General features: G+C 44.3%; 94 protein-coding genes, 2 rRNA genes and 3 pseudogenes. 72 read left to right on the forward strand and 27 right to left on the reverse strand.

Annotated elements, in window-relative coordinates; translation table 11 throughout:
• From ACNPNW_RS01620 to hisC, 9 genes are all read left to right on the forward strand, one after another.
• A 23S ribosomal RNA gene (locus tag ACNPNW_RS01620) occupies positions 1-740 on the forward strand; the annotation flags it as partial.
• A gap of 176 nt (positions 741-916) precedes the next feature.
• Positions 917-1,031, forward strand: a 5S ribosomal RNA gene (gene rrf / locus ACNPNW_RS01625).
• Between the two features lie 197 nt (positions 1,032-1,228).
• Complete coding sequence (locus tag ACNPNW_RS01630; protein WP_420937352.1) at positions 1,229-2,680, forward strand: RNA polymerase factor sigma-54; 1,452 nt, start codon at positions 1,229-1,231, stop codon at positions 2,678-2,680.
• Between the two features lie 185 nt (positions 2,681-2,865).
• A complete protein-coding gene (hpf, locus tag ACNPNW_RS01635; protein WP_004730744.1) occupies positions 2,866-3,198 on the forward strand; it encodes a ribosome hibernation-promoting factor, HPF/YfiA family in 333 nt (110 codons plus the stop codon).
• A gap of 133 nt (positions 3,199-3,331) precedes the next feature.
• The gene (gene ibaG, locus ACNPNW_RS01640) at positions 3,332-3,583 is read left to right on the forward strand and encodes a BolA family iron metabolism protein IbaG (RefSeq protein WP_004730742.1); all 252 of its coding nucleotides are present in this window, start codon (positions 3,332-3,334) and stop codon (positions 3,581-3,583) included.
• 7 nt (positions 3,584-3,590) lie between these two features.
• Positions 3,591-4,847: a UDP-N-acetylglucosamine 1-carboxyvinyltransferase gene (gene murA, locus ACNPNW_RS01645; protein WP_005262612.1), complete on the forward strand. Its 1,257-nt coding sequence runs from the start codon at positions 3,591-3,593 to the stop codon at positions 4,845-4,847.
• Positions 4,847-5,548 carry an ATP phosphoribosyltransferase gene (gene hisG, locus ACNPNW_RS01650; RefSeq protein WP_004646025.1) on the forward strand — a complete coding sequence of 234 codons (702 nt, stop codon included), beginning with the start codon at positions 4,847-4,849 and terminating at the stop codon, positions 5,546-5,548. Before murA ends, hisG begins: the two co-directional genes overlap by 1 nt.
• Positions 5,549-5,735: 187 nt before the next feature.
• Positions 5,736-7,040 (forward strand): histidinol dehydrogenase, encoded by a 1,305-nt coding sequence (gene hisD / locus ACNPNW_RS01655; RefSeq protein WP_420937353.1) that lies wholly within the window; start codon positions 5,736-5,738, stop codon positions 7,038-7,040.
• Positions 7,041-7,207: 167 nt separating this feature from the next.
• Entirely contained in the window at positions 7,208-8,296 is a 1,089-nt protein-coding gene (gene hisC, locus ACNPNW_RS01660) for a histidinol-phosphate transaminase (RefSeq protein WP_420937354.1), read from the forward strand.
• Between the two features lie 109 nt (positions 8,297-8,405).
• On the opposite strand, the gene ACNPNW_RS01665 is transcribed toward hisC, so the two are convergent.
• The gene (locus ACNPNW_RS01665; RefSeq protein ID WP_420937355.1) at positions 8,406-9,737 is read right to left on the reverse strand and encodes an anthranilate synthase component I family protein; all 1,332 of its coding nucleotides are present in this window, start codon (positions 9,735-9,737) and stop codon (positions 8,406-8,408) included.
• 259 nt (positions 9,738-9,996) lie between these two features.
• On the opposite strand from ACNPNW_RS01665, the gene filA reads away from it, so the two are divergent.
• The 6 genes from filA (at position 9,997) to filF (ending at position 18,155) form a co-directional block, all read left to right on the forward strand.
• Complete coding sequence (filA, locus tag ACNPNW_RS01670; protein WP_420937356.1) at positions 9,997-11,115, forward strand: putative pilus system protein FilA; 1,119 nt, start codon at positions 9,997-9,999, stop codon at positions 11,113-11,115.
• A 188-nt stretch (positions 11,116-11,303) separates the two neighbouring features.
• Positions 11,304-12,137: a putative pilus system C39 family peptidase FilB gene (gene filB, locus ACNPNW_RS01675; RefSeq protein WP_004646031.1), complete on the forward strand. Its 834-nt coding sequence runs from the start codon at positions 11,304-11,306 to the stop codon at positions 12,135-12,137.
• 34 nt (positions 12,138-12,171) lie between these two features.
• Positions 12,172-13,377 (forward strand): putative pilus system protein FilC, encoded by a 1,206-nt coding sequence (gene filC / locus ACNPNW_RS01680; RefSeq protein ID WP_004646032.1) that lies wholly within the window; start codon positions 12,172-12,174, stop codon positions 13,375-13,377.
• A 13-nt stretch (positions 13,378-13,390) separates the two neighbouring features.
• Positions 13,391-15,055: a putative pilus system OmpP1/FadL family transporter FilD gene (gene filD / locus ACNPNW_RS01685; protein ID WP_396469948.1), complete on the forward strand. Its 1,665-nt coding sequence runs from the start codon at positions 13,391-13,393 to the stop codon at positions 15,053-15,055.
• A 7-nt stretch (positions 15,056-15,062) separates the two neighbouring features.
• Positions 15,063-16,202 (forward strand): putative pilus assembly protein FilE, encoded by a 1,140-nt coding sequence (gene filE, locus ACNPNW_RS01690; RefSeq protein WP_420937357.1) that lies wholly within the window; start codon positions 15,063-15,065, stop codon positions 16,200-16,202.
• A gap of 21 nt (positions 16,203-16,223) precedes the next feature.
• Positions 16,224-18,155, forward strand: coding sequence for a putative pilus system protein FilF (gene filF, locus ACNPNW_RS01695; protein WP_420937358.1), 1,932 nt, complete (start codon positions 16,224-16,226; stop codon positions 18,153-18,155).
• A 59-nt stretch (positions 18,156-18,214) separates the two neighbouring features.
• On the opposite strand, the gene ACNPNW_RS01700 is transcribed toward filF, so the two are convergent.
• On the reverse strand, positions 18,215-18,763 hold the full coding sequence (locus ACNPNW_RS01700) for an NUDIX hydrolase (protein ID WP_171294139.1): 549 nt from the start codon (positions 18,761-18,763) through the stop codon (positions 18,215-18,217).
• A 123-nt stretch (positions 18,764-18,886) separates the two neighbouring features.
• On the opposite strand from ACNPNW_RS01700, the gene ACNPNW_RS01705 reads away from it, so the two are divergent.
• The 9 genes and pseudogenes from ACNPNW_RS01705 (at position 18,887) to ACNPNW_RS01745 (ending at position 27,255) form a co-directional block, all read left to right on the forward strand.
• On the forward strand, positions 18,887-19,495 hold the full coding sequence (locus ACNPNW_RS01705) for an NUDIX hydrolase (protein ID WP_420937359.1): 609 nt from the start codon (positions 18,887-18,889) through the stop codon (positions 19,493-19,495).
• 24 nt (positions 19,496-19,519) lie between these two features.
• Positions 19,520-20,047, forward strand: coding sequence for a gamma carbonic anhydrase family protein (locus ACNPNW_RS01710; protein WP_420937395.1), 528 nt, complete (start codon positions 19,520-19,522; stop codon positions 20,045-20,047).
• Between the two features lie 136 nt (positions 20,048-20,183).
• Positions 20,184-20,849 carry a tRNA (adenosine(37)-N6)-threonylcarbamoyltransferase complex dimerization subunit type 1 TsaB gene (gene tsaB / locus ACNPNW_RS01715; protein ID WP_420937360.1) on the forward strand — a complete coding sequence of 222 codons (666 nt, stop codon included), beginning with the start codon at positions 20,184-20,186 and terminating at the stop codon, positions 20,847-20,849.
• Positions 20,850-20,865: 16 nt separating this feature from the next.
• A complete protein-coding gene (locus tag ACNPNW_RS01720; RefSeq protein ID WP_004279167.1) occupies positions 20,866-21,690 on the forward strand; it encodes an undecaprenyl-diphosphate phosphatase in 825 nt (274 codons plus the stop codon).
• Positions 21,684-22,505, forward strand: a complete 822-nt coding sequence (locus ACNPNW_RS01725) for a class I SAM-dependent methyltransferase (RefSeq protein ID WP_448766442.1) — start codon at positions 21,684-21,686, stop codon at positions 22,503-22,505. The genes ACNPNW_RS01720 and ACNPNW_RS01725 overlap by 7 nt, the downstream gene beginning before the upstream one ends.
• Positions 22,506-22,625: 120 nt before the next feature.
• The gene (locus tag ACNPNW_RS01730) at positions 22,626-24,008 is read left to right on the forward strand and encodes a C13 family peptidase (RefSeq protein WP_114541370.1); all 1,383 of its coding nucleotides are present in this window, start codon (positions 22,626-22,628) and stop codon (positions 24,006-24,008) included.
• Positions 24,009-24,051: 43 nt separating this feature from the next.
• Complete coding sequence (gene fghA / locus ACNPNW_RS01735) at positions 24,052-24,888, forward strand: S-formylglutathione hydrolase (RefSeq protein ID WP_420937361.1); 837 nt, start codon at positions 24,052-24,054, stop codon at positions 24,886-24,888.
• A gap of 118 nt (positions 24,889-25,006) precedes the next feature.
• Positions 25,007-26,104: pseudogene (locus tag ACNPNW_RS01740) on the forward strand (YjgN family protein).
• 11 nt (positions 26,105-26,115) lie between these two features.
• Positions 26,116-27,255 (forward strand): M48 family metallopeptidase, encoded by a 1,140-nt coding sequence (locus ACNPNW_RS01745; protein WP_420937362.1) that lies wholly within the window; start codon positions 26,116-26,118, stop codon positions 27,253-27,255.
• A 44-nt stretch (positions 27,256-27,299) separates the two neighbouring features.
• Here ACNPNW_RS01745 and ACNPNW_RS01750 read toward each other — a convergent pair whose 3' ends face one another.
• Positions 27,300-27,578, reverse strand: a complete 279-nt coding sequence (locus ACNPNW_RS01750) for a DUF2218 domain-containing protein (protein ID WP_420937363.1) — start codon at positions 27,576-27,578, stop codon at positions 27,300-27,302.
• Positions 27,579-27,746: 168 nt separating this feature from the next.
• On the opposite strand from ACNPNW_RS01750, the gene rpe reads away from it, so the two are divergent.
• The 4 genes from rpe (at position 27,747) to ACNPNW_RS01770 (ending at position 30,631) form a co-directional block, all read left to right on the forward strand.
• The gene (gene rpe / locus ACNPNW_RS01755) at positions 27,747-28,433 is read left to right on the forward strand and encodes a ribulose-phosphate 3-epimerase (protein ID WP_004279174.1); all 687 of its coding nucleotides are present in this window, start codon (positions 27,747-27,749) and stop codon (positions 28,431-28,433) included.
• Between the two features lie 628 nt (positions 28,434-29,061).
• Entirely contained in the window at positions 29,062-29,379 is a 318-nt protein-coding gene (locus ACNPNW_RS01760) for a DMT family transporter (protein ID WP_004279177.1), read from the forward strand.
• A gap of 72 nt (positions 29,380-29,451) precedes the next feature.
• Positions 29,452-29,934, forward strand: coding sequence for a methylated-DNA--[protein]-cysteine S-methyltransferase (locus tag ACNPNW_RS01765; RefSeq protein ID WP_278357388.1), 483 nt, complete (start codon positions 29,452-29,454; stop codon positions 29,932-29,934).
• A gap of 34 nt (positions 29,935-29,968) precedes the next feature.
• Positions 29,969-30,631, forward strand: coding sequence for a nuclease-related domain-containing protein (locus tag ACNPNW_RS01770; RefSeq protein WP_004646051.1), 663 nt, complete (start codon positions 29,969-29,971; stop codon positions 30,629-30,631).
• Positions 30,632-30,683: 52 nt separating this feature from the next.
• Here ACNPNW_RS01770 and ACNPNW_RS01775 read toward each other — a convergent pair whose 3' ends face one another.
• The 3 genes from ACNPNW_RS01775 to paaZ form a co-directional block, all read right to left on the reverse strand.
• Positions 30,684-31,619, reverse strand: coding sequence for a tRNA-dihydrouridine synthase (locus tag ACNPNW_RS01775; RefSeq protein ID WP_004646052.1), 936 nt, complete (start codon positions 31,617-31,619; stop codon positions 30,684-30,686).
• Between the two features lie 185 nt (positions 31,620-31,804).
• Entirely contained in the window at positions 31,805-33,244 is a 1,440-nt protein-coding gene (locus ACNPNW_RS01780; RefSeq protein WP_420937364.1) for a spinster family MFS transporter, read from the reverse strand.
• Between the two features lie 193 nt (positions 33,245-33,437).
• Positions 33,438-35,549, reverse strand: a complete 2,112-nt coding sequence (paaZ, locus tag ACNPNW_RS01785) for a phenylacetic acid degradation bifunctional protein PaaZ (RefSeq protein WP_420937365.1) — start codon at positions 35,547-35,549, stop codon at positions 33,438-33,440.
• 261 nt (positions 35,550-35,810) lie between these two features.
• Between paaZ and paaA the strand changes: the two genes are divergently transcribed.
• The 13 genes from paaA (at position 35,811) to ACNPNW_RS01850 (ending at position 47,784) form a co-directional block, all read left to right on the forward strand.
• Positions 35,811-36,755, forward strand: coding sequence for a 1,2-phenylacetyl-CoA epoxidase subunit PaaA (gene paaA / locus ACNPNW_RS01790; protein ID WP_074384100.1), 945 nt, complete (start codon positions 35,811-35,813; stop codon positions 36,753-36,755).
• Between the two features lie 31 nt (positions 36,756-36,786).
• Positions 36,787-37,077, forward strand: coding sequence for a 1,2-phenylacetyl-CoA epoxidase subunit PaaB (gene paaB / locus ACNPNW_RS01795; protein ID WP_004279183.1), 291 nt, complete (start codon positions 36,787-36,789; stop codon positions 37,075-37,077).
• Between the two features lie 17 nt (positions 37,078-37,094).
• On the forward strand, positions 37,095-37,850 hold the full coding sequence (gene paaC / locus ACNPNW_RS01800; RefSeq protein WP_420937366.1) for a 1,2-phenylacetyl-CoA epoxidase subunit PaaC: 756 nt from the start codon (positions 37,095-37,097) through the stop codon (positions 37,848-37,850).
• A gap of 28 nt (positions 37,851-37,878) precedes the next feature.
• A complete protein-coding gene (gene paaD, locus ACNPNW_RS01805; protein ID WP_005247163.1) occupies positions 37,879-38,379 on the forward strand; it encodes a 1,2-phenylacetyl-CoA epoxidase subunit PaaD in 501 nt (166 codons plus the stop codon).
• Positions 38,380-38,454: 75 nt separating this feature from the next.
• Positions 38,455-39,513, forward strand: coding sequence for a 1,2-phenylacetyl-CoA epoxidase subunit PaaE (paaE, locus tag ACNPNW_RS01810; protein WP_420937367.1), 1,059 nt, complete (start codon positions 38,455-38,457; stop codon positions 39,511-39,513).
• Positions 39,514-39,555: 42 nt separating this feature from the next.
• Entirely contained in the window at positions 39,556-40,326 is a 771-nt protein-coding gene (locus tag ACNPNW_RS01815) for an enoyl-CoA hydratase-related protein (protein ID WP_420937368.1), read from the forward strand.
• On the forward strand, positions 40,326-41,117 hold the full coding sequence (gene paaG / locus ACNPNW_RS01820) for a 2-(1,2-epoxy-1,2-dihydrophenyl)acetyl-CoA isomerase PaaG (RefSeq protein ID WP_005247159.1): 792 nt from the start codon (positions 40,326-40,328) through the stop codon (positions 41,115-41,117). The genes ACNPNW_RS01815 and paaG overlap by 1 nt, the downstream gene beginning before the upstream one ends.
• 3 nt (positions 41,118-41,120) lie before the next feature.
• Entirely contained in the window at positions 41,121-42,674 is a 1,554-nt protein-coding gene (locus tag ACNPNW_RS01825) for a 3-hydroxyacyl-CoA dehydrogenase (RefSeq protein ID WP_420937369.1), read from the forward strand.
• A gap of 12 nt (positions 42,675-42,686) precedes the next feature.
• Positions 42,687-43,898: a 3-oxoadipyl-CoA thiolase gene (pcaF, locus tag ACNPNW_RS01830; protein ID WP_420937370.1), complete on the forward strand. Its 1,212-nt coding sequence runs from the start codon at positions 42,687-42,689 to the stop codon at positions 43,896-43,898.
• A 60-nt stretch (positions 43,899-43,958) separates the two neighbouring features.
• Complete coding sequence (paaK, locus tag ACNPNW_RS01835) at positions 43,959-45,251, forward strand: phenylacetate--CoA ligase PaaK (RefSeq protein WP_420937371.1); 1,293 nt, start codon at positions 43,959-43,961, stop codon at positions 45,249-45,251.
• Positions 45,252-45,314: 63 nt separating this feature from the next.
• Positions 45,315-46,253 carry a phenylacetic acid degradation operon negative regulatory protein PaaX gene (gene paaX / locus ACNPNW_RS01840; protein ID WP_004279192.1) on the forward strand — a complete coding sequence of 313 codons (939 nt, stop codon included), beginning with the start codon at positions 45,315-45,317 and terminating at the stop codon, positions 46,251-46,253.
• A gap of 31 nt (positions 46,254-46,284) precedes the next feature.
• On the forward strand, positions 46,285-46,893 hold the full coding sequence (locus tag ACNPNW_RS01845) for a DapH/DapD/GlmU-related protein (RefSeq protein WP_420937372.1): 609 nt from the start codon (positions 46,285-46,287) through the stop codon (positions 46,891-46,893).
• A 129-nt stretch (positions 46,894-47,022) separates the two neighbouring features.
• Entirely contained in the window at positions 47,023-47,784 is a 762-nt protein-coding gene (locus ACNPNW_RS01850; RefSeq protein WP_420937373.1) for a class I SAM-dependent methyltransferase, read from the forward strand.
• A gap of 60 nt (positions 47,785-47,844) precedes the next feature.
• On the opposite strand, the gene ACNPNW_RS01855 is transcribed toward ACNPNW_RS01850, so the two are convergent.
• Positions 47,845-48,654 carry a cytochrome C assembly family protein gene (locus tag ACNPNW_RS01855; protein ID WP_420937374.1) on the reverse strand — a complete coding sequence of 270 codons (810 nt, stop codon included), beginning with the start codon at positions 48,652-48,654 and terminating at the stop codon, positions 47,845-47,847.
• Positions 48,655-48,792: 138 nt separating this feature from the next.
• On the opposite strand from ACNPNW_RS01855, the gene ffh reads away from it, so the two are divergent.
• The 3 genes from ffh to ACNPNW_RS01870 all read left to right on the forward strand — a co-directional run bounded on the left by ffh (position 48,793) and on the right by ACNPNW_RS01870 (position 51,666).
• Positions 48,793-50,199: a signal recognition particle protein gene (ffh, locus tag ACNPNW_RS01860; protein WP_004279196.1), complete on the forward strand. Its 1,407-nt coding sequence runs from the start codon at positions 48,793-48,795 to the stop codon at positions 50,197-50,199.
• Between the two features lie 150 nt (positions 50,200-50,349).
• Complete coding sequence (locus ACNPNW_RS01865) at positions 50,350-50,922, forward strand: RBBP9/YdeN family alpha/beta hydrolase (protein ID WP_420937375.1); 573 nt, start codon at positions 50,350-50,352, stop codon at positions 50,920-50,922.
• 138 nt (positions 50,923-51,060) lie between these two features.
• Positions 51,061-51,666 (forward strand): RBBP9/YdeN family alpha/beta hydrolase, encoded by a 606-nt coding sequence (locus tag ACNPNW_RS01870; RefSeq protein ID WP_195725092.1) that lies wholly within the window; start codon positions 51,061-51,063, stop codon positions 51,664-51,666.
• Here the strand turns inward: ACNPNW_RS01870 and ACNPNW_RS01875 are convergent.
• Complete coding sequence (locus ACNPNW_RS01875) at positions 51,620-52,360, reverse strand: type III pantothenate kinase (protein ID WP_420937376.1); 741 nt, start codon at positions 52,358-52,360, stop codon at positions 51,620-51,622. The genes ACNPNW_RS01870 and ACNPNW_RS01875 overlap by 47 nt on opposite strands.
• Positions 52,357-53,130, reverse strand: coding sequence for a biotin--[acetyl-CoA-carboxylase] ligase (locus tag ACNPNW_RS01880; protein WP_420937377.1), 774 nt, complete (start codon positions 53,128-53,130; stop codon positions 52,357-52,359). The genes ACNPNW_RS01875 and ACNPNW_RS01880 overlap by 4 nt, the downstream gene beginning before the upstream one ends.
• A gap of 27 nt (positions 53,131-53,157) precedes the next feature.
• Between ACNPNW_RS01880 and ACNPNW_RS01885 the strand changes: the two genes are divergently transcribed.
• The 5 genes from ACNPNW_RS01885 (at position 53,158) to ligA (ending at position 61,437) form a co-directional block, all read left to right on the forward strand.
• The gene (locus tag ACNPNW_RS01885; protein ID WP_005247146.1) at positions 53,158-53,961 is read left to right on the forward strand and encodes a sulfite exporter TauE/SafE family protein; all 804 of its coding nucleotides are present in this window, start codon (positions 53,158-53,160) and stop codon (positions 53,959-53,961) included.
• Between the two features lie 200 nt (positions 53,962-54,161).
• Positions 54,162-54,857 (forward strand): GntR family transcriptional regulator, encoded by a 696-nt coding sequence (locus tag ACNPNW_RS01890; RefSeq protein WP_313564811.1) that lies wholly within the window; start codon positions 54,162-54,164, stop codon positions 54,855-54,857.
• An 11-nt stretch (positions 54,858-54,868) separates the two neighbouring features.
• Positions 54,869-58,321: a chromosome segregation protein SMC gene (gene smc / locus ACNPNW_RS01895; protein ID WP_420937396.1), complete on the forward strand. Its 3,453-nt coding sequence runs from the start codon at positions 54,869-54,871 to the stop codon at positions 58,319-58,321.
• 1 nt (position 58,322) lies between these two features.
• Entirely contained in the window at positions 58,323-59,288 is a 966-nt protein-coding gene (locus tag ACNPNW_RS01900; RefSeq protein WP_420937378.1) for a cell division protein ZipA C-terminal FtsZ-binding domain-containing protein, read from the forward strand.
• A 109-nt stretch (positions 59,289-59,397) separates the two neighbouring features.
• Positions 59,398-61,437, forward strand: coding sequence for an NAD-dependent DNA ligase LigA (gene ligA / locus ACNPNW_RS01905; RefSeq protein ID WP_420937379.1), 2,040 nt, complete (start codon positions 59,398-59,400; stop codon positions 61,435-61,437).
• Positions 61,438-61,508: 71 nt separating this feature from the next.
• Here ligA and ACNPNW_RS01910 read toward each other — a convergent pair whose 3' ends face one another.
• Positions 61,509-62,576 (reverse strand): SDR family oxidoreductase, encoded by a 1,068-nt coding sequence (locus tag ACNPNW_RS01910; RefSeq protein WP_420937380.1) that lies wholly within the window; start codon positions 62,574-62,576, stop codon positions 61,509-61,511.
• 342 nt (positions 62,577-62,918) lie between these two features.
• Here ACNPNW_RS01910 and ftn point away from each other — a divergent pair, with 342 nt between their 5' ends.
• Positions 62,919-63,383, forward strand: a complete 465-nt coding sequence (ftn, locus tag ACNPNW_RS01915) for a heteropolymeric bacterioferritin subunit Ftn (protein ID WP_420937381.1) — start codon at positions 62,919-62,921, stop codon at positions 63,381-63,383.
• Between the two features lie 55 nt (positions 63,384-63,438).
• Here the strand turns inward: ftn and ACNPNW_RS01920 are convergent, their stop codons facing one another.
• The 7 genes and pseudogenes from ACNPNW_RS01920 to ACNPNW_RS01950 all read right to left on the reverse strand — a co-directional run.
• Positions 63,439-63,855: an ExbD/TolR family protein gene (locus tag ACNPNW_RS01920; protein ID WP_004279208.1), complete on the reverse strand. Its 417-nt coding sequence runs from the start codon at positions 63,853-63,855 to the stop codon at positions 63,439-63,441.
• A gap of 21 nt (positions 63,856-63,876) precedes the next feature.
• A complete protein-coding gene (locus tag ACNPNW_RS01925; RefSeq protein ID WP_004279209.1) occupies positions 63,877-64,302 on the reverse strand; it encodes an ExbD/TolR family protein in 426 nt (141 codons plus the stop codon).
• A gap of 16 nt (positions 64,303-64,318) precedes the next feature.
• Positions 64,319-65,218, reverse strand: a complete 900-nt coding sequence (locus tag ACNPNW_RS01930) for a MotA/TolQ/ExbB proton channel family protein (protein WP_448766443.1) — start codon at positions 65,216-65,218, stop codon at positions 64,319-64,321.
• Positions 65,219-65,254: 36 nt separating this feature from the next.
• Entirely contained in the window at positions 65,255-65,956 is a 702-nt protein-coding gene (locus ACNPNW_RS01935; protein ID WP_168730988.1) for an energy transducer TonB, read from the reverse strand.
• 147 nt (positions 65,957-66,103) lie between these two features.
• A pseudogene (locus ACNPNW_RS01940) lies at positions 66,104-67,588 on the reverse strand (TonB-dependent receptor domain-containing protein); the annotation flags it as partial.
• Positions 67,589-67,591: 3 nt separating this feature from the next.
• Positions 67,592-68,343, reverse strand: a protein-coding gene (locus tag ACNPNW_RS01945) for an IS5 family transposase (RefSeq protein WP_103270875.1) whose coding sequence is annotated in 2 segments (ribosomal slippage) — positions 67,592-68,007 and positions 68,007-68,343 — 753 coding nt in all. Because the reading frame shifts where the segments join, the coding sequence is not laid out codon by codon here.
• Between the two features lie 50 nt (positions 68,344-68,393).
• Positions 68,394-69,584 (reverse strand): annotated as a pseudogene (locus ACNPNW_RS01950) (TonB-dependent receptor plug domain-containing protein); the annotation flags it as partial.
• A 724-nt stretch (positions 69,585-70,308) separates the two neighbouring features.
• Here ACNPNW_RS01950 and ACNPNW_RS01955 point away from each other — a divergent pair.
• From ACNPNW_RS01955 to ACNPNW_RS01980, 6 genes are read left to right on the forward strand one after another with little or no spacing between them, the layout of a single operon-like run.
• Positions 70,309-72,066 carry an ABC transporter substrate-binding protein gene (locus ACNPNW_RS01955; RefSeq protein WP_420937383.1) on the forward strand — a complete coding sequence of 586 codons (1,758 nt, stop codon included), beginning with the start codon at positions 70,309-70,311 and terminating at the stop codon, positions 72,064-72,066.
• A 21-nt stretch (positions 72,067-72,087) separates the two neighbouring features.
• Complete coding sequence (locus ACNPNW_RS01960; protein ID WP_420937384.1) at positions 72,088-73,890, forward strand: ABC transporter substrate-binding protein; 1,803 nt, start codon at positions 72,088-72,090, stop codon at positions 73,888-73,890.
• A 20-nt stretch (positions 73,891-73,910) separates the two neighbouring features.
• The gene (locus tag ACNPNW_RS01965) at positions 73,911-75,917 is read left to right on the forward strand and encodes a M3 family metallopeptidase (protein WP_420937385.1); all 2,007 of its coding nucleotides are present in this window, start codon (positions 73,911-73,913) and stop codon (positions 75,915-75,917) included.
• Positions 75,918-75,929: 12 nt separating this feature from the next.
• A complete protein-coding gene (locus tag ACNPNW_RS01970) occupies positions 75,930-76,868 on the forward strand; it encodes an ABC transporter permease (RefSeq protein ID WP_420937386.1) in 939 nt (312 codons plus the stop codon).
• A 7-nt stretch (positions 76,869-76,875) separates the two neighbouring features.
• Positions 76,876-78,027 (forward strand): ABC transporter permease, encoded by a 1,152-nt coding sequence (locus ACNPNW_RS01975; RefSeq protein ID WP_005104834.1) that lies wholly within the window; start codon positions 76,876-76,878, stop codon positions 78,025-78,027.
• 10 nt (positions 78,028-78,037) lie between these two features.
• Positions 78,038-79,768, forward strand: coding sequence for an ABC transporter ATP-binding protein (locus ACNPNW_RS01980; protein ID WP_420937387.1), 1,731 nt, complete (start codon positions 78,038-78,040; stop codon positions 79,766-79,768).
• Between the two features lie 43 nt (positions 79,769-79,811).
• Here ACNPNW_RS01980 and ACNPNW_RS01985 read toward each other — a convergent pair whose 3' ends face one another.
• The 4 genes from ACNPNW_RS01985 to ACNPNW_RS02000 all read right to left on the reverse strand — a co-directional run bounded on the left by ACNPNW_RS01985 (position 79,812) and on the right by ACNPNW_RS02000 (position 82,865).
• Positions 79,812-80,066, reverse strand: coding sequence for a hypothetical protein (locus tag ACNPNW_RS01985; protein WP_420937388.1), 255 nt, complete (start codon positions 80,064-80,066; stop codon positions 79,812-79,814).
• Positions 80,067-80,389: 323 nt separating this feature from the next.
• On the reverse strand, positions 80,390-81,442 hold the full coding sequence (gene rluB / locus ACNPNW_RS01990) for a 23S rRNA pseudouridine(2605) synthase RluB (protein WP_004646093.1): 1,053 nt from the start codon (positions 81,440-81,442) through the stop codon (positions 80,390-80,392).
• 41 nt (positions 81,443-81,483) lie between these two features.
• On the reverse strand, positions 81,484-82,074 hold the full coding sequence (scpB, locus tag ACNPNW_RS01995) for an SMC-Scp complex subunit ScpB (RefSeq protein ID WP_420937389.1): 591 nt from the start codon (positions 82,072-82,074) through the stop codon (positions 81,484-81,486).
• Positions 82,071-82,865: a segregation and condensation protein A gene (locus ACNPNW_RS02000; RefSeq protein ID WP_216986580.1), complete on the reverse strand. Its 795-nt coding sequence runs from the start codon at positions 82,863-82,865 to the stop codon at positions 82,071-82,073. Before ACNPNW_RS02000 ends, scpB begins: the two co-directional genes overlap by 4 nt.
• A gap of 505 nt (positions 82,866-83,370) precedes the next feature.
• Here ACNPNW_RS02000 and ACNPNW_RS02005 point away from each other — a divergent pair.
• Positions 83,371-83,850 (forward strand): hypothetical protein, encoded by a 480-nt coding sequence (locus tag ACNPNW_RS02005; protein ID WP_071851463.1) that lies wholly within the window; start codon positions 83,371-83,373, stop codon positions 83,848-83,850.
• A gap of 81 nt (positions 83,851-83,931) precedes the next feature.
• Here ACNPNW_RS02005 and ACNPNW_RS02010 read toward each other — a convergent pair whose 3' ends face one another.
• The 3 genes from ACNPNW_RS02010 to ACNPNW_RS02020 all read right to left on the reverse strand — a co-directional run bounded on the left by ACNPNW_RS02010 (position 83,932) and on the right by ACNPNW_RS02020 (position 85,629).
• Positions 83,932-84,216: a hypothetical protein gene (locus ACNPNW_RS02010; protein WP_420937390.1), complete on the reverse strand. Its 285-nt coding sequence runs from the start codon at positions 84,214-84,216 to the stop codon at positions 83,932-83,934.
• A gap of 45 nt (positions 84,217-84,261) precedes the next feature.
• Entirely contained in the window at positions 84,262-84,879 is a 618-nt protein-coding gene (locus ACNPNW_RS02015) for an L-threonylcarbamoyladenylate synthase (RefSeq protein ID WP_004646095.1), read from the reverse strand.
• 87 nt (positions 84,880-84,966) lie between these two features.
• Positions 84,967-85,629 (reverse strand): elongation factor P hydroxylase, encoded by a 663-nt coding sequence (locus tag ACNPNW_RS02020; protein WP_420937397.1) that lies wholly within the window; start codon positions 85,627-85,629, stop codon positions 84,967-84,969.
• Positions 85,630-85,726: 97 nt separating this feature from the next.
• On the opposite strand from ACNPNW_RS02020, the gene ACNPNW_RS02025 reads away from it, so the two are divergent.
• The 6 genes from ACNPNW_RS02025 to lysM all read left to right on the forward strand — a co-directional run bounded on the left by ACNPNW_RS02025 (position 85,727) and on the right by lysM (position 89,485).
• Positions 85,727-86,284: a YceD family protein gene (locus ACNPNW_RS02025; RefSeq protein ID WP_004279226.1), complete on the forward strand. Its 558-nt coding sequence runs from the start codon at positions 85,727-85,729 to the stop codon at positions 86,282-86,284.
• Positions 86,285-86,361: 77 nt separating this feature from the next.
• A complete protein-coding gene (gene rpmF / locus ACNPNW_RS02030) occupies positions 86,362-86,544 on the forward strand; it encodes a 50S ribosomal protein L32 (protein WP_004279227.1) in 183 nt (60 codons plus the stop codon).
• Positions 86,545-86,767: 223 nt separating this feature from the next.
• The gene (fabD, locus tag ACNPNW_RS02035; RefSeq protein WP_420937391.1) at positions 86,768-87,754 is read left to right on the forward strand and encodes an ACP S-malonyltransferase; all 987 of its coding nucleotides are present in this window, start codon (positions 86,768-86,770) and stop codon (positions 87,752-87,754) included.
• Positions 87,751-88,485, forward strand: a complete 735-nt coding sequence (gene fabG / locus ACNPNW_RS02040) for a 3-oxoacyl-ACP reductase FabG (RefSeq protein WP_004646100.1) — start codon at positions 87,751-87,753, stop codon at positions 88,483-88,485. The genes fabD and fabG overlap by 4 nt, the downstream gene beginning before the upstream one ends.
• A gap of 83 nt (positions 88,486-88,568) precedes the next feature.
• On the forward strand, positions 88,569-88,805 hold the full coding sequence (gene acpP / locus ACNPNW_RS02045) for an acyl carrier protein (RefSeq protein ID WP_004646101.1): 237 nt from the start codon (positions 88,569-88,571) through the stop codon (positions 88,803-88,805).
• 185 nt (positions 88,806-88,990) lie between these two features.
• On the forward strand, positions 88,991-89,485 hold the full coding sequence (gene lysM / locus ACNPNW_RS02050) for a peptidoglycan-binding protein LysM (protein ID WP_004279231.1): 495 nt from the start codon (positions 88,991-88,993) through the stop codon (positions 89,483-89,485).
• Positions 89,486-89,572: 87 nt separating this feature from the next.
• On the opposite strand, the gene ACNPNW_RS02055 is transcribed toward lysM, so the two are convergent.
• Positions 89,573-90,040 carry an Lrp/AsnC ligand binding domain-containing protein gene (locus ACNPNW_RS02055; protein ID WP_420937392.1) on the reverse strand — a complete coding sequence of 156 codons (468 nt, stop codon included), beginning with the start codon at positions 90,038-90,040 and terminating at the stop codon, positions 89,573-89,575.
• A gap of 140 nt (positions 90,041-90,180) precedes the next feature.
• Between ACNPNW_RS02055 and ACNPNW_RS02060 the strand changes: the two genes are divergently transcribed.
• From ACNPNW_RS02060 to ACNPNW_RS02075, 4 genes are all read left to right on the forward strand, one after another.
• Positions 90,181-91,440 carry a D-amino acid dehydrogenase gene (locus tag ACNPNW_RS02060; protein ID WP_213686930.1) on the forward strand — a complete coding sequence of 420 codons (1,260 nt, stop codon included), beginning with the start codon at positions 90,181-90,183 and terminating at the stop codon, positions 91,438-91,440.
• 34 nt (positions 91,441-91,474) lie between these two features.
• Positions 91,475-92,587 carry an alanine racemase gene (alr, locus tag ACNPNW_RS02065; protein WP_420937393.1) on the forward strand — a complete coding sequence of 371 codons (1,113 nt, stop codon included), beginning with the start codon at positions 91,475-91,477 and terminating at the stop codon, positions 92,585-92,587.
• Between the two features lie 48 nt (positions 92,588-92,635).
• On the forward strand, positions 92,636-93,001 hold the full coding sequence (locus tag ACNPNW_RS02070) for a RidA family protein (protein WP_004646105.1): 366 nt from the start codon (positions 92,636-92,638) through the stop codon (positions 92,999-93,001).
• A gap of 169 nt (positions 93,002-93,170) precedes the next feature.
• Positions 93,171-94,598: an amino acid permease gene (locus ACNPNW_RS02075; protein ID WP_184413228.1), complete on the forward strand. Its 1,428-nt coding sequence runs from the start codon at positions 93,171-93,173 to the stop codon at positions 94,596-94,598.
• 57 nt (positions 94,599-94,655) lie between these two features.
• Here the strand turns inward: ACNPNW_RS02075 and ACNPNW_RS02080 are convergent, their stop codons facing one another.
• Together ACNPNW_RS02080 and ACNPNW_RS02085 are read right to left on the reverse strand one after the other, a co-directional pair.
• On the reverse strand, positions 94,656-95,108 hold the full coding sequence (locus ACNPNW_RS02080; RefSeq protein WP_004279237.1) for a CopD family protein: 453 nt from the start codon (positions 95,106-95,108) through the stop codon (positions 94,656-94,658).
• Positions 95,109-95,131: 23 nt separating this feature from the next.
• Complete coding sequence (locus tag ACNPNW_RS02085) at positions 95,132-96,361, reverse strand: beta-ketoacyl synthase N-terminal-like domain-containing protein (RefSeq protein ID WP_004730606.1); 1,230 nt, start codon at positions 96,359-96,361, stop codon at positions 95,132-95,134.
• A gap of 272 nt (positions 96,362-96,633) precedes the next feature.
• Here ACNPNW_RS02085 and ACNPNW_RS02090 point away from each other — a divergent pair, with 272 nt between their 5' ends.
• From ACNPNW_RS02090 to ACNPNW_RS02110, 5 genes are all read left to right on the forward strand, one after another.
• Positions 96,634-98,118, forward strand: a complete 1,485-nt coding sequence (locus tag ACNPNW_RS02090) for an EcsC family protein (protein WP_420937394.1) — start codon at positions 96,634-96,636, stop codon at positions 98,116-98,118.
• Positions 98,119-98,274: 156 nt separating this feature from the next.
• Positions 98,275-98,649: a 30S ribosomal protein S12 gene (gene rpsL, locus ACNPNW_RS02095; protein ID WP_002050319.1), complete on the forward strand. Its 375-nt coding sequence runs from the start codon at positions 98,275-98,277 to the stop codon at positions 98,647-98,649.
• A gap of 180 nt (positions 98,650-98,829) precedes the next feature.
• Positions 98,830-99,300 carry a 30S ribosomal protein S7 gene (gene rpsG, locus ACNPNW_RS02100; protein WP_004279240.1) on the forward strand — a complete coding sequence of 157 codons (471 nt, stop codon included), beginning with the start codon at positions 98,830-98,832 and terminating at the stop codon, positions 99,298-99,300.
• 128 nt (positions 99,301-99,428) lie between these two features.
• Positions 99,429-101,564 (forward strand): elongation factor G, encoded by a 2,136-nt coding sequence (gene fusA, locus ACNPNW_RS02105; RefSeq protein WP_071851492.1) that lies wholly within the window; start codon positions 99,429-99,431, stop codon positions 101,562-101,564.
• Between the two features lie 92 nt (positions 101,565-101,656).
• On the forward strand, positions 101,657-101,889 hold a 233-nt coding region (locus ACNPNW_RS02110), incomplete at its 3' end, for a GTP-binding protein (protein ID WP_228151524.1).

A 101,889-nucleotide genomic window follows, 5' to 3' on the forward strand; every position in this document is an offset into this window, starting at 1 on the left:
CTTGAAATACCACCCTGGTAATATTGAGGTTCTAACTCTGTCCCGTTATCCGGGACGAGGACCATGTCTGGTGGGTAGTTTGACTGGGGCGGTCTCCTCCTAAAGAGTAACGGAGGAGTACGAAGGTGCGCTCAGCGTGGTCGGAAATCACGCGTAGAGTATAAAGGCAAAAGCGCGCTTAACTGCGAGACCCACAAGTCGAGCAGGTACGAAAGTAGGTCTTAGTGATCCGGTGGTTCTGTATGGAAGGGCCATCGCTCAACGGATAAAAGGTACTCTGGGGATAACAGGCTGATACCGCCCAAGAGTTCATATCGACGGCGGTGTTTGGCACCTCGATGTCGGCTCATCTCATCCTGGGGCTGAAGCAGGTCCCAAGGGTATGGCTGTTCGCCATTTAAAGAGGTACGCGAGCTGGGTTTAGAACGTCGTGAGACAGTTCGGTCCCTATCTACCGTGGGCGTTGGAAATTTGAGAGGATCTGCTCCTAGTACGAGAGGACCAGAGTGGACGAACCTCTGGTGTACCGGTTGTCACGCCAGTGGCATCGCCGGGTAGCTATGTTCGGAAGGGATAACCGCTGAAAGCATCTAAGCGGGAAGCCTACCTCAAGATAAGATTTCCCCGAGACTTTATGTCTCCTAAAGAGCCGTTGAAGACTACGACGTTGATAGGTTGGATGTGGAAGCATAGTGATATGTGAAGCTGACCAATACTAATTGCTCGTGAGGCTTGACTATACAACACCCAAACAGTTGTTGTATTAAGCTCGATTGATTCGATATTAAACAAAGTGACTTGATTTAGTTACGCTGAACGAACAAACTACTGCAACTCAGATATACCTGTTAATGAATTCTATTTGGTAGAAAGCAAGGCAAAACGTAAGACCTAGCAAGTATCCATAAACAGTTGTGCTGGCGACCATAGCAAGAGTGAACCACCTGATCCCTTCCCGAACTCAGAAGTGAAACCTCTTAGCGCTGATGGTAGTGTGGGGTTACCCATGTGAGAGTAAGTCATCGCCAGCTCATTATTCCAAAAACCCCCTGTCAAATGATAGGGGGTGTTTTTTTGTGCGAAAAATTAAGTATTTAAAAATTATTAGTCGCGAAAGGCTAGGAATTTAAAATTCAATTTGTATGTTTTTTAGTAAATCTGTGTTATAAAAAATAAAACGGCATAAAAATTGCTTATAAAACGGGATTTTCTTTTAAGGGGGGTAACAATGAGATTATCAGTGGGCATAAAAATTGCGAACTCGCTGTCATTAACTCCACAATTACAGCAAGCAATTCGGCTATTACAACTTTCAAGTCTGGAATTGGAACAAGAAGTTCAGTTGCAACTTGATAGTAATCCTCTATTAGAAAAAGTTGAAGAGCAAATTACCCTTGAAAGCTTATCTACCATTGAATCAAATAATGAAAATCACGATCTAACCAATCAACTTAACGCCGATCATCTGCCTGATGACTTACCTGTAGATACCGATTGGGACGATGTCTATACTCATCAACCTACAAGTCTGGGGGCGGCCGAGTTCGAAGAGCGTGAAGATAATCGTCAAGGGCATCAGAGTCTGCAGGAATATATGCTAGAACAAATTAATCTGTTGAATTTTTCACAGGTTGATAAATTAATTGCTTATTGCATCGTCGACTCTTTGGATGACAAAGGTTTTTTAGATGCAGAGTTGAGTGAAATTACTGCATCAGTACAACATTTGCTCTCTTCTATGGGGTCTGAAGAGGAAATTGAAGATGATGAGGTTGCCGTTGTATTAAAGCATATTCAGCGTTTGGATCCCGTAGGTGTGGGTTCTAGAAGCTTGGCCGAATGCCTATTGGTCCAACTTGATAATTTACCTGCATCAACGCCTTGTCGAAATGATGCGATCAAACTTCTGCAACATTATGAATTGTTGATTACTAATGAACTTCCTAAGCTGATTAAACAGACTGGACTTAATCCGGAGCAGTTACGCTGTGCTGTAGATTTGCTAAAAACCTTAAAACCGCACCCTGGTCTGGAATTTGAAAATAAGGAATCAGATTATCAAGTGCCAGATGTTGTGGTGATGAAAAAGAATAACTGCTGGCAAGTCAATTTGAACTCGGATGTACTGCCAAAGTTACGCATCAATTCTTTTTATGCCAAAATGATTCGTCGTGCAGATCAAAGCGATGATAATCAGTACTTGCGTAATCAGATGCTGGAAGCGAAGAACTTCATTAAAAGTATCGATGAACGACATAAAACCTTATTGAAAGTCGCGACTTGTATTGTAGAACATCAAAAAATGTTCTTGGAAATGGGGGCGGAAGGCATGAAACCTCTGGTTTTAAGAGATATTGCCGAAGAAGTTGAATTGCATGAGTCTACAGTTTCGCGTGTAACCACCAATAAATATATGCTGACCCCGCGTGGATTGTTCGAGTTGAAATATTTCTTCTCGAGTCATGTCGGGACTACTTCAGGTGGTGAAGCATCTTCTACTGCTATTCGTGCCAAAATCAAAAAACTGATTTCCGAAGAAAATGCCCGTAAGCCTCTGTCTGATAATGCAATTGCCAATATGTTAAAAGATGAAGGCATTGATGTGGCAAGACGTACGGTGGCGAAATATCGTGAATCGTTACATATTCCTTCATCTTCTGAGCGAAAAGTCTTGATCTAAAATTTGAAATCTGGCTATTCTAGAGATTCATTATGACAGCATAATGAATCTTTTTTTCTTTTGAGGAGCAGTAAAAATGATTTGATTCAGGACTTAAAATACGGATATTTTATTTATAAGTTGCTGTATTTAAATTATTTTGTATTGTGACTCTTCTAATCCTAACGAAGGTGAGGGATAGAACTATGCAAATAACAATTCGTGGACATCATTTATCGATTACGCCAGCTATTGAAGAAAGTATAAAAACCAAGTTTTCACAGATGACGAAGCACCTGGATCAGGTGAATAGTATGCAAGTGAAACTCTCGAAAGATCATCAAATTGATAAACGCTCTAGAAAGGGCAGTAGTAATCATATCGCAGAGGCTATTATCCGATTACCGGGCATTGAATTTTTTGCTCACGCCACCGCAGATGATATGTATACCTCAATTAAAATATTAACCGAAAAATTGAAACGGCAGATTGATCGATACCGGGAAATGCATTTACAGCAGCATCCTTTAGCCCTATAAAGGACAAATGATGAAAAAGAGGTTTTAAAAGCCTCTTTTTTTTATATATATAATGTATGGATCCATGAATTATTTTTGCTATTTATAGTAAAATGGCTCGTTTTACACCCTTAGTCCTATAAGAGGTCTTGTGATGAATAATGAACAGCTCGCTGAAATTTTAGAAGCCGCTTTTCCAGAGGCGGATGTTGCTGTGAGTGGTCAGGGCGGAAAATTTGATCTCCGTATTGTGGATGATCAATTTGAAGGTAAGCGTCCAGTTGCACGCCAACAAGCTGTTTATGCTCCTCTCAATGCCCATATTGCCAGTGGTGCAGTTCACGCAGTAACGATTCGCGCGATGACAAAAGAAGAATGGCGCAAAGCAAGCTTATTTGGAGCTTAATCATTTAATGGATAAATTTTTAATTCAGGGCGGTATCAAGCTCGAAGGTGAAGTGCGCATTTCTGGTGCAAAGAATGCAGCACTTCCATTATTGGCAGCAATGATTCTTGCTGATACCCCGATTACGCTCAGAAATGTTCCTAATTTAAAAGATGTCAATACGCTGGTGAAGCTGATTGCTGGTCTTGGGATCACCATGACTTATGAAGGCGATACGGTGGTTGCTGATACGTCTACACTAGATAACCAGTTCGCACCGTATGAGCTCGTAAAAACTATGCGTGCTTCTATTTTGGTGCTGGGTCCTTTGTTGGCGCGCTATGGTAGTGCAAAAGTGTCTTTGCCAGGCGGATGCGCGATAGGTTCTCGTCCTGTCGATCAGCATTTAAAAGCTTTAGAAGCTTTAGGTGCCGAGATTGAAGTAGAAGCCGGCTATGTACATGCCAAAGTCGATGGTCGCCTGAAAGGTGGCGAAGTTGTCTTTGATATGGTAACTGTAGGTGGAACAGAAAATATTCTGATGGCTGCCGTGTTGGCCGATGGTGTGACCACGATTCGCAATGCAGCACGTGAACCGGAAATTACCGATCTTGCGCAAATGCTGATCAAGATGGGTGCCAAAATTGAAGGTCTGGATACTGATACTTTAATCGTGACCGGTGTCGAAAGCCTGCATGGTTGTGAATATGCGGTTGTTGCTGACCGGATTGAAACCGGTTCATATCTGGCAGCGGCAGCGATCACTGGCGGTCGTATCAAAACCACGCATACGGATCCGTCCCTGATGGAAGCTGTGTTGGACAAGTTTGAAGAAATGGGCGCAGAAGTAACCCGTGGTGACGACTGGATTGAACTGGATATGCTGGGTAAACGTCCGAAAGCTGTCAGTTTCCAGACCTTACCACATCCAGAATTTCCAACTGATATGCAAGCCCAGATTATGGCTGTGAATGCCATTGCTCAAGGCTTTGCGACAATTTCTGAAACGATTTTTGAAAACCGTTTCATGCATGTTCCTGAATTGGCACGTATGGGTGCCAATATTCAGGTAGAAGGTAATGATGCTGTCGTGACAGGTGTAGAAAAACTTTCTGCCGCACCTGTAATGGCAACAGATTTACGTGCTTCGTTCTCTTTGGTGCTGGCAGCACTTGCCGCTGAAGGTGAAACGCTGATTGACCGCATTTATCATATTGACCGCGGTTATGAAGATGTAGAAGCAAAGTTACAAAGTTTAGGTGCCCAAATTAAGCGAGTAAATTAATGAGCGATATGAGAAACGATGATCCAAACTTTGACGTAATGGGCAATTTTGATCATGGTTTAACTTTGGCATTAAGTAAAGGGCGTATCTTAAAAGAGACTTTACCTTTGCTAGAAACAGCAGGGATTAATCTTTTAGAAGATCCTGATAAATCTCGTAAATTGATCTTCCCGACCACGCATAAACAGGTTCGTATCTTAATTTTACGTGCTTCAGATGTACCAACTTATGTTGAAAATGGTGCAGCCGATATTGGCGTGGCCGGTAAAGACGTATTGATGGAACATGGCGCGCAAAACGTCTATGAACCATTGGATCTGAAAATTGCGGTATGTAAATTGATGACCGCTGGTAAGGTGGGGATGCAACGTCCTAAAGGTCGCTTAAAAATTGCGACCAAATACGTGAATTTGACCCGTCAATACTATGCCAGCCTAGGCGAGCAGGTGGATGTGATCAAGCTGTATGGCTCCATGGAACTTGCACCACTGGTCGGTCTGGGCGATTACATTGTCGATGTCGTGGATACAGGTAATACCTTGCGTGCCAATGGTTTAGAGCCACTTGAAGAAATTTGTAAAGTGTCTTCACGTTTAATCGTGAACAAAGCCAGTTTCAAGCGTAAGCAAGCATTGTTAAATCCGATTCTGGCACAGCTTGAAAAAGCCGTGGAAGAACGTGAAAAAGCAAAACAGGCTTAAATTTGTTGCGTAAAAAAACCGTCCTTTCAGGGCGGTTTTTTTATTTGATTGAAAATAAAAAATGTTCTAAATCTTTTCATCAATTTTACCAAAAGTTATTTCCAATAAAACTCATAGAGCTAGAACACTATAGCTGCCGACAAAAGTCTGGAAAACAGGTAAACTAAAGCCTTCGAATTCAAACCTGATGGGTAAATTGATGCGACGTTTATCGACCCAAGATCAAAACTTCAAGCAAGCATTTGCTGACTTGTTGGCTTTTGAAACTGTTAATGATCCTGAACTTTTAAAAACTGTAGATCAAATTATTGCTGATGTTCGTCAGCATGGTGATGCTCAAGTTCTTAAACTCACTCAACAGTTCGATCGACATCCAGCGCATCAATTCTCAGAGCTGGAGCTGACCCAGGAACAATTGAAAGCAGCATTTGATGGTCTAAGCACGGAAGTCCGGGAAGCACTTGAACTTGCAGCGAATCGTATTCGGGAATTCCATCAAGCACAAAAGCAAGATGGCTGGACTTATGTCGATGCTTTAGGAAATACGCTCGGTCAGAAAGTGACTCCATTGGATCGTGTTGGGATTTATGTGCCGGGTGGTTTGGCGTCTTATCCATCTTCTGTGTTGATGAATGCGGTGCCTGCACATGTGGCGGGTGTTCCTGAAATTATTATGGTGGTGCCTGCGCCGAATGGTGATTTAAATCCATTGGTATTGGCGGCTGCATATCTGGCAGGCGTAACGCGCGTCTTTACCATTGGGGGGGCGCAAGCAGTTGCGGCATTGGCTTATGGTACAGAAACTGTCCCACCGGTCGATAAAATTACCGGCCCAGGCAACCGTTTTGTTGCTGCGGCAAAACGTGCGGTGTTTGGTCAGGTCGGTATTGACATGATTGCAGGACCTTCTGAAATTCTGGTCTATGCCGAAGGCCAAAATAATGCTGAATGGCTGGCGATGGATTTACTTTCGCAAGCTGAGCATGACACTGTGGCACAAGCCATTTTCATCACAACAGATGAACAGTTGCTGAATGATGTTGAGCAGGCGATTGAAATGCACTTGGCAACATTACCGAAGGCAGAAATTGCCCGTACCTCGATTGCCAATCGTGGTGCTTTGGTCTTGGTGAAAGACCGTCAAGAAGCATCGGATTTGATTAATCAGGTGGCACCTGAGCATTTGATGTTATGTTTAGATGATGCAGAAGCAATGTCTGACAGCATTCGTCATGCTGGTGCAATCTTTATGGGGCGTTATACACCTGAAGCCATTGGTGATTACTGTGCCGGTCCAAACCACGTCTTGCCAACTTCAGGTACTGCGCGTTTTTCATCACCATTGGGTGTCTATGATTTCCAGAAGCGCTCAAGCCTGATTATGTGCTCACAAGAAGGTGTAAAAACTTTAGCAAAAACTGCGGATATCTTGGCGCAACAGGAAAACCTGGATGCACATGCACGTTCGGCACGCTATCGTTATCAATCATAAATAGCATTACAACCTCTCCCTGACCCTCTCCTAAAAGGAGAGGAGAATTTAAACCACAAAAACCTTGTGTCTTTAGTAATGAAAATTCCTCTCCCTGAATGAGCTTTAAGCATTGCTTTAAAGTGAAATGCAAGAGAGGTTAGGAGAGGGGTTAAAGAGAATACAAAATGAAGATCATAACAGAACAAATGCGTTTTTGGAGTCCTGAAGTACGTGGATTAGAACCGTATACCCCAGGCGAGCAACCAAAAATTCAAAATATTTTAAAACTGAATACCAATGAAAACCCGTATCCGCCTTCGCCTAAAGTCGTGGAAGCAGTGCAAAAAGTACTGGAAAATTCAGCGGATGCGTTGCGTTTATACCCGGACCCGGATGCTTCTGAACTGAAGCATGCGATTGCCAAACAGCAAAATGTACCTGTTGAAACAGTCTTTGTCGGCAATGGCTCAGATGAAGTCTTGGCACATATCTTTAAAGCATTTTTTGTGCAAGAGTTGCCTGTACTTTATCCCGACATTACTTATAGTTTTTATCCAGTTTATAGTCAGTTTTTTGGTGTCAAAACCAAAGTTTTACCACTCAATGATGACTTTGAAATTGTCGTGGATGATTACAAGCAAGCCAATGGTGGTATTATCATCACCAATCCAAATGCACCGACCAGTATTGATCTCGGTCTGGCAGCCATTGAGGAAATTCTACAAGTCAATCCGGATTCAGTGGTGGTGATTGATGAAGCCTATGTCGACTTCGGTGCTGAATCAGCAGTCAAGCTGGTTGAGAAATATGAAAATTTAGTCGTATGTCAAACCACATCGAAGTCACGTTCTCTTGCAGGTCTGCGAGTAGGTTTCGCCATTGCTCAGCCCCACTTAATTGCAGCTCTTGAAGCAGTCAAGAATAGTTTCAACTCCTATCCGATGGATCGTTTTGCGATCGCTGCAGCGGTGGCTTCTTTTGAAGATCAGGAATACTTTGAAGCACAAAATCAGAAAGTTATTGCCAGTCGTGAAACGTTAGTAGCCCAGCTGAATGAGCTTGGTTTTAAGGTATTACCTTCGAGTGCTAACTTTATTTTTGCCACATTACCATCTAAGGATGCAGGCGAACTTGCAAGTGAGTTGCGTGAACGTGGCATTATCGTGCGTTATTTTAACAAGCCACGTATTAACCAGTTCTTGCGAATTACTATTGGTACAGATGAGCAAAATCAGCGTTTAGTCGATACGCTAAAAAATGAGATTTTGGTGTGATTAAATCCCTCCTAGCCTCCCTTTTCAAAGGGAGGAGTTCCCTCCTTTACTAAAGGAGGGTTAGGGTGGATTTGTAGAAAAAAGCGAATCAAATGATTCGCTTTTTTATTTACTCAGGCTGATACCACGTATTTAACAGATCCAGCATTGCTAAAACCTTATCAAAACATTCTTGGTATTCAGCATCACAATCAGAAGAAATGGTAATACCACCACCCGCCCATAAAGAAACATCTTCTTGATATTTTTGGATGGAACGAATCAGAATGTTCCAGGAACCGGTACCATCAAAATTAAAATAACCCATTGATCCACAATAAGCACCACGTGCAGCACCTTCCAATTCAGTAATAATCTGCATGGCACGAATTTTAGGTGCGCCCGTAATTGAGCCACCTGGTAGGGCTGACATTAACACTTCGAAAGGATTCACATCTGCTTTTAAGGTCGCTTCTACTTCGCTCACCATATGATGCACTTGATTAAAACTTTCGATATTAAATAATTTGGGTGTTTTAACTGAGCCTGTTTCCGCATAAACACTTAAATCATTACGTAATAAATCCACAATCATGACATTTTCTGCCTGATCTTTTTCCGATACTTTTAAGGTTTTTTTAGATTGTTCATCCAGCACTGGATCGCTATAGCGTGGCATGGTGCCTTTAATTGGTTTGGTGATAATTTTCCGATTTTTTTCGAAGTCAATAAATAACTCGGGTGAGCAGCTGAGTAATTCAAAATCACCAATACGCAAATAACCCGCATAGGGCGCTTCGGTTAATGTCCAGAATGCTTGGGCAGTCGCTAAGAGGGAGCCTTGGGCACGACCTTTAAACTCTTGGGTTAGATTAATCTGATAGCAGTCACCTGCAACAATATAGTCCTGAATTTTCTGAAAAGCCTGAGTATAGACAGATTTAGTCCAGCGTGAGGTACAAGGATTTTTTAAATGAAATGTCGAGTGAATTTTATCTTGATTAAGTAAGTTCTGAATATAATTGAAGATCTGTTCTGCCTGGGGGTCATCACTATAGAACATCCAGCCATCAGGGGTTGGTTTAATGTAGGAAGAAAATTGACCAATAAATAAACCAGGTTGAGGACGATCTGGATACTGAATATATTGTTGAGCCGCATAATCGTAGCCGATAAAACCAACATAACCTCCATGAAATTCATTATTTTGAGGATTTTTTAATGCATTAAACGCTAAATTAAATTCAGATGGGCTGGGCTGATATTGTTCAATCCCTGTTCTTTTAAAAGACTGAATTCGTGATGTCTGCTCAACAAAATATTCTTGAGCGCAGCAGGCAATAAAAGGCCGACCATTATTATTTAAATACACCAGATGATCTAATGTCTTCAATGCGGATAATAGATCTGTAACCAGACGTGATTCAAACTTTAAGGGACGATGATAGAGAGCTTCGGTCATTCAGTTATGGAGAGTTCAATATGACTCACTATTTTATATCAAGAAGTCAGGAAAATATTTTTAAATCATAAAATACCGTTTATCGGTAAGCGACAGATTGCGACCAACAACAGTTGATCAAAAACTGACTCAAGGCTAATTTAAGTGGGCTAGCAAATTACTCAAGGAAAGATGCTTAAGCTGTCAGAAAATAAAAAATACAGCCTAAACACTGAGTAATTCACAACCAAAAAAAATAGTACTCTTGGGAGAGTAAACAATGAAAAAATTTACAAAATTAGTTTTAGCGACTTCAGTTGCATTTAGTGCCAATGCGATGGCGATGCAAGCAATGGATGATGCATCTCTAAGCGAAACAACGGGTCAAGACGGTATTAGTATTGGTATCGGTATTTCAAAAATTGAAATTGAAAAACTATTTATTCATGACAATGATGGTTTATCTTCTAGTTCTACAATGAAGTCAACTGGTTTATTATCAGATGCAAGTGGTGTTGTATATAAAACTGGTACATTGGCAACGAATCAAGGTGGGACTGTAGTAGATATCAATACACGAACCGCTTCATATGACCCTGTTGCAAAAGATGTCAGCTTAGGTGGTACAGGTGGGGCTGCTGCAATCGTAATCTATGGTAATGATGAAGCAGGTCATAAGAATGAAAACCATGGTGTTGTTGTTGGTGCAAACTATGATGACAATGGGGCTTACTTACTAGCTTCGCGCAACCTTATGGATTTAAAAATTGATTCTGATGCAAATGGTGGTGATCCGTTCATTAACATTGCAGCTGAAGTTTCAGGCCTAGACATCAGTATTGGTAAAATTGGTGTTGTAGAAAGTGGTGCTGAACCAGCTGCTAATGCAAATACTATTCGTCGTGGTGGTCAAGGCAAGGTTAATGACATTTTGTCTGGTTTATCTCTTAAAACAGGTCCTATGTCTGCAAACATTCAATTGGGTGCAGCACCTCAAGGCGCGATGATCAAGTTGAATGCGACAATGATTGGTGGTTTGACAATCAACGATTTGGGTATTCTTGATAATTCAACAGATGGTGCAACAATTGCTGCCGGTATAACAACGGATGGTCCCGGTGAAATCTTTATCGAGAGTATCAAGCTTACAGATGCTAATTCTAAAAATTTAACTTTAAATCAAAATATTAGTGTATTTGGTGAGTCAACTGCAAATAAAGGTTTTATTCGTATTGTCAGTACAAGTGGTGCGCATGATAACTATGTGAAAGGTATTCATTTAGGTAGCCGTGACGCAGCATCAATTGGTGATATGGAAGTTCAAGGAATGCAGACTTATTACAGTCCAGCGCAAGGTACATACCATCCAGGCGCAGTTATTACTATTTCAGGTCACTAATCTTTATTTAAAAAAAAGCGCGTGTTTACACGCGCTTTTTTATGACTAAATCATTTATCCAAAAAATAAAAAAAATACTGTATTTTTTTGAAAAAGCAGGTATCTTTCTAGTTACAGGGAAGTAGAGTTAATGCTCTATAAAAAGAAAAATAGGCACATTATGCCCATTATAAGAAAAGTTAATAATTATGTTAGAGATCGCGTTGGGCTCGGCATTGATGTATTACGCTGCCAAAGAAGCTCTGGATATCAAAAAACAGCCGAATGGTGCTGTTCACTATACTGAAGTTCTTGATTCAAGAAATGACTCTTTTGTGCGTATGCACCGTGAAGCTGTGGAAGTAAAACCTGCACTTCTGGATCAGTTTCAGGGCATTGTACGTCAGGCTTATGATTACAGTTGTGGTTCGGCAGCGCTTACGACCCTGCTCAATGGTTATGTCGGTACGCAGCTGGATGAGCAGCAAGTCATGAGTGGGCTGATGAAATTCGGTGAAACGGATAAAATTGTTGAACGTCGTAGTTTTTCTCTGCTTGATATGAAGCGCTTTGTATCAGCCTTAGGGTTGGAAAGTGGAGGCTATCGAGGGGAGTTCAAAGATTTAGTTAATCAAGATCAGCCCGCCATTGTTCCGATTTCCTATGCAGGATTTAAGCATTTTGTAGTTTATAAAGGTTATAAAAATGGCCGGGTTTATGTCGCAGATCCGGCACTTGGTAATATCAGTTTTGAGGAACGGCGTTTTCAGGATATTTGGGAAAATAACACTTTGTTCCTGATTAATGTACCTGAACAATATCGCAAAAATTTTCTAGCATTAAAAGAATCAGATATGCGCCATGTAGAAGATGCTACGATCAATCGCTATGCCTTGGTTGACATGCAGTATCCACAATTTTATATGGACAAAATTGCTGATAAAGCTTCTACGATCCGTATGGACCGTAATCGTAATACAGAGTCAGAAAAATTTGGGGAATATCAACATAACTTCCTGAGACTGTATTACAAGAATAAATAAAATGAAAAACAGTAATAAAAATTAAAATGGTGAAATGGATATGAACAGTAAATGGATGAACAAGACGTTCTTGGCACTGAGCATTCAAATGGTAATGGGCGTTGCATTTGCTGCAGAAGAACCAGCACTAGGTGAATACGAAACGGTTGATGAGGAAGTTGTCGTTGAAACTGCTGCATCTGTACCGGCTCAAACCGGGCAGGTCGAAACGCAGGCTGCAGAAGAGTCAGAACTAGGTGAATATGAAGCAGTTGAAGAGGCGGTCGTTGAAACAGCATCACCTGTAGAGACTCAGGCTGGCCAAGTCGTAGATGCATCTCAAGCTTTACAGCAACAAGAAGGAGATGCTACTCAGGCAGCTAATCTGGAAGAAGTATTTACGTCAAATGAACGCCAATACTCTCTGATAAAACAAGGCGAAATTTCATCATATTACGATATTGATTATACCTATTATCGAGACACTCAACTTGATATAGAAATGGCTCAGGGCCAATTGTATCAACTACGTGTTCAAGAAAATGCAACACATAGTATGACCAATACTTTCACTTTCCAATATGGCGTGAAAGATAACCTGACCTTGACTGCATCCTTACCTTTAGTGGCCAAAACTGACTTGTTAAAAGATACGTCTACTGCAGGTTTGGGCGATATTAGTTTGGGTGCTCGCTGGGAACCCTTTCCACTAAAAGCGGGTCGTCTGCCTCTGATTTTATTTGCAAATTTGTCGACTAAAACGGGTGATAGTCCTTATGAAATTAATGCCGCGACAGATCTAGCAGCAGGAAAGGGTTATTACTCTGCTGGAGTAGGTGCTAGTACGCGTAAATACATTGATCCAGTCGTGCTGTTTGCATCAGTTTCTGCGAACTATGGTTTTAAAGAATCAGGCCTAAATCAGCGTCGAGGTAGCCGAATTATTGAGGAGTTTGAACCTGGTGTTAGTGGAGGCTTTGCCTTTGGTTTCGCATATTCATTTAACTATGACGTTTCGATGACCATGTCCTATCAGCAAAGCTTTAATACCGGTGCGGAATTTAGCTATAACACGGGTGAAAGTTATTCTGCTGCGGATCAGACCAGTTCTACCTTTGCAATTTCCTTAGGTGTGCGAGTCTCTCCAGAAACCATTGTTAATGGTACTGTTGGCCTAGGGCTGACCGAAGATGCACCGGATGTTTCGTTGGGACTGTCATTCCCACTTGATATTTTAGGTTTTGGTAAAAAAATTAGTTAATAGGGGGTGTCGTATGAAAAACATTCGACTTAGCCCGTTATTAATAGGAATTATTCTTGCGGGCTGTTCAAGTTATACCTTTGCACAATTGGGAACCAACCTTTCAGTTGATTTACGTGCACTATCCATGGGGAATGCTGTCACTGCAGATCCTCCAGGGGTCAATGCGGTCCACTTTAACCCGGCTGCACTGACTAAAATTAATGGGCTGCAAACCGAACAGCAAATCATTGTGGCTAATTTTGATATCCAGCGTGAGTTTTCAGTACCCGCCGGATATAACGTATTTGGCTATTCTGATGATCCTATTGTCTGTAATGACGGTCCTGAAGTTTCATCTGATTTGTGTACCGATTTTAAAGGGTCGGTCAAAGGTGATGTGGAATATGTCAGCCTTTATGTCCCTTTTTTGAAAAAAATGGTGGATTTAGGGGAAGGCCTTCCTTTGACTGCACCGACCATGGGGATCGCATACAACCCACCTGGATCTAAAGCCACGTATGCGACTGCTGTTTATGCTCCTCTCATGGCAGGTTTTGGTCATGAAGATGGTAACCCGGCAAACTTTATGGGGCAGCAGGTTGCTTTAGAGCGGATTACCTATCTGTCACCATCCATCGGTTATGAGGTTAATGACCAGCTGTCGATTGGTGCTTCTATCGGGATGTCTTATCAAGCCATTGGGATGAAAACGGACTTGCGTTTCCCGAATGAGTTGATCGGAATGTTGCGTATGATCGACGAAGTTGTGTGTACGCCGTTTAAAGAAAATTCCGACATTATTACAGATATTCTTTTGCTCGGGATCTGTAATGCGGATGAGGGGATGAATCCATTTGGCAAGTTTGGTCAAATGCAACTGGAGCTTGAGCAAAACTTAAGCCCAAGTTATAACCTGGGAATATTGTGGGAACCGCGCGAAGATTTTAGTTTTGGTATGGTCTACCAAAGTTCTGCGAAAATGCGCTTAAAAGGTAAATATCATATTGATAATGCCAAAGCCCCTCAGGAAATGATCAAAGGTTTGATGACCTCGCCAACCGGTCAGATTCTGGCGGCTATTCTTGGCTTTCCAAATTATATACCATCAAGTGAATCAGGTCTGGTGTCGATGGATTTTGAATATCCGGCGCATTTTCAGGCAGGTATCAAATATAAAGTGATGCCAGATTTGCAAGTCAATTTTGATATTGGCTGGACAGATTACAAGGTCTGGGACGAATTTAAATTCGAATTTGACCGTACCATTTCAGCCCTAAAAATTGCCAAAATTTTGTCTGCTAATGTCACAGATTCTTCACTGGCTTTACCTATGGGATTTGAATCGCCGTGGAACTTTGGTATTGGTATTGAATATGCCGCTACAGACCGCTTGAAGCTTCGGGCAGGTTATGAACCGCGTACCAGTGCTATTCCAAAAAATAAGCGTAATACCATGGTGCCGATCAATGGTGCACAGCTCTTTGGTTTAGGTGTAGGTTACCGTTTCGATGCAGACACTGATCTGGATCTCTCGATTGGTTTCTTGCGCAGCAAAGATCAAATTCCAGCCAATACCAGTAGTTTAGCCAACCAGACCGGAGTAAATAATCTGTTATTGAACCCATATGCAGGTTTAAACGTAAAAACAGATACCAAAATTACAATTTTAGGTTTGAATTATCGCACTCGTTGGTAAGGGAAAAATGATCAAGACAGGGAACGTTGGATTGACAGCGGTACTGGCATTAAGTCTGGTATCCGTGTCTTTTTATACAAGCGCTAAAGAATTTATTACGATTATTGGTCCGGATGGACGACCATTAGTCGTACCCCGTAATAATGCAGAGAAAAAAACTGAGGACAAATCTCGATTGTCGAAAACAGCAGGAATTGCAGCAGTTCATTCCACACCTGTAAAGCAAGACTTAGAAAAAGTGCCCGTCGTAGAAAATGGACAAGTTAAACCTAAGCATGGCCATAATATGGTTGTACAACCAGTACAACCAGTACAACCAGTACAACCAGTACAACCGCATATTGCACAAGCACAGATTGAGTCTACACCACAATTAATACCTGAATCTAAAGCTCCTCAAATTTCTGATGCTGAAACTGGATCTTCTGTTGCTACCATACAAAAAACGGGATTTAGCCAGGTTGAAGGCATTGAATATGTAGATAGTGAGTATCTGGAAAATAAAGAATTTAATTTGGAAGGCAAAAAACGTTTCTATAGCATGCCCGAAGGAGTAGTAGATAAAAATATCGGAACTACCCGGATCCAGACAATTGAACGTGAAAAAGGGGTGGGACAATCCGTATTAAAATCCTTGTTTCAAACTCCAGAAGTAGATTCCGGTCCTGTGGTACTGGCTCAAAGTTATTATCGTATTTCACAGTCGGAGACTATCGATAGCTTGGGCATGCAGTGTTTTACTGATAAGAAAATTAAAAAAGCGAAAGAAATCAGCCTTAAAAAAGCAGTTAACCTGTGGCCTCGTGCGCCTCTTAAAGCAGACGAATTTGATTTTGAAGTGGTCAAGCTTCAATCCGATATCCAGAATATTCAGATCAACTCTTATGCCTCTAGCCAGAAAAATCCAACGTATTATTGGCCTTTTGTTGTATTTTTAGACAGTCGTGGCTGTGTGCTTGAAGGAGCGGGCGGTTTTAAAAATCAGGAAGGACAGGCGAATATTATTCAACATGAGCGTATCGAAGGGGTTCTCCAGATTCCTGCACAAACTGAATATGTATTATTGACGCCTTTGGCCTCCGCGATAGATGTTGAAGACAAGATGCTGACAAATCATGGACAACTAAAATTAGTCGCCATTCGATAAGGACTATTCGAGTATAAGAATATGAAAAATAAAATATTATTTCCATTTGCTATAAGTACACTTTTAATGGCACTGAGCGGATGTGGTGGGGAAAGTGCCAATGTTATAAAAGAACCAGGTGATGAAGCTACGGAAAATGGTGCTTGTACCCCCGGTGAAACTAACTGTGTGGAATGGGGGCTGGAATATCCGCTTGATGGTTTAAATTTCAACTGTAGTGGCGATACAGAAAATACGTTTATTACCTTATTTGACAGTAAAAATGGGGTAGCTTCTGGAACCTGCCAAAAGACCGATAATATTGAGTTTTCTATTCAAAGTTTTGGTTCGAATAAGATTAATTTAGGTCAAATAAAACTCAGTGATTATGCCAGTTTTAGTGCCCAGACCCAGCTGCCACGTTTAAGTGTGATTGATATTGCGAGTGGGATTAGCGGACGCCGGGTAAGTAACTTGGAGCCTACTGATCCTACCGTTCAGGTGGCCATGCGTCTGGTTAAAATTCTGCAAGCTTTGGCACTACAAAAGGGAAGTATTGTTAATCCATCTGATGTGCAACCTTTATATATTACTGAAGACATGCGCAAAAACCTGGCTAAAATCAGCGGAAATATCAGCCTGACTGATGCCGATTTGGCGACCAAAATTAAAGATTTTATTGATATTAGTCAAATTTCTGATGAGGTCGCTTTTGCTACAGTCAAAAAACTGGTGACGATTGCCAACGCAGCTGTGTATCAGCCAGAATTTTCATTATTTTCAACATCCGGCGTGATTGGAAGTAACCTGACGGGTTCAGATGGACTGGTGGGTTGTAATCAAAGCCCTTGTGATATTAAGAATAAGAATACTAAATATTTATTTGGCCATTTTATGCTGATTACCGATCGCCAGGGCTACACCTTTGGCAGTGGCCTGCAATGGCGTGATACTCAGTCAAAAGTGGCGAAAGAAAATTTATCCTCCTTAGGGGGAGTTAATGCTGAACTCATCCGTAAGGTGAAACCGGTACAAATGACCGCTGATCCACAAAGTTCATGGATTCATCCAACCAGTAAAACCATTAACACGCCTTATCGCCTGAATGTCGCAAATAATGCGACTCAGCTTGAGTTATATCAAGGCAGATTATTGAATGATTATGTGATTGCGGGTAAAGAAGCTTTCTATAAGGTGGTGACTGATAAAAAATCGCTGGATACTTCCGATCAAGCTAACTTGGGATTGTGGCGTTTGCAGGCCGATGGTGAAAACTATACGGGAAGCATTGATCTCTACAAGATTTTCCCGATTAGTTATCTGGATCGTCAGGTCTTTAAAACAGCGCAGAACGTCGCAGATGGGGAGAAATACATTTTCCCAATGTATGCCAATCTGGAATTTAAATTTACAGATACCACTGTCAGCCCAATTACTTTAGGAATTGTAATTGACAGTAATGGTGATGTACGCACCAATATGCAATCCTCTAATAATTTCGCGACTGATCCGGTGAATGGCTGTCAAGGCGATGTGTTGGCAGATACGCTCTTAGATCATCAAGACATACAACAATACCGCCTCGGGACTTTGGGACGTGCATTTGTCGCTGATAAAGCGGTTTCCATGCGCCTGATTTTGGCCAATGAAAAGTTTGGTAATATCAATGGTGCATTGGTAGGGGTAGATTCACGCATCCAGTCTTCACCGGATTCTAGGGATTCGATTGTGATCGGTGGTGCGCTGCTCAATTTATCTAATGTGTTGGATACTAATGTCGGCCAGAATGGGCGTGTAACTTTCCTGAATTCGGCAGGTGATGGAGTACAATGGGCCAATACCTATGCCAGTTTTCAAAAAGTTTATAATAGTAACAATGAGGGTGAAACACCGGCAGATATAAACCTGGCAAAATTAAACGGTGGTTCGGTTGAGTTTAAGCTTGCGGATTGCTACCAAGTCAAAGCCAAATAATATTTCTTAAAAATAAAAAAATCCTATCTTAGTATGGGATTTTTTTATGCATATTAGATTTAACCCGTGTGGTCTAGACGTGTGCCTAAGGTTTCCAGATGCATTGGAAAAATATTATTTTTACGGTCTTCAAAATAATGTCTGAGGGTATGTTCTACACTCGGGAAGGCAAGTTCAGTCCAGGGAATATCTGCTTCATCAAATAAACGTGTTTCGATGGTCTCTTCACCCGCACCAAATTTTCCATCAATCAGATTGGCTTTAAATAGTACATAAATCTGACCAATACGTGGAATGTTATACATACAGTACAGCTGTTCAATGTCTACTTCAGCTTCGGCTTCTTCGCGGGTTTCCCGTGCAGCCCCTTGCTCCATGGTTTCAAACAGTTCCATATAGCCGGCAGGTAAAGTCCATAAGCCATAGCGTGGTTCAATGGCACGGCGGCAGAGCAGTACTTTGTTTTCGAATAAGACCAAAGTGCCACAAATCACTTTCGGATTAATGTAATGAATAGAGCCGCATGAATCACATACGCTGCGAATTTGCTGATCGCCCAAAGGAATTTTAGCAGTGGTTTTATGTCCACAATTCACACAGAAGTTCATATTCATCATCAATGATAAAAGTATGCTCAGGATAACTGAAAAACCAAAATTTGGCATCATTTCTCTCCCGCCCAGACTAAAATCAGCTATGATGAAATTATGATCATCGTCAGGGCTGAGAGAATGGATGCATGTGAATTGACACAAAGGTTGCAGCAACGCTTACGTTTTTCCAAGCGTATCCGATCTGCGCATGCTGCCGTGTTGATTGCAATTACAGATGAAGCTGACCCCAAAGTATTGCTGACGCGCCGTTCAGCTTATTTGAATAATCATGCTGGAGAAGTCTCATTTCCCGGAGGGAAGCGTGATCCGCAAGATACCAGTAATATTGTGGTGGCTTTAAGAGAGGCCTATGAAGAAACGGCATTGAACCCCTTTGATGTGCATTTAATGGGTGATTTGCCCATGCAAAAAGCCCGAAATGGTATGCTGGTCAAGCCGATTGTGGGATTGATTCCTCCGCAAGTGCAACTGATTCCACAACCAACAGAAATTGACCGGATTTTCTTTGCTTCATTGCAGCATTTGCTTGAAGTGACGCCCACACCCTATGAAGTCCGTTTTGCCCAGCAATCTTTATATTTTCCGAGTATGCGGGTAGAAAATGAAGTGGTTTGGGGCTTGACCGCACGTATGCTGATTTCTTTATTTCAATATGGGCTGGATTATAAAAAAGACTGGCCATTCTTGCTTAATTCTCCAACCTTTAAACGCTCCAATTTTTTTTAATCATTGAACAGGATTTTATCAATGTTGTATAAATTTCAGGGACATATACCCACCGCTATACATCAGCCATGGGATGGCTGGGTAGCACCGACGGCAACGGTGATTGGACAAGTTGAGCTTGGACGACAAGTCAGTGTCTGGTTCGGTGCCGTAGTGCGCGCAGATAACAGTAAAATTAAATTGGGTAACTTTAGTAATGTGCAGGAGAATGCAGTACTGCATACGGATGCCGGTATCGAGATGAATATTGGCAATTATGTGACAATTGGGCATCAGGCCATGCTGCATGGCTGTACCATTGGCGATAATAGCCTGATCGGGATTCAGGCAGTTATTCTAAACAATGCCGTGATTGGCAAGAATTGTATTATTGGTGCCAATGCCTTGATTCCGGAAGGCAAGGTAATTCCAGATAATTCTGTGGTGATGGGCTCACCCGGTAAAGTGGTAAAAACGCTGGATGAAGACAGTATTCAAAAATTAAAAATGAGCGCCATGCATTATGCCGAGCATTTTCAGAAATTTCAGGATTTGGAAGAAGTGCAACTCTAAGGCACTCTCTTATTGAGTGAATCATAAGCCTAGATTTTCTAGGCATTTTTGTATCTGTTTCGGGAAAATCTCGCGTAGCGGATATGAGTGGAGTATCATATCCGCGTTTTTTATATTCTCTGAATTAAGGTTGTGCATGAAAGTGCTGGCATTGGAGACTGCCAATGAGCAGTGTTCCGTTTCTGTAATCAATGATACTCAAGAACTATTTTTTCAGCTTGATGCGCGCGCCAAGGCACAAACGCAAACGATTCTCCCGATGATTGAACAAGGTTTGCAAGATCTTGGACTGGCTATTGCTGATTTGACCGCGATTGCCTTTAGTCGTGGTCCAGGTTCTTTTAGCGGTGTGCGTATTAATGCTGCCGTGACTCAGGCCTTGGCTTGGTCAAATGATGTGCCGGTAATTCCGGTGTCGACTTTGCAGGCTTTGGCACAAGCTGCCTATCGTTTGCATGGTCTGACTGAAGTGTCTGCGGTATTGGATGCGCGCATGAGCGAAGTTTATATCGCGAGCTATCAACTGGATGCACAAGGAATTATGCAACCGGTCGATGATGAGCAACTATTAAGTTATGCAGCAGGTAGCCAAGCTGTGCGCTTTACCCCGGTAGGTTCAGGTGCTGAACTGGTACAAAGTGAAACTTCAATTTATAAAGATGTGCATGCCACCGCACAGGATATCGCCAGCATTGCACGTGCAGCGGCACAAGCAGAAAACTGGGTCAGTGCAGAATTGGCATTACCCGTATATTTACGCGATAACGCGTGGAAAAAAATTCCAGAACAAGGCAAAGCATAATTAATTAGGATAAAGCATGGATCTTTTACTGCTACTCAAAGCGGCCATCATGGGTATTATCGAAGGCATTACTGAGTTTTTGCCTATTTCCAGTACCGGCCATTTGATTTTGGCATCAGAATTAATGAATTTCTGGACCAAGGAAAAGAGCGATGTATTCGTCATCGCGATCCAGATGGGGGCAATTGCTGCCGTTATTTATGAATATTGGGCACGTCTTTGGGGTGCAGCGACCGGGATTGTCAGCGGTGAACCGCAAGGTCGCCGTTTAGGCATTGGCCTGATTCTGGCTTCTATTCCGATTATATTGATTGGTCTGACTTTGGGACAAACCGTCAAACAATTACTGTTTAATGATATTGCCATTGCCATTGGTTTGATCGTCGGTGGTTTGATCATTATCTGGATTGAAAAGAATCCACCACAAGTCCGTGTCCATGAAGTTGAAGAACTCAGCATTAGAGATGCGATCTGGATTGGCCTGATTCAGGTTTTATCCTTGATACCGGGAACTTCCCGTTCAGGTGCAACCATTATCGGTGCGATGTTCCTGGGGGTGTCACGTAAGGCCGCTACTGAATTCTCATTTTTTCTGGGTATTCCGGTGATCATTGGCGCTGGTCTGCTAGACCTTTATCAAAGCTATGATGTCTTAAATACCACTGAAGACTGGACCGTGATCGGGGTTGGGCTTCTGGTTTCCTTTATCTCGGCATTGATATTAATCCGTGCGCTTGTCGCTTATGTGGCCAAACGCGATTTTATGATCTTTGCCTGGTATCGTATTGCTTCGGGTCTGCTGATTTTATTATTTGCCTATACAGGTTGGAAATTATGGTAAGCGCGATTCGCTTATATGCCGAATCTGACGATCAAGAGAAAGCACAGCACTTCGAGGCTGTGCTTTCTTCTCGTGGGGTGCAGGTTGAGATTGAAACTGTTGAAAAACTCAATGCACGTTTTTTCCGTTTAAATCCTGAACTGGCCCTCTGTGTCGATGCTGACGGACTCTGGTTATGTGCCAACGGCATGAAGATGCAACCGGACTGGCAGGCGGAGACCGGACGGTTAAAACGCGCATCTTTGAAATCGGAAATGATTGCACGCACCTGTAATTTAAATGAAAAACCAAATTTGGTCGATGCGACTGCGGGTCTGGGACATGACAGTCTGTTGATGGCGCATTTAGGTGCGAAAGTCACCCTGGTTGAACGGCATCCGATTCTATTCACCTTGCTTGAAGATAGCCATACACGTGCCCAGTCGGACACATTCCTGAGTCAGGTCGTATCACGGATTCATTTGGTTTTTTCTGATTCAGCCGATTATCTGCAGCAACAGGCCCAGCAGCATCAAATTGTCGATGTGGTTTATCTTGATCCAATGTTCCCACAGCGTGATCAAAACCAGCAGGCAGCCAAAAAGCAGGCGCAGGTCAAAAAACAGATGCAGCTGTTACATATGTTATTGCCTGAAGATGGTGAAATGGATCTGGGCGACAACTTACTGGAACTGGCGCAGAAAATTGGCAAGCGTGTCGTGGTCAAACGTCCGCGTCTCGCGGTATTTCTGGCCGGAAAAGAGCCAAATCATCAATGGCAAGGCGATGCTTGTCGCTTTGATGCGTATTTTCAGCATGAACTTGTAGCTGAATAAGATAATGGCTTCTTTATTAAGCAAAGATTTGTTATATATTTAAAATTAGCATTGATTAAATACTTATCAAGCATAAACTTATTCAGCACATTAGCGAGCCACTCATCTCCTTGAAATCCTATGATCGACTTTAAACCCTCCATTAATTTTTGGCACGATTTTAAGAGCAACCAAATTGCCGGGATGTGGTTATTTCTGGGGTCGAGGCGTTCTTTACAACTGGTCCGTCCATCCATCATGCAATTGGTGTTCTGGGGGATCTTGGGTGGCTGCGCCAACAGTTTGTTTAGCTGGCTCAGTTCAGGCCGTATGGGAGATTTTAACTCTCAAGGTCTGATCAGTTATGCGCTTTGGCCTTTCATTGCCCTGATTGTCGGTATTTTTCTGTCACAGCGGGTCAATAATCCACGCTTGATGTTAGTGCCGGCCTTGTTATGGCTGGTGTTAGATACCCATATCATGCTGTTCCAGTGTCTGATCCAGTATCTGGGTGATCTGGATTATCTGCCTTACATCCTCTACGACTATATTCCAACGCTCTTTGTCATGCTGTTTGTCTGGCAAAGTCTGGCAGTGGTCTGGGTGATTTCACGTGAATTAAAATGGCCGTGGTGGGAACGTGCGCTGATTATGCTGGCGACTTTGTTTACGCTAGTAGTTTGGCAGATTTCAGTCAAAGATCAGCCGATCTGGAAAGTCGAAGAAATTCCACCGAGTTTTGCCGAAGATGCTTTCTATGCCCAGCCAACTTTGCTGAATAAAGCGCTGGAAAATATCGAGTATGGTGAATTTGCACAGTCACACTGGTATTTCATGGGGGTAGCCGGAGCGAGCTATCAGGATGTATTCCATTCTGAAGTTGAGCGGATTAAAGAGCAGTTTGATACCCGTTTTGGTACTTTTGGCCGATCGATTGCCTTGGTCAATCACCCAGCGACACGTACCACTATGCCGATTGCTTCCAAAACCAGTATGGAGCTGACATTGCGCCGTATGGGGCAGCAGATGAACCGTGAAAGTGACGTATTATTTTTATATATGACCTCTCACGGTTTGCCGAATGTATTTGAAATGGAAAATGCCCCACTGGATCTGGCGCAGGTTGATCCAAAATGGTTGCGTGAAACACTAGATGCATCAGGCATACGTTGGCGCGTGATCGTAATCTCGGCCTGTTTTTCAGGCAGTTTTGCTTCTGCTTTACAGAATGACAATACCTTGGTGATTACGGCTTCGGCAGCTGATCGGCAGTCTTTTGGCTGTTCGAATGAAGCGGATTATACCTATTTTGGTCGTGCGTTCTTTGATGAAGCCATGCGTGAAAATAGCAGCTTGCAAAGCGCTTTCGCACAGGCCACAGATACCGTAGCAAAATGGGAATCAGCTCAAGGTTTTGAGCCATCAGAACCGCAATGGGTGATTGGTAAGAATATGGAATTGATGTTGCCGCAACTGGAGCAACGTTTATTTCCACAGACCACTACGGCGACATCATCTCCCTAGATCAATGTCATCCACAGACCGGTTTTAATAATAAGGAATAGCTATGGAACTTATACAAAACAATAGAAGCTTTGAAGGTGAACAGCGGATTTATCGTTTTGATTCACGCTATCTTAAAACACCGACCAAGTTTGGCATTTTCCTGCCGCCTCAAGCCTTAGAGGGCCACAGCTGTCCGGCATTATTCTATCTGGCAGGTTTGACCTGTACCGAAGAAACCTTTGCCATCAAGGCGCATGCACAGCGTCTGGCGGCGCAACTTGGCTTGATTTTGATTACACCGGATACTTCGCCACGTGGTGAAGGTGTGGCAGAAGGTGACAACTGGGATATCGGTCAGGGCGCAGGTTTCTATGTTAATGCAACACAAGGACCATGGGCTGAACATTACCAGATGGAAAGCTTTATAGTCGATGAACTCTATGCACTGGTTACTGAGGAGTTCGTAATCCATCCCGGTAAGATCGGCATCTTCGGCCACTCTATGGGCGGTCATGGTGCATTGACCCTGGCATTTAAATATCCAGAAAAATTCAAGTCTGTTTCAGCCTTTGCACCGATTTGTGCACCGAGCCAGTGTCCTTGGGGAGACAAAGCATTCTCGAATTATCTGGGTACTGAGAAAGAGGAATGGCTGAAACATGATGCGACCGCTTTGGTTCAGGAAAAGGGCACATTATTTAGCGATATCCTGATTGATCAGGGTTTTTCAGACCAGTTCTATAGTCAGCTTAATCCAGCCTTGTTCCAGCAAGCTTGTGATGCCGTGAACCAGCCGCTAACTTTGCGTGAACATCAGGGCTATGATCATGGTTATTACTTTATTCAAAGTTTCGTAGATGATCATTTGCAATTCCATGCCGTGCAGTTAAATCCTTAAAGCAAGACTGCACATATGTAGTAAAGCCAAAAAGATTAAAAACCTCCAAAATGTTTTTACATTCTGGGGGGGGTCTTTTAATATCAGCTGTATAAAAGTATAAAAAATTGGGGTCGTCATGCAGCAGACAGCAGACGGTATTCGTGTTGCTGAGCCCTTATTTCCAGCTGCTTCAAGTTTTTCGACTGAAGCCACGCCTTCGGTCAGACCGAAATATCAGCGTTATGGATTCAGGTTTCATGGCAGTGCATCCGAATATTTTGGTATCTGGATGGTGAATCTGATGCTGACCATAGTGACATTGACCTTGTACAGCCCTTGGGCCAAAGCACGCCGTATGCGCTACTTCTACGGCAATACCCAATTTTTAAACCATCGCTTCGACTTTGTGGCCATGCCGAGCCGGATCCTGTTAGGTCGTCTGTTTGCACTGGAGCTGTATCTGGTTACCGTTGTACTGACCAACTATTCAATCCTTGCCACCAGTTCTTTATTAATGGTCGCTGCCCTGTGTTTGCCTTGGCTCATTCGGATGACCCTGAAATTCAAGGCCCGAAATAGCAAATATGGCAATGTGCGTTTTTATTTTAATGGCAGCAACCGTGAGGCTTATAGGGTCTTATTTCTGGCCATCCTGATCAATATCTTTACTTTGCTGCTGTTTAGTCCGGTGATGATCTGGCTCTATAAACGCTATTGCTTTAATCATTTATCGATTGGTTAGCTGCAATTCAAGCTGAATATTAACTGGTCCAAATTTATGTCTGCCGTTTATCTGCCCTTTGGTCTTTGCCTGCTGGTTGGTATTGGCTGGCTTGCAGCAGTAGTGTACTGGGTGGACCGGATTGGAACCAATTTGTTTAGTCTGGGTTTACTGCTTAGCTATCTGCTTTGTCTGGCGCTGGTCTGGCCGATTATTTCTGCACGTTTATACATCATTACCTGGAATCATGTCGAGCTTGGTCAAAGTTACTTTAAAACACGGGTCACGACATGGCGTTATAGCTGGATTGTGCTGAGCAACTGGATGATACGTGTTCTTAGTCTGGGCTTAATGACACCTTGGGCTGTCATCCGTTTATATGAATATCAGTTAAAACACTTAGAACTCTATGTAGTAGACGATGAAACTGACCTGAAGCATATCTTGCAACCTGACCCAAGTGCCTTGGCCGATGAAATCCTGGACGCATTTGATTTCGATGCGTCGCTATAGGAGTAAATGTGATGAAACGACCTGTCGAAGTTAAGTTTTATGATGGAATTCTCGCTGAAGCCCGTCGTGCCTGGATTGTACCGGATCAGCAACAAGGGATTGCCCTGAAACTTGATGAGGATATTCCAGCACAAGTTAGCGCTGCAGATTTTTATTTTGCTTATCCGGACATGGCTTATATTGGGGGTGTCGGTGGTCGTAAACCGATTATTGAGTTACCTGAAGAACGTCGGATTGAGTTTTTAAGCAAAGTGCCGCATTGGCTCAGAATTAAACATAAAGATATTTATCATGCGATCTGGGAGTTTGAACGTTCACCGATCCTGATTTTCTTTTCCCTGATCATCGTGATTAGTGCAGTGATTATTATTTTAAAATGGGGGATTCCTTATAGCGCCAAACAGCTGGCAAAACTCCTTCCGGAGCAGACTCTGGTTGAAGTAGGCAACCGGACAGAGCAGCAGTTAATTGCCCAGACCCAGCCAAGTACACTCCCGGCAGAACAACAGACGCGATTAAAAACTTTGTATGAACAAAAGATTGCTGTAGGAAAACCTGCAAAAATTATTTTCCGTCAAGGTGGATCAAGCATGGGTATGAATGCCGCAGCCATCCCGAATAACACCATTATTGTGACTGATGAACTGGTGAAAATCAGCGGCACCGATGAAGAAGTCCTTGCAGTACTGGCCCATGAACAAGGCCATCTGGTACAGAAGCACAGCATGCAAAAAGTGATTTCTAATCTGGGTGCGGCGGGACTGTTTGCCTTAGTAACTGGAGATTTAAGTGATGTGGTCACAGCATCTGTAGTGGTACTGACCGATGCCGGATATTCGCAGGCGATTGAACTGGATGCCGATGACTACGCCATGCAGCATTTACATCAACAGCAGATTTCTAGTATTCACTTGTCTAACTTTTTGCAGCGAGTGGAAAATGCCAGAATACTGGCAGAGGAATCGCAAACCTTAAAAATGAAAAATTTCACTCTCAATATCGATGGAAAAGACCGGCACCTGACAGAAACAGAACTGAAATGGATTCGCCTGATCGGGAAGTTTAAAAAATATCTGGAATCTCACCCCGAACTAGATAAAAGAATTGAGCGTATTCATGCTTTTAATGAACAGGCGAATCATCATTTTTAGCTTCTGATCATTGCTATGCCTTGATCATCAAGGCATTTTAGTCTCTATCTTTGCCAGTCGGCAGTCAGATGTTCCTGTCCCATACGGATCAAATGATCCAGAACCACATTTTCAAGTTTATTCAGGTCAGTGGAATTAGCATTGCTCTGAATCGTTACGGTAAGATGATCTGTCTCGGGTGTCAGACTCACTTCAGCATTTGGAAAATGAATCAGGAAATTTTGTTCGGTTTCATCAATATTAAATTTATGTTTCCAGTGATTGGCCAGGCGTTTGGCAATTCGTGCTGCTTGTTGCGTCTGGATATGGGCAATACTTTTCATCAGTTTTCTACACTATTCATCATTATTCTAAACTTTAAACCAAGCGGTGATGTCGGCATAAGCCTCAAAGCGTTACACAGCGTTTTAATCTTGCAACATCGAATCACAGTAGCCGGAGCGGATTTGATATAATGGAAAAAATCCAATTTCAACAAGTCAGGTTCTCCCATGTCCAAGCCTTATTTAATTGCCCCTTCTATTTTATCTGCTGACTTTGCCCGTTTAGGTGAAGAAGTCGAGAACGTGTTGGAAGCAGGTGCAGACGTTGTCCATTTTGATGTCATGGATAACCATTATGTGCCGAACCTGACTTTTGGTGCGGGTGTTTGCAAGGCCTTGAAAAATTATGGGATTAAGGCGCCAATTGATGTGCATTTGATGGTTAAGCCGGTAGATCGCATGATCGGAGATTTCCTTGAAGCGGGTGCTGATATCATTACTTTCCATCCGGAAGCGTCTGATCATATTGACCGTTCTTTACAGTTGATCAAATCAGGTGGCGCCAAAGCGGGTCTAGTATTTAACCCAGCAACGCCACTGCATTATCTGGATTATGTACTGGATAAAGTCGATCAAATTCTGCTCATGAGTGTGAACCCGGGCTTTGGTGGACAGAAATTTATTCCAATGACTTTGGATAAATTGCGTCAGGCACGCAAACTGATCGATGCTTCAGGTCGTGATATTCGTCTGGAAGTTGATGGCGGTGTTACGCCAAGCAATATTCGTGAAATTGCCGAAGCGGGTGCCGATATGTTTGTGGCGGGTTCAGCTATTTTTGGCAAGCCGGATTATAAAGCTGTGATTGATGAAATGCGTGCGGAATTAGCGAGAGTGGGACAGGTTCAATTGTAATCGTTAAAAACTCATAAGTGCATAAATATGTGGATAACTTTATGGATAAGTGTGTAGATATCTATGTTGATAACCATATGGATATGTTGCATAAAATGTAATCGTTTGTAGCCTGATTGATTGCGATTTAGACAAAATCTGTATAAAAAGAACTCAAATTGGGTTCTTTTTTATTACATATAACCCTTGTGTTTAGTGGTTATTTGTTAATCAAGAGTTAATAATTCAACCAAGTAAAAAATGATCAATGTCTCGCATATTTGTGTTTCATTATGTAATTACTCCAGACATAGTTTAAATTTAATTGATGTGTATAACTTAATATTCTGAGTCCATTCTCATGTAATTGTTGTGGATGAATTGCCCGATTATTAGAACTATTTCTGACTTGGCATTTTCAACATCTACCATAACCAGAGTAGCCATGAATGTCGTGAGGATTTGAGTAAGGCAAAGTTAAGTTGTATCTCGATAAGTCATGTTTTGTAAAAATAGCCAGATTACTGCAATGTGGTTTTATCAAATTTTTACACCTAGGAGGAACGACCTCCCTTGTGAATTGCATATCGGAATTTACAGGAAAAATCGTCAGGACGGCCTGATTCTTATATAAAAGGAGGAGGGCTGCATGGCCTGGATTGTACTTATTCTTGCGGGTATTTTTGAAATCGTTTGGGCATATTCAATGAAGCTGTCTGAAGGCTTTACCAGACTCACCCCAAGTATTATTACCATTGTCTTCATGGTACTGAGTTTTGCTTTACTGGCTTATGCGATGCGTACTTTGCCACTAGGTACAGCCTATACGATTTGGACCGGGATTGGTGCAGTGGGTTCATTTCTCATCGGTATTTGGGTTCTGGGTGAACCTGCTACCGCCTTGCGTATGCTGGCTGCCGTACTCATCATTTCCGGTCTGGTGCTGATGAAAGTATCCTCTTCATAATTTGTTTCTGCTTGTCTCGATGAACTGGGTTAATATAGAAAATGAACTCAGTGATTGGGACAGGGCGCCATCATGAACTTAAGTTATCTGTATATGGATTCTCCCGTAGGTCAGTTACGGCTGGTCGCGAATGAAACCGCGCTGGTGGCTGTGCTTTGGGACTGTGAACAGCCGAATCGGGTGAAACTGGCGACCTTGGTTGAAAATCCGCAGCATCCGGTATTGATTGAAACCAGACGCCAGCTCCAAGAATATTTTGCCGGTCAGCGCAATGTTTTTGACCTGCCTTTGGACTTTGCCGGTACTGATTTTCAGAAAAAGGTTTGGCAGGCGCTACTGAATATTCCCTACGGACAGACGCGAAGCTATCGCGACATTGCTGAACAGGTGGGTAATATCAAGGCAGTACGTGCCGTGGGTGCAGCCAATGGCAAAAACCCGATTTCGATTATTGCACCCTGTCATCGGGTGATTGGTCGCAGTGGCAAGCTGGTAGGATTTGCCGGTGGTTTGGATAAAAAAGAAATCCTGTTAAATATTGAGCGAACGCATTAATATTTAAGCACTTAAAATAAATGAAAATTAGAATATGGAACATTCTACCATACAGCTATTAAGTCCACTCTGGTCCAGTTTAGGGTGGATTCTTCTGCTTTTCTTTGGCGTGATGATTTTTAAATTATTCAAGCCATTTTTAAAAGGGAAATTAGGAGAATTTGCGGTTGCTGCCCATGTCAAACTGTATTTAAAAGATCCTCAATATATTCTGCTCAATGATTTGACTCTTCCAGACGGGACAGGTGCGACCACGCAAATTGATCATCTGTTATTAAGTCCTTACGGAATATTTGTGATTGAGACCAAAAACTATAAAGGCTGGATATTTGGAAACGAGCGACAAAAAACCTGGACCCAGAAAATCTATAAACACAGTTATAAATTTCAGAATCCGATTCATCAAAACTATAAGCACATCAAAGTATTGGAGCAGCTACTGGCAGATATTGTGGAACCAGATCTTTTGCATTCTGTGATTGTATTTATGCCAGATGCCGTGTTTAAAACGCCGATGCCAAATCATGTATTTCGGGGGGCGGGCTGGACCGACTATGTGAAAAGTTTTGATCAACAGATGATTTCTGAAACGAAATTAAAATGGATACAACTGCGGCTAGAAAAAGAAGTTTTAGAAAAATCTTGGAAAACTAATCGGGAGCATGTAGAAAATTTAAAGCATCTTAAGCAGTCATAAGCTTTTACGAGTCCATAAAAAAGCCTTTAAATCATTCAAAGGCTTTTTGGTTTTAAATATTTGAAGCTTTCAGTTTTTCGGTAATCTCGGCCAGAACTTTAATCCGTTTTACTTCATCCCATAATGCTTTGGCTTCAGGATAATGTTTCGACATCATGCCGAGCCATTGCTTGTAACGACCGACCATCCCGATCTCAGTTTTGGCTGGGCCGTTGATAAAACGAATTTGCAGTTGTAGCAGTTCATTCCATTTCATCAAAGGTGCATCCGAGTTTTGACGGATACATTGAGTCAGGTCGGGTGTGGTCACTGCACCACGGCCAATCATCAGGTCTTCGCAGCCAGATTCTAGTCGGCACTGTTTGGCATCGGCATTGTTCCAGATTTCACCATTGGCTATCACATTGATCTTGAGTGCTTCACGAATCGGTTGTAGCTGGTCCCAAAAAGCGGGTGGAGTATAGCCATCGGCTTTGGTGCGTGCATGAACGGTAACCCATGCTGCTCCTGCATCTTCAATGGCATGGGCATTTTCCAGCATGAAATTACGGTCCATATAACCCAGACGCATTTTGGCGGAAACCGGAATATGCGCAGGCACTGCATCACGCACGGCTTTAACCAGCTCATGCACGACTTCGGGTTCATCGAGCAGGACTGAACCACCACGATGACGGTTCACGGTTTTGGCCGGACAGCCAAAATTCATGTCAATTGCCGGTGCGCCCATGGCTGCCACTTTGGCGGCATTCGCTGCTAGCATCTCCGGATTATTTCCTAAGAATTGGACATGTACCGGTGTACCTGCCGCCGTCTTGCCATCATTCAACAGTTCCGGGCAGTAAGTATGATAAATATGATCGGGCAGAAGGGAATCGGTGACACGGATAAACTCGGTCACACACCAGTCAAAGCTACCTACGGATGTCAGCACATCACGCATAATCGGATCGGTTAAGCCTTCCATGGGAGCAAGCACAAGTTTCAACGGTGCACACCTGTAAATTTAAAACGGTGTTATACGTTTTTTTAGGCAGCCTGTCTAGGCTGGATCGGAATTGAATGATGAGTACCTGAAAATTGAACTTTTTGGGCTGATATAAAAAGGCCCTTAATGTGAATTAAAGGCCTTTAAAAGTGAAAATTAAGAAGGTTTAGCAATATCCAGCCATTTTAGTCAGCCAGTTTCTCGACTTTCATACTTTCACGATAATACTGGCAGCCCTTGTACAACAGGAAGAAGCCAATCAATCCGGCAATCGCATTGACGATCGAGATCGAGTTGCCGACCATCAGGGTGTTCTGGAAGTATTTATCCGTAATTAACGCCACAGCGGTGGTTCCGACGCCTAAGGCAATCAGGTTTGAAACCAGCAGGAACTTGGCAGATACTTGTGCGCGTAGCTGGTTTGGTGTCAGCATTTGCGTAGCAGCAGCCGATGCAGGAATCGGGAAAGTGGAGAAGAACATCGCCACAAAAATCAGCGCAAATGAAAGCTGCATATTATCGACCTGAGTAAACAGCACACTCGGAATAATCAGCGCCGTACAGCCAATGGCACCGGTACGAATTGCAGCATCGCTATAGCCACGTTTCGAGAAAAAGTCGATCAGCCAGCCACAGAACAAGGCACCTGAAGTATTCGCGACTAGAATAATCGTACCGAGGATATAACCGGTTTGACTCGCATCCAGACCGAAATTACGCATGTAATAGGCAGGTGCCCAGCCTAGCAGCGAATACAGCATCATGGTGTAAAAAGAAAAGCCAATAAAATGACAGAAAAAGGTCTTTTTATGTGTCTTGATAAAACCGATCGAGTTTTTGAAAGATGCTTTAATGACCTGGCCATCCTGACCGACTTTCATACCCTTACGTGCAGGTTCACACACCGTCAGCACCATGAGTAGGGCCAGCAATACGCCCGGTAGACCGACAATCATAAAGGTGAGTTGCCAGGTTTTTACTTCACCAATAAGCGGTAAAGCCACGAAGCTGACATCTTTGAGCAGGCCAATCACATAGCCGCCAATCAGGAAAGCTAAGCCCGAACCAATAAAGGCACCAATGGCATATACCCCGAGTGCACGACCTAATTTATCTTTCGGAAATAAATCGGCAACGATCGAATAAAAGGCAGGGGAAAGCGCAGCTTCGCCGGCACCCACACTCAGACGTGCAATAAACATTTGAATAAAGTTTTTACTGAGGCCGCAGGCTGCTGTGGCAAGACTCCAGAAAGCAATCCCGGTCGCAATGATTTTAATCCGGGACTTTTGATCCGCCAGTGCGGCAATGGGCAGGCCCATAATGGCATAAAACAAGGAGAAGGCCAGACCTTGTAATAGGCTGAACTGGGTGTCGCTCAGCATTAAATCGGCTTTAATCGGTTCAATCATGAGCGATAAAATTTGACGGTCTACAAATGACAGAATGTAAGCCCCCATACAAATGACCACCACATACCATTGGTAGGTGCTGCTTTCCGGTGGCGGTTCAATCTGTTCAGACAGCGGCACGGCCGATTCTGCTGGTGTAGGCTCAAAACTTTGATTTGGCGGTTGAATCGTCCTTTCAACCATTTCTAGGTTCAGCGATTTATCATTCATCATGCAACATCCTGTGCTGATCGTTTGAGATATTTATTTGATACTTTTAATTTGATTGTTATTTTTATATTGTATCGCATTTAATTAATCTAGAGGCTAAATGGATAGGCGTCAATCTGTTTTTAAGAATAGATACAAATAATTTTTAAAGACTAAAAAAAGGAATCATAATGATTCCTTTTTTTAGTGTGCATTTTTAGCCACGTTCAACCAGGGTTAAAATATCATAGGTTGCAACCAGTTCATCGCGCTGGTTTTTCACTTTAATATCCCAGACCACCACACCATGTGGCTTCTGTGCCGGATCGCGCAGTGCTTTTGGAGTTTTCTGCTTACAGGTCAGTTCTACCTGAATGGTGTCGCCAATTTTTACTGGCTCCACAAAGCGTAAGTTGTCCATGCCATAGTTGGCAATGACTGGACCCTGAGCGGCATCAACGAATAAACCGGCCGCAGCAGACACCACGAAATAGCCATGGGCAACACGCTCACCAAACAGCGATTCTGCTGCAGCAATCTTGTCCATATGCGCATAGAAATGATCACCGCTCAGGCAGCCGAAATTCACCAGATCTGCTTCGGTCACGCTACGTCGTGCAGTCAGTAAACGTTCACCGATACGCAATTCATCAAATGATTTTTTAAAAGGATGCACTCGGTCTTCAAAGACCTGAGCTCCGGCAGTCCAGCTATGGCCGACTTGGGTCATGGCATTTGGCGAGCCTTGAATCGCAGTACGTTGCATATAATGTTTGACTGCGCGCAAGCCACCGAGTTCTTCACCACCACCGGCACGTCCTGGCCCACCATGCACCAGTAAGGGCAATGGCGAACCATGTCCGGTACTTTCTTTGGCACTTTCAGCATCCAGAATGTGTACACGACCATGCCATGGCGAAATTTTGCTGAGCAGTTGTTCAATATTTTCATCGGTATTGCGTACGATGGATGCCACCAGACTACCTTCGCCACGTGCCACCAGGTCAGCAAGTTGAGCCAGGTCAGTATATGGCATTAAAGTCACTACAGGTCCAAAGGCTTCAATCTTATGGATATTTTCTGCCTGAGCTGGCACTTTGCATACCAAAACTGTCGGTGGATAGCATGCAGACTTTTCAGCGTTTTGTACTTGAATCTTAAAGTCCTGACGCAAGTGGCTACCGAATACGATCTCTGCATCCTGGCTGAGCTGTTCAACTTTTGCCGCGACATCGTGTTTCTGTTTGACGCTGGCCAAAGCACCCATCGTCACGCCTTCCTGAGCCGGATCACCCACAACGACTTTTTTCAGTTTTTCAATTAGGCGACTCTGTACGGTGTCCAAAAGTTCAGCCGGAATGAATGCACGACGAATTGCGGTACATTTTTGTCCGGCTTTAGAGGTCATTTCACGGAAGACTTCACGGACAAATAAATCAATGCTTTCGTCATTGGCTTGTTCAGTCAAAATCGCGCTGTTGACTGAATCTGCCTCCATCGTGAATGGAATAGAGTAGGCATTGAGGTGCGGATGAGAACGGAGTTTTTGTCCTGTTGATGCTGAACCGGTAAAGGTGACCGTATCTTGAGGATTTAAATGATCAAATAAATCATAAATCTGACCGCAAATCAGCTGAAGTGAACCTTCTGGTAAAAAGCCGCTTTCATGAATGGCTTTGACCACGGCATGAGTCAGCTCGGCACCTTCAGTGGCCGGTTTGACAATACAGGGTACGCCTGCCAGCAGTGTCGGTGCGATTTTTTCCAGCATGCCCCAGATCGGAAAGTTAAAGGCATTGATATGCACGGCGACACCGGCTTTAGGCGTCAGAATATGTTTCGCGCCAAAGCTACCTTGCTTAGAAAGCGGAATCCAGGCATCTTCCACCAATGCTGTTTCATCACTCAGTTCACGACGCACCAAACTTGAATAGGCATATAAGGTGCCAATCCCACCTTCAACATCAATCCAGGCATCTTTACGGGTACAGCCGGTTGCTTTGGCAAGTTCATAAAAGTCTTCTTTGCGTTCCATCAAATATTGTGCCACTTGCTTCAGTGCATTGGCACGTTGATGGAAGGTCCATGTGGCAATAGCCGCGCCTTTTTGTTTGGCATACTTCACCACGGCTTGGGTATCGATGCCCTGACTGCCGACCTGATAAACCGCTTCACCGCTAATGGCATGATAAACCGTACGTAAATCGGCTTGCGCTGTGTATTCCTGGCCGTACACCAGTGAAGCTAAGCTTTTGATGGCAATAGGATTATGGGTTGATGCAGTATCTTGATAATCCGTTGTGCTTGAGCTGCTGTCTAACTCTAACATTGTAAAAACTCCATTTATGATACGTTTTGAGAAGTATTTTAATTTTGATGTTTCATAATTTGTGTTGAAAAATTGAAAATGTCAATCATAAATCTGTGTTTAAAAATGCATAACAATAAAATAAAAAATATTAAGTTATATAAAACAAATATTTATTAAAAATAAGGATAAAAATTAAATGATACCAATAAATAGATATTGATTTTAATTACGTATCGTTTTAATTTGGGTGTATCAACACTTGGGATAAGTGAGGGAACAATGAATAACCAACAACAAATCTTCGATCAAAAGATTGAAAAGGATATTTCCATCGAGCCGAAGGACTGGATGCCGGATGCTTATCGTAAGACCTTGATTCGTCAGATCGGTCAGCACGCACACTCTGAAGTGGTGGGTATGTTGCCGGAAGGCAACTGGATTACCCGTGCACCGACTTTAAAACGTAAAGCCGTGCTAATGGCAAAAGTTCAGGACGAAGCCGGTCATGCCTTGTATCTGTACAGTGCTGCAGAAACCCTGGGTGCCGATCGTGACGATATGATGGATAAACTGATTGCCGGTCGCATGAAATATTCATCCATTTTTAACTATCCAACCCTGAGCTGGGCCGATGTTGCAGCGATTGGCTGGCTGGTGGATGGTGCAGCAATTGTCAATCAGGTTGCGCTGTGCCGTACGTCTTATGGTCCTTATGCACGTGCCATGGTGCGTGTGTGTAAAGAAGAGAGTTTCCATCAGCGTCAGGGCTTTGAAGCCATGATGGAATTGGCCAATGGTACGCCGGAACAAAAGCAGATGGCACAGGATGCAGTGAATCGTTTCTGGTGGCCGGCACTGATGATGTTTGGTCCAAGTGATGATAATTCACCGAACAGTGCACAAAGTATGCAATGGAAAATTAAATTATTCAGTAACGATGAGCTACGTCAGAAATTTGTCGATAACACCGTGTCGCAAGTCTTACAGCTTGGTTTAACCGTTCCAGATCCAGACCTTAAATTCAATGAAGCCACCGGACATTACGAATTTGGTGAAATTAATTGGGATGAGTTTTTTGCGATTCTTGCAGGCAAGGGACCGTGTAACCATGAGCGTATTGAAGCACGCCGCAAAGCTTGGGAAGGCGGCAAGTGGGTACGTGAGTCTGCAGCAGTCTATGCTCAAAAACAGCAGCAACAGTCACAAGCACAAAAAGTTGCTTAAAACAGTTTGATCAATATAGGGAATTTTGCTCATGAATAACAAAAACAACTGGTCACTTTATGAAGTGTTTGTGCGTAGTAAACAGGGTCTGAGTCACCGTCATGTCGGCAGCCTGCGTGCACCAGATGAGGAAGTCGCACTACAAAATGCCCGCGATGTATATACCCGCCGCAATGAAGGTATCAGTATCTGGGTGGTGAAATCTGAATTGATTACCTCTTCACAGCCAGATGAAAAAGCAGAATTTTTTGAACCCGCTCTGGACAAGGTTTATCGCCATCCAACCTTTTATAACATTCCAGCTGGCATCGAGCACATGTAAAGGGAAAGGTGAAGATTATGACAAATCAAGTATTGGCAGAATTTCTTTTACATGTGGGTGACAGTCAACTGATCCTGTCACATCGTTTGGCAGAGTGGTGTGGTCATGCACCTGAACTGGAGCTGGATATTGCCTTGGCCAATATCGGACTGGATTTATTGGGTCAGGCACGTACTGCACTCAGTCTGGCGGGGGAAGTGGAAGGACAGGGTCGTGATGAAGACAAGCTGGCTTATTTCCGCACCGAGCGTGAATACCGTAATTTGCTGCTGTGCGAACAGCCGAATGGTGATTTTGCCCAGACTTTGGTGCGCCAGTGGTTGATGGATCACTACCATGCTTTATTGTTTAGCGCCTTAAGTCAAAGTCAGCATACTGAACTAGCTGCTTTTGCAGTGAAATCACTCAAAGAAGTGAAATATCACCAGCGTTTTTCCACTACCTGGATGGAACGCTTAAGTTTAGGTACCGCAGAAGCGCATGACAAAACCCAGCAAGGTTTAAACCAGTTATGGCGTTTTACCGAAGAGCTTTTTGTCCTGACGGCTGATGAAAGACAGCTGGTTGAGAGCGGTGTCATTCCAGAGATTGAACATTTAAAAGCACAGTGGCTGGAGACCATTACAACCGAGCTAGCGCGATTTAAATTAAGCCTGCCAGAGCTGGGTGCTTATCGCAGTGGGGCTAAACAGGGTTTACATACAGAACATCTCGGTTTTGTTTTGGCTGAACTGCAATACATGCAGCGCTCATATCCAAACATGAACTGGTAATTCGGCACAATCACAGGGAGTGAGTCGCATGAATCTGATTCGACACGTAGAAGATCAATGTTGGGACGTTTTACAGCAGGTTTCTGATCCAGAGATTCCGGTATTGTCAGTGATTGATCTGGGTATGATTCGTGGCGTCGAGCTGAATCAGCAGGATGAAATTGTGGTGCGACTCACGCCGACCTATAGCGGCTGTCCGGCCACGGATTTATTAAAAGCAGAAATTACCCAGGCTTTCGAGGCCAATGGTTTGACGCCGGTCAAAGTCATTGTGGACCTGTCTCAAGCCTGGACCACGGACTGGATGAGTGAATCGGGCAAACACAAATTACAGCAATATGGTATTGCCCCGCCGCAAGGCCAGTCACATAGCTGTGGTACGCATGTGGCATTGACCGATGGCATCACCTGTCCACAGTGCTTAAGTAACAACAGCAAATTATTAAGTGAATTCGGTTCGACCGCCTGTAAAGCTTTATATCAATGTCGGGACTGCTTAGAAACTTTTGACTATTTCAAATGTATTTGATTGTAACGATTGCGCGGTGGGCAGGGTAAACCAATAACAAGCCTGAACACCGCCACCTAAAAGAAGGATTTTGCCATGAGCCAATTTATACCATTAACCATTAAATCGATTCAGCCACAAACCGAGCAGGCGATCTGCATTGCCTTTGATCTCGCGCCTGAGCAGTTGGATGCTTTCCAATATCAGCCGGGTCAGCACCTGACCATTCGTCATTTAACCGATGACGGCGAGCTGCGCCGCTGTTACTCGATCTGCAGTGATACGCAGGAAGACATGAGTATTGCGATTAAAAAAATTGATCAGGGTCAGTTTTCAACCTGGGCCAATGCGCATCTCAAAGCGGGCGATGTACTAGAAGTCATGCCACCGCAAGGGGTGTTCTTTCAGAAAGCCGCCAAGGCTGGTGGCCAGAATTATCTAGGATTTGCAGCAGGCAGTGGCATTACGCCAATTTTATCGATTGTAAAGTCGGTGTTGAACCGTCAAGCGGAAGCAACATTCACTCTGGTATATGGTAACCGCTCCTGGAAACAGACCATGTTCTCTGAACAGATCATGGACTTGAAAGACCGTTTTAAGGAACGTCTGCAACTGGTAAATATTTTTTCACGTGAACTGAATGACAGCGAGATCTTTAATGGTCGGATTGATGCAGACAAATTGCAGCAGTTATTTCAGGCCAATCTGATTTCTGCCGAAGCAGATCACTGTTTCGCTTGCGGTCCTGAAGAAATGATGACAGCAGTCGAAACGGTATTACCGACTTGGGGCATTCAGCGCAGTAAGATTCACACTGAACGCTTCAATACCGGTACTGCACCGAAAGCAACCGCCCAGCAGATGGAAAGCCGTAGCGAAGAACGCGTCAATATTGTTCTGGATGGTCGCGAGCTGATTGTTGAAGTCTCCAAACAGGATGACAGTATTTTAGATGCTGCGCTACGTGCCGGAGCCGACCTGCCATATGCCTGTAAGGGCGGTGTTTGTGCCACCTGTAAATGTAAGGTGTTAGAGGGACAGGTTGAAATGGCGGTGAATTACAGTCTGGAAGAAGATGAAATTCAGAAAGGCTATGTGCTCAGTTGTCAGGCACGTCCAACCACGGCCAATGTCCGACTCAGTTTTGATGAATAACAGCTGAATTTACAGCACCGCGAGCATAGCAGGAGTTCAAGGATGACCTACATTAAAACCAGCTCAACCAAGCCAGGTGTGGTACTGATCGAGCTGAATCGCCCGGAAAAGCGCAATGCCTTAAACAATGCCACCTTGCAAAACATTGCAGCCTGTCTACAGGACTTGGAAACAGATGCTGCTGTGAAAGCCGTGGTCATCACCGGAAATACGCAATGCTTTGCTGCCGGTGCTGATTTAAATGAGCTGGCGCAGTTAGATGTGGTCAGCATCCAGCAAGACCAGCGCCCACTGCTTTGGAAAAAAATTGATGAATTTTCCAAGCCTTTAATCATGGCTGTGAATGGTTATGCTTTTGGTGCAGGTTTCGAGTTGGCTTTACATGGCGACATGGTGCTGACCGGAGAAAATGCCCAGTTTGCCTTGCCTGAAATCGGTTTGGGCATGCTGCCGGGTGCCGGTGGAACACAGCGTCTGGCCCGTCTGGTCGGTCAGCAATTAACGATGCGTTGGGCCATGACCGGTGAAATGATTTCGGCACAGACCGCATTGCAATATGGCATTAGCAGTCAGGTTTGTCCGGCAGGACTGACCGTGCAATACGCACTGGAACTGGCAGAAAAAATTTCCAAGCAGGCACCGCTGGCCATTCGTGCTATCAAGCAATCCTTAAAGTCGATTCATGAAGTGACTTTAAGTCAGGGATTGAAACTTGAACGTCAACATTTTGTCTGGCTGGCGGCAACCCAAGATCGCCAGGAAGGCATCAATGCATTTTTAGAAAAAAGAAAACCAGAATTTAGAGGTGTGTAATGGATTATCAAACAATTATTGTCGAAGAAAAAAATGCAGTGGGCTACCTGACCTTTAACCGTCCAAAACAGCTCAACAGCTTTAATGAAACCATGCATCAGGAAGTTTCCAAGGTCATCAAGGCCTGGGCCAAAGACAGCCAGATTCGTGCCGTTGTGATTTCAGCCGAAGGCCGCGGTTTTTGTGCCGGTCAGGATCTGAATGACCGCGTGGTCGATCCGAATGCCGATGCACCGGACTTAGGCCTGTCGATTGAAAAATATTACAACCCTTTGATCAAGCTGATTACCGAAATGCCTAAACCGGTGATTTGTGCGGTGAATGGTGTGGCAGCAGGGGCAGGTGCCAATATTGCCCTAGCGTGTGACATTGTGGTGGCAGCAAAATCGGCTTCCTTTATTCAGGCCTTTTGCCGTCTAGGTTTAGTACCAGATTCAGGTGGTACCTGGTTCTTGCCGCGTCTGGTCGGCCGTGCTCAGGCGATGGGCCTTGCCATGCTCGGCGATAAAATTCCGGCTGAGCGCGCAGTACAACTGGGCATGATCTGGCAGGTGGTTGAAGATGAGCAACTGCAAGCAGAAGCGAAAAAATTGGCGGAGCATCTGGCTCAGCAACCGACCTATGGTCTGTCCCTGATCAAAAAAGCCATTCATGCCGCAGCCGACAATAATCTGGACGAGCAGCTCATTCTGGAACGTGACCTGCAACGTCTGGCTGGACGTTCAAGCGACTATAAAGAAGGTGTACAAGCATTTATGCAGAAGCGTACCCCTGAATATAAAGGATGCTAAATCATGCAGCAGATCAATTTAGAACAAGTCAAAGTTGCTGTGGTCGGTGCGGGAACCATGGGGATTGGTATTGCACAACTGGCCGCCATGCACGGGCATCCGACCTATGTGTTTGATCTCGATCGCAGCAAAGTTCAGAGTGCCTTAAATGCTTTAGAGGCACAGCTCAGCAAGCGTGTAAAAAATGGCAAAATGACCCAGCAATTGCTGGAAAGTACCTTCGCCAATCTGATCGTGGCAGAGGACATTCAGCAGCTTGCCGATGCGGGCTTAATTATTGAAGCCATTGTTGAGAAGAAAGAAGTGAAACAAAACCTGTTTCAACAGCTGGCTGCCATTTGCCCGGAACAGACGATTTTTGCGTCCAATACTTCTTCGATTTCCATTACTGCAATTGCCTCGGCGATTCCACATCCAGAGCGAGTGATTGGTCTGCATTTCTTTAATCCGGCGCCGGTGATGAAACTGGTCGAGATTATCCGCGGACTGAAAACTTCAGCAGCGATTGCCGATGCAGTATTTGATCTGATGAAGCACTGGAACAAGGTTCCGGTACGGGCCAAATCGACGCCCGGTTTTATCGTCAATCGTGTCGCGCGACCGTATTATGCCGAAGCCTTTCGCGCCTTGCAGGAAAATGCCACTACCCCGGAACAGCTCGATTACATCATGCGTGAATGTGGCCGTTTTGCCATGGGACCGTGTGAACTCACCGACCTGATTGGTCAGGATGTGAATTTCTCGGTCACGCAAAGTGTCTATCAAGAATTTTTCTATGAGCCACGCTACCGCCCGTCCTTGATTCAAAAAGAGCTGGTCGATGCAGGCTGTTATGGTCGCAAGTCCGGTCAGGGTTTTTATGATTACACGCAGTCCAAGCCTGTGCCTGTATATGAATTGCCAGTCAGTTATGCCAAGTCGCTGAATAAGCTCAAAGTCACGGTAAAAGGTGAATGGTTGCATTCCTTAGCACTGATTGAACGCTTAAAACAGGCCTCTCATGTGGATCTTATTTTTCAGGCGGCAGACCAGAATGAAATCCTGATTGGTGATCTTTCCCTGCGATTATCGCTTGGCGAGTCGGTTGAACTGGCTTATCCGCATGACCCAGTGGTGTTGATGGACTGGCATGCAGATTGGGCTAATGCCCAGGCGATTCCGGTGGTGGCATCACCGGCGTGTAGTGAAGAACAGCGCCAAGCGGCAGAACTATTCCTCATAGGTATGAATTTGATACCAATTTGGTCTAAGGATCATCCAGGGCTTTATGTTATACGTAGTATCGCCATGTTGGTGAATGAAGCCTGTGAAGCCGTATTGCATGATATTGCATCAGAGCAAGATATTGATTCTGCTATGAAATATGGTGTGAATTATCCTCAGGGTCCATTTGAGTGGGTAGACAGAATTGGATATTACACAATTTTACAAATTTTAGAAAATATGTATCGTATTTATGGCGAAGAACGCTATAGAACTAGTATATATTTAGCAAAGAAAGCGGTGCAGGGAAATGCACAACAAGCTCAGCAACCACAATTCCGAGTAGCTGGCTAAAAGGAAAAAATCATGGAACAGGTTTATATTTTTGATGGAATACGCACCCCGATTGGACGCTATGCTGGTGGGTTGAGCGGTATCCGTGCCGATGATCTGGCAGCTTTACCGATTCAGTATCTGAAAAATCAGCATCCTGCATTGCCATGGGCTGAACTGGATGAAGTCATTTTAGGCTGTGCCAATCAGGCTGGCGAAGATAATCGTAACGTTGCGCGTATGGCTGCTTTACTCGCAGGGCTGCCTGATTCTGTTCCAGCGATCACCGTGAACCGCTTATGTGCCTCAGGCCTGGATGCGATTGGTCTGGCAGCACGCGCCATTAAATCCGGTGAAGCACAATTTGTACTGGCTGGTGGGGTGGAATCGATGAGCCGTGCGCCGTTTGTACAGTCCAAACCCAAGACTGCCTTCAGCCGTACCCCAGAAATTTATGACACCACCATTGGCTGGCGCTTCATCAATCCAAAATTCAAAGCTCAGTTTGGCGTCGACAGCATGCCAGAAACGGCAGAAAATGTAGCCGAGAAATACCAGATCAGCCGGGCAGATCAGGATTTATTCGCTTACCGCAGTCAGCAAAAAACAGCAGTTGCACAGCAAAACGGTATTTTTACTGCAGAAATCTTGCCAGTAGAAATTAATGCTCCCAAGAAGACTACGCTGACTATTTCCCAAGATGAGCATCCGCGTGCAGAGACCACACTAGAAAGCTTGGAAAGATTGAAAGCAGCATTTCGCGCTACAGGTGGTTCAGTCACCGCCGGCAATGCTTCGGGCGTCAATGATGGTGCAGCTTGTGTATTACTGGGTAATCAGAAATTTGCCGATCAGCATAGTTTAACTCCTCAAGCCAAAGTGGTCGGTATGGCCAGTGCTGGTGTCGCAGCCAAATATATGGGCATCGGGCCGGTGTCAGCCGTACATAAAGTTTTGCAGCAGACCGGACTAAATTTAGATCAGATGGATGTGATTGAGCTGAATGAAGCTTTTGCTGCGCAGTCACTGGCGGTGATTCGTGAACTCGGTTTGCAAGATGATGACTCGAGAATCAACCCAAATGGTGGTGCCATTGCTTTAGGACATCCGCTTGGCATGAGTGGTACCCGTCTGGTGATCACGGCCATGAAAGAACTGAAACGTCGTAATGGAAAATACGCACTCTGCACCATGTGTGTCGGTGTCGGTCAGGGAGTCGCGCTGATTTTAGAAAATATGGATTAAGGACATCATTCAATTAATGAATTAAATAGTGGTCAGGACGACCGCTTCAGGAGCAAGAATATGAATAACAATGCAATGGAAAAAATTGAAACGGTATCGGTTGATGAGTTACGCAGTGTCCAGCTACAGCGTATGAAAAAGACGTTGCAACATGCTTATCAGAACAGTCCGGTTTATAAAAAGAAATTCGATGATGCTGGCGTGCATCCGGATGATTTCAAATCACTGGAAGATCTGGCCAAATTCCCGTTTACCACCAAACAGGATTTACGCGATAACTATCCATTTGGCATGTTCGCTGTGCCACAGGAACAGATTGTGCGTGTACACGCATCTTCTGGCACCACCGGTCAACCGACCGTAGTTGGTTATACTCAAAATGATATTAATGTCTGGTCAGATGTAGTGGCACGTTCATTACGCGCAGCCGGCTTGAGCAGTAAAGATATCATCCAGGTGTCTTATGGTTATGGTCTGTTTACGGGTGGTTTAGGTGCGCATTATGGCGTTGAACGCTTGGGTGCAACCGTGATCCCAATGTCTGGCGGACAAACCGATAAACAGGCGCAACTGATTCATGACTTTAAACCGACAGCACTGATGGTTACGCCATCTTACTGCCTGAACATTATTGAAGCGCTTGAGAAGAAATTTGGCACAGCCAAAAACTGTTCGATTAAAACCGGTGTATTTGGTGCAGAGCCATGGACCAATGAAATGCGCAAGGAAATCGAAGAGCGTCTGGGCATTGATGCACTGGATATTTATGGTTTATCAGAAGTCATGGGACCCGGTGTCGCGATGGAATGTCTGGAATCCAAAGATGGCCCAACCATTTGGGAAGATCATTTCTATCCTGAAATTATTCATCCTGAAACCGGTGAAGTGCTGCCAGATGGCGAACTGGGTGAACTGGTATTTACCACCATTACTAAAGAAGGCATGCCGGTAATCCGTTACCGTACCCGTGATCTGACCCGTTTATTGCCAGGCACGGCACGCACCATGCGCCGTATGGACAAGATTGTCGGCCGTAGTGATGACATGATGATTATCCGTGGGGTGAATGTCTTCCCATCACAGATTGAAGAGCAGATTTTACAAATCCAGCAACTGATTCCGAACTACCAGATTCAGATTTGCAAACAGGGACATCTGGATACATTGCATATCCGTACCGAAATGCGTAAAGATAGCAGTGACATTATGGCGCACCAGCTGGCAACTCAGCTGAAAAGCCAGATTAAAACTATGGTCGGAATCACCGTAAGTGTCGAAGTGTTGCCTGAAGGCAGTCTGCCACGCTCTGAAGGTAAGGCACAGCGCGTTTTTGATATCCGCAAGTCTGCATGAAGTACTATTGGATGATAGCCAAATGGTCTATCATCCAGTTTCTATAAGGTAAAGTTAAACGCAATGAATCCGAAATTAAAACAAATAATTGATGACTTTATTCAAACTGAAGCACTCAGCGGAACCTCATTAATCATGACCATCTTCGGTGACTGTATTTTTCACCGAGGGGGCATCATCAGTCTGGCCAGTCTGATTCAGCTCATGGATGTCTTCGGGTTTAATGAACGATCAGTACGGACTGCCGTATTCCGTCTGGTCCAAAATGGCTGGCTGATGTCTGAGAAAATTGGTCGCACCAGTTATTATCGCGTAACCGAAAGCAGCCGCCAGCGTTTTATTATGGCAGATCAAAAAATTTATAGTTTTCAGCATACCGAATGGGATCAGAAATGGGATCTGGTGCTACTCAGTTCAGTGGAATTGGAAAATAAACTGGTTCTGAAAAAAGAACTGGAATGGCTGGGCTTTGCCAATATCGCCACCAATGTCATGGCCTATCCGGGCTGTGATCATCAGAAACTGCAAAACCTGCTGCTGAACCTGAAAATGACCGACCAAGTCGTGGTGTTTAAAGCTGAAACTTTGCAGCTCTGGCAGGAATCCTATCCAACTGTAAAACGCATGGTTGCCACCAATTGGCCGGTGCAGGAACTGCATCAGCGTTATGAAAAATTCATTGCGGATTTCCGGGAATTCTTTCATCTGGTGGAACAGGAAGATGAACTGGATCCGGTTCAGGCTTTTCAGTTACGAATTTTGCTGATTCATCAATTCCGCCGGATTTTATTAAAAGATCCGAATCTGCCTTTTGAATTATTGCCGTCTAACTGGCTTTCCCTGAATGCCCGTAATTTAAGCAGTAATTTATATCAAACCGTGGTTGCGGCAGGGGATGAATTCTTTATGGAGATCGCACGAACTTCGGAAGGTTCGATGCCACCAGTACATCCACAATTTTATAAACGTTTTGGCGGTTTGCGACTGGAAGCCGTCAGCTAATCTAATTCTGCATTTTTAAAGGAATAAAATAATGCCGTATTATGCCATTGATGGTGTGATTCCTGTGGTCAGCTCTCGCGCTTATGTGCATCCGCAAGCTGTTCTGATCGGGGATGTGGTGATTGAAGAGGGCGTATATATCGGGCCTTTCGCTACTTTAAGAGCCGACTTTGGTGGGATTCATATCCAGAAAAATGCCAATGTTCAGGATTCCTGCACCATTCATGGCTTTCCCGGTAGTGTCACCCTGGTCGAAGAATATGGCCATATCGGACATGGCGCGATTTTACATGGTTGTATCATTCGCAAAAATGTATTGGTCGGCATGAACAGCGTGATTCTGGATGAAGCCGAAATTGGTGAAAATACCATTATCGGTGCCAATAGCACGGTTAAAGCTAAAGCTCAAATTCTGGAAAATTCACTGGTGCTCGGTAGTCCAGCGCGGGTCATCCGTCCCTTGGACGCCAAAGAAATTGCCTGGAAAAGCAAAGGGACACAGGAATATATTCAGCTGACAGAGCGCTGCTTGTCCTCGATGCAGGAGGTCAGTCCTTTAACAGAAGTCTTCGCAGACCGGCTGAGCTATAAAGCCTTCAAGGCAGAGTATCAGATCAAGCAGAATAGCTTGAATGACTAACTCAGCAAGATGATCTTATTGAATAGATGAATTCTGCATTTTAAAAACAGGAAGTGACTGAAACCAAATTCCAACTGCATTCCCTGACCGGCTATTTAGACTGAAATAAAACTGGTCTGGAAAGCATATATGGAAAATAGGGAATTTAAAGATCATTTCTCCCAGCAATCACAGGATTATGCCTTGTTTCGTCCGCATTATCCGGATGCATTGGGAAAGCTATTGGCAGAGCTGTCACCAAGTACCAAATTGGCTGTAGATGTCGGCTGTGGTTCTGGACAGCTTTCAGAAGTTTTGGCGAATTATTTTGATCAGGTGATTGCTATTGATGCGAGTAGTGAACAGATTGCCCAGGCCAAACCGCATCCAAAAATTCAGTATGGTCAGGCATTCGCTGAAGAGATCCCGTGTGCTGACCAGAGTATTGATCTGATTTCAGTGGCTCAAGCAGCGCATTGGCTCGATCTGGAAAAATTCTACGCAGAAGTTCGACGCATCGCGAAACCTAAAGCCATTCTGGCTTTAATTAGCTATGGCGTGTTCAGTGTGGATGAGCCACATCTGAATCATTATTTTAAGCATTTTTATGAAGTCACGCTTGCACCGTACTGGCCGCCTGAACGTCGCCATGTAGATGAAGGATATAAAAATCTACCATTTCCATTTCAGGAAATTGTGATTCAGCCACCGGTATTAGAGGTTGAATGGAACTTTTATCAGTTAATTGGTTATATGAGTACTTGGTCAGCTGTGAAAGCTGCCACTAACGCACTTGGACATAATCCACTGAACGTACTGGCAGATGCCTTATTGCCAGAATGGGAAGATCCAGAATTGCCTAGAGTGATTCGCTGGCCATTGTCGGTGCGGGTGGGGCGTATCACCGTTTAAAGAATATTCAAGCTAAAGCCTGTTTATTGAACAATGAATTGAATATTTCAAGGCTCAGAATTATCGCCCTAGAATCATTTCCAGCACAAATTTAGACCCAATGAAACCCAGTGCCAGCAAGCCAAAACCGATCAGGGTAAAGCGCACGGCTTTCTGGCCACGCCAGCCAAACTTCCAGTGTCCGATTAATAGTGAACCATAAACCAGCCAGGAAATAATACTGAACGCAGTTTTATGTGCCAGATGCTGAGCAAAGAAATTGTCGATGGTAAAGAAGCCAAAGCCCAAAGCGAGGGTAAGTAAAACAAAACCGGTCATCAGCATATCAAATAGCAGTGATTCCATGTCCTGATAAGAGGGTAGCAAACTGACCCAAACCCGGCGTTTGTGCTTCTTTTTCAGCTCACGATCCTGAAAACGTAAAATTACGGCCTGAATGGTTGCCATGAGCAATACTGCATAAGCAGACAAAGACAAAATAATATGAATGTCCAAGCCTAGAGAGTTCTGAATAATAATTTTAGCTGGCTGGGTAAAGACAAAACCGAGGATCAAACCTGTGGCAGCCACTGGAATCCCGATCAGGTTCAGGGCAATAATCGGACGATAAGTACTGTAAATAATACTGAGCAGCAGCATCAAACCCGAGGTAAAAGAAAACAGGGAAAAGACATCATAATTAATGCCTAGCGGAGTATGCATATCACCATATAACACCAGTCCATGCAGGCTCAGTCCAAGCAGTGCAGTTAGCGAAACAAACCATTGATTGGGGGTACGTTTAGACATTAAATGAATGAACAGATACCAGAAGGAAGCGGTATAAGCGACTAATGCTAAGATCGTATAAACCAAGGGGAGGCTAACCATGTCAAACCTTTTTAAGGGTGATGAATATTCATTTATATAAATTCGCTGCGAACTACAGTATCCTATAGCATTCTATGCATAAATTTTCTATTTTAAGAAACAATTTTTTGCTCATGGCTATTTTAAGCGGATTTTGCAATGTTTGATACCTTAACAGAACGACTCACGCAGAGTTTAAGAAATGTTACTGGCTCAGGGCAGCTAACCGAAGACAATATTAAAGATACGTTACGTGAAGTGCGTATGGCGCTTCTTGAGGCCGATGTTGCGTTACCTGTAACTCGTGAATTCATCGCGAAAGTTAAGGAAGAAGCATTAGGCCAGGAAGTGATGACTCAGTTATCTCCTGGGCAGGCTTTTGTCAAAATCGTTCATGACGAATTGACCAAAATGATGGGCGAGGCCAATGAAAGCCTCGACCTCGCTGCAAAACCACCTGTGGTTGTCCTGCTTGCAGGCTTGCAGGGTGCAGGTAAAACAACAACTGCAGCGAAACTTGCACGCTTCTTACAAGAACGTCAAAAGAAAAAAGTAGCGATGGTCTCTGCCGACGTATATCGTCCGGCTGCGATCAAACAACTACAGACTGTCGCGGGTGAAGTCGGTGCGATTTTCCTGGAATCCAGCGCAGACGAAAAACCAATTACGATTGTCAATCGTGCGATTGAACAGGCAAAAATCCAGTTTGCCGATGTGCTGATTGTCGATACGGCAGGCCGTTTGCATATCGATGATGACATGATGGGTGAAATCAAAGAGCTGCATGCTGCGATAAACCCGACTGAAACCCTGTTCGTGGTCGATGCCATGACCGGTCAGGATGCGGCAAACACCGCGAAAGCATTCAACGATGCCTTGCCTTTAACTGGTGTGATCCTGACCAAAACTGATGGTGATGCGCGCGGTGGTGCAGCGCTTTCAGTACGCGCGATTACCGGCAAGCCAATCAAATTCTTGGGTATGGGTGAGAAACTCGATGCCTTGGAGCCATTCCATCCTGAGCGTGTTGCACAGCGTATTCTCGGTATGGGTGATGTACTTTCTTTGGTCGAAGAACTTGAACGCAAGGTCGACAAAGAAAAAGCCGAAAAAATGGCGAAAAAACTGCAAAAAGGCGGCAGCTTCAACTTTGAAGACATGCTGATGCAGTTTGAGCAGATGAACAAGATGGGCGGCATGATGGGCTTCCTGGACAAACTTCCTGGCATGAGCAATGCCGGTCTGCAAGATGCGTTGGCGCAAGCCAATCCTGAAAAGCAGGTCAAGAAAATGGAAGCGATTATCCAGTCGATGACTATCAAAGAGCGCCGTAATCCAGACCTGATGAACCCAAGCCGTAAAAAACGTATCGCAGCAGGTTGCGGTATGGAAGTGGCAGAAGTCAACAAGCTGATCAAGCAACATGCCCAAATGGCCAAGATGATGAAAAAATTTGCCAATCCATCGGGTATGGCAAAAATGATGAAATCACTCGGCGGCTTGCAGAAACAGTTTGGCGGCGGCGGTGGCATGGGTCCATTGTTCGGCGGCAACGATAAGAAATAAGTTTGGTTTTAAAAAAGGCGCTTTAAGCGCCTTTTTTTATTGCGAATAAATCGTCAAACCGGTTTAAACAAAACAACATTTACTTACCCAAAATAAAAATCTAATCAGGCAGACTCGGGAATATCAGCACAAAATAAAGAGAAATTTCAAATGACCCAAGTGATTGTCGTACATGGTTATACTGCAAGCCCGGAAGAAAACTGGTACCCATGGATTCAGGAAAAAGCCCAACAAGAAAATGTCAGTTTAAAAGTACTCCGGCTCGATCCATCAACTACACCGACACTGGACATCTGGGATCAGCAAATGCGTGAACAGATTGATGCAATTGATGAGGACAGTATTTTTATTGCACATAGCTTGGGAACTGTGGCCGCATTGCATTACTTATCCAGAGAATTAAAACAGCAGAAAATTCAGCAACTGGTACTGATCGCGGGATTTAATGGTCGATTGGGTCGCCTGGATGAAGTAAATCCTTTTATTGATGCTGCTGAGATCGATTTTGATTTACTCAAACAGCAGATTGCAGAGCGTGTAGTGATCTATTCTGAAGGCGATGATCGGGTTGCGCCTGAATTTAGTCTGGAACAGGCGGACAGTCTGGATGCCATTGTGGTGAATGCCAAGCACCATGGGCATTTTATTGATTCTCAAGGTTGTACTGATCTGCCGGAACTCTGGAAAGTGATCAAGCCTTATCTGATTAAATCCGAAGTTTAAGCATGTTGTTGTATTCGCTAAATTTTAAAGTTTAACATGAGATGGTGTTCAAAAAGGCACTTGAATTCCATCTCCAGACTGGTTAAAACTAATTTTTTGTCGACGCAATTTGCGTTCAATGATAATAAGTAAATCACTATGAAAAATATAATAAAGAAAGTCTATATCGTGCCGGATTATCAGGCGACCTCCAATGATCACTGGTACCCTTGGCTTAGTCGCCAGCTTAAAAATACCGGTTTTGAGTCCAAGCGGATTATGCTGGCCAACCCTTTTCAGCCTGATTTAGAAGAGTGGCAGCAGAATCTGAAACTGCATATTCCGCACATGGATGAACATACCTTTTTAGTTGCACATGGCCTGAGTTGCGTCAGTGTTTTAAACTTTTTACAGGAACATTATATTCAGCAGCAACGCAAGATCGGTGGCATCATTCTGGTCTCAGCCTTTGATACACCCTTGGTTGCATGGTCAGAACTGAATAAAATACTGCAGGCTGTGCGACTTGATCTGAAAAACTTGCCGTATAGCTATAAACGTGCGGTGATGCTGATCTCCAGTAATGATCCTTATGTGCCTGCACCGATTTCCTTGCGTTTAGCACATAGCCTGAATGCACAAATTTTTGAGATCAAAAAAGCTGGACATTTTAACAAGGCTGATGGTTTTGCCGAATTCCCCCAATTGCTGGACATTATCAAACAGTGTCTGGCAAATGAGCTGCAAAATGCTGCAGGCCTTTAAGCAAGAGATCAGGTTCAATTCGGGGCTGATACTGAGCGAGATGTTGTGCAAACAGCGGTGCATCTCCACCGGTTAAAACCAGCTGTGCTGGAAAATCATGTAGTACTTTTTCAATGGTGCTGAGCAGACCCAGCAGAATGCCATGATGAACAGCGTCGATGGTATTGCGTCCGGGATTGAGTTCAGAAAAAGCGGCATCCGGAATTTTAATGCCTTTGGTATTCTGAATTAGGGAGTCACGTTGCAAGTACAGATTTGGCAGAATAAACCCCCCCAAATGTTGTTGTCCTTTCGCCAGATCAATAGTCAGCGCCGTACCACAACTAATCACACAATAATTTTCATGCGCTTGAGTCGCCACTGCAAGTACCTGTAACCAGCGGTCAATACCCAGTTGCGAAGGTTCATCATAGCCACAGATCAGACCGGCATATTCTGCCTGTACCTGAGCAAAAATCACTGGAATATGCAGGCTTTCTAAAATGCTGAGAATGCGCTCATTATTGATTTTATCCTGGACCGAGGATAGACCTACCTGATGCAAGCCCAGCGCTCTGAAATGCTGGATCAGGCCAAGTAACAAATCAGCAGGGGACTGTAAATGTAATTCCGCTGCTTGTTCAATAATCTGATCATGCTCGGTAATCCAGTATTTCAGCCGGGTATTGCCAATATCCAACCATAATTTTTTCATTGCTGTATGCCTGTTCGTCCAACGTGTTGAAGGCGGAGCTGTCCCTGATAAAAGGTCTGGATTCCCTGATCGGTCAAAATCTTGACTGCACCATCATCCTGAATCCCCAGAAAAGTACCGGAATATTGCCCTTGCACGTCAGTAAATTCAACTGCTTGTTGCATAAATGCAGCCGATCGATTGAAACGTGCCGCCAGGTTTTGACTGCTATAATTAAACCATTGCCCGGCTTGCTGAATCGCCAGATATAACTGGGCAATCAGCTCGACTCTTGAGGTGCAGGATAATCCCAGCTCGCTCAAGGAGCTAACCTGCTGATCTGGAAGGTCAGTGGGCAGAGGGTCGATATTTAAACCGACACCGACCACCACCTGTGTGGTTGAAATCGGCTCGACCAGAATACCGCCCCATTTTCCTTGCAGGCTATACAGGTCATTCGGCCATTTCACCTGTAATTCCAGGCCTTTTAGACTCGGCATTTGCAGGATATTTAACGCAATTTCCAGCGCCAGACGACCATCAATGGGTTTTTGTGTATGCAGCAATGTGCTTAAATAGATGTTCCCTTCAGGTGATATCCACTGACGTTGACGCTGTCCACGGCCTTGGGTCTGCACATGACTGCACACCAGAACCTGCTGCACCCCCTTCGTTGCCAATTCGCGTACATCATCATTGGTCGATGTAGTAATCGGTTTGATGAGTAATACTTCCGGGAGTTGGCCTGCATCGCTTAATCGTTGTTGCAGTTCACGAGTTTCTACATCCATTTGAATCTAAACGTGGTAAATATCGTTATGGAGTTAATCATATATTTATTGATTGGTGCAATTGCCGGATTCACCGCAGGCCTGTTTGGGGTCGGCGGTGGTTTGATTATTGTGCCCATCCTCTACATTGTTTTTACCCAGCTCCAGTACGATCCCAGCGTGATTATGCATATGGCGGTGGGCACTTCCTTGGCAACAATTATTGTGACTTCTATCAGCTCGGTCATGGCGCATCATCAACGAGGGGCAGTGCTATGGCCCGTATTTCGTAATCTGGCGCCAGGTCTGATCATTGGCTCTTTCTTGGGTGCGGGGATTGCCGACTATTTATCTGGTCAAGGTTTGCAGTTACTGATCGGTTTCTTTGCGGTCTGGGTGGCTTTTAGAATGTTTAGAGGAGCGCATATTCAGATTGATCCGAATCAAAAATTGCCTTCAACCCCGGTACAAATTGCTGCGGGTGGCGGGATCGGTGTGGCATCGGCCATCTTTGGGATTGGTGGGGGAAGTCTGACCGTTCCGTTTCTGAATCGCTGCGGGATCGTAATGCAAAAAGCAGTGGCGACCTCTGCGGCTTGCGGTTTACCGATTGCAGTTGCAGGTGCGTTGGGGTTTATCTGGTTCGGTAAACAGGCGCAGGTCACCGTACCAAATACCATTGGTTATATTCATATTTATGCCTTTATTGGTATCAGCATGATGAGTTTTTTCACTGCCAAGCTGGGGGCAAAAGTGGCACATCTGCTTTCACCGGCAGTATTAAAAAAATGTTTTGCTGCTTTACTGACCACCGTCGGCCTGTATTTTATTTATCAGGGTTTTATGGCCTGATTTAAACCTTTTAGTTTGAACTGATGTACCGTATTAGGAGAATAGATGACTATTCTCCTTTTTTATGAACTTAGGTTGGCTGTATAGACATAAGATTGTCTGACAATGTCAAAGTATTTATGGATAAAAACCCGTTTAATAGCAACATAGTCCAAATAAAGGGCTAAACCAGTATCCATAAAAATAAAGACAGGAACGGTATGCCATTAGAACAAGCGCACAGTTTGTCTGAGCAGATTGCCAAGCACATTAGCGAACAGATTATTCGCGGTGAACTGGTCGAAGGCGAACGTATACAGGAGCTCAGGATTGCCTCGGAGCTCGATGTCAGTCGGGGTTCGGTTCGTGAAGCCCTGCTTTTGCTGGAACGCACCCAGCTGATTGAAATCTTTCCGCGCCGTGGGGCGATTGTATCGGAAATGTCGGCCTTGCAGGTGCGTGCCTTATTTGATATGACCTCGTTATTGCTCGGGCAGATGGTGCATCGCATGGCGGAAACCTGGCGGGTGCATGAAGCTGAGCGTATTCAGCTATTATTAGAGCAATTGGAAGCAGAAACCCGCCAAGGACACACTGAAAAGTTTTATGATCTGATCTTTCAGGGCATGGCCCAGCAGCATGAGATGGTCGGGAATCCTTATCTGATGCGCTACTATCAGGAACTGCTGCCTTCTTTACGTCGGAGCTATTTTTTGACCCTGAATATTTCCAGACGCGAGTTACAGGAATCTTTTGCCTTATTTAAACTGGTCACTGAAGCAATTTTGATACGAAAAAGCCATCAGGCCACTTTATTTATGGAAGATTTTTGTCGACACTTGCGCAACCTTGTGTTGGAATCTCTGACACGGATGAAACAAATTGAACTCGCGTGGGCCAGACGCTCACGACGTTAAATCAGGACATTATGCGTTTAAGCAGTTTAAAACTTTCAGGCTTTAAATCTTTTGCCGACAGTACCACTTTAAATTTTAAAGATAATCGTACTGCGGTCGTGGGACCGAATGGTTGTGGTAAATCCAACGTCATTGATGCCATACGCTGGGTCATGGGCGAGTCCAGTGCGCGTCAGTTGCGTGGTGGCAGCATGCAGGATGTCATCTTCACCGGAACTGCCAAGCGTAAACCGGTGGGCATGGCCAGTGTAGAACTGCGCTTTGACAATACCTATGGCAAGCTGGGCGGTGCTTATAATGCCTATAATGAACTGGCAGTACGCCGTCAGGTCAACCGCGATGGCAAGTCTGAATATTTTCTGAATGGCAGCAAATGCCGTCGTCGTGATATTACCGATATTTTCCTTGGTACCGGTCTTGGGCCACGTTCTTATGCGATTATTGAACAGGGCATGATTAACCGCCTGGTCGATGCCAAGCCAGATGAAATGCGGGTCTATATTGAGGAAGCGGCCGGGGTATCGCGTTATCAGGCGCGTCGCCGTGAAACCATGCTGCATCTGGATCACACCACACAAAACCTGTCGCGTCTGGAAGATATCGCCTCCGAACTGAAATCTCAGCTAAAAACCCTGAAACGTCAGTCGGAAAGTGCGATTCAATATAAAGAACTGGAAGGGCAGATACGTACGATTAAGATCGAAATTCTGTCTTTTCAATGTGAGCAGAGCCAGCGCTTACAAGAAGAATATACCCTTGAGATGAATATGCTCGGGGAAAATTTTAAGCTGGTGCGCTCTGAACTGACTACCGTTGAACATGATTTGGGCAGTACCAGTGAACTGTTTCAGCGTCTAATTCAGCAATCCACCCCTTTGCAAAGCGAATGGCAACAGGCTGAGAAAAAACTGGCTGAACTGGAAATGACCCTGCAACAAAAGCAGTCTTTGCTGGAGCAGAATTCCACCAGTCTGGTCAAACTGGAACAGCAAAAAGCCCAGACTAAAGAGCGTTTGCAGTTGATTGAACTGCAACTCGAAACCTTGCAGCAGCAATTTGAAGATCAACAGGCACAATTGCAACAGCAAGATGGCCAGACTCAGACGCATAGTCAGAATCTGAGTGAGCTCAAATCCCAGCAGAGTTCAGTAGCAGCGCAATTCGCACAGATTAAAACTCAGGTCGAACAGCAGCAACAGCATAAATTACAAATGCTGGCTCAAAGCGAGCAACTGGCAAAGAATATTGAACGGATTGAACAGCAGAAACAGACGCTCCAACAGCAAAATGCACAGATCCAGCAACAGGCGCAGCAAGATGAGCTGGTGCAGTATCAGGCAGACAAAGCCCAGGCTGAACAGCAAATCGTTGGCTATGAAATTCAATTAACAGATTTAAGAACTCAATTCGAGCAGATTCAGGAAGAGCAGGCGAGTCGTCAACAACAGCTGATGCAGCTCAAATCTGAAATTCAGGTCCTGCATTCAGAAAAGAAAAACCTGAGCCAATTACTGACCAAAGCCAACCCAAATGCCAAGAGTGATGCGGTCCAGTTGATGCATGTGCTTAAGCTCAATGATGCAGGCAAAGGACATGCCAGCCTGATCGAAAAGTTTCTGGCCAAGTGGCTGTCTGCCCAGATTCTGGCAGAGGGCGAGCACTTCCTTGAAGATCGTGCACGTCAGTTAAAACAACAGGCTGTTCAGAATAAAATTCAGATTGCCAATACGATGTGTCTGGCCGACTGGATTGAATCTCCGCATTATTCACTGTGGCAACAAGTCGCGGTCGTAGATACATTAGCACAAGCATTACCGCTTCAAACTGACCTATTACAAGGCCAGTCAATCCTAAGTCTGGATGGCTATCATGTTGGGTCAGACTGGGTCATTGCGCTGGACTATGATGAAGCCAGTCAGGCCGGACAAGGCGCATTGAGTCATCGAATCCGTCTGGATGAAATCGAGCAGCAGCTTGCGGAACTTGAACCCAAGCTTATGCAGCTGGAGCAGCAGTTACCTGAATTCGCCGATCAGGTTAAAGCTTTGCAAAATCAGATTCAGAGTATCAGCGAGCAGCACAAGCATACCCAAAAGCAGCTGCAGCAACTCGATGTCAATATTGCTAAAGTACAAAGTAGTGCGCAGGCTTTTGCATTGCAAAAGCAGCAATTACAGCATCAGTTACAACAACTGGATGAGCAGCTTGAAGAAGATGCCATGCAGAAAGATGATCTGGAAATTGATCTGCATGCCTTGAATATCAAACTGGAACAGGCGCTACCAAATTATAAAACCCTGCAATTCCAGCTGGAAGAATTGAGTACTCAGCTGGATGACTCACAGCAGCTCAGTCAGCAAGCGCAGCAGGAATTAGAAGTGCTGCGTAGGCAAAATGTGCAAAGCCAGCAGCAAATTGAATTGCTGGAAAAAGATCAGGTATTCCTAAAAGAACAGTCTCAACAAATTACTGCACAAATCGAGCAGGCCAAGAAATTTGTTGATCCGGTACAGCTGGAATTACCTGCTTTACAGAGCCAGTTTAATGAACAGGCGCAGATCACTGAAAAGCTGCAAAAGACCTGGGCCGACTGGCAGATTGAATTAAATCAGGTGCAGAGCAAACAGCAGCAGCTGACCGAACAGCGTCACAGCTTCCAGCAGCAGGATGAAAAACTCCGCAGTACACTGGAAGAAAAACGTCTGGCCTGGCAGGCAGCCAAATCTGATTTGCAGCATTATTCTGAACAGCTGAAAGAATTGAATAGTGAAGTAATTTCCGGACTGAATATTGACCTTAAAGTACATCAAACCAAACTGGAAAAAGCTCAGGCCCAGTTTGATAAACTCGGTGCAGTCAATCTGGCGGCTTCTGAAGAATATGAAGAAGTATCAAAACGTTATGAGGAACTGAGTCACCAGATGCAGGATCTGGAAAATACGGTTGAACAGCTACAGGCTGCGATGAAAAGTATTGACCAGGAAACCCGTAAACTGTTTATGCACACGTTTGATCAGGTCAATGCTGAACTGCAAAACCTGTTCCCGAAAGTGTTTGAAGGCGGTGAGGCGAGTTTAAGCCTTGAAGATGGCTGGCAATCGGGGGTAAAACTCATGGCCCGACCACCGGGTAAACGAAACAGCTCATTGGCCTTACTCTCGGGTGGAGAAAAGGCTTTAACTGCATTAGCATTGGTATTCGCGATTTTTCGCTTAAATCCGGCACCATTTTGCGTACTGGATGAAGTCGATGCACCGCTGGATGATGCCAATGTGGGACGCTTTTGTAATTTAGTCAAAGAGCTTTCTGAACAAGTGCAATTTATTTATATTACCCATAACAAACTTGCAATGATGATGGCGACTGATCTTTTAGGTGTAACCATGCCTGAACCGGGAACATCAAAATTAGTGACAGTTAATTTGGAACAGGCAAAAGAATACGGCCTAGCTGCGGAGGTATAATATGGAAATCACCACCATTATCGGGATTGTTATCGCAATTGTGATTATGCTGTTTGGTATAAGAATGCTGTTCAAAAAACCTGTAGAGGCTGTGCCTTCACTGGATGCCAACCTGCATATCGACCCGGATAGCCAGACACCGATCATTCCAAGGCATGTACGTTCTCAGTTGGCACAACAGGATGTCGAATCTGATCGTATCGAGCCAAGCCTGAGTATAGATGAGCCGGCTCCTGAAAAGCCTTCAGTATTTCAAAAGGCTGAATCAACTCCGGTTGAGCCGGCAGCGGTCGAAACTCTTGCAGTTGTCCCGTCAACAGAAGCTGAAGGAGTGGCAAAGTCGGTAGTCACGGCAGCAGATATTCCGCAAGTAAAAGCAGAGCAGGAGAATAGCCAGACTGAAACCAAGGAAGAAACGCCTGAATTCAGCCTGAACAGTAACATCGAAAAAGCAGAAATTTCTGAATTTAATGATGAAAGCAGTATTCTGGATGCACATCTGCATGAGCAAAAAATAGTGGATGAAGAAAGTGCTTTGTCCAATGCTGAAACCATTATTTCTTTGCATATCTATCCGCAAGGCCGTGTACTTTCGGGTGATAAAACCTTGAAGGTTTTATTGAAATATGGCCTGCGTTATGGTGAGTTGGCCTGTTTCCACCGTTATAGTGAAGACGGTTCAAAACTGCTGTTCTCAGTACTGCAAATGACTGATACTGGGATGGAAGGCTTTGATTTGGAAACCCTGTCGACTCAGGAAGTGAAAGGTCTGGCATTCTTCCTGGCTTTACCGCATAGCGATGTACAAAATGCGTTTGATACCATGGACAGTATTTCACGTTTGATTGCCCGTGAAGTCGATGGTCTGGTCTATGACCAGAACCAGCAGGAATTTACTCCACAATTACGTGAATTCTGGCGCCATCAGGCCATTGATTATCGTGCTGGACAAGGAACGGAAGTTTAAGGCTGCTTTGTTCAATCTCCAAGTTGAATCTGTAGACTGCAATTTTTATAATAGCTAAAAGCTGAATATTCTACAGGGCGGATTTTCCGCCCTTTTTTATGGTGAAATTATGACCCAAGATGCCACTGTCATTGCGCAAATGCGTCAACTGATTCAACTGCTTGCCAAGCATAACCATGCTTATTATGTGATGGATCAACCGAGCATTGAAGACAGTGAATATGATCAGCTCTTTCATCAGCTCAAAGCCTTAGAACAACAATATCCTGACCTGATCCAGTCCGATAGCCCGACCGATAAAGTGGGTGGGCAGGCGCTTTCAAAATTTGTGACCGTAACACACGCCGTGCCGATGCTGTCATTAGGCAATGTCTTTAATCAGGAAGATCTGCTGGCTTTTGCCCGCCGTATTGAAGAACGTTTGCCGAATCAAAAAATTGAATATGATGTTGAACTGAAATTTGATGGTCTGGCCATTTCACTCTGGTATGAGCATGGCGTACTGACGCGTGGGGTGACGCGCGGCGATGGGGAAACCGGTGAAGACATCACCCAGAATGTCAGAACTATTCGCAACCTGCCGAAACTTTTATCTCCAGTGAATGGCATCATTCCCGATTTGTTGGAAGTCCGCGGCGAAGTGTTGATGCCGAAATCCGGTTTTGAAAAATTGAATGCTGCCAATGCCGCCAAAGGTGAAAAGACCTTTGCTAATCCGCGTAATGCTGCGGCAGGAAGTTTGCGTCAGCTGGACCCGAATATTGCTGCCTCGCGGCCATTGGCTTTTTATGCTTATGGGATTGCTCAGTGCGTGCCGCATCATGGACAAACCACTATGTCCGCCAGTCTGGAATGGTTACATCAGTTCGGTTTTGCGGTTGGCGAGCGTCACTTTATCTGTGACAGTATTCAGGACGTGCAAAAGGTCTACGAACAGATCATTGATGAGCGTGCCAGTCTCAGTGTCGAAATCGATGGTATGGTGATCAAGGTCAATGACCTGAAACAGCAACAACAGCTTGGTTTCCTGAGCCGTGAACCGCGTTGGGCCACCGCCTATAAATTTCCGGCAGTTGCAGCACTGACCACAGTAGAAAATATTAACTGGCAAGTGGGTCGTACTGGAACATTGACGCCGGTTGCGCGTTTAAATCCAGTTGCTGTCGGTGGAGTAACAGTATCTAATGTAACCCTGCACAATATTGGCGAAATTCACCGTCTGGATGTACGTATTGGTGATACCGTCAGTGTTTATCGTAGTGGCGATGTAATTCCTAAGGTGGAAAAAGTCTGGCCGGAATTTCGCCCGGTTGATGCAGTTGAAGTGCATTTACCTGAACAATGTCCAGTCTGTGATTCACCCGTGGTCATGCCGGAAGGCGAAGCCTTGGCACGCTGTTCGGGCGGACTATATTGTGCCGCGCAGCGTATTGAAGCCATTCGTCACTTTGTCTCACGTAAAGCCATGGATATTGAAGGCTTGGGTGACCGTTGGGCAGAATCGTTGCTGCATCTGAATCTACTCAAAGATGTCTCGGATATTTACCATCTGCATGAACATCGTCAGACGTTGCTCGGTATTGAAAAGATGGGGGCCAAATCGGTTCAGAATCTTTTGGATGCCATCGAAAACAGCAAGAAAACTACACTGGCTGCTTTTATCTATGCCCTCGGTATTCGTGGGGTAGGTGAAACCACGGCGCGGATGCTGGCCAATACTTTCCAAACACTGGAGGCATTACGCAATGCTGATATTGAAGCATTAAAGAAAACACCAGATGTCGGTGATATTACTGCGGAATGGATTCTGGATTTCTTCCAGGCGCCACATAATCTGGAAGTTTTGGATCGTTTACTGGCTGCCGGTATTCACTGGGATGCACCGATTGCACCGACCCGTCAGCCATTGAACGGCGAAAGCTGGGTGGTTACCGGAACTTTAAGCAGTATGGGACGGGATGATGCCACCCAGTTATTGCAAGCCTTAGGTGCGCGAGTCAGTGGCAGTGTGTCTAGTAAAACCAAATGTGTGGTTGCAGGTGAAAAAGCTGGCTCAAAACTGGATAAAGCAGAAAAACTGGGTATCCCAGTGATCAATGAACAACAGTTTATTGGCTTGATGCAGGATTATGGTCAGCTTGAGGCCTAAATCTCTGGATATTTCATGAAAGAATAAGAGTTAAAAAAGCCACCTTCGGGTGGCTTTTTCGCATAGAAAGATTAAGGAATATATTTTTTCACGACACCATCATCGAGCAGCTGCTGGAAATGTTCCACCAGACTTTCTTTCACCGGACGATACTCAATACCGAGCTCATCTTTACTTTTCTGGGCATTAAAGAAAATTGGATAACCCATATTCAGTTCTACAAATTTGCGGCTAAAACCTGCTACAGGCCCGAACAGTTTAAAGGCTGCTTTGGGCAGTTGATTGCGCGGGAACGGAAACTTATTGCCAAAATGTGCTCGCAGAATTTGGCCCATTTCCAGCAGGCTCAAGCTTTCACTACAAATGATATAACGGCCATGCGCTTGCGGATTAAACGCAGCACGGATATGCGCTTCAGCGACATCCTGAACATCGACCACGCCATTCCACATCGGTGGAACGCCAAGCAGGGTCATGCCGTTGGCAAACTGTTGCAGGACTTCCACACTGCCGGATTGGGTATTTGGGGTTAAGGATTGACCAAAAACCAGTGCAGGATTGATACAGACCAGATCCCAGCGATCCTGTGCTTCAGCCATTTCCCAGGCTTTACGCTCTGCCATGACTTTAGAATAAGGATAAGGCTGATGTGTGGCTGAACTGGTGGTATTCCAGCATGATTCATCAAAACTGTTATTCTCAGTTTGTAGAATATCAATGGCATCGCCATAGGTAGATGCGATACTCGATGTCACGATCACGCGTTTCACTGATTCAGTCTGATTGACACTATTCAGTACATTTTCAGTGCCTAACACCGCAGGTTCGATAATATCTTTGACTGCATCTTTATAGTTGGTGACCACAAAAGGTGAGGCCATATGAAAGACAATTTCACAGCCTTGCATCGCCTGATCAAAAGAACCCGGGCTTAATAAATTGGCCTGAAATAACTTGAGAGTTCCCGGTGTGCTGTCGGCAATTTTTTCTAAATGGGCAAAGCTTTTACTTTTATTTAGGTCACGTACCGTGGCATGTACAGTATAGCCTTGCGTGAGTAATTTCTGGATGACCCAGCTGGCAATATAACCCGATGCACCGGTAACCAGAACAGGCGCTGTTGTTTGTGGATGTGTCATATCGGAACCGTTGTTGTTTTAAATTTGTGTGAATGATAAGCGAAATTTAAGCATGAAGTACGCCAATGCAGTGATATTTATACAAAAAGAATGAATCTGTCTGGTCAAAATTAAGATTTACAAATTTTAACGCATGTGTTTATTTGCCGGTTTTAGGTTATTGGCAAGCGTAATGAAAATGCAAAGTGTTGTTTTATAAATGGGATTTCATTAAGAACGAAGTGTAAATGCAAGTACTTCTCATTTTAATTATATAAAAATCAAATATTTAACCATGGTTAAGCTTTGCAAATTCAATTGCTTTTCGCCATAATAGCAAAATACAGGTAGGGAGTTATTCAAATGCGCGGAAATCCAGAAGTCGTAGATTATTTAAATATGTTGATCGGTGGCGAACTGGCTGCTCGTGACCAATACTTGATTCACTCTCGTATGTATGAAGATTGGGGATTGACCAAAATCTTTGAACGTATCGATCACGAAATGCAAGAAGAGTCCCAGCATGCGGATGCGATTATCCGTCGTGTTCTGTTCCTTGAAGGAACGCCAAACATGCAGCGCGATTTCGTTGAGATTGGCGAGGATGTGGTGAGCTGCCTGAAAGCCGATCTAAAACTTGAATATCATGTGCGGGAAAAACTGGCGCAGGGCATCAAACTGTGCGAAGAGAAAGGTGACTATATCAGCCGTGATATGTTACGCCAGCAAATGTCGGATACCGAAGAAGACCATACTTACTGGTTAGAAAAACAATTGCGCTTAATCGAACTGATTGGTCTGCAAAATTATATTCAGTCACAGATGTAAAACCGGATGAATAAAAAACCCAGCACATGCTGGGTTTTTTATATCTTGAAAATACTTAGTTGTTATTACTCATAATGCCAATTTTTTTGACCTCCAGCCTTTGAGCTGCCGCCATGACCATAGCGATATGTTTATATTCAGTGGCACGATCCGCCTTGATTTTAATCTGATCCTGATCCGCTTTTTGCGCTACTGTCTTGAATAAGTTTTCCAGAGCTTGGGTATTTGCTACCGGCTGTTCATTCCAGAAAATCTTACCTTGTGCATCCAGACGTAATTCCACCAGCTCAGGCGGTTTTTCATCGGTTACAGGAGGCGTTCCATTCGGTAGATCGATATTAATCGAGTTATTCGGCAAAGGAATTGTGATAATAAACATAATCAGCAAGACCAGCATGACATCAATCAATGGGGTCATGTTGACATCTAACATCACATCATCGTCTTGATTTGAACCAACATTCATACCCATAAACTTAATCCTTCTTTGTGCTTAAGGTGTAGCGGGCGGAGTGGTGACAAAAGCAATTTTGCCAATACCGGCCTGTTGGGTGGTACTAATCACCTGATCAATTGCTTCATAAGGTGTTAACTGATCACCACGAATATGCACTTCAGGCTGCGGACGTTTCTGTGCTTCTGCCTGTAAACGGCTCAGTAAAACTGTTTTATCTGCGATATAGATTTCGTTCCAGAAAATATCACCTGTTTTATTGACAGCCAGCTGAACATTTTCTGGCTTGGTTTCATACGGTACATTTCTTTCTTCGGGCAGATCGACTGGTACGGTATGAATGGCAACCGGTACAGTAATCAGGAAGATAATGAGCAGAACCAGCATAATATCAACCAAAGGTGTGGTATTAATGGTTCCAATTACCTCATCATCGCTGTCGTTTGAATTGACCATCATTCCCATGGCTGATGCCTCACTCTTACTTCACGTCACGATTAACAGGATTATTGGTTGTAATTTCACCGCTGAGTAATACTGCGTGTAAATCAGAACCAAAGGTACGCACTTCTTCCATGACCGCTTTATTACGGCGAGTTAACCAGTTGTAGCCAAGTACTGCCGGGACTGCGACTGCCAGACCAATTGCAGTCATGATCAGTGCTTCACCGACTGGGCCGGCAACTTTATCAATGGATGCTTGTCCTGAAACACCAATGGCAGTCAGTGCATGGTAAATCCCCCAAACCGTACCAAACAGGCCAACAAAGGGTGCAGTAGAACCGACTGTCGCAAGGAAGGCCAGGCCACCACTCAGATGGTTCTGGATTTTGTCGATTGCACGGGAAATTGAGATGGTGACCCAGGTATTGAAGTCAATACGCTCAAGTAATGTGCCACCATGATTTTTGGTTGACTTGATACCTTTTTCCGCAATAAAACGGTAGACGCTGGCTTCATCCAGGTTCTCGGTGGCATTATCTAGAGAAGAAGATTCCCAGAAAGTATTTTCAGCTTGCTTAGCCTGTTTGCGAATCTTGCCTTGTTGTAGGCATTTGCTGATCATGATGTACCAGGTGCCGATCGACATGACAACCAGAATAAACAAAGTGATTTTAGAAACAATATCACCTTCTTTCCACATGGCTTCCAGACCATAAGGATTATATCCAGCCTTTTCATCCTTAGCTTCAGCTGGTAATGGCGGTGTAGCCGCTGTAGCCGCTGTTGCAGGTGTTGTTACCGCTGTTTCAGTGACAGCACTGGTATTGGGTGTAGCGGACTGTTCTGCAAAAACTGTTTGCAGAGGTAATAAGGTACTAATGGCAATTACACCGGCAGCAGTCATATTTTTTAAAGGTTTTAGTGATTTTTTCATCATGGATCTCCTGATTTTTTTCTTTATCTGTTGTATCTGTTAGTCAAGGACAAATTCATATGGAATGTCATACCAAGATTCTTGCGGTTCGCCATTTTTCATTGCCGGCTTGAAAGTACATAAACTGAAGGCCTTGGATGCTGCACGATCCAGCGCACGACTACCGCTCGACTTTTTCACTTTGGCATCCTGGACCTTGCCGGTGGTATTTACATATACAGAGATCAGCACTTCACCTTGCTCTTCATTCATCAGTGCATCACGTGGATAGTCTGGGCGTTTACAACCTGCTTCACCTTGTGTCACCCCACGAGTGACACCAGCGGGTGGAGGAGCTGGTGCTGGAGCGGCTGCGACTACTGCAGCCGGTGCTGCTACCGGACTTGGTGAAGGACTCGCTGCAACGGGAGTAGGTACTGCAACAGTTGTCGGTTGAGTTGGCGTTGGAAGTGTTTTCTGTACAGGAACTACTTTTTCAACCGGTTTCACCTCAGGCACTTGTGCTACTTTTTCTACGATTTTCGGTGGTTCAGGTGGTGTTTCTTTTGGTGGCTCAGGTTCAGGCGGCTTAATATCTTGAATAATCATTAGCTCAACTGGCTGTTCCGTCGGTTTAATAATGTCTTTTGCCATACCAGCCATAAGTACCAGGCCAACCAGGATATGCAAAAAAACAACGACCCCAATACCAGTCAGTTTTTTGGCGGAGTTTTTTTCTAAGTCTTCAAACTTTGTGCCCATCATGACTCCTAGAATTTAAGACAAACAGGAAATAGTGCACTGATGAGAAATTTTTTTGATTACAGGCAGCATTATTTTTTGTTTGGCTAAAATTAAACGGGGAAAACCGCAAACACCGCTTGGCAGCAGTGTTTGCGAAGTAATTAATTAAAAGAATTTATAGGTACCACGTAGGAAGTAAGCGCGGCCTGTTGGATCGCTATAACGTGGGTCATAACCGTATTGGAAGTTATCCATTACGTCAGAGGCAGGTGGTTCTGCATCGAACATATTTTTAATACCGGCAGTTAGCTCCAGATTCTTAAATCCTTTGTAAGTACCAGAAATGTTGTATACGGTGTAGTCAGCAACATCACGTTCTTCCGAATAGTCTTCATAACCACGAACGAACTGTTGTTCAAACACCATTCTCCAGTTTTCATAAGACCAGTTCACGTTTGCAGTATGTTTCCAGCGAACAACTGCTGGGTCATCATAAAGACCGACATAACCTTCCCACTCGCCGCCTGGTTCACTTTGGTAATCCATTTTGATCACATAAGTACCGTCAATACCGAAACCGAAGCGGCCAGTTGACGTCATTGGAGAAAGATAGTTCAAACTCAAATCAATACCTTGAGTTTTCAAGCCACCGGAGTTAATCAAGTTAGTTGAGATATGATCGATACGACCTTCTGCATTACGAACAAAGTATTGAGCATATTTTTCTGGATCACCAAAAATTGATGCTTCACCAATCGTTCCAACTAGGTTTTCAATTTCGATATTGTAGTAATCGGCAGTGAAAACTAAGTTTTTGATCGGTTCAAAGACAAAACCAGCCATGTAAGATGTTGATTCTTCTGGACCTAGTTCAGAATTTCCGCCTTGGGTACGGATAAACTGGGTATTACATTCAGTTTGGTATCTGGTTTCAGTTGGTGTACCACCCGGGCAAAGAACCGGGTCGTTATATCTTGCACCAGTCCAGGTTCTGACCGAAGGAGCATTGACTTCATATAAGCTTGGTGCACGGAAACCGGTACTGTAAGAAGTACGGAACATGAGTTCTTTAACTGGTTCCCAGCGTAAGGCCACTTTAGGATTAAAGGTGTCACCAAAATCGCTATAGTCATCATAACGAGCGGCCAACTGTAATTCCAGGTTGGTCAATAAAGGTACTTGGAGTTCAGTAAATACTGCACTAATGTCACGATCGCCTGAGCTTTTTGGTTTATTTGGATCAATACCACTGCCTGGAACTTGAGCAACAATTTCAGAATTTACAGTTGCTTCCCAGTCTTGTTTGGAGAAACTGCCACCGAGTGCAAAACCGACATCACCTGCAGGCAGTGTGTAGATTGGACGACTCACGGTAAAGTCAATTGTAGTGGATTCTAAAGATGCCTGATTGGTATCGCCTTTGACATCAAAAGTGTTCCATAAGCCGGCATTGGCTGCTGCTTGTGGGCCAAATGGGTTTAAAGTTCCATTATCAAGTGCAGCCTGAACTCTACTGCGGTTTAAATAACCACTTACGAAACTGTCAGTCGCATCACTTTTTGCATAAGTAACACCACCATTCATATCCCAACCGTATGCTTCACCTTCAATCCCTGCAAAGATACGGTTCGATTCGTTAGGGTCTGTTGAGAATTACCGAGAGTTAATTAAACTCGCGCACAATTGAATCATGGCTTCAAAACTCGTATCTGTTTTACAACTACGCATCGCTATACGTTTAAATTCTTTTAACTTACAGAAATAGTTTTCAATGAGATGACGCCATTTATACATAATCGTATCAAAGGCTCTCATTACTTTTCGATTAGATTTGGGTGGGATCACCACTTTCACTTTACGTTCATTGAGTTCTTGGATGAGCCAATCTGCATCAAATGCTTTATCCGCTAGTAATGCTTGAAAATCAACATCTTCAATTAAAGGTTTGGTTTCTACTAAATCGTGATATTGACCAGGCATTAATCGAAACTTAATGAGGTTGCCTAGACTATCTACTAAGGCAAGAATTTTACAGGTCATTCCACCTCGAGATTTACCTATAGACTGTTTGAAAGTCCCCCTTTTGCACCTTGGCCATGTCGATGAACTTTAACAATCGTTCCATCAATCATGGCGTATTCCAAATCAACATCTTCATTTACAGATGCAAAAATAGTTTCAAATACACCAGCTTTCACCCAATCACGGTATCTTTTAAAGACGGTATTCCATTTACCAAAATGAGCAGGTAGATCACGCCATGGACTGCCTGTACGGGCAATCCATAGGACTGCTTCTAAAAATAATCGATTATCTTTTCCACTACGACCTCGATCGGTCACTTTACCTAGGCAAAAAGGTTCCATTTTTGCCCATTGGGCATCAGTAAGTATGTATCTATCCATAGTACTATTATAAATTAATCAGTAGCCTTTGTTAATTCTCAACAAGCCCTAATTGACTTAGAAACACGGTTACCGCCTTGTGAACGTAGATACAGTTGTAATGTGTTAGTCGCCAAGCCATCAACTGCTGGAGTAATACCTTTGCCAGGGTAATATTGACTGGCATAAGGCAAGGTCACACTACGGCTATAAACATCAGGCGCAATTGAAGTGGTTACTTCATCACGTGCATAGATATACTCACCAATCGCATTAAAGTTATCTGACAATTTGAAAGTTGCGCGACCTAACGCAGAAAGATTCTCTTGTTCAGGCACAATACCAATAACAGTTTGGGTATTTAAATAACAGAAACCATCTTCAGCAACAGTATCTTTGGTATTTAAACAATTATCCCCATAAGGGTTACCCAAAATACCTGTGATAGGATCGTAGAAGTTTGCAGGGAAAGCATTTGCTGAACTGCCATCAATTCCTAATTCAGGAAGTACCCCACCACGGCGGCTGACTTTACGGTCTTTTGCCCAAATCGTATCTTGTTTTCGGTAATCGATCACACCGTAGACATTAAAACCTTGTTCATCTAGATCGCCATATCCCCCAAAAATCGAAACGTCAATTTTTTCGCCGCCTTTTTCTTCAGGAATTTGACCACCTAAAGTAATGCCCACGCCTTCATATTGCTTTTTCGTAATAAAGTTGATTACACCACCCACTGCATCTGCACCATAGACTGCAGATGCGCCGTCACGTAAGACTTCAATGCGCTCTACCAATGCGAGAGGGATGTTGTTTAAGTTGGTTGAATCGGTACCAAATGCACTGCTTGCAACACGGCGACCATTAATTAAAACTAAAGTTTTATCCGAACCAAGACCACGTAAATTTGCTGTTGAACCACTGGTATTACTGGCACCGACATTTTGTGCTGTGACATAACTTGCTTGGTTGGCACTGACTTTCATCAATGCTTCTTCTACAGTGGTTACCCCCTGATTCACCAGATCTTCACCTTTAATAATCGTGATTGGTGAGGCGCTTTGTGCGGCTACACCTTTAATAGATGATCCAGTAACTCGCACTTTCTCAACCTTGGTAGGTTGTGCAGCGGAGTTTTCTGGTTCATCTGCTGCATGTGCCAGCGAAAGACACATCATGCTTAAGCTTAACGCGCTTAATTTGATGAGTTTTTTGCCAACGGTTGGAGCCCCCATAGATCCGACCAATTTGTTTTTTTTCATCGTAATTTTCACCCTTTTGTTATGTGAAGTAGTGCTGGGAGGACTTAAGCAAAGCGAATGCCAACTTATAAATTATTAATTTTAAAAAATATTAAGTGATTGAAAAAATTATATTTAATTTGATTTTTTTGGAGGTGTACTAAGTTCTGATGAAGAAATATTAAGAGAGTAGGGTTTAAAATCTGAAGAAAGTCTCTATAGGAAACCATGAGAAAGTAAAAAATAAATATTTAATGAATAAGAATGGAATCTAAAATTGAAAGGGAAATTGAATAAAGTTTAATCATGGTGCATGATTTTTACATAAAATATACAATAATTTAATAAGATAATAATTATATATTTCATTTGCTTATGTATGTATTTTCTTAGGTTGAAGTAGTGGGAGGATGCAATAATATGAAACAGGTCTGGTTTATTTTTGTGCAGACTAGGCTTGGAGCTAGATTTTAAGAATAAATATTAAATTAATGATTCATGGAAAATATTATGTTATTGATAATGTTTTAAATGATTAATAAAAATAAGCTTTTTTGAGTTAATAACAGGAAAAAATCGTTATTTTTCGAGGATGGCATGAAATTCGCTTTGTTCATTTTATTCCATCTGTCCAGCTTTGACCCATCCATTGAAGCAAATATGGGATGATGTGTTAAAGACTTCCTATAGCAATAAAACTTCAAGATCAAGAATAGGTACAAATTTGAAATCAGCACTTTTCAGCATGACAATTTTGGCCTTGGCCATGACTACGGGGCAAGCCTCCTGGGCAAAATCATCTGCACATCCGGATAAAGTTTTAAACCTGGCTTTTGAAGCACCTGATGATGGTTTTGATATGGTCAAAACCTATAATTTTTATAGTGGTAGCGTTGCTGAAGCCATTTTTGAACCCTTGTTGCGTTATGACTATCTGGCGCGGCCTGCAATCCTGGCTCCAAATACAGCCGAATCTTTACCCAAGGTTGAGCAGGATGGCAAAGTTTATACCTTTAAAATCAAGCCAGGAATTTATTTTAGTCCTGATCCTGTATTTCAGGGCAAGAAGCGTGAACTGGTGGCGCGTGATTATATCTACTCCATGCAAAGGATCATGGATCCAAAAAATCATTCTCCTTCTTTTTCTTTTATTGATGGAAAAATCCTTGGGGCAGATCAGGTCATCCAGCAGGCTAAAAAAACTGGCAAGTTCAACTACGATGCACCTATTCCCGGTTTAAAAGCACTAGATAAATATACCTTACAAATTACCCTGACCCGTTCCGATCTGAATTTTCCATATATTCTGGCCTATGTGGCTTTTAGTGGTACCGCACGGGAAGCGATCGAACATTATGGTCATCGGGCAGGTCAGCATCCGGTTGGAACAGGAGCGTATCAGTTACACAAATATGTTCCGCGTAGCCGTATTGAACTGACTGCCAACCCGAATTATCGTGGTTTTGTCTGGAACTTTAAGGGCGATGGTTCCGAGTGGGATCAACGTATTGTCAAAGCCATGCAAGGCAAGCAGATGCCGCAAATTGGCAAGGTCAAAATCAGTATTATTGAAGAGGAACAGTCTCGCTGGCTGGCTTTAAAGTCTGGACAACTGGACTATGACAAACTCACTGCGAGCGGCGCCGAACAGGCACTGGAAAATAAGCAGCTGAAAAGTGAATACAAGAAAAAAGGCATCCTGCACTATCCGAATAAAGAACCGGAAATTACCTACACTATCATGAATATGCGTGATCCGGTGATTGGTGGGAATTCACTGGAAAAAATTGCCTTACGTCGTGCTCTCGCCTTGTCCTATAACCAGAAAGAAGCTATCCAGCAGTTGTACAAAGGTCATGCCGATAAAGCTGAAATGATTTTGCCAGAGGGAGTAGGTGGACATGACCCGACGTATAAAAGCAGTATTGCTTATAACCCATTACTGGCCAATAAACTGCTTGACCGCTTTGGTTATAAGAAAGGCGCTAATGGTTACCGTAGCTTGCCTGATGGCAAGCCTCTGATACTAAAAATGAATTCAACCAGCTCAAGCTCTTCGGTGATTTCTGCAGAATTATGGAAAAAAAATCTGGATGCGATCGGGGTGCGAATTGAGTTCAAGGTCAGTAATTTTGCTGACAATTTAAAAGAAGCCACCCAATGCAAGCATATGATGTGGGGTGGAGCCTGGATTGCGGACTATCCGGAAGGGGAAAACTTTGCCCAGTTACTGTATGGGCCAAATGCGCAGCAAGGCAACCTGAGTTGCTATACCTCCAAAACTTATGATGCACTGTACCAGACCGCGATGAAACTGCCGCCGCAGCAGCGGGCGCCATATTATGAGCAGATGAACCGTCAGATGGAGGCCGATAATCCATGGATTCTGCACAATACCCGTATACGCAACTGGTTGATTCATCCGCATGTGCAGGGCTTTAAAGCCCATCCGGTGACCAGAGCAGTTTGGCAATATATGGATATTGAACCTGTTAAAAAATAACTTGAGAAGATTAAGAACCATATGAATGTGAATACAAATGCTTTAAAAAAACTGGCTCGTGGGGTGTTAGTGGCTGGTTTGATGATGGCAGGGGTTGCGTCCACATGGGCTGCCAATCCTGCCAACCCGAATAAAGTTTTAAAAACAGTATTTCCGGCGGCTGAAACCGGTTTTGATCCGGGTTATATCCATGACCGTTATTCAGCCAAGATTAATGCGGCGATTTTTGAGACCTTATTTACCTATGACTATCTGGCCTCGCCGGCAAAATTAGTGCCATTAACTGCAGTCAGTCTGCCTCAAGTCAGTGCGGATGGCCTGACTTATACCATCAAAATCAAAAAGGGCATTTACTTTGCCGATGATCCTGTTTTCGGCGGTAAAAAACGTGAACTGACTTCGTATGACTATGCCTATAGCTTGAAACGTCTACTGGACCCAAAGCTGCATTCACCGAACAGCTGGTTGCTGGATGGCCGAATTAAGGGGCTGGACGCATGGATGGCCCTAACCAAAAAAAATGGCAAAGCCTATGAAAATCCGTTTGAAGGTATTCAGACCCCAGACCGCTATACCTTGATATTAAAGCTGAATAATCCGGATCAGAACTTTCCGATGTTGCTGGCACATGGGCCTGCCGCTGCAGTAGCTCGTGAAGTGATTGAAAAATATAAAGACAAAGCGGGTTGGGTCATGAATAGGCCAGTGGGAACTGGTCCTTATGTGCTCAGTCGCTGGACACCAGGCTCACGGATTATCTTAAAACCAAATCCAGCTTATCGTGGTTTTGTCTGGGACTTTAAAGCCAGTGGTGCAGAAGATCAGGCTATTGTAAAAGCCATGCAGGGCAAAAAAATGCCTCAAATCGGCACTATTGATGTGCGTGTTATTGAAGAAGCGCAATCCCGGATGCTGGCATTTAAGAAAAATGAACTGGACCTGCTCGAAATTGAGGGCGATATCGTCGTACAGGCCCTCGATGGTGACAAATTAAAGCCTGAGCTGGCTCAGCAGGGAGTGAAGCTGTCACGTATTTTAGAGCCCTCCATTAGCTACCATTACTGGAATATGCAAAACCCGGTCGTGGGTGGTTTCGCGCCAGAAAAAATTGCCTTACGTCGTGCCATGGCGATGGCATTTTCTGTAGAAAACATGATCAATGTATTACTTAAGGGGGATGGAGCAAAACTGCACATGCCTATCCCCCCAGGAGTAGCAGGCTATTCACCGTCCTATAAAAGCAGTATTCCCTATTCAGTCAAAGCAGCCAACATGTTGCTCGACCGCTATAACTACAAGATCGGTGCAGATGGCTGGCGGAAAACGCCTGAAGGTAAACCTCTGGTGATTGAACTGATTACTGGGAATACCAGTCGGGGCCAGCAGCAGGGTGAGTTCTGGAAAAAGACCCTGGACAGTATTCATATTCGATTGACCAGTAAGGCCATGCCATTTGCTGAAGGCATCAAGCTGGAAAAGCAATGTAAAACCATGTTCAAGAGTTCTGCATGGATTGCCGATTATCCGGATGCCGACAATTTTATGCAGCTGTTCTATGGCAAGAATGTCAATGTCACCAACAATGCCTGTTTCAAGCATCCTGAATTTGACCGTCTTTACGAGCAAACCCAGAGCATGCCGCCAGGTCCGGAGCGTGATCTGCTCTATCGCAAAATGACCAGGATTCTCGAAGTCAACATGCCAACCCTGATGCTCTATAGCACCTACCGTAACGCCTTGACCCAACCCCAAATTATTGGACATAAGTCTCATCCGATTCTGTCTTCAGAATGGATGTATATCGATATTAATACGAAAAAGTAAGAAAAAATCTGGAGATGAATATGAAATCAAAGTCTTTAAAATTAAGTACCTTATGTTTAATGATAATGGGGGGATATCAAGGTGTAGCGGCAGATACCCAAGTACAGCTGTTGCAATTGTTCAAGGCTGCAGAAATTCCGTCTTTATGTGATGCCAGTCTGGCTTCCATGCAAAAAGATATCCAGATATTTGAAAATAAAAAAATTAAAGATAAAGCCAAGGCAGGACCTTATCTAGCTGAATGGGATGAGTTGCATGCCAAAGCCCGGGATTTCGGTGCAGCAGTAGGGCTGTACAGTAATGTCGATCCGGATCCTGCATTGCGTCAGGCAGCCGATGACTGTGAACTTAAAATCAGCAAATACCAAACCACCCTGTATCAGAATCCGAAACTGTATGGACAGTTCAAAAAACTGAAAGCCAGTGATCCGATTGATCAGAAATTTTTAGAAGATATTCTGGAGCAGTTTGAGAACACCGGGGTGCAACTCAGTGCAGAAAAACAGAAACGACTGAAAGAAATTATTGAAGAAAGTACCAAACTGGGACAGGACTTTTCCAAAAATGTGCGGGATAACCCTGAAAAAGTTGAATTTACTCCAGCTGAAATGAAAGGCCTGCCAGAAAGTTACATCGCAAATTTAAAGAAAAATGAAAAGGGCAATTATCTGCTCGGCTTTGATTATCCGGAATACCAGCCTTTTATGGAGCTGGCAGAAAGTGATGAAGCACGCAAACGTTACCAGACCGCTTACACGCGTCGCGGGACCGAACAAAACTTGCAATTCATGAAAAAAGCCATTGATCTGCGTTATGAAATGGCACAACTTTTTGATAAGGAAAGCTATGCTCATTCTGCGCTTGAATTCCGTATGGCCAAAACTCCTGAAGCAGTGAACGGTTTTCTGGATGAGGTTTATGCCAAAGTTGCACCTCTAGAAAAGCAGGATGTAGAACAATTACGCCAGTTCAAGGCTGAAACTTTAAAAGTTCCGTTAGAGAAAGCAGAAATTACACGCTGGAATCAGGGTTATTGGAGTGAAAAACTGCGTCAGGCCAAATACAAGGTAGACCAGGAAAAATTGCGGGATTATTTCCCGACAGAAGCATCGCAAAAATGGTTATTCGCTATTTCTTCGGAACTCTATGGCATTGAGTTCAAGCCGGTGAAAGTCAAGGCCTGGCATGATGAAGTGGAATATTATGCGGTACATGACAAGGCTACGGGCGAATTCCTGGGCGGATTATATGTTGATAAATACCCGCGTGAAGGCAAATATGGGCATGCAGCTGTCTGGGGAGCTTATGGCGGCAGTACCCTGAATCAGCGTCGTCCGGTATCGGTACTGGTGACCAATTTTAACCGTAAGGGCTTGAACAGCAATGAACTGGAAACCTTTGTGCATGAAATGGGTCATGCCTTGCACGGGATTCTTTCGAAGACCCGCTATACAGAACAGTCTGGTACCTCGGTAGAGCGTGACTTTGTAGAAGCACCATCACAGATGTATGAAGAGTGGGCACGCCGTCTGGAAACCTTGTCAAAAGTAGCAGATTACTGTGAGCCGGCATGTCCTCGGGTGGATGCTGCCATGACCGAGCGCTTAAAGAATGTGAAGAATTACGGTCGAGGCCTGCATTACGCCCGTCAGGCTTTATATGCCCAATATGATATGGCCTTGCATGGTAAAGATGCAAAAAACATTGAGCCTTTAAAACTCTGGCAGGATATGGAAGGCAAGACCGCCTTGGGTTATGTCAACGGTCAGCAGTTCCCGGGACAGTTCGGGCATCTGATGGGCGGCTATCAGGCAGGTTACTACAGCTATATGTGGTCTGAGGTCATTGCCCTGGATATGCTTTCATCCTTTGGTGATCAGCTGATGGACAAGAAAGTCGGTGCGCATTATCGCAATACGGTCCTGGCCCAAGGCGGACAAAAGCATGGCGAGCAAATGGTGAAAGACTTCTTGGGTCGTGATCCGGACAGCAAAGCTTTCTTTAATGAAATTTCAGGAAAAAATTAAGGAAGGCAAGCGATGCTGGCATATATTATTCGACGGCTTTGGCAAATGATCCCGACCATGCTCGGGGTGATTTTGCTGATTTTCCTGCTGTTTAACTGGGTAGGTGGAGACCCTGCCTATATTCTGGCCGGTAAAATGGCCAATGCGGAACAGATTGAGAACATCCGTCAGCAACTGGGTGTGGATCAACCGTATTACGTCCAACTCTGGATCTTTATCAAGCAGATTTTAACCTTTGATTATGGGGTGAGCTGGAGTACCGGGGAATCGGTAGCACAGATTATCACCACCCGTTTGGGGCCCTCACTGACCATTCTGATTCCACTGACCATTCTGCAAACTATTATTTCTATCATTCTGGCTTTAGGTGTGGCTTCAGTTCGTGGTTCTTTGACAGATAGCATGATCATGATGCTGTGTACGATCGGTATGTCGATCAGTATTCTGGTGTACATCATCGTGTTCCAGTATTTCCTGGCTTATGAATTGAGCTGGTTCCCGGTACAGGGCTGGAGCGATAATTTCGCTGATAACCTTTTCAAATACGCCTTGCTACCTGTGCTGATTATGTTGGTGGTCAGTATTGCACCGACTTTACGCCTGTATCGTAGTTTCGTACTGGATGAAGTCAATCAGGACTATGTGCGTACTGCGCGTGCCAAAGGCCTGGGTGAAAACCGTATCATGGGCGTGCATGTCTTGCGCAATGCCTCCATTCCGATTATTACCGATGTGATGGCAGGACTTCCGGCACTGCTGATCGGTGCTTTCCTGATTGAGCGTTTTTTTGGTATTCCGGGAATTGGCCGTGAAGTTATTATTGCGGTAGAACGTTCTGATTTTCCTGTGATTAAAGCCATTACGGTCTATGTTGCTGCTGCGACCATGATATTCAACCTGATTGCCGATCTGATCTATAAATGGGTCGATCCGCGTGTACAGTTGAAGTAGGTGAATTATGCTGAGTGCGATATTTAAAAAAGAACAAGCGGCTGAAGCAGCACCTGAATCGGCTTCAACAGGATTATGGCAACTGGCCATGCGCCGTTTGAAACGTGACCGGATTGCCATGTTTTCCCTGTATGTGGTGCTGTTTTATCTGCTGCTGCTGGTGCTGTCAATGAGCGGCCTGATTGCCAAAGACTGGAATAAAGAAGTGGCGGTCAGCTATGCACCGCCGAGTTTTATCAGTGCAGCGCCAGTTCCGGCTGTATCTGATACAGAGCAGGGCGCAGAATCTGTACCTCTACCAGTCAATCCAGTTGATCCTTTAAAAGATGTCATTGCTGAATTGAATGCTGAAATTGCTGCTGAGCAGGGTGCTGGTGCAGGCATCGATTATTATGGAGTGGTCGATCCGCTGGCAGAAGACATGAAGGCCATTAATCAGGAACTCGGTGGCCAGCTGATGGATGAAAGTGGGGAACTCAAGCAAAGTCTGGTCTTCGGTGCAGATAAATGGGGACAGGATGTTTTACAGAAAACCATCAAGGGGGCTGAAACCTCGATTCTGGTTGGATTGATTGCAGCCTTTGTCGCTGTACTGATTGGGACTGCACTGGGTGCAATAGCAGGGTATTTTGGTGGTTGGGTCGATGATGTCCTCAACTGGTTTTATAATATCTTTACCTCAATTCCCTATCTGTTGCTGGTTTTGGCCATTGCCGCAGTGTTACAGCAGAAAGGTATTTTATCAATCATCCTGATTTTAGGTCTGACTGGCTGGACCGGGGTCTTCCGTTTGGTTCGTGCTGAATACATGAAGCATACGGCACGTGAATATGTGCTGGCTGCCAAGGCGATTGGCGTGAGTAATATGCGTCGTATGTTTGTCCATATTTTTCCCAATGTCAGCCATATTGCCCTGGTACAGATGTCTATTCTGGTGGTGGCATTTATCAAGTCCGAAGTCATTTTGAGCTTCCTCGGTTTCGGTGTGCCTATCGGGGTAGTGTCATGGGGCAGTATGCTAAATGAAGCACAAAGCGAGCTGATTTTGGGTAAATGGTGGCAACTGGCGGCAGCCTCAATCGCCATGGCGGTATTGGTAACTGCTTTCTCGATGTTTACCGATGCACTCCGTGATGCATTAGATCCAAAACTGAAATAGGAGCGCAACGATGTCTGAAATCAATCCAAGCACAGCACCTGCGCTACTTCGCGTAGAAAATCTGCGAGTCAGTTTTAAAGGTGAAAATAAAGAATATATTGAGACTGTAAAAGGGGTTTCTTTCGAGATTCCGGCCAATACCACAGTTGCACTGGTAGGCGAATCGGGAAGTGGCAAGTCGGTCACTTCCCTCGCCACTATGGGCCTGCTTCCGGCAGAAAGCGCACGTATTTCAGAAGATAGCCAGATCATCTTTGAAGGGAAAAACCTGCTCAAGCTTAAAACCCGTGAAATGCGCAAGATGTGCGGCAAAGACATTGCCATGATTTTTCAGGAGCCAATGTCTTCGCTAAATCCGGTATTTACGGTAGGCATGCAGATTGCAGAAATCTTGCAACTACATTTAGGCATGAATAAAAAACAGGCGCGGCAACGTACCCTGGAGCTCCTCAAAGAAGTGGGGATCCCTGCGCCAGAAACTAAAATTGATGCCTATCCGGGGCAGCTTTCCGGTGGACAGCAGCAACGGGTCATGATTGCCATGGCTATTGCCTGTGAACCGAAACTGTTGATTGCAGATGAACCGACCACCGCTCTGGATGTGACTATTCAAAAGCAGATTCTGGACTTGCTGGAATCGCTACGTCAGCGTCGTCAGATGTCGATGCTGTTTATTACCCATGATCTGGCATTGGTTGGTGAAATTGCCGATCAGGTTATTGTGATGCGCCATGGGGAAATCCGTGAACAGGGTCCGGTTCGGGAGGTGCTGGACCGGCCTCAGGACATGTATACCAAAGCCTTGTTGCACTGCCGCCCGCAACTCTCGCAACGTCCGTTACGTTTGCCGATGATCAGCGATTTTATGAAACAGGATGGTTCAACCTGGCTGGAAGATATTCGTCTGAATACTCAGCTTCCGCAACGTTCACGTGGACTAAAGGGCGGAGAGGAAATTATTCTGGATGTACGGGATCTGCAAAAATCTTTTTATAGTCGTAAAGGACTGTTTGGCAAAGATGAGTTTCAAGCAGTAAAAGGAGTTTCTTTTCAGCTGGCCAAAGGCAAGACCTTGGGGTTGGTCGGGGAGTCCGGTTCGGGTAAAACCACCATTGGCTTGTTGCTGATGCGTCTGCAAAAGGCTACGGGCGGTAAGGCACTGTTTCAGGGTCGGGACATTCTGGACATGTCGGAAAAGGAATTTACCCAGTATCAACGTAAAATCCAGATCATTTTTCAGAATCCCTATGCTTCGCTGAATCCACGTTTTACTGTTGGACAAATCCTGATGGAACCGATGCAGATTCACAAGATTGGTCAGGATGATGCCGAACGCAAACAAATGGCTTTAGACTTGTTGGAGAGGGTCAGCTTGCCTGCACAGGCTTTTTATCGTTATCCGCATGAGTTTTCTGGTGGTCAGCGTCAGCGGATTGCAATTGCACGTTGTCTGACTTTAAAACCTGAGATTTTAATCTGTGATGAATCGGTCTCGGCGCTGGATGTATCAGTACAGGCGCAAGTGCTGAATTTACTGCAAGACTTACAGGATGAATTTGGTCTGAGCTATATCTTTATTTCGCATGATTTATCGGTAGTGAAATATATTTCTGATCAGATCATGGTGATGAATCATGGGGAGTTGGTAGAAATCGCCAATTCAGATGAACTGTATCAATCGCCACAGCATGAATATACCAAGCGTTTACTCGGTGCTATTCCGCAAGGGATTCCACAATAATATTTTAAGTTCCAAATATAATGCCCACATTGTTGGGCATTTTTTATGACTGAACGATGTTTTCAGGAAACAGGTGAGATAGCTGCATATGTATCAGATTCTGGTCGGCTGTACTGAACAGACTAAGGTTAAGATCGTGATCCTGTGCGGCTGTATAGAAGCGGAGCAGCCCAGTCTGCTGCTGATCTGCAGGAGGAATCACGATATATTCAACCTTCTGAACTTCACTGAGTTTGCATATCTTGCTGTAAGGATGACCAAAGAGAGACCAAGCAATACCATGCTCAGAAATGAGCAATATCCGATTTGTTTTTATAATATGGACTACTAGTACCAATAACAGAGAGGACCCGATCAGTAGACAGGTCCATGGATCCAGTATTTTTAGAGGCTACGTACTGAAATCACGAAGAAAATGAATATCGCTGAAAGGGATAGAGCTGCGCTGAGGAACTGCTCTTTGCCCGATGCTGTAATGAACCAGCATAAAATGCACTAGCATTAGTATGTAGAAACCATAAAGCCGGGAAGCCTGAGGTGCCACAGGATGATAATATTGGGTCATTATTATTGTTCTTGCAAAAAAAAGAGCCACCGAAGTGACTCAATTTTAATCAGAACTTAGAACTTTTTAAAGCCTTTGTTGATACCGTATGGACGACGCGGCGCATTTTCATCACGCTCTTCACGACGACCAAAGCCTTGATCCGGACGGTTTTCACGACGCACAAACTGAGTGCCATTCTGGTTTTCAGCTCTGTCACGACGACCATAAGCATTGTCATCACGACGCTCACGGCCAGTATTATTTTGTGGTTGCTCATCACTGTCACGACGTTGCTGACGCAAGAAACCGCCACGGCGTGCAGCCATCGGCTTGTCCTGCATACGTTCATTACGGCGTTTCGCCATACCAAACAAACCAGTACCTTGACGTGGTTTCAATTCCACAGCTTTGGTCAGGTTGTCGATATCGTTTTTATCCAGTTCAATCCAGCGACCGGTACGCAGTTCGCGTGGCAAAATCACAGTACCATAACGGGTACGCAGTAGACGGCTGACTTTCAGGCCTTGTGATTCAAAGATACGACGTACTTCACGGTTACGACCTTCTTTTACTACCACCTGGAACCAACGGTTGATCCCGTCACCACCGAGTTCAGAGAAAGATTCGAATTTTGCCGGACCATCGTCTAGCACCACGCCTTTGAGCATGTTGTTACGAATTTGTGGTGTAACTTCACCCATGACACGAACTGCATATTCACGTTCGATTTCATTCGATGGGTGCATCAAGCGATTCGCAAGTTCACCATCATTTGTGAATAAAAGCAGACCGGTCGAGTTAATATCCAGACGACCCACCATTACCCAGCGATCGCCCGGAATAGCAGGCAGCTGTTCAAATACAGTCGGACGGTTTTCAGGATCGCTACGTGAGCAGATCTCGCCTTCAGGCTTGTAGTAAATAATGACACGACGACGGATTTCGTCTTCAATCTGGAAGGCAACTTTACGACCATCGATGCGAAGCTCATCACCTGGTTCGATTCGTTCACCCACTTGGGCAATTTGCCCGTTGACACTTACACGACCCGCGGCAATGACTTCTTCCATATAACGGCGAGAACCCAAACCAACGCGTGCAAGCACCTTTTGCAACTTTTCACTCATGACAGCATAACCTTAGAAATAATTATCAACAGTTCACCTATTTATGACTTCGGTGCATTCGCATCGAGGGCCATAAAAGCTTCCTTGGCATCCTGCAGGGGAGGCAATTGGCCCAAACTATTCAGGCCAAACGCATTTAAAAATTGTGGCGTTGTCATTAACAACGCAGGTCTTCCAGGGAGTTCACGAAATCCAGACTCTTTAATCCAGTTCCAGTAAAACAGCGTACGCAAGTTTTGACTGTTATTCGTGACACCACGAATTTGTTCAATATCCGCTCGGGTCACTGGCTGGTGATAAGCAATCACCGCAAGCGTCTCTAGTAATGAAGGCGACAAGCGAGCCGGTCGCTCAGGCCAGGTCTGTGCAATAATATTACGATATTTTGCACGCACTTGAAAACGATAACCTTGTGCTGTTTCAATCAGTTCGATTGAACGGCCATGCATCAGCATGGAAAGTTGTTGTAAATACTGACGTAATTCCTGCTTGCTATAGCGATCCTGAAAAGCTTCTTTCAGACGAGCCAATGAAACCGCGGAGTCGCTGGCAAAAATAATGGCTTCAAGCTGCATCAATACTTCATGCAGATTATCTTCTGCAGATAACAGCGTATTTTGATCGAGTGTCATTGACTGGCTCCTTGAATTGCGAGCGGGGCTTCAATACCTGTAGCAATAATCTGAATTTTTTGTTGTCGGGTCAGTTCCAGCACCGCCATAAAGGTTACCACCATACCCATACGGCCTTGGCTCGGTTTTAACAAGTCCTTAAAGCTGAGTATTGCGCCAGTTTCAATACAACTTTCAATATAGGCAATCCGTTCTTCCAGCAATACCGGTTCCTGTTGCACCTGATGAATCACGGGTTCAGGACGATTAAATATACAGAGCAAGGCATCACGCAATAAATCGCTTGAATAGCCTTCATTCGGCTGCTGGATTTCGCCCAGACTGACATTGGTGGTGAAAGTGTCACGTTCCAGAATCGGCATCTGGCCGAGACGTTCCGCAGCCTGTTTAATTCTTAAATAATTTTCTAAACGGTCAATCAGTTCTTGTTTTGGATCCTGCTCAATCGCAGCCAGGCTTTTCGGTTTAGGTAACAGCAAACGTGATTTCAGATCTGCCAGTAAGGCTGCCATCACCATATAGTCGGCCGTCAGCTCGATATTCAGGGATTTCATCGCATCCATATAAGACAAATACTGTGCTGCAATCGGCGCGATATCGACCTGTAACAGATCAAAACCGTTTTTTTGAATCAGGTAAATTAAAAAGTCGAGTGGGCCTTCAAAATGTTCTAATAAGATTTCAAATGCCGCTGGAGGAATGTACAGATCCTCTGGAATTGTATCCTGCCATTCATCCAGAACCCGAATGTGTGGAGCAGATTCCATAGTGTTATGGATAATTTGAGTCATTACAATTATAGGCCACGCGAATTTTCAAAGGCATGCAAAGGCTTGATTTTCGGTATCTGATCGAAAGAAAAGCACAAGATTAAGCGTTGTCATTGTACTGGAAAAGTAACTTTAAATAAATTAAATAAGCCGTCAAAGCCATAAAAACTTAAAAAAATAATAGAATTTATCTGCGATTTAAAAATAGCAACGAGAAAAATGACAGAACATAGCGGGAAATGCTGCGGCGATCTTCATGTTAAATTGGTTCTCAGAATTAAGCGTATCTGGTAGATGATGCCAGTTGATTCACTTAAAAAACTCGTTCAATACAGTGATTTTCATCAAAAGAGGAAATAAGCTAGCTGGCAGATATTGAATGATTTTTAAACGGATTTCCCATGTAAAAAACATAAAATTAATAAGTATTAATAAAATATTTCCCTATAATTTTTGGTCAAAAATACCGCTATACTCTCGAAAAATAGTCAAGAATCACAAAAATCAATAAAAAGGTGAAGAAAGCATGCCACTTATTCTGGTTGTTATTGGGATGATCGCATTCGGGGGATTTTGGGCTTATCCCAAATATCAGATTATGCAGCTTGAAGATGAAGCACGCACAGGACTGAAATCAGGCGGATTTTCAGCTTTTGCGGAACAGGCCCGACCTGTCATGCAGGCCATGAAAATGGATTTTAGTGTGCTGGACCAATATCCCAATATTCGTTTTTACATGCGGCATATGGCCTATGAGGGCGACCAGCTGGATGAGCGGATTAAACTGGATATGCAAGCCATGTCTTGTGAGTCAATCAATTCCTTTAAAGTCATGGAACCCAAGGCGCGTACAGCGATGCTCAATGTATTGGAAGAAGATCAGATCATTTTTCATGTGTATCTGAAAAATAAACTGGGTGAAGAGCTCATGCATCATGAACAGAAGCTATCGCAATGTCCAAATTTCATTGCGGTTCGTCATTATGAACGTAGTTCAGATTCCTAAACTGTTTTTGCCAGCCACTGCATTTATGCCGAATTGAAAAGAATAGAACTGCAACCTCTCACCATATGCTTTTTTAGATTTTCATGGTGAGGAATGATTGTATTCCGTGGTGGCAAACTCGATGATACGTTGGCAAGTTTCTGCCAGGCATGCGTTCTGGTTGGAGTAGATCTGCAACAACTGTCTCGCTACAGCCAACGTCAGGAAAAATTGGTACTCAGTATGATTAATATTTATAGTGAGATGGGGAGAAGGATGTGCTTCGACCAGGGCTGCCTTGGATTGCAGTGTCCAAGGCAGTTCTGCATAGATCAAATCCTGTACAGAAAATTCATGCTGATTCAGGAGCAAGTAAAATAAATCCATTTATTCTGACTCCTTCAATGTTTGTAGGAAATTCTCAGACCTCATTTATTCAAAGGCGCTGACATCTCCCATACCACGACGAATCACTTCTGGATGATCACCGGATAAATCTACAATAGAGGTCGTGCTTAACGTACCTAAACCACTATCTACAAACACATCAATGCGTTTGCCCAGCTGCATTTCGATATCATAAGGATCATCAAGTGGATCAGTCTGACCCGGTAAAATCAGGGTAGAGGTCAATAACGGCTCACCGAGTTCTTTGAGCAGCATCTGACACACCGGATTATTCGGAATGCGTAGACCAATGGTTTTCTTCTTGGGATGCATCAACCGACGTGGCACTTCACTGGTCGCAGGTAAAATAAAGGTCGTGATGGCTGGTGTATTATTTTTCAGCAAACGATACATGGCATTGTCCACCTTGGCATAAGTGGCAATATCGGATAAATCACAGCACAGAATCGCATATTGATGCTTTGGGCCCAGACCACGAATTTGCGCAATCCGCTCCATGGCACTCTTGTTCCCAATCTGGCAACCAATCGCATAGGCAGCATCAGTGGGATAGACCACCACATCACCCGCACGGATACGTTCCACTGCCTGACTGATTAAGCGGGGTTGCGGATTGTCTGGGTGTACGCGTAAATGCAGCATAGAGACTACTCCAAGCTTGGGCTGATGGCTTATTATGTGGCGCTCAGGCAAGATCTGGCAATCATAAAAAAGGTAGATTTGTGTAATTTAATCAAGCATTTCACGTATAAATTCATCAGATTGTAAACTTTTGCCACCTCTGATGCAGATACAGATACATTGGATAAAACGCGCTGCATCACGTGGAAGTTTGGCTGTACCATTAAAATAAGCCTGCACTTGAGCGTAGACATTGTCTTTAAAGCTGGCACCATCACCGCCGTCGCCAGTCAGGTTATCCAAAGAAACCCGGAATTTACGGCCAAAAGCCTGGGCAAACATCCACTCAATTGCCTGTGGCTTGATTTCGACCTGTTCAAATAAAGCCTGCTGTTCGCGAGTACGGCCATCCGGAGCATACCAGTAACCCAGATCAGGCAGCAGACGGCGTTTGTCTCCGGCAATGGTCCAGTGGCTGATTTCATGCAGGGCACTATTAAAGAAACCATGGGCAAACTGGATGCGGGCAGGACGTTCTGCGCTTGCAGGGAAATATTCTGGTTCAAATTCGCCGCGCACTAAAGTGACATTTAAATGGGAAAACCAGTGATTAAAGTGTAAGATGAGCCAATCCACCTGCTGCGCTTCTGACGATAAATTCGCCCATGGCGAGAGTTGCACTTGTTGTGTTGAACTGTCAGAATCAAGGCTTGGAATTGTGCTAACGAGTGATGAAACATTCACTTCTGTTTGCGGCTGCAACAGATGCATGACTTGAGTTACCCAAATGGTCTGTCGAAATAAGTACAAAATTGTATCTTAATCTTTGACAGAGTACTGATGAATTTGTAGAATTGCCGCCTTAATTATGTCAGCAAATACCTTTCCGGCACAGATTGAGCCGTTTAAATGGGCTGAACAGGGCTTTAAATGGTCAGGTCAACTGCCTTTATCCCGCTTTGTTCGTATCGCTCGTGAAGCTGTTGGATCAATTGATGATCAATTGATTAACATAGACTGTAAGCTATCAATGGATGCCTATCATCGTATTGCATGGCTAGATGGTCACGTTGAAACAAAAGTTCCTATGGAATGCCAGCGTTGTCTGGAAACTGTAGAAATTGAACTGGTTTCATCGTTCCATTTGGCACTTGTGGATGATGAGTCACTGATAGAGCGCTTGGATGAGGATGCTGATTTCATCGTCCTAGGTGAAAGTGAAGCAACGACCAAAGGTGATTATGATGCACCGGCGACCGCTGATTTGCTCGCGCTGATAGAAGATGAACTGTTATTGTTGATGCCATTGTCGCCTAAACATGAGTTTTGTGAACATAAGCATCAACCTGCCGTAGAAGAAGTGGCTGAAGAAAAACGGGACAACCCGTTTGAAGTTTTGGCTGCTTTGAAGGGTAAACTTAACTAATTTTTGTGTTATACTCTTGTGTATAAGACAATCGAATTTGTTCTGATCCATTTTTTCGATCTTTGTAAGGAGCCATCATGGCCGTTCAGCAAAACCGTAAAAGTCGCTCTCGCCGTGACATGCGCCGTTCACATGACGCTTTAACCGAGAATGCATTAACTGTAGACCAAGCTACTGGCGAGACTCACCGTCGTCACCACGTATCTAAAGATGGTATCTACCGTGGTCGTCAATTATTCGCTAAAGCATCTGCTGAATAATTGGTGATGTATTAAGCGTCAAGCTTAGTAGAAAAAATGGGAGCATTTAGCTCCCTTTTTTTTGTCTTCGATTTTTAGCGGTATCGGTTTTTTGTTGTATTTGGCAATTACCGCCAGCAAAATTACATGCTAAATTGCGCTCCACAATGATTTAGGTGGTCTTATTGGTCAGTCTTCTTGTTAGGATTGAAGAAGCACACCTCTTGAATGAAAGGATTTTATTATGTCTGCTACACCACTCGAACAAGCAGCGCCAGCAACAAAAACTGCATTTGTGTTTCCGGGTCAGGGTTCACAAAAGGCCGGTATGCTGGCTGAGCTTGCAGAACAGTTTGCGAGTATTCGCGAGACATTTGCAGAAGCATCTGAAGCCGTCGGTTTTGATCTGTGGCAGATTGCGCAAACTGGCGAAGGTCTGGATCAAACTGAATTTACCCAGCCGGTATTGCTGACTGCAAGTATTGCCTTATGGCGCGTGTGGTTAGAATCTGGCGGTGTAGCACCGAAATATCTGGCAGGCCATTCACTGGGCGAATACAGTGCATTGGTTGCATCGGGTGCTTTAAGCCTGGGTGATGCTGCTAAGCTGGTGAACCTGCGTGGCAAACTCATGCAGACTGCAGTACCTCAGGGTGTGGGTGCGATGGCTGCCATTTTGGGTCTGGATGATGCCAAAGTGATTGAGCTGTGTGCACAAGCAATTGCAGCAGGCGAAGGTTCTGTCGAAGCAGCCAACTACAATGCTCAAGGGCAGGTTGTGGTTGCAGGCAATAAGGATCGTGTTGAAGCGGTCATGGCATTGGCCAAAGAAAATGGCGGTAAAGCCATTGCACTACCAGTATCGGTTCCATCGCATTGTTCATTGATGAAACCTGCGGCTGAGCAGTTTGCTCCGGCATTGGAACAAACCGCCATTGAGCTACCACGCATTCCTGTATTACAAAATGTGGGCGCGCAAGCGGCAAGCAATGTAGATGAATTGCGTCAGGCGTTGACCGCGCAACTTTATGAGTCGGTACAATGGACTAAAACCTTACAATTCCTTCAAGATGAAGGTATTGAGTACATCGTAGAATGTGGTCCGGGTAATGTATTGACCAACTTGGCGAAACGCTTGCCGAATATTCAAAAAGCACTTCCACTGGACAGTCAATCCCGTCTGGAAGATGCATTAAACACCGTATTGGCGGCAGAAGGGAAAAGTGCATGACACAGGAACGTAAAGTTGCTCTGGTAACAGGTGCAAGTCGTGGTATTGGTGCTGCGATCGCACAACAGTTGATTCAAGACGGTTATTTTGTCGTAGGTACTGCGACTTCTGAGGCAGGTGCAGAAAAATTATCTGCAGAATTTGCTGAAAATGGCGCTGGAAAAGTACTAGACGTACGTGATGGCGCTGCAATTGATGCACTGGTAACGGACATCGAACAGAACTATGGTCCAGTCCTTGCGTTGGTCAATAATGCCGGTATTACCAAAGATAATTTGCTGCTGCGTATGTCTGAAGATGACTGGGATGATATTTTAAATATTCACCTGAAAGCAGTTTACCGTTTGTCTAAGCGTGTACTCAAAGGCATGACCAAGGCGCGTTTCGGCCGCATCATTAATATCAGTTCTGTGGTGGCACACTTTGCCAACCCGGGTCAGGCCAACTATTCTGCTGCCAAAGCAGGTATTGAAGCATTTAGCCGTAGCCTTGCCAAAGAAATGGGTAGCCGTCAGATTACCGTAAACTCGGTAGCACCAGGTTTTATTGCGACTGAAATGACTGAGCAGTTAAGCGAAGAAATTCGTAAAAAGATGACTGAGCAGGTGGCATTAAACCGTTTAGGTGATCCGCAGGATATCGCAAATGCCGTAAGTTTCTTGGCTTCGGATAAAGCCAGTTACATTACTGGTACAGTTATGCATGTAAATGGGGGCTTATACATGAGCTAAGCTCAAGTATAAACTTTCCAAATTTTTTAGATTCAATTAAACTAACGGCATTAAAAACGCCACAAGCAATGAGGAGAATTCCTGTGAGCGATATCGAACAACGTGTTAAGCAAGCAGTTGCAGAACAACTTGGTATCAAAATCGAAGAGATTAAAAACGAAGCGTCTTTCATGGATGACTTGGGTGCAGATTCTCTAGATCTAGTTGAACTTGTTATGTCTTTCGAAAATGACTTCGACATCACGATTCCTGATGAAGATTCTAACGAAATCACAACTGTTCAATCTGCAATTGACTACGTTTCTAAGAAACTGGGTTAATCGCCGATTTCAGCTTTGCTGAACATAAAGACCACCCTTGAGGTGGTTTTTTTGTGTCTGCTTTTCAGATGAATGGAGGTTTTACAATCCATTACCTTTCTGTCACCAATGACTAACTATCTCTATAGAGTTTTCATTATAAAAATAAGAGTGATGTGACATTAACAACAAGAATGGAGTCCGCTATGGGTCTTTTTGATTTTGTAAAAGGTATCGGTAAGAAGAATACAGCTGCTGCGGAACCACAGGCTGCACCTACAACGACAACGCCGGCTGCAGCACAACCAGCAGAGCCTTCTGCTCAGGAAGTGGCAAACAAATTACTCGGCCATGTGAAAAGTCTGGGTCTTCCGATCACTGGCTTATCCATCAGTTATAACTCTGCTTCGGATCTGGCGACGGTCAGAGGTCAGGTACAAAGTCAGGCTGATCGTGAAAAGATTGTTCTGGCTGTGGGTAATATTGATCATGTGGCCAAAGTGGATGATCAGCTTACGGTGAGCAGTCCTGAGCCGGAAAGTAAGTTCTACACGGTGAAATCAGGTGACAGTTTGTCAAAAATCTCAAAAGAATTTTATGGTGATGCCAATCAGTATAATAAGATTTTTGAAGCTAACCGTCCGTTGCTCAAAGATGCAGATGATATTTTCCCGGGACAGGTGCTCCGCATTCCTGCTTAAGGTTTAATAAGTCCAATCAATGTTCGATCTCAAAGCCCCGTTTGGGGCTTTGCTGTTTTTGCCGGTAGCTTTAAAAAGCCATCATTACTAAATACCCAAGTCCAGATATAAACTTTCTTTGACCTCTTCCATGACGACATAACTGTGTGAGGACGCAGAAGCGGGCAGTTTTTTCAGTAATTCTCCCAACAAGCGGCGATAGGCACTCATTTCTTTTAAACGCGCTTTGACCAGATAATCAAAATCACCGGAAATTAAATGGCATTCCAGGACTTCCGGAATTTCCGTCAGGTTGCGCGCGACCTGATCAAAGACATCACCTGATTTGGCGGAGAGTTTGATTTCCAGAAAAACCAGCAGGTTGCGCTCCAGCATTTCCGGATTTAAACGGGCGTAATAGCCCATGATGATGCCTTCACGCTCTAGCCGTTTTACCCGCTCTGAACAGGGTGTGGTCGATAGATTGACGCGTGCTGCAAGTTCGCTAATGGCAATCCGGCCATCGCGTTGCAGGATATCCAGAATCATGCGGTCAATGCGGTCTAATTTGCGCATCAATATTTCCCTCTTTTTTTTAATTCTGCCCGAAAAAATATTTATTTCACTGAATATACAGTCTGAATATAGTGAATTTAACTATTAAAGCAAAAATATACTAGTGAAATAAACTGAAAAGATGTTTGAGGGTTAAGGTAATGCGCGTATTGGTTTTAGGTAGTGGTGTGATTGGTGTGGCAAGCGCTTACTATCTGGCGCAGCAGGGAGCAACCGTGACTGTGTTGGATCGTCAGGCAGGTCCGGCGCAAGAAACCAGCTTCGGTAATGCCGGGCAGATTTCTCCAGGATATTCGACCCCTTGGGCTGCACCAGGTATTCCATTTAAGGCAGTCAAATGGATGTTTCAGCATCATGCACCGTTGGCGATCAATGTCGATGGCAGCTTGTGGCAATTGCAGTGGATGGCACAAATGCTGAAAAACTGTAATGCCCAGCATTATGCAGTCAATAAAGAACGGATGGTGCGTGTGGCTGAATACAGCCGTGACTGTTTACGTAATTTGCGCCGTGATATTGGCATCTCTTATGAAAACCGCGCGAAAGGTACTTTGCAGATTTTCCGTAAAGATGCGCAGCTGGATGCAGTTCAGCGCGATATCGAAGTTCTGAAGGAAACTGGAGTTGAGTTTGAACTGCTGGATCGCGATGGACTGGCGCGTGTAGAACCGGCATTGGCACAGGCAAAAGACAAACTGGTGGGTGGTCTTCATTTACCCAATGATGAAACAGGTGACTGCTATCTGTTTACCAATGCCCTAGCAGAACATGCCAAAGGGATGGGTGTAGAGTTTAAGTTTAATCAAAACGTTGAAAAGCTGATTGTAGAAGGTGACCAGATCAAAGGTGTTCTGGTCAATGGTCAGGTGCTCACGGCAGATAAATATGTGCTGGCCTTTGGTAGTTATTCACGTGATTTCCTTAAACCGCTTGAACTGAATTTGCCGGTATATCCAGTAAAAGGTTATTCATTAACCATTCCTATTCTAGATCCAGCCTTCGCTCCGCAATCTACCGTGCTGGATGAAACCTATAAAATTGCAATCACCCGTTTCGACCAGCGCATCCGCGTAGGGGGAATGGCTGAACTGAGCGGTTTTAACTTGGGTCTGAATGAAGACCGTCGTGGCACGTTGGAAATGGTGACCCGTGATTTATTCCCGGGGGGTGACATGAATCAGGCCAGCTTCTGGACAGGCCTGCGTCCAATGACCCCGGACAGTACGCCAATTATTGGGAAAACCCGTTTTAAAAACCTGTTCCTGAATACTGGACATGGCACGCTGGGTTGGACCATGGCCTGCGGTTCAGGGAAATTAATCAGCGATCTGGTCTTGGCCCGTGATCCTGAAATTAGTACCGAAGGATTGTCATTGGCGCGCTATCACCACGCGGCTTAGAGCCATCTGAGGCGGAATATTCAAGGAGGAATGTATGCCACGTCCCATTACTGCAATTATCCATCAACAGGCGCTTGCGCATAATTTAAGTGTGGCGCGCCAATGTATGCCCAATAGTCAGGTATTTGCCGTGGTCAAGGCCAATGCCTATGGGCACGGGATTGAACGGGTTTATGCGGCATTTCAGGATGTGGACGGTTTTGCCTTTCTGGATATAGAGGAGGGCAAAAGGCTGCGTGCGATCGGATGCAAAAAGCCGTTAATGTTGCTCGAAGGTATTTTTGCTCTCGAGGATTTATTCGAATGTGCCAAGCATGAAATGAGCTTTGCTATTCATTCCTCGCATCAAGTGCAATGGCTAAAACAGTTTGCTGCAATAGCACCAGATGTGCAGTTTGATGTGTATTTAAAAATGAACAGTGGCATGAACCGGCTGGGTTTTGAGCCACAGCAATATGCAGAAATCTGGCAGGAGCTGCATCAGCTGAATACTGTCCGTTCAATCACGCATATGACCCATTTCTCCGATGCGGATGGTCAGCGTTTTGGGCAGGACGGGATTCAGCATCAAAACCTGATTTTTAGCCAGACCATTCAGGGGCTTGAAGGTAAAACCTCACTCAGTAACAGTGCGGCCATTCTGCGGCATCATCAAACCCTTCATTCCGATATCGTACGTAGCGGCATCATGCTGTATGGCAGTTCACCGGATTATCCAATACACACGATTCTAGACTGGAATCTGCAACCGAGCATGAGCTTACGCAGTGAAATTATCGCCATTCAAATGATCCAGTCAGGTCAGAGCATTGGCTATGGTTCCAAATTTATTGCCACACAGGATATGCGGATCGGCATTGTGGCCTGTGGCTATGCCGATGGCTATCAACGTCTATCGGCGACCGGTACGCCTGTGCTGGTCGATTCAATGAAAACACACACATTGGGTCGGGTCAGTATGGATATGCTGGCCGTAGATCTGACTGCACTGCCGCAGACGAATGTCGGTAGTGAAGTGGTACTTTGGGGGCAATCTTCCCAAGGTGTGGTTTTGCCGATTGATGACGTGGCGGCTAGCTCAGGCACCATCGGCTATGAGCTGATGTGTGCGGTGACCGCTCGGGTTCATTTCCAGATTGACGCTTAAATTTTTAATTTAAATTTTATTTAAATATCCCAAACAAGGAAGATCAACATGACACAGGACAATACAGCCATTCAGCGACTCAACAGCAATCAAATCATGAGTGCGGTGACGATTCATCATCAAACCGTCTATCTGTCAGGTCAGGTGCCAAATAGCACGGATCTGGATGTACGCGGCCAAACACTGGAAGTCTTTGCAAAAATTGAAGAATTGCTTGCACTGGCAAATACCGATAAAAGCCAGCTGCTTTCTGCACAATTATTTGTCAAGCATCTGGATGATTTTCAAACCGTGAATCAGCTTTGGGTGGAATGGTTACAAGGACATGGTACGCCGGCACGTGCTACGATTCAGGCAGATTTGGTCAATCCGGACTGGCTGATTGAAATTGCAGTCATTGCAGCTCAAGCTTAATTGAATTTTTGATATTGAAATCTCCCATGCAATGATTTAAGTCGTTTTAGTGCAGTAAATCTCACTGAACAGCGCAGTAAAAAGTATGAAAATGTCATAATAAGCGTTCGAGGACTGAACGTTGTAAATTCAGCTTGATGCTGTTGTAAAGATTAAAAAGGATGTAAAAATGAAAACCACCCCGGGCACAGAAGACGTAAAATCGTCGCCGCATGAGTTGCAACGAAAACTCTCTAACCGACATTTGCAGTTAATCGCCATTGGTGGCTGTATCGGTACCGGCCTGTTTATGGGATCGGGAAAAACCATCTCCCTGGCAGGTCCTTCAATTTTGATCATTTATATGATCATTGGTGGCATGTTCTTCTTCCTGATGCGTGCGTTGGGTGAAATGCTGCTGTCCAATCTGCATTACAAATCTTTTATTGATATGGCCCATGACCTGATCGGGCCGGGTGCTGGCTATTATATTGGCTGGTCGTACTGGCTGGGTTGGGTGCTGGTAGGGATTGCCGATCTCGCGGCGATTATTAACTATTTGAGTTTCTGGCTGCCCGAAGGCATGGCCTTTACCCCGATGGGGCAGGCGATGATTAGTATTGGCTGTGTGCTGTTTATTCTCGCGATTAACTTGGTCACGGTAAAACTGTTTGGTGAGATTGAATTCTGGTTCGCACTAATCAAGATTTTAGCCATTCTTGGTTTGATCTTTGTCGGTGGTTATATGGTGTTTAGCGGTTTTCAGGCACCGAGTGGTGCCGTCGCCAGCTTTAGTAATGTCTGGGCGCATGGTGGCTTATTTCCCAAAGGCTTTACTGGTTTTCTGGCAGGCTTCCAGATTGCCATGTTTGCCTTTGTCGGGGTGGAACTGCTCGGTACGATGGCGGCAGAAACCAAAGATCCGGAAAAGAATTTACCCAAAGCGGTCAACGCCATTCCTACGCGGATCATTCTGTTCTATGTATTGTCATTGCTGATGATCATGTCGGTCACACCGTGGCATCTGATTCCTGCGGATCAAAGTCCTTTTGTGAGTTTGTTCCTGTATGCCGGTATTCCAACTTCAGCCATTATCATGAACCTGGTGGTGTTGTCGTCAGTGATGTCCTCTATGAACAGTGGCGTATTCTCGACCAGCCGTATGTTGTTTGGTCTGGCACGTGACGGACAAGCACCTCAAGCTTTGGCGCGGTTATCTAGCAGAGCTGTACCAGCCACAGGGTTATTTTTCTCCTGTGCTTTTATTATGTTGGGGGCAGCATTTCAGTATTTTGTGCCAAACACCATGGAAGCGTTTACTCTGGCGAGTTCGCTGTGTGTGATCCTGTTTATTAGTATCTGGAGCATCATTATGGTGTGCTATATCCGTTACCGTAAGCAGCAACCGCAAAAGCATGCCGCCTCGACCTTTAAAATGCCGGGTGGGGTATGGATGTCTTATGTGGTATTGGCATTCCTGTTATTCGCTTTGATTATTTTAAGCCTGGAACCTGACACTCTAAAAGCTCTGATGATCAGTCCTTTATGGTTGATTATTCTGGCGGTGACCTATCGACTGCTGTATAAGCCACGTATGCGTCAGCGTGGTAATCATTAAATATTCAGACATAAAAAATCCCCGACTAATCGGGGATTTTTTGATTGCGCAGGTGAATTAGAAAGTAGGTTTAACTACCACTAAAATCACCACGGCAAATAAGATCAGGGTTGGCATCTCATTAAAATAACGCCAAAACTTGTGTGACTTGTAATGTGCATTATCAATCAGCTTCTTGCGGTAATAACCACACACTAGATGGTAAATCACCAATAAACCGACCAGGCCGACTTTAAGGTAAAACCATAAGGCTTCATGATAGTGACGCGTTGCATCACCCCAATCCACCAAAAAGTGCGCCGTAATCAAGGTAGCCAACATGGCTGGCCACATGATGCCACGGTACAGCTTACGTTCCATGACTTCAAAGCGTTGATGACTGACGGCATCTTCGCTCATGGCATGGTAAACATACAGCCGTGGCAAGTAGAACAAAGCCGCGAACCAGCAAACCACTGCAATAATATGTAATGCTTTTACCCACAAGAAAGCATCAGAAGGAGCATCCATCAAGTCACCCTAAATTGGGCAGCTTAGCCTTCCCATTTTTTGAAAATGAGACAAGCATTTACGCCGCCGAAACCGAAACTGTTACTCATCACAGTATTCAATTTTGCGTCACGTTTTTCAAGCACGATATCAAACGGTTTCGCGCCTTCATCTAGCTCGGTCACGTTGATGTTTGGAGCAATAAAGTCATTTTGCATCATCAGAACCGAATAAATCGCTTCCTGAACACCAGCAGCACCCAGACTGTGACCCGTCATTGACTTGGTTGAGCTTAATGGAGGAACCTGACCTTCACCGAAAGCACGTTCCATTGCTTTAAGTTCTGTGATGTCACCCGCTGGAGTAGAAGTACCATGTGTATTTACATAGTCAATTTTATCGACACCGTGTTGTTTGGCTTCTTCTAAAGCCATCAGTACGCAACGTGTTGCACCTTCACCAGATGGTGCAACCATATCAGCACCATCACTGTTTGCAGCATAACCAACCACTTCAGCTAAGATATTTGCGCCACGCGCTTGCGCATGTTCCAAAGACTCAAGGATCACAAAACCACCACCACCGGCAATCACGAAACCGTCACGGTCTGCAGAATAAGGGCGTGATGCTGTTTCAGGGCTGTCATTGTATTTAGAGCAAAGTGCGCCCATCGCATCAAACAACAAGCTTTGTGACCAGTGATCTTCTTCACCGCCACCTGCCAGCATTAAATCTTGTTTACCGAGTTGAATCAGGTTGTAGGCATAACCGATGGCATCGGCAGAGGTTGCACATGCACTGGTAATGGTATGCGCCACGCCTTGTAATTTGAATGCAACGCCAACGTTAGCCGTAATGGTGTTAGTCATATTACGTGGTACAAAGAAAGGACCGACTTTACGCGCACCTTTGGTTTGCAATAATTCGTTCATTTCAATAACAGAAGCAGTTGAACCGCCACCTGAACCACCCGCGATACCATAGCGTGGGTTGCCAGCTAGATCTTCAACCTTTAAACCTGCATGTTCAACTGCAGCAAGAGCTGAGTTGTACGCATACATTGCACATACGCCCATAAAGCGTTTCAGTTTGCGGTCGATCCCGTCGAAATCCTGCTCGGCTGCAGCACTGACATGACTTTTGAAATTGAGTTCAGCATAAGTCGGATTAAAACGTGTTCCTGAAATCCCGTTTTGTAAAGAATGGTTTACATCCTCTAATGTATTACCAATACATGAGTTAATACCCATGCCAGTGATGACAACACGTTTCATCTACAGATCCTTATAGTTTGCTCTATGCTCAGCGCAGATATCTGGGTTTTAAAATCGCCCAATCCAGCGCTTAGCCTTATTTCATGATGGGGAACATGATAGCAGAAAGACTTTTGAAATCTTATGGCAAATGTTATGCCGTGTGACAGTCGGTTGAGTTTGTGAGTCGGCGTGTAGGGGTTTTACTAAATGAAACAGAATAAAGTTGAGATAAACGCTGACTACACCTAGTATTTATACCAAATACAAGCACATGAATGCTGAGGTAAAAAATGGTAAATGCTAATAATAAACAATCTAATGGTCTGATTTCGAATGCCTTTGGAGTGGCGAAAAAGTTCAGTTCAACTGGATTGGATTTATTGAATCATGTTGCGCCGGATTCGGTGACTAAAGCGCTGAAGCCTTCCAGCTCCGATCAGGTGATTGACGGTTCGGCGAAGACGAAAAGCGCTTTTTCAGCTAAAAAATATGACAATCCTCAGCAAATGCTTCGTGAGCATCTTCCAAATGTGTCTCGTCAACTTCTCGGGCGCCGCTTTAATACCGTGAATAATGTCGCGCATTTTGTTTCTCCAGACTTAACCGAAAAAGTGTCTAACTACTTTTATGACCGTCTCAATCAATTCAGTAATCAAACGAGTTCGGTTGATGCCATTCTGAATGAAGCGGGAGCGAAAGATTTAGAGGAACTCACTCAGGACGTCGATCGATCCAAGCGAATTTCACAGGCTTTAGGTGAACAAAACAAATGGATTGCAACGGTGCAGGGTGCAGTAAGTGGTGCTTCAGGGATGCTTGGTACTGCCATTGATATTCCAGCCTCTTTGCTCATGGCATTGCGTACCATTTATCAAGTCGGTCGCTCTTATGGTTTTGACCTGAGCAAAGAAGATGATCAGGAAATCGTCCAGCATATCTTTAGACAGATTGACCTGAGCCTGATTGCAGAAAAGCAAACCTTGTTATTAGGTTTAAAAGCTTTAAGTAATACGCTTAAAACTCATGATATCTCGCAGCTACAAGCCATGCTAGGTTCTGATAATGATGTCAGCGCCATCAAGCAATGGCTGAGTCGTCATGAGGGAGAGGCTAAATGGGAATGGATGAATCATCTGCCAAAAATTTCGATTCTGGAGCGATTAACCAAACTGACACCTCTGGCGAGTGCAGGTATTGGTGCAGTATATAGCCATCGTTTTGTCGAGGATGTAAATCAGAAAGCTCAGGAAGCATTCTCGCATGCACGCCAATACCTGATTCAGCATCAGGATTCGCAATTGTCTCCTTATGCTGCCTATGAAAAAGCAGTCAGTTTGTTGCAACAGGCAACTCCAAAACTCTTAAATGGTGCCTCTCACGAAGTTGAGCCTGCGAAAGATAAGCCGATCATGGATAAAGATATTATGATTGAAGGCAATAACACGATTACCCAAGTCAAGCTGGTCAAAAAAGAACAGAATGATCTAAGCTCTGAAGAAGCAGAAATGAAGAAAGATGAAAAGGTGAGTGAAGGGCTGGAGGCGCTCAACGATGAGTTGGTTGAACCTGCGGCAGACAAGCAGTCGCAACAACCGGCTTTAACCAAAACTTCATTTGACCCGGAAATCGAAGCTGAACTGCATCCAGAAGCTGCTGACGAGGCAGAAGCTGCTACAGAGACTTCACAGCAGGGTGTAGACGATCAAGAAAATTCGAAAACTGAATCTGAAGCTCAAGATGTGACTAAAAAAGTCAGTAAAAATTCAAAAAAATAAGCGAATTTTGAAGGTAAATAAAAGCAGGCAAATGTCGTGAGAAACGGTATTTGCTTGGCTTGAGTAGGTTGACCAATTTTGCATCTTGAATTACAATTGCATGCCCTCAAAAAGTAGTAGTTTTTTGGGGCTTTTTATTAACGGGAGAATTGCCAAATGGCAACAACAAATCAGTTGATCCGCAAGGGTCGTACGACTTTAGTTGAAAAATCTAAAGTTCCTGCGTTGAAGGCTTGTCCACAGCGCCGTGGTGTTTGTACACGTGTTTACACAACTACACCTAAAAAACCTAACTCAGCAATGCGTAAAGTTTGCCGTGTTCGCTTAACTTCAGGTTTCGAAGTTTCTAGCTACATCGGTGGTGAAGGCCATAACCTACAAGAGCACAGTGTTGTTCTTATCCGTGGTGGTCGTGTTAAAGACTTACCAGGTGTACGTTACCATACCGTTCGTGGTTCTTTAGACTGTGCTGGTGTTAAAGATCGTAACCAGTCTCGTTCTAAATACGGTACTAAACGTCCTAAGAAATAATTCGTTAAGAATTAAATTTTAAGAACGTAGAACCGCAATCCTTTATCGTCTCGCTTGTCTGATTTCTGCATTAATTTTGTGAAAATTCCAAGCGACGTATAGTAAGGCCAGCGAGTAGTACATGACACTTTGTACTCATGCTGGATAAACCTGAAGTGTCATCTTTATAGGTAGTTTAAAATGCCAAGACGTCGCGTAGTCGCTGCTCGTGAAATCCTTCCGGATCCTAAGTTCAGCAGCCAAACAATCGCTAAATTCATGAACCACGTAATGCAAGATGGTAAAAAATCTATTGCTGAAAGTATCGTTTACGGTGCTTTAGACCGCGTTCAAGAAAAATCTAAAGTAGACCCAGTTGAATTTTTCGAGACTACTCTTGAAAAAGTTCGTCCTATGGTCGAAGTAAAAGCACGCCGTGTTGGTGGTGCTACATACCAAGTTCCTATGGAAGTACGCCCATCCCGTCGTACTGCTCTAGCGATGCGTTGGTTAGTAGATGCTGCTGCTAAGCGTTCTGAAAAAACTATGGCTTTACGTCTTGCTGGCGAGTTGCTTGATGCATCTGAAGGCAAAGGCGCTGCGGTTAAGAAACGTGAAGATGTGCACCGTATGGCTGAAGCCAACAAAGCATTCTCTCACTACCGTTTCTAAGCAGATAAAACAGGCCCTATTCAGGAGGGTGATAAGACCGTCATGGTTCTGTCACCAAAGCGCTTTAAGTTGCTATGCAGCTTAAAGCGTCCTGTTTTAAACAACAAAATTTAGGAATGCAAGAAATCATGGCACGTCAAACCCCAATTTCTCGTTACCGTAATATTGGTATTTCTGCGCACATTGATGCTGGTAAAACCACGACTACAGAACGTATTTTGTTCTACACAGGTGTATCTCACAAAATCGGTGAAGTGCATGATGGTGCAGCAACAATGGACTGGATGGAACAGGAGCAGGAACGTGGTATTACCATTACTTCTGCTGCGACAACTACATTCTGGTCAGGTATGTCTAAGCAATTCCCTGAACACCGTATCAATGTAATTGATACCCCGGGACACGTTGACTTCACGATCGAAGTTGAGCGTTCTATGCGTGTTCTTGACGGTGCATGTATGGTTTACTGTGCTGTAGGTGGTGTTCAGCCGCAGTCAGAAACTGTATGGCGTCAAGCGAACAAATACCAAGTACCTCGTTTAGCATTCGTGAACAAGATGGACCGTACAGGTGCAAACTTCTTCCGTGTTGTTGAGCAAATGAAAACTCGTTTAGGCGCTTCTCCAGTGCCAATCGTTGTACCAATCGGCGCTGAAGAAAACTTCCAAGGCGTTATCGACTTAATCGAAATGAAAGCGATCATTTGGGATGAAGCATCTCAAGGTATGCAGTTCGAATATGGCGAGATTCCAGCTGAGCTAGTTGATACTGCTACTGAATGGCGTACTAACATGGTGGAAGCGGCTGCAGAAGCTTCTGAAGAACTCATGGACAAGTACTTGGAAGAAGGCGATCTTTCTAAAGAAGATATCATTGCTGGTCTACGTGTCCAAACTTTGGCTTGTCAAATTCAACCGATGCTTTGTGGTACAGCATTCAAAAACAAAGGTGTTCAACGTATGTTGGATGCTGTAATTGAATTCTTGCCGTCGCCTACAGAAGTTAAAGCGATCGAAGGTGTTCTTGACGATAAAGCTGAAACTAAAGCGATTCGTGAAGCATCTGACGAAGCTCCGTTCTCCGCACTTGCGTTCAAAATTATGAACGACAAGTTCGTGGGTAACTTGACATTCGTACGTGTTTATTCTGGTGTACTTAAACAAGGTGACTCTGTTTATAACCCAGTGAAAGCTAAGCGTGAACGTATCGGCCGTATCGTGCAAATGCACGCGAACGATCGTCAAGACGTTGAAGAAATTCGTGCGGGTGACATCGCGGCATGTGTAGGTCTTAAAGATGTAACTACAGGTGATACACTTTGTGATGAGAAAAATGTCATCACACTTGAGCGTATGGAATTCCCAGAGCCAGTAATTGCATTGGCTGTTGAACCAAAAACTAAAGCTGACCAAGAAAAAATGTCAATCGCTTTAGGGCGTTTAGCTAAGGAAGATCCATCATTCCGCGTTCGTACAGACGAAGAATCAGGTCAAACGATTATTGCTGGTATGGGTGAGCTTCACCTTGACATCATTGTTGACCGTATGAAGCGTGAATTCGGTGTTGAAGCTAACATTGGTAAGCCAATGGTTTCTTACCGTGAAACGATCAAAAAGTCTGTTGAGCAAGAAGGTAAATTCGTACGTCAAACAGGTGGTAAGGGTAAATTCGGTCACGTATATGTACGTTTAGAACCGATGGATCCTGAGTCTGAAAAAGATTACGAATTCGTTGAAGAAGTTGTAGGTGGTGTTGTACCTAAAGAATTCTTCGGCGCGGTTGACAAAGGTATTCAAGAACGTATGAAGAATGGCGTTTTGGCTGGCTACCCAGTAGTTGGCATTAAAGCGACATTGTTTGATGGTTCTTACCATGACGTCGACTCTGACGAATTGTCGTTCAAAATGGCGGGTTCTTATGCCTTCCGTGATGGTTTCATGAAAGCGGATCCTATCCTTCTTGAACCGATCATGAAAGTTGAAGTAGAAACTCCAGAAGACTACATGGGCGATATCATGGGTGACTTAAACCGTCGTCGTGGTATGGTTCAGGGTATGGACGATCTTCCTGGTGGTACTAAAGCCATTCGTGCTGAAGTTCCATTGGCTGAGATGTTTGGTTACGCAACTTCTATGCGTTCTATGTCTCAAGGTCGTGCGACTTATTCTATGGAATTTGCTAAATATGCTGAAACTCCACGTAACGTGGCTGAAGGCATCATTTCTAAGTTCCAATCTGGCGGTAAAAAAGGTGACGACGAGTAATCTTTCGATTACTATAAGCCCAAACTAATTCATAGTTAAACCCAAGTGCTCATGCAGTGATCCTGCATGAGTAGTTTAAAAAGGAAGATCTCATGGCTAAGGCTAAGTTTGAACGTAATAAGCCACACGTTAACGTGGGCACAATTGGTCACGTTGACCATGGTAAAACAACTTTAACAGCTGCAATTGCAACTGTATGTGCGAAGAAATTCGGTGGCGAAGCGAAAGACTACGCTGCAATCGACTCTGCACCAGAAGAAAAAGCACGTGGTATTACAATTAATACTTCACACGTAGAATACGATTCTCCAACTCGTCACTACGC

This window comes from Acinetobacter endophylla, assembly GCF_053543775.1.

What these genes read in the sequence shown, in the direction of transcription:
- ACNPNW_RS01630 (WP_420937352.1), top strand. Translation starts at nt 1,229, where the DNA reads ATGAGATTATCAGTGGGCATAAAAATTGCGAACTCGCTGTCATTAACT.
- hpf (WP_004730744.1), top strand. Translation starts at nt 2,866, where the DNA reads ATGCAAATAACAATTCGTGGACATCATTTATCGATTACGCCAGCTATT.
- ibaG (WP_004730742.1), top strand. Translation starts at nt 3,332, where the DNA reads ATGAATAATGAACAGCTCGCTGAAATTTTAGAAGCCGCTTTTCCAGAG.
- murA (WP_005262612.1), top strand. Translation starts at nt 3,591, where the DNA reads ATGGATAAATTTTTAATTCAGGGCGGTATCAAGCTCGAAGGTGAAGTG.
- hisG (WP_004646025.1), top strand. Translation starts at nt 4,847, where the DNA reads ATGAGCGATATGAGAAACGATGATCCAAACTTTGACGTAATGGGCAAT.
- hisD (WP_420937353.1), top strand. Translation starts at nt 5,736, where the DNA reads ATGGGTAAATTGATGCGACGTTTATCGACCCAAGATCAAAACTTCAAG.
- hisC (WP_420937354.1), top strand. Translation starts at nt 7,208, where the DNA reads ATGAAGATCATAACAGAACAAATGCGTTTTTGGAGTCCTGAAGTACGT.
- ACNPNW_RS01665 (WP_420937355.1), bottom strand. Translation starts at nt 9,737, where the DNA reads ATGACCGAAGCTCTCTATCATCGTCCCTTAAAGTTTGAATCACGTCTG.
- filA (WP_420937356.1), top strand. Translation starts at nt 9,997, where the DNA reads ATGAAAAAATTTACAAAATTAGTTTTAGCGACTTCAGTTGCATTTAGT.
- filB (WP_004646031.1), top strand. Translation starts at nt 11,304, where the DNA reads ATGTTAGAGATCGCGTTGGGCTCGGCATTGATGTATTACGCTGCCAAA.
- filC (WP_004646032.1), top strand. Translation starts at nt 12,172, where the DNA reads ATGGATATGAACAGTAAATGGATGAACAAGACGTTCTTGGCACTGAGC.
- filD (WP_396469948.1), top strand. Translation starts at nt 13,391, where the DNA reads ATGAAAAACATTCGACTTAGCCCGTTATTAATAGGAATTATTCTTGCG.
- filE (WP_420937357.1), top strand. Translation starts at nt 15,063, where the DNA reads ATGATCAAGACAGGGAACGTTGGATTGACAGCGGTACTGGCATTAAGT.
- filF (WP_420937358.1), top strand. Translation starts at nt 16,224, where the DNA reads ATGAAAAATAAAATATTATTTCCATTTGCTATAAGTACACTTTTAATG.
- ACNPNW_RS01700 (WP_171294139.1), bottom strand. Translation starts at nt 18,763, where the DNA reads ATGAACTTCTGTGTGAATTGTGGACATAAAACCACTGCTAAAATTCCT.
- ACNPNW_RS01705 (WP_420937359.1), top strand. Translation starts at nt 18,887, where the DNA reads ATGGATGCATGTGAATTGACACAAAGGTTGCAGCAACGCTTACGTTTT.
- tsaB (WP_420937360.1), top strand. Translation starts at nt 20,184, where the DNA reads ATGAAAGTGCTGGCATTGGAGACTGCCAATGAGCAGTGTTCCGTTTCT.
- ACNPNW_RS01720 (WP_004279167.1), top strand. Translation starts at nt 20,866, where the DNA reads ATGGATCTTTTACTGCTACTCAAAGCGGCCATCATGGGTATTATCGAA.
- ACNPNW_RS01725 (WP_448766442.1), top strand. Translation starts at nt 21,684, where the DNA reads ATGGTAAGCGCGATTCGCTTATATGCCGAATCTGACGATCAAGAGAAA.
- ACNPNW_RS01730 (WP_114541370.1), top strand. Translation starts at nt 22,626, where the DNA reads ATGATCGACTTTAAACCCTCCATTAATTTTTGGCACGATTTTAAGAGC.
- fghA (WP_420937361.1), top strand. Translation starts at nt 24,052, where the DNA reads ATGGAACTTATACAAAACAATAGAAGCTTTGAAGGTGAACAGCGGATT.
- ACNPNW_RS01745 (WP_420937362.1), top strand. Translation starts at nt 26,116, where the DNA reads ATGAAACGACCTGTCGAAGTTAAGTTTTATGATGGAATTCTCGCTGAA.
- ACNPNW_RS01750 (WP_420937363.1), bottom strand. Translation starts at nt 27,578, where the DNA reads ATGAAAAGTATTGCCCATATCCAGACGCAACAAGCAGCACGAATTGCC.
- rpe (WP_004279174.1), top strand. Translation starts at nt 27,747, where the DNA reads ATGTCCAAGCCTTATTTAATTGCCCCTTCTATTTTATCTGCTGACTTT.
- ACNPNW_RS01760 (WP_004279177.1), top strand. Translation starts at nt 29,062, where the DNA reads ATGGCCTGGATTGTACTTATTCTTGCGGGTATTTTTGAAATCGTTTGG.
- ACNPNW_RS01765 (WP_278357388.1), top strand. Translation starts at nt 29,452, where the DNA reads ATGAACTTAAGTTATCTGTATATGGATTCTCCCGTAGGTCAGTTACGG.
- ACNPNW_RS01770 (WP_004646051.1), top strand. Translation starts at nt 29,969, where the DNA reads ATGGAACATTCTACCATACAGCTATTAAGTCCACTCTGGTCCAGTTTA.
- ACNPNW_RS01780 (WP_420937364.1), bottom strand. Translation starts at nt 33,244, where the DNA reads ATGATGAATGATAAATCGCTGAACCTAGAAATGGTTGAAAGGACGATT.
- paaZ (WP_420937365.1), bottom strand. Translation starts at nt 35,549, where the DNA reads ATGTTAGAGTTAGACAGCAGCTCAAGCACAACGGATTATCAAGATACT.
- paaA (WP_074384100.1), top strand. Translation starts at nt 35,811, where the DNA reads ATGAATAACCAACAACAAATCTTCGATCAAAAGATTGAAAAGGATATT.
- paaB (WP_004279183.1), top strand. Translation starts at nt 36,787, where the DNA reads ATGAATAACAAAAACAACTGGTCACTTTATGAAGTGTTTGTGCGTAGT.
- paaC (WP_420937366.1), top strand. Translation starts at nt 37,095, where the DNA reads ATGACAAATCAAGTATTGGCAGAATTTCTTTTACATGTGGGTGACAGT.
- paaD (WP_005247163.1), top strand. Translation starts at nt 37,879, where the DNA reads ATGAATCTGATTCGACACGTAGAAGATCAATGTTGGGACGTTTTACAG.
- paaE (WP_420937367.1), top strand. Translation starts at nt 38,455, where the DNA reads ATGAGCCAATTTATACCATTAACCATTAAATCGATTCAGCCACAAACC.
- ACNPNW_RS01815 (WP_420937368.1), top strand. Translation starts at nt 39,556, where the DNA reads ATGACCTACATTAAAACCAGCTCAACCAAGCCAGGTGTGGTACTGATC.
- paaG (WP_005247159.1), top strand. Translation starts at nt 40,326, where the DNA reads ATGGATTATCAAACAATTATTGTCGAAGAAAAAAATGCAGTGGGCTAC.
- ACNPNW_RS01825 (WP_420937369.1), top strand. Translation starts at nt 41,121, where the DNA reads ATGCAGCAGATCAATTTAGAACAAGTCAAAGTTGCTGTGGTCGGTGCG.
- pcaF (WP_420937370.1), top strand. Translation starts at nt 42,687, where the DNA reads ATGGAACAGGTTTATATTTTTGATGGAATACGCACCCCGATTGGACGC.
- paaK (WP_420937371.1), top strand. Translation starts at nt 43,959, where the DNA reads ATGAATAACAATGCAATGGAAAAAATTGAAACGGTATCGGTTGATGAG.
- paaX (WP_004279192.1), top strand. Translation starts at nt 45,315, where the DNA reads ATGAATCCGAAATTAAAACAAATAATTGATGACTTTATTCAAACTGAA.
- ACNPNW_RS01845 (WP_420937372.1), top strand. Translation starts at nt 46,285, where the DNA reads ATGCCGTATTATGCCATTGATGGTGTGATTCCTGTGGTCAGCTCTCGC.
- ACNPNW_RS01850 (WP_420937373.1), top strand. Translation starts at nt 47,023, where the DNA reads ATGGAAAATAGGGAATTTAAAGATCATTTCTCCCAGCAATCACAGGAT.
- ACNPNW_RS01855 (WP_420937374.1), bottom strand. Translation starts at nt 48,654, where the DNA reads ATGGTTAGCCTCCCCTTGGTTTATACGATCTTAGCATTAGTCGCTTAT.
- ffh (WP_004279196.1), top strand. Translation starts at nt 48,793, where the DNA reads ATGTTTGATACCTTAACAGAACGACTCACGCAGAGTTTAAGAAATGTT.
- ACNPNW_RS01865 (WP_420937375.1), top strand. Translation starts at nt 50,350, where the DNA reads ATGACCCAAGTGATTGTCGTACATGGTTATACTGCAAGCCCGGAAGAA.
- ACNPNW_RS01870 (WP_195725092.1), top strand. Translation starts at nt 51,061, where the DNA reads ATGAAAAATATAATAAAGAAAGTCTATATCGTGCCGGATTATCAGGCG.
- ACNPNW_RS01875 (WP_420937376.1), bottom strand. Translation starts at nt 52,360, where the DNA reads ATGAAAAAATTATGGTTGGATATTGGCAATACCCGGCTGAAATACTGG.
- ACNPNW_RS01880 (WP_420937377.1), bottom strand. Translation starts at nt 53,130, where the DNA reads ATGGATGTAGAAACTCGTGAACTGCAACAACGATTAAGCGATGCAGGC.
- ACNPNW_RS01885 (WP_005247146.1), top strand. Translation starts at nt 53,158, where the DNA reads ATGGAGTTAATCATATATTTATTGATTGGTGCAATTGCCGGATTCACC.
- ACNPNW_RS01890 (WP_313564811.1), top strand. Translation starts at nt 54,162, where the DNA reads ATGCCATTAGAACAAGCGCACAGTTTGTCTGAGCAGATTGCCAAGCAC.
- smc (WP_420937396.1), top strand. Translation starts at nt 54,869, where the DNA reads ATGCGTTTAAGCAGTTTAAAACTTTCAGGCTTTAAATCTTTTGCCGAC.
- ACNPNW_RS01900 (WP_420937378.1), top strand. Translation starts at nt 58,323, where the DNA reads ATGGAAATCACCACCATTATCGGGATTGTTATCGCAATTGTGATTATG.
- ligA (WP_420937379.1), top strand. Translation starts at nt 59,398, where the DNA reads ATGACCCAAGATGCCACTGTCATTGCGCAAATGCGTCAACTGATTCAA.
- ACNPNW_RS01910 (WP_420937380.1), bottom strand. Translation starts at nt 62,576, where the DNA reads ATGACACATCCACAAACAACAGCGCCTGTTCTGGTTACCGGTGCATCG.
- ftn (WP_420937381.1), top strand. Translation starts at nt 62,919, where the DNA reads ATGCGCGGAAATCCAGAAGTCGTAGATTATTTAAATATGTTGATCGGT.
- ACNPNW_RS01920 (WP_004279208.1), bottom strand. Translation starts at nt 63,855, where the DNA reads ATGGGTATGAATGTTGGTTCAAATCAAGACGATGATGTGATGTTAGAT.
- ACNPNW_RS01925 (WP_004279209.1), bottom strand. Translation starts at nt 64,302, where the DNA reads ATGGGAATGATGGTCAATTCAAACGACAGCGATGATGAGGTAATTGGA.
- ACNPNW_RS01930 (WP_448766443.1), bottom strand. Translation starts at nt 65,218, where the DNA reads ATGATGAAAAAATCACTAAAACCTTTAAAAAATATGACTGCTGCCGGT.
- ACNPNW_RS01935 (WP_168730988.1), bottom strand. Translation starts at nt 65,956, where the DNA reads ATGGGCACAAAGTTTGAAGACTTAGAAAAAAACTCCGCCAAAAAACTG.
- ACNPNW_RS01955 (WP_420937383.1), top strand. Translation starts at nt 70,309, where the DNA reads ATGACAATTTTGGCCTTGGCCATGACTACGGGGCAAGCCTCCTGGGCA.
- ACNPNW_RS01960 (WP_420937384.1), top strand. Translation starts at nt 72,088, where the DNA reads ATGAATGTGAATACAAATGCTTTAAAAAAACTGGCTCGTGGGGTGTTA.
- ACNPNW_RS01965 (WP_420937385.1), top strand. Translation starts at nt 73,911, where the DNA reads ATGAAATCAAAGTCTTTAAAATTAAGTACCTTATGTTTAATGATAATG.
- ACNPNW_RS01970 (WP_420937386.1), top strand. Translation starts at nt 75,930, where the DNA reads ATGCTGGCATATATTATTCGACGGCTTTGGCAAATGATCCCGACCATG.
- ACNPNW_RS01975 (WP_005104834.1), top strand. Translation starts at nt 76,876, where the DNA reads ATGCTGAGTGCGATATTTAAAAAAGAACAAGCGGCTGAAGCAGCACCT.
- ACNPNW_RS01980 (WP_420937387.1), top strand. Translation starts at nt 78,038, where the DNA reads ATGTCTGAAATCAATCCAAGCACAGCACCTGCGCTACTTCGCGTAGAA.
- rluB (WP_004646093.1), bottom strand. Translation starts at nt 81,442, where the DNA reads ATGAGTGAAAAGTTGCAAAAGGTGCTTGCACGCGTTGGTTTGGGTTCT.
- scpB (WP_420937389.1), bottom strand. Translation starts at nt 82,074, where the DNA reads ATGACACTCGATCAAAATACGCTGTTATCTGCAGAAGATAATCTGCAT.
- ACNPNW_RS02000 (WP_216986580.1), bottom strand. Translation starts at nt 82,865, where the DNA reads ATGACTCAAATTATCCATAACACTATGGAATCTGCTCCACACATTCGG.
- ACNPNW_RS02005 (WP_071851463.1), top strand. Translation starts at nt 83,371, where the DNA reads ATGCCACTTATTCTGGTTGTTATTGGGATGATCGCATTCGGGGGATTT.
- ACNPNW_RS02010 (WP_420937390.1), bottom strand. Translation starts at nt 84,216, where the DNA reads ATGGATTTATTTTACTTGCTCCTGAATCAGCATGAATTTTCTGTACAG.
- ACNPNW_RS02015 (WP_004646095.1), bottom strand. Translation starts at nt 84,879, where the DNA reads ATGCTGCATTTACGCGTACACCCAGACAATCCGCAACCCCGCTTAATC.
- ACNPNW_RS02020 (WP_420937397.1), bottom strand. Translation starts at nt 85,629, where the DNA reads ATGCATCTGTTGCAGCCGCAAACAGAAGTGAATGTTTCATCACTCGTT.
- ACNPNW_RS02025 (WP_004279226.1), top strand. Translation starts at nt 85,727, where the DNA reads ATGTCAGCAAATACCTTTCCGGCACAGATTGAGCCGTTTAAATGGGCT.
- rpmF (WP_004279227.1), top strand. Translation starts at nt 86,362, where the DNA reads ATGGCCGTTCAGCAAAACCGTAAAAGTCGCTCTCGCCGTGACATGCGC.
- fabD (WP_420937391.1), top strand. Translation starts at nt 86,768, where the DNA reads ATGTCTGCTACACCACTCGAACAAGCAGCGCCAGCAACAAAAACTGCA.
- fabG (WP_004646100.1), top strand. Translation starts at nt 87,751, where the DNA reads ATGACACAGGAACGTAAAGTTGCTCTGGTAACAGGTGCAAGTCGTGGT.
- lysM (WP_004279231.1), top strand. Translation starts at nt 88,991, where the DNA reads ATGGGTCTTTTTGATTTTGTAAAAGGTATCGGTAAGAAGAATACAGCT.
- ACNPNW_RS02055 (WP_420937392.1), bottom strand. Translation starts at nt 90,040, where the DNA reads ATGCGCAAATTAGACCGCATTGACCGCATGATTCTGGATATCCTGCAA.
- ACNPNW_RS02060 (WP_213686930.1), top strand. Translation starts at nt 90,181, where the DNA reads ATGCGCGTATTGGTTTTAGGTAGTGGTGTGATTGGTGTGGCAAGCGCT.
- alr (WP_420937393.1), top strand. Translation starts at nt 91,475, where the DNA reads ATGCCACGTCCCATTACTGCAATTATCCATCAACAGGCGCTTGCGCAT.
- ACNPNW_RS02070 (WP_004646105.1), top strand. Translation starts at nt 92,636, where the DNA reads ATGACACAGGACAATACAGCCATTCAGCGACTCAACAGCAATCAAATC.
- ACNPNW_RS02075 (WP_184413228.1), top strand. Translation starts at nt 93,171, where the DNA reads ATGAAAACCACCCCGGGCACAGAAGACGTAAAATCGTCGCCGCATGAG.
- ACNPNW_RS02080 (WP_004279237.1), bottom strand. Translation starts at nt 95,108, where the DNA reads ATGGATGCTCCTTCTGATGCTTTCTTGTGGGTAAAAGCATTACATATT.
- ACNPNW_RS02085 (WP_004730606.1), bottom strand. Translation starts at nt 96,361, where the DNA reads ATGAAACGTGTTGTCATCACTGGCATGGGTATTAACTCATGTATTGGT.
- ACNPNW_RS02090 (WP_420937394.1), top strand. Translation starts at nt 96,634, where the DNA reads ATGGTAAATGCTAATAATAAACAATCTAATGGTCTGATTTCGAATGCC.
- rpsL (WP_002050319.1), top strand. Translation starts at nt 98,275, where the DNA reads ATGGCAACAACAAATCAGTTGATCCGCAAGGGTCGTACGACTTTAGTT.
- rpsG (WP_004279240.1), top strand. Translation starts at nt 98,830, where the DNA reads ATGCCAAGACGTCGCGTAGTCGCTGCTCGTGAAATCCTTCCGGATCCT.
- fusA (WP_071851492.1), top strand. Translation starts at nt 99,429, where the DNA reads ATGGCACGTCAAACCCCAATTTCTCGTTACCGTAATATTGGTATTTCT.